This is a genomic window from Umezawaea tangerina, from assembly GCF_003002815.1.
In the GTDB taxonomy this organism is placed as follows: domain Bacteria; phylum Actinomycetota; class Actinomycetes; order Mycobacteriales; family Pseudonocardiaceae; genus Umezawaea; species Umezawaea tangerina.
Window position 1 is genome coordinate 1 of sequence record NZ_PVTF01000003.1, and the last position, 110,524, is coordinate 110,524.

Annotated in this window: 118 protein-coding genes, 4 tRNA genes and 1 pseudogene (1 of these 123 cut by a window edge); 59 read left to right on the plus strand and 64 right to left on the minus strand. The window is 71.4% G+C overall.

Annotated features, from left to right (window positions below; genetic code table 11):
- From CLV43_RS10140 to CLV43_RS10190, 11 genes are all read right to left on the minus strand, one after another.
- Nucleotides 1-371 (minus strand): helix-turn-helix domain-containing protein (locus tag CLV43_RS10140; RefSeq protein ID WP_211304317.1); only part of this gene is annotated, 371 nt, incomplete at its 3' end.
- A 132-nt stretch (nt 372-503) separates the two neighbouring features.
- Nucleotides 504-3,062, minus strand: coding sequence for a glycosyl hydrolase family 18 protein (locus CLV43_RS10145; RefSeq protein ID WP_106186872.1), 2,559 nt, complete (start codon nt 3,060-3,062; stop codon nt 504-506).
- Between the two features lie 88 nt (nt 3,063-3,150).
- Nucleotides 3,151-4,014 carry a 5-oxoprolinase subunit C family protein gene (locus CLV43_RS10150; protein WP_106186873.1) on the minus strand — a complete coding sequence of 288 codons (864 nt, stop codon included), beginning with the start codon at nt 4,012-4,014 and terminating at the stop codon, nt 3,151-3,153.
- On the minus strand, nt 4,011-4,619 hold the full coding sequence (pxpB, locus tag CLV43_RS10155; RefSeq protein WP_106186874.1) for a 5-oxoprolinase subunit PxpB: 609 nt from the start codon (nt 4,617-4,619) through the stop codon (nt 4,011-4,013). Before pxpB ends, CLV43_RS10150 begins: the two co-directional genes overlap by 4 nt.
- 103 nt (nt 4,620-4,722) lie before the next feature.
- Complete coding sequence (locus CLV43_RS10160; RefSeq protein WP_106186875.1) at nt 4,723-5,358, minus strand: heme-binding beta-barrel domain-containing protein; 636 nt, start codon at nt 5,356-5,358, stop codon at nt 4,723-4,725.
- Between the two features lie 178 nt (nt 5,359-5,536).
- Entirely contained in the window at nt 5,537-5,839 is a 303-nt protein-coding gene (locus CLV43_RS10165; RefSeq protein ID WP_106186876.1) for a DUF1416 domain-containing protein, read from the minus strand.
- Nucleotides 5,840-5,841: 2 nt separating this feature from the next.
- Nucleotides 5,842-6,687, minus strand: a complete 846-nt coding sequence (locus CLV43_RS10170; RefSeq protein WP_106186877.1) for a sulfurtransferase — start codon at nt 6,685-6,687, stop codon at nt 5,842-5,844.
- A 26-nt stretch (nt 6,688-6,713) separates the two neighbouring features.
- Nucleotides 6,714-7,151: a DUF4395 domain-containing protein gene (locus CLV43_RS10175; protein ID WP_106187513.1), complete on the minus strand. Its 438-nt coding sequence runs from the start codon at nt 7,149-7,151 to the stop codon at nt 6,714-6,716.
- Between the two features lie 246 nt (nt 7,152-7,397).
- A complete protein-coding gene (locus tag CLV43_RS10180; protein WP_106186878.1) occupies nt 7,398-7,835 on the minus strand; it encodes a TlpA family protein disulfide reductase in 438 nt (145 codons plus the stop codon).
- 1 nt (nt 7,836) lies between these two features.
- On the minus strand, nt 7,837-8,646 hold the full coding sequence (locus CLV43_RS10185; RefSeq protein ID WP_106186879.1) for an LmeA family phospholipid-binding protein: 810 nt from the start codon (nt 8,644-8,646) through the stop codon (nt 7,837-7,839).
- The gene (locus tag CLV43_RS10190; RefSeq protein ID WP_245886253.1) at nt 8,643-9,308 is read right to left on the minus strand and encodes an alpha/beta hydrolase family protein; all 666 of its coding nucleotides are present in this window, start codon (nt 9,306-9,308) and stop codon (nt 8,643-8,645) included. The genes CLV43_RS10185 and CLV43_RS10190 overlap by 4 nt, the downstream gene beginning before the upstream one ends.
- A 245-nt stretch (nt 9,309-9,553) precedes the next feature.
- Between CLV43_RS10190 and CLV43_RS10195 the strand changes: the two genes are divergently transcribed.
- From CLV43_RS10195 to pstB, 6 genes are all read left to right on the plus strand, one after another.
- Nucleotides 9,554-10,312 (plus strand): response regulator transcription factor, encoded by a 759-nt coding sequence (locus tag CLV43_RS10195; protein WP_106186881.1) that lies wholly within the window; start codon nt 9,554-9,556, stop codon nt 10,310-10,312.
- 179 nt (nt 10,313-10,491) lie between these two features.
- A complete protein-coding gene (mshD, locus tag CLV43_RS10200; protein ID WP_106186882.1) occupies nt 10,492-11,379 on the plus strand; it encodes a mycothiol synthase in 888 nt (295 codons plus the stop codon).
- 199 nt (nt 11,380-11,578) lie between these two features.
- Nucleotides 11,579-12,706 carry a phosphate ABC transporter substrate-binding protein PstS gene (pstS, locus tag CLV43_RS10205; RefSeq protein ID WP_106186883.1) on the plus strand — a complete coding sequence of 376 codons (1,128 nt, stop codon included), beginning with the start codon at nt 11,579-11,581 and terminating at the stop codon, nt 12,704-12,706.
- 34 nt (nt 12,707-12,740) lie between these two features.
- Nucleotides 12,741-13,805, plus strand: coding sequence for a phosphate ABC transporter permease subunit PstC (pstC, locus tag CLV43_RS10210; protein WP_106186884.1), 1,065 nt, complete (start codon nt 12,741-12,743; stop codon nt 13,803-13,805).
- Nucleotides 13,802-14,716, plus strand: a complete 915-nt coding sequence (gene pstA, locus CLV43_RS10215) for a phosphate ABC transporter permease PstA (RefSeq protein ID WP_106186885.1) — start codon at nt 13,802-13,804, stop codon at nt 14,714-14,716. Before pstC ends, pstA begins: the two co-directional genes overlap by 4 nt.
- A gap of 17 nt (nt 14,717-14,733) precedes the next feature.
- Nucleotides 14,734-15,510 (plus strand): phosphate ABC transporter ATP-binding protein PstB, encoded by a 777-nt coding sequence (pstB, locus tag CLV43_RS10220; protein WP_106186886.1) that lies wholly within the window; start codon nt 14,734-14,736, stop codon nt 15,508-15,510.
- Between the two features lie 56 nt (nt 15,511-15,566).
- Here pstB and CLV43_RS10225 read toward each other — a convergent pair whose 3' ends face one another.
- The gene (locus tag CLV43_RS10225; protein ID WP_106186887.1) at nt 15,567-16,046 is read right to left on the minus strand and encodes a MarR family winged helix-turn-helix transcriptional regulator; all 480 of its coding nucleotides are present in this window, start codon (nt 16,044-16,046) and stop codon (nt 15,567-15,569) included.
- Nucleotides 16,047-16,131: 85 nt separating this feature from the next.
- Between CLV43_RS10225 and CLV43_RS10230 the strand changes: the two genes are divergently transcribed.
- Nucleotides 16,132-17,004, plus strand: a complete 873-nt coding sequence (locus CLV43_RS10230; protein WP_106186888.1) for an alpha/beta fold hydrolase — start codon at nt 16,132-16,134, stop codon at nt 17,002-17,004.
- 99 nt (nt 17,005-17,103) lie between these two features.
- On the opposite strand, the gene phoU is transcribed toward CLV43_RS10230, so the two are convergent.
- The 7 genes from phoU to lysA form a co-directional block, all read right to left on the minus strand.
- Nucleotides 17,104-17,769: a phosphate signaling complex protein PhoU gene (gene phoU / locus CLV43_RS10235; protein WP_106186889.1), complete on the minus strand. Its 666-nt coding sequence runs from the start codon at nt 17,767-17,769 to the stop codon at nt 17,104-17,106.
- 79 nt (nt 17,770-17,848) lie between these two features.
- The gene (locus CLV43_RS10240) at nt 17,849-20,869 is read right to left on the minus strand and encodes an LCP family glycopolymer transferase (protein ID WP_146174718.1); all 3,021 of its coding nucleotides are present in this window, start codon (nt 20,867-20,869) and stop codon (nt 17,849-17,851) included.
- Between the two features lie 215 nt (nt 20,870-21,084).
- Nucleotides 21,085-21,960, minus strand: coding sequence for a GGDEF domain-containing protein (locus tag CLV43_RS10250; protein WP_106186892.1), 876 nt, complete (start codon nt 21,958-21,960; stop codon nt 21,085-21,087).
- 178 nt (nt 21,961-22,138) lie between these two features.
- Nucleotides 22,139-22,603, minus strand: coding sequence for a hypothetical protein (locus tag CLV43_RS10255; protein WP_245886254.1), 465 nt, complete (start codon nt 22,601-22,603; stop codon nt 22,139-22,141).
- Nucleotides 22,596-23,738: a tRNA dihydrouridine synthase DusB gene (dusB, locus tag CLV43_RS10260; RefSeq protein ID WP_106187515.1), complete on the minus strand. Its 1,143-nt coding sequence runs from the start codon at nt 23,736-23,738 to the stop codon at nt 22,596-22,598. Before dusB ends, CLV43_RS10255 begins: the two co-directional genes overlap by 8 nt.
- A gap of 77 nt (nt 23,739-23,815) precedes the next feature.
- A complete protein-coding gene (locus tag CLV43_RS10265) occupies nt 23,816-24,301 on the minus strand; it encodes a superoxide dismutase (protein ID WP_106186893.1) in 486 nt (161 codons plus the stop codon).
- A 57-nt stretch (nt 24,302-24,358) separates the two neighbouring features.
- Nucleotides 24,359-25,675 carry a diaminopimelate decarboxylase gene (gene lysA, locus CLV43_RS10270; RefSeq protein WP_106186894.1) on the minus strand — a complete coding sequence of 439 codons (1,317 nt, stop codon included), beginning with the start codon at nt 25,673-25,675 and terminating at the stop codon, nt 24,359-24,361.
- 166 nt (nt 25,676-25,841) lie between these two features.
- Here lysA and CLV43_RS10275 point away from each other — a divergent pair.
- Nucleotides 25,842-25,914: transfer RNA gene (locus CLV43_RS10275), tRNA-Lys, on the plus strand.
- Nucleotides 25,915-26,138: 224 nt separating this feature from the next.
- On the opposite strand, the pseudogene CLV43_RS50435 reads toward CLV43_RS10275, so the two are convergent.
- Both CLV43_RS50435 and CLV43_RS10295 read right to left on the minus strand, forming a co-directional pair.
- Nucleotides 26,139-27,404, minus strand: a pseudogene (locus CLV43_RS50435) (tyrosine-type recombinase/integrase); the annotation flags it as partial.
- A 164-nt stretch (nt 27,405-27,568) separates the two neighbouring features.
- Nucleotides 27,569-28,279 carry a hypothetical protein gene (locus tag CLV43_RS10295; RefSeq protein WP_146174720.1) on the minus strand — a complete coding sequence of 237 codons (711 nt, stop codon included), beginning with the start codon at nt 28,277-28,279 and terminating at the stop codon, nt 27,569-27,571.
- A gap of 142 nt (nt 28,280-28,421) precedes the next feature.
- Between CLV43_RS10295 and CLV43_RS10300 the strand changes: the two genes are divergently transcribed.
- The 5 genes from CLV43_RS10300 (at nt 28,422) to CLV43_RS10315 (ending at nt 32,045) form a co-directional block, all read left to right on the plus strand.
- Entirely contained in the window at nt 28,422-28,634 is a 213-nt protein-coding gene (locus tag CLV43_RS10300) for a hypothetical protein (RefSeq protein WP_106187516.1), read from the plus strand.
- A gap of 200 nt (nt 28,635-28,834) precedes the next feature.
- Complete coding sequence (locus CLV43_RS47705; RefSeq protein WP_170155792.1) at nt 28,835-28,999, plus strand: hypothetical protein; 165 nt, start codon at nt 28,835-28,837, stop codon at nt 28,997-28,999.
- Nucleotides 29,000-29,040: 41 nt separating this feature from the next.
- A complete protein-coding gene (locus CLV43_RS10305) occupies nt 29,041-30,012 on the plus strand; it encodes a hypothetical protein (protein WP_106186897.1) in 972 nt (323 codons plus the stop codon).
- A complete protein-coding gene (locus tag CLV43_RS10310) occupies nt 30,009-31,334 on the plus strand; it encodes a replicative DNA helicase (protein WP_106186898.1) in 1,326 nt (441 codons plus the stop codon). The genes CLV43_RS10305 and CLV43_RS10310 overlap by 4 nt, the downstream gene beginning before the upstream one ends.
- A 141-nt stretch (nt 31,335-31,475) precedes the next feature.
- Nucleotides 31,476-32,045 (plus strand): helix-turn-helix domain-containing protein, encoded by a 570-nt coding sequence (locus tag CLV43_RS10315; RefSeq protein WP_211304319.1) that lies wholly within the window; start codon nt 31,476-31,478, stop codon nt 32,043-32,045.
- A 485-nt stretch (nt 32,046-32,530) separates the two neighbouring features.
- Here CLV43_RS10315 and CLV43_RS47050 read toward each other — a convergent pair whose 3' ends face one another.
- Together CLV43_RS47050 and CLV43_RS10330 are read right to left on the minus strand one after the other, a co-directional pair.
- Entirely contained in the window at nt 32,531-33,004 is a 474-nt protein-coding gene (locus CLV43_RS47050) for a hypothetical protein (RefSeq protein WP_146174721.1), read from the minus strand.
- A 14-nt stretch (nt 33,005-33,018) separates the two neighbouring features.
- Nucleotides 33,019-33,351, minus strand: a complete 333-nt coding sequence (locus tag CLV43_RS10330) for a PadR family transcriptional regulator (protein ID WP_245886256.1) — start codon at nt 33,349-33,351, stop codon at nt 33,019-33,021.
- A 164-nt stretch (nt 33,352-33,515) separates the two neighbouring features.
- Between CLV43_RS10330 and CLV43_RS10340 the strand changes: the two genes are divergently transcribed.
- Nucleotides 33,516-34,166, plus strand: coding sequence for a hypothetical protein (locus tag CLV43_RS10340; RefSeq protein WP_146174722.1), 651 nt, complete (start codon nt 33,516-33,518; stop codon nt 34,164-34,166).
- A 156-nt stretch (nt 34,167-34,322) separates the two neighbouring features.
- Entirely contained in the window at nt 34,323-34,589 is a 267-nt protein-coding gene (locus CLV43_RS10345) for a hypothetical protein (RefSeq protein ID WP_106186904.1), read from the plus strand.
- A 295-nt stretch (nt 34,590-34,884) separates the two neighbouring features.
- Here CLV43_RS10345 and CLV43_RS10350 read toward each other — a convergent pair whose 3' ends face one another.
- The 9 genes from CLV43_RS10350 to CLV43_RS47730 all read right to left on the minus strand — a co-directional run bounded on the left by CLV43_RS10350 (nt 34,885) and on the right by CLV43_RS47730 (nt 39,239).
- A complete protein-coding gene (locus CLV43_RS10350; RefSeq protein WP_146174723.1) occupies nt 34,885-37,026 on the minus strand; it encodes an ATP-binding protein in 2,142 nt (713 codons plus the stop codon).
- A 74-nt stretch (nt 37,027-37,100) separates the two neighbouring features.
- Nucleotides 37,101-37,259 carry a hypothetical protein gene (locus CLV43_RS47710; RefSeq protein ID WP_170155793.1) on the minus strand — a complete coding sequence of 53 codons (159 nt, stop codon included), beginning with the start codon at nt 37,257-37,259 and terminating at the stop codon, nt 37,101-37,103.
- A 3-nt stretch (nt 37,260-37,262) separates the two neighbouring features.
- Nucleotides 37,263-38,048 carry a hypothetical protein gene (locus tag CLV43_RS10355; RefSeq protein ID WP_106186906.1) on the minus strand — a complete coding sequence of 262 codons (786 nt, stop codon included), beginning with the start codon at nt 38,046-38,048 and terminating at the stop codon, nt 37,263-37,265.
- A 13-nt stretch (nt 38,049-38,061) separates the two neighbouring features.
- Nucleotides 38,062-38,226, minus strand: coding sequence for a hypothetical protein (locus CLV43_RS47715; RefSeq protein WP_170155794.1), 165 nt, complete (start codon nt 38,224-38,226; stop codon nt 38,062-38,064).
- A 10-nt stretch (nt 38,227-38,236) separates the two neighbouring features.
- The gene (locus CLV43_RS10360; RefSeq protein WP_106186907.1) at nt 38,237-38,452 is read right to left on the minus strand and encodes a hypothetical protein; all 216 of its coding nucleotides are present in this window, start codon (nt 38,450-38,452) and stop codon (nt 38,237-38,239) included.
- A gap of 30 nt (nt 38,453-38,482) precedes the next feature.
- On the minus strand, nt 38,483-38,659 hold the full coding sequence (locus CLV43_RS47720; protein ID WP_170155795.1) for a hypothetical protein: 177 nt from the start codon (nt 38,657-38,659) through the stop codon (nt 38,483-38,485).
- Nucleotides 38,660-38,675: 16 nt separating this feature from the next.
- The gene (locus CLV43_RS47725; RefSeq protein WP_170155796.1) at nt 38,676-38,849 is read right to left on the minus strand and encodes a hypothetical protein; all 174 of its coding nucleotides are present in this window, start codon (nt 38,847-38,849) and stop codon (nt 38,676-38,678) included.
- Nucleotides 38,850-38,883: 34 nt separating this feature from the next.
- On the minus strand, nt 38,884-39,096 hold the full coding sequence (locus CLV43_RS10365; protein ID WP_106186908.1) for a hypothetical protein: 213 nt from the start codon (nt 39,094-39,096) through the stop codon (nt 38,884-38,886).
- Entirely contained in the window at nt 39,096-39,239 is a 144-nt protein-coding gene (locus CLV43_RS47730) for a hypothetical protein (protein WP_170155797.1), read from the minus strand. The genes CLV43_RS10365 and CLV43_RS47730 overlap by 1 nt, the downstream gene beginning before the upstream one ends.
- Before the next feature lie 138 nt (nt 39,240-39,377).
- Between CLV43_RS47730 and CLV43_RS47055 the strand changes: the two genes are divergently transcribed.
- Nucleotides 39,378-39,635 carry a hypothetical protein gene (locus CLV43_RS47055; protein ID WP_146174724.1) on the plus strand — a complete coding sequence of 86 codons (258 nt, stop codon included), beginning with the start codon at nt 39,378-39,380 and terminating at the stop codon, nt 39,633-39,635.
- 522 nt (nt 39,636-40,157) lie between these two features.
- On the opposite strand, the gene CLV43_RS10380 is transcribed toward CLV43_RS47055, so the two are convergent.
- Entirely contained in the window at nt 40,158-40,526 is a 369-nt protein-coding gene (locus CLV43_RS10380) for a hypothetical protein (RefSeq protein WP_106186911.1), read from the minus strand.
- A 541-nt stretch (nt 40,527-41,067) separates the two neighbouring features.
- Between CLV43_RS10380 and CLV43_RS10390 the strand changes: the two genes are divergently transcribed.
- The 6 genes from CLV43_RS10390 to CLV43_RS10415 all read left to right on the plus strand — a co-directional run bounded on the left by CLV43_RS10390 (nt 41,068) and on the right by CLV43_RS10415 (nt 46,657).
- Nucleotides 41,068-41,916 (plus strand): helix-turn-helix domain-containing protein, encoded by an 849-nt coding sequence (locus CLV43_RS10390; protein WP_106186913.1) that lies wholly within the window; start codon nt 41,068-41,070, stop codon nt 41,914-41,916.
- 20 nt (nt 41,917-41,936) lie between these two features.
- Nucleotides 41,937-42,137, plus strand: coding sequence for a DUF397 domain-containing protein (locus CLV43_RS10395; RefSeq protein WP_106186914.1), 201 nt, complete (start codon nt 41,937-41,939; stop codon nt 42,135-42,137).
- A gap of 86 nt (nt 42,138-42,223) precedes the next feature.
- The gene (locus tag CLV43_RS10400; RefSeq protein ID WP_106186915.1) at nt 42,224-42,553 is read left to right on the plus strand and encodes a hypothetical protein; all 330 of its coding nucleotides are present in this window, start codon (nt 42,224-42,226) and stop codon (nt 42,551-42,553) included.
- Between the two features lie 117 nt (nt 42,554-42,670).
- Complete coding sequence (locus tag CLV43_RS10405) at nt 42,671-45,610, plus strand: hypothetical protein (protein WP_106186916.1); 2,940 nt, start codon at nt 42,671-42,673, stop codon at nt 45,608-45,610.
- Between the two features lie 53 nt (nt 45,611-45,663).
- A complete protein-coding gene (locus CLV43_RS10410; RefSeq protein WP_211304320.1) occupies nt 45,664-46,260 on the plus strand; it encodes a WhiB family transcriptional regulator in 597 nt (198 codons plus the stop codon).
- Nucleotides 46,261-46,420: 160 nt separating this feature from the next.
- Nucleotides 46,421-46,657 (plus strand): hypothetical protein, encoded by a 237-nt coding sequence (locus CLV43_RS10415; protein WP_106186917.1) that lies wholly within the window; start codon nt 46,421-46,423, stop codon nt 46,655-46,657.
- Between the two features lie 80 nt (nt 46,658-46,737).
- Here CLV43_RS10415 and CLV43_RS10420 read toward each other — a convergent pair whose 3' ends face one another.
- Nucleotides 46,738-47,406, minus strand: a complete 669-nt coding sequence (locus tag CLV43_RS10420) for a hypothetical protein (protein ID WP_106186918.1) — start codon at nt 47,404-47,406, stop codon at nt 46,738-46,740.
- Between the two features lie 86 nt (nt 47,407-47,492).
- Nucleotides 47,493-47,858, minus strand: a complete 366-nt coding sequence (locus tag CLV43_RS10425) for a DUF6011 domain-containing protein (protein WP_106186919.1) — start codon at nt 47,856-47,858, stop codon at nt 47,493-47,495.
- A gap of 63 nt (nt 47,859-47,921) precedes the next feature.
- Here CLV43_RS10425 and CLV43_RS10430 point away from each other — a divergent pair, with 63 nt between their 5' ends.
- From CLV43_RS10430 to CLV43_RS10440, 3 genes are all read left to right on the plus strand, one after another.
- The gene (locus CLV43_RS10430; RefSeq protein WP_106186920.1) at nt 47,922-48,128 is read left to right on the plus strand and encodes a type II toxin-antitoxin system Phd/YefM family antitoxin; all 207 of its coding nucleotides are present in this window, start codon (nt 47,922-47,924) and stop codon (nt 48,126-48,128) included.
- Nucleotides 48,125-48,442 (plus strand): helix-turn-helix domain-containing protein, encoded by a 318-nt coding sequence (locus CLV43_RS10435; RefSeq protein ID WP_106186921.1) that lies wholly within the window; start codon nt 48,125-48,127, stop codon nt 48,440-48,442. Before CLV43_RS10430 ends, CLV43_RS10435 begins: the two co-directional genes overlap by 4 nt.
- 553 nt (nt 48,443-48,995) lie before the next feature.
- Nucleotides 48,996-49,613: a DUF4232 domain-containing protein gene (locus CLV43_RS10440; protein WP_106186922.1), complete on the plus strand. Its 618-nt coding sequence runs from the start codon at nt 48,996-48,998 to the stop codon at nt 49,611-49,613.
- Here the strand turns inward: CLV43_RS10440 and CLV43_RS10445 are convergent.
- Nucleotides 49,601-50,593, minus strand: coding sequence for a CobW family GTP-binding protein (locus tag CLV43_RS10445; RefSeq protein ID WP_106186923.1), 993 nt, complete (start codon nt 50,591-50,593; stop codon nt 49,601-49,603). The genes CLV43_RS10440 and CLV43_RS10445 overlap by 13 nt on opposite strands.
- Before the next feature lie 119 nt (nt 50,594-50,712).
- Here CLV43_RS10445 and CLV43_RS10450 point away from each other — a divergent pair, with 119 nt between their 5' ends.
- From CLV43_RS10450 to CLV43_RS10460, 3 genes are read left to right on the plus strand one after another with little or no spacing between them, the layout of a single operon-like run.
- A complete protein-coding gene (locus CLV43_RS10450) occupies nt 50,713-51,318 on the plus strand; it encodes a hypothetical protein (protein WP_245886258.1) in 606 nt (201 codons plus the stop codon).
- A 12-nt stretch (nt 51,319-51,330) separates the two neighbouring features.
- Nucleotides 51,331-53,466 (plus strand): flotillin family protein, encoded by a 2,136-nt coding sequence (locus tag CLV43_RS10455; RefSeq protein WP_106186924.1) that lies wholly within the window; start codon nt 51,331-51,333, stop codon nt 53,464-53,466.
- Nucleotides 53,467-53,473: 7 nt separating this feature from the next.
- Nucleotides 53,474-58,312: a DNA repair ATPase gene (locus CLV43_RS10460; protein WP_106186925.1), complete on the plus strand. Its 4,839-nt coding sequence runs from the start codon at nt 53,474-53,476 to the stop codon at nt 58,310-58,312.
- Between the two features lie 398 nt (nt 58,313-58,710).
- Here CLV43_RS10460 and CLV43_RS47060 read toward each other — a convergent pair whose 3' ends face one another.
- Nucleotides 58,711-59,208, minus strand: a complete 498-nt coding sequence (locus CLV43_RS47060; RefSeq protein ID WP_146174725.1) for a hypothetical protein — start codon at nt 59,206-59,208, stop codon at nt 58,711-58,713.
- Nucleotides 59,209-59,366: 158 nt separating this feature from the next.
- Between CLV43_RS47060 and CLV43_RS10475 the strand changes: the two genes are divergently transcribed.
- The 3 genes from CLV43_RS10475 to CLV43_RS10485 are packed head-to-tail and all read left to right on the plus strand — an operon-like array spanning nt 59,367 to nt 61,310.
- On the plus strand, nt 59,367-59,849 hold the full coding sequence (locus tag CLV43_RS10475; protein WP_106186928.1) for a YbaB/EbfC family nucleoid-associated protein: 483 nt from the start codon (nt 59,367-59,369) through the stop codon (nt 59,847-59,849).
- Nucleotides 59,846-60,157, plus strand: a complete 312-nt coding sequence (locus CLV43_RS10480; protein WP_170155798.1) for a WXG100 family type VII secretion target — start codon at nt 59,846-59,848, stop codon at nt 60,155-60,157. Before CLV43_RS10475 ends, CLV43_RS10480 begins: the two co-directional genes overlap by 4 nt.
- Nucleotides 60,158-60,167: 10 nt before the next feature.
- On the plus strand, nt 60,168-61,310 hold the full coding sequence (locus tag CLV43_RS10485) for a WXG100-like domain-containing protein (protein ID WP_106186930.1): 1,143 nt from the start codon (nt 60,168-60,170) through the stop codon (nt 61,308-61,310).
- Here the strand turns inward: CLV43_RS10485 and CLV43_RS10490 are convergent, their stop codons facing one another.
- A complete protein-coding gene (locus CLV43_RS10490; RefSeq protein ID WP_106186931.1) occupies nt 61,311-63,158 on the minus strand; it encodes a hypothetical protein in 1,848 nt (615 codons plus the stop codon). It lies immediately after the preceding gene.
- Between the two features lie 2 nt (nt 63,159-63,160).
- Nucleotides 63,161-63,571: a PPOX class F420-dependent oxidoreductase gene (locus CLV43_RS10495; RefSeq protein WP_106186932.1), complete on the minus strand. Its 411-nt coding sequence runs from the start codon at nt 63,569-63,571 to the stop codon at nt 63,161-63,163.
- 51 nt (nt 63,572-63,622) lie between these two features.
- Here CLV43_RS10495 and CLV43_RS10500 point away from each other — a divergent pair, with 51 nt between their 5' ends.
- Nucleotides 63,623-64,447 (plus strand): oxygenase MpaB family protein, encoded by an 825-nt coding sequence (locus tag CLV43_RS10500; RefSeq protein WP_245886260.1) that lies wholly within the window; start codon nt 63,623-63,625, stop codon nt 64,445-64,447.
- A 201-nt stretch (nt 64,448-64,648) separates the two neighbouring features.
- On the plus strand, nt 64,649-65,473 hold the full coding sequence (locus CLV43_RS10505; RefSeq protein ID WP_106186933.1) for a glutamate ABC transporter substrate-binding protein: 825 nt from the start codon (nt 64,649-64,651) through the stop codon (nt 65,471-65,473).
- A 46-nt stretch (nt 65,474-65,519) separates the two neighbouring features.
- Here the strand turns inward: CLV43_RS10505 and CLV43_RS10510 are convergent, their stop codons facing one another.
- On the minus strand, nt 65,520-66,692 hold the full coding sequence (locus CLV43_RS10510; RefSeq protein WP_245886262.1) for a L,D-transpeptidase: 1,173 nt from the start codon (nt 66,690-66,692) through the stop codon (nt 65,520-65,522).
- Between the two features lie 405 nt (nt 66,693-67,097).
- On the opposite strand from CLV43_RS10510, the gene CLV43_RS10515 reads away from it, so the two are divergent.
- On the plus strand, nt 67,098-67,301 hold the full coding sequence (locus CLV43_RS10515) for a cold-shock protein (protein ID WP_106186934.1): 204 nt from the start codon (nt 67,098-67,100) through the stop codon (nt 67,299-67,301).
- 76 nt (nt 67,302-67,377) lie between these two features.
- On the opposite strand, the gene CLV43_RS10520 is transcribed toward CLV43_RS10515, so the two are convergent.
- The 4 genes from CLV43_RS10520 to CLV43_RS10535 form a co-directional block, all read right to left on the minus strand.
- Nucleotides 67,378-67,704 carry a hypothetical protein gene (locus CLV43_RS10520; protein WP_106186935.1) on the minus strand — a complete coding sequence of 109 codons (327 nt, stop codon included), beginning with the start codon at nt 67,702-67,704 and terminating at the stop codon, nt 67,378-67,380.
- A gap of 201 nt (nt 67,705-67,905) precedes the next feature.
- On the minus strand, nt 67,906-70,146 hold the full coding sequence (locus tag CLV43_RS10525) for a heavy metal translocating P-type ATPase (protein WP_106186936.1): 2,241 nt from the start codon (nt 70,144-70,146) through the stop codon (nt 67,906-67,908).
- A gap of 7 nt (nt 70,147-70,153) precedes the next feature.
- Nucleotides 70,154-70,363: a heavy-metal-associated domain-containing protein gene (locus CLV43_RS10530; protein WP_106186937.1), complete on the minus strand. Its 210-nt coding sequence runs from the start codon at nt 70,361-70,363 to the stop codon at nt 70,154-70,156.
- 130 nt (nt 70,364-70,493) lie between these two features.
- On the minus strand, nt 70,494-70,754 hold the full coding sequence (locus CLV43_RS10535; RefSeq protein WP_146174726.1) for a hypothetical protein: 261 nt from the start codon (nt 70,752-70,754) through the stop codon (nt 70,494-70,496).
- A 140-nt stretch (nt 70,755-70,894) separates the two neighbouring features.
- Here CLV43_RS10535 and CLV43_RS10540 point away from each other — a divergent pair, with 140 nt between their 5' ends.
- From CLV43_RS10540 to CLV43_RS10555, 4 genes are all read left to right on the plus strand, one after another.
- Nucleotides 70,895-71,140, plus strand: a complete 246-nt coding sequence (locus CLV43_RS10540) for a hypothetical protein (RefSeq protein WP_106186939.1) — start codon at nt 70,895-70,897, stop codon at nt 71,138-71,140.
- A gap of 200 nt (nt 71,141-71,340) precedes the next feature.
- Nucleotides 71,341-71,413 (plus strand) — tRNA-Glu (locus CLV43_RS10545).
- A 53-nt stretch (nt 71,414-71,466) separates the two neighbouring features.
- Nucleotides 71,467-71,540 (plus strand) — tRNA-Asp (locus tag CLV43_RS10550).
- Nucleotides 71,541-71,573: 33 nt separating this feature from the next.
- Nucleotides 71,574-71,647: transfer RNA gene (locus CLV43_RS10555), tRNA-Phe, on the plus strand.
- A 180-nt stretch (nt 71,648-71,827) separates the two neighbouring features.
- On the opposite strand, the gene CLV43_RS10560 is transcribed toward CLV43_RS10555, so the two are convergent.
- Entirely contained in the window at nt 71,828-72,556 is a 729-nt protein-coding gene (locus tag CLV43_RS10560; protein ID WP_106186940.1) for a protein phosphatase 2C domain-containing protein, read from the minus strand.
- Nucleotides 72,557-72,616: 60 nt separating this feature from the next.
- Here CLV43_RS10560 and CLV43_RS10565 point away from each other — a divergent pair, with 60 nt between their 5' ends.
- Together CLV43_RS10565 and CLV43_RS10570 are read left to right on the plus strand one after the other, a co-directional pair.
- Nucleotides 72,617-72,829: a helix-turn-helix domain-containing protein gene (locus tag CLV43_RS10565; protein ID WP_106187522.1), complete on the plus strand. Its 213-nt coding sequence runs from the start codon at nt 72,617-72,619 to the stop codon at nt 72,827-72,829.
- A complete protein-coding gene (locus CLV43_RS10570; RefSeq protein ID WP_106186941.1) occupies nt 72,826-73,359 on the plus strand; it encodes a Clp protease N-terminal domain-containing protein in 534 nt (177 codons plus the stop codon). Before CLV43_RS10565 ends, CLV43_RS10570 begins: the two co-directional genes overlap by 4 nt.
- On the opposite strand, the gene yczE is transcribed toward CLV43_RS10570, so the two are convergent.
- Nucleotides 73,331-73,984 carry a membrane protein YczE gene (yczE, locus tag CLV43_RS10575; RefSeq protein ID WP_106186942.1) on the minus strand — a complete coding sequence of 218 codons (654 nt, stop codon included), beginning with the start codon at nt 73,982-73,984 and terminating at the stop codon, nt 73,331-73,333. The genes CLV43_RS10570 and yczE overlap by 29 nt on opposite strands.
- Nucleotides 73,985-74,045: 61 nt before the next feature.
- Between yczE and yczR the strand changes: the two genes are divergently transcribed.
- Complete coding sequence (gene yczR / locus CLV43_RS10580; RefSeq protein WP_106186943.1) at nt 74,046-75,506, plus strand: MocR-like transcription factor YczR; 1,461 nt, start codon at nt 74,046-74,048, stop codon at nt 75,504-75,506.
- 384 nt (nt 75,507-75,890) lie between these two features.
- Here yczR and CLV43_RS10585 read toward each other — a convergent pair whose 3' ends face one another.
- Complete coding sequence (locus tag CLV43_RS10585; RefSeq protein WP_146174727.1) at nt 75,891-76,766, minus strand: hypothetical protein; 876 nt, start codon at nt 76,764-76,766, stop codon at nt 75,891-75,893.
- Nucleotides 76,767-77,181: 415 nt separating this feature from the next.
- Here CLV43_RS10585 and CLV43_RS10590 point away from each other — a divergent pair, with 415 nt between their 5' ends.
- Nucleotides 77,182-78,129, plus strand: a complete 948-nt coding sequence (locus tag CLV43_RS10590; protein WP_245886264.1) for a S8 family peptidase — start codon at nt 77,182-77,184, stop codon at nt 78,127-78,129.
- On the opposite strand, the gene CLV43_RS10595 is transcribed toward CLV43_RS10590, so the two are convergent.
- From CLV43_RS10595 to CLV43_RS10610, 4 genes are read right to left on the minus strand one after another with little or no spacing between them, the layout of a single operon-like run.
- Nucleotides 78,107-80,254, minus strand: a complete 2,148-nt coding sequence (locus tag CLV43_RS10595) for a CHAT domain-containing protein (RefSeq protein WP_106186945.1) — start codon at nt 80,252-80,254, stop codon at nt 78,107-78,109. The genes CLV43_RS10590 and CLV43_RS10595 overlap by 23 nt on opposite strands.
- Nucleotides 80,251-80,694, minus strand: a complete 444-nt coding sequence (locus CLV43_RS10600; protein ID WP_106186946.1) for a hypothetical protein — start codon at nt 80,692-80,694, stop codon at nt 80,251-80,253. The genes CLV43_RS10595 and CLV43_RS10600 overlap by 4 nt, the downstream gene beginning before the upstream one ends.
- The gene (locus CLV43_RS10605; protein ID WP_106186947.1) at nt 80,691-81,239 is read right to left on the minus strand and encodes an RNA polymerase sigma factor; all 549 of its coding nucleotides are present in this window, start codon (nt 81,237-81,239) and stop codon (nt 80,691-80,693) included. Before CLV43_RS10605 ends, CLV43_RS10600 begins: the two co-directional genes overlap by 4 nt.
- A gap of 53 nt (nt 81,240-81,292) precedes the next feature.
- Nucleotides 81,293-82,465, minus strand: a complete 1,173-nt coding sequence (locus CLV43_RS10610) for a pyridoxal phosphate-dependent aminotransferase (RefSeq protein WP_106186948.1) — start codon at nt 82,463-82,465, stop codon at nt 81,293-81,295.
- Between the two features lie 80 nt (nt 82,466-82,545).
- On the opposite strand from CLV43_RS10610, the gene CLV43_RS10615 reads away from it, so the two are divergent.
- Entirely contained in the window at nt 82,546-83,751 is a 1,206-nt protein-coding gene (locus CLV43_RS10615) for a DUF445 domain-containing protein (protein WP_106187523.1), read from the plus strand.
- Between the two features lie 447 nt (nt 83,752-84,198).
- Here CLV43_RS10615 and CLV43_RS10620 read toward each other — a convergent pair whose 3' ends face one another.
- Nucleotides 84,199-84,729 carry a CGNR zinc finger domain-containing protein gene (locus CLV43_RS10620; RefSeq protein ID WP_245886267.1) on the minus strand — a complete coding sequence of 177 codons (531 nt, stop codon included), beginning with the start codon at nt 84,727-84,729 and terminating at the stop codon, nt 84,199-84,201.
- Nucleotides 84,730-84,838: 109 nt separating this feature from the next.
- Between CLV43_RS10620 and CLV43_RS10625 the strand changes: the two genes are divergently transcribed.
- The 3 genes from CLV43_RS10625 to CLV43_RS10635 are packed head-to-tail and all read left to right on the plus strand — an operon-like array spanning nt 84,839 to nt 88,334.
- A complete protein-coding gene (locus CLV43_RS10625) occupies nt 84,839-85,363 on the plus strand; it encodes a PadR family transcriptional regulator (protein ID WP_106186950.1) in 525 nt (174 codons plus the stop codon).
- The gene (locus CLV43_RS10630) at nt 85,360-86,034 is read left to right on the plus strand and encodes an ABC transporter ATP-binding protein (protein ID WP_106186951.1); all 675 of its coding nucleotides are present in this window, start codon (nt 85,360-85,362) and stop codon (nt 86,032-86,034) included. Before CLV43_RS10625 ends, CLV43_RS10630 begins: the two co-directional genes overlap by 4 nt.
- Nucleotides 86,031-88,334: an ABC transporter permease gene (locus CLV43_RS10635; protein WP_106186952.1), complete on the plus strand. Its 2,304-nt coding sequence runs from the start codon at nt 86,031-86,033 to the stop codon at nt 88,332-88,334. Before CLV43_RS10630 ends, CLV43_RS10635 begins: the two co-directional genes overlap by 4 nt.
- Here the strand turns inward: CLV43_RS10635 and CLV43_RS10640 are convergent.
- Nucleotides 88,303-90,339, minus strand: coding sequence for an NACHT domain-containing protein (locus CLV43_RS10640; RefSeq protein ID WP_245886269.1), 2,037 nt, complete (start codon nt 90,337-90,339; stop codon nt 88,303-88,305). The genes CLV43_RS10635 and CLV43_RS10640 overlap by 32 nt on opposite strands.
- An 85-nt stretch (nt 90,340-90,424) precedes the next feature.
- Between CLV43_RS10640 and CLV43_RS10645 the strand changes: the two genes are divergently transcribed.
- Nucleotides 90,425-90,853, plus strand: a complete 429-nt coding sequence (locus CLV43_RS10645; RefSeq protein WP_106186954.1) for a TFIIB-type zinc ribbon-containing protein — start codon at nt 90,425-90,427, stop codon at nt 90,851-90,853.
- Here the strand turns inward: CLV43_RS10645 and tgmC are convergent.
- Nucleotides 90,850-92,004: an ATP-grasp peptide maturase system methyltransferase gene (gene tgmC, locus CLV43_RS10650; protein ID WP_106186955.1), complete on the minus strand. Its 1,155-nt coding sequence runs from the start codon at nt 92,002-92,004 to the stop codon at nt 90,850-90,852. The two genes, CLV43_RS10645 and tgmC, sit on opposite strands and share 4 nt — an antisense overlap.
- Before the next feature lie 256 nt (nt 92,005-92,260).
- Here tgmC and CLV43_RS10655 point away from each other — a divergent pair, with 256 nt between their 5' ends.
- The 5 genes from CLV43_RS10655 to CLV43_RS10675 all read left to right on the plus strand — a co-directional run bounded on the left by CLV43_RS10655 (nt 92,261) and on the right by CLV43_RS10675 (nt 95,040).
- Nucleotides 92,261-92,665 carry a helix-turn-helix domain-containing protein gene (locus CLV43_RS10655; protein ID WP_106186956.1) on the plus strand — a complete coding sequence of 135 codons (405 nt, stop codon included), beginning with the start codon at nt 92,261-92,263 and terminating at the stop codon, nt 92,663-92,665.
- A gap of 5 nt (nt 92,666-92,670) precedes the next feature.
- The gene (locus CLV43_RS10660; protein ID WP_106187524.1) at nt 92,671-93,348 is read left to right on the plus strand and encodes a hypothetical protein; all 678 of its coding nucleotides are present in this window, start codon (nt 92,671-92,673) and stop codon (nt 93,346-93,348) included.
- Between the two features lie 90 nt (nt 93,349-93,438).
- Entirely contained in the window at nt 93,439-93,759 is a 321-nt protein-coding gene (locus tag CLV43_RS10665) for a DUF2516 family protein (RefSeq protein ID WP_106187525.1), read from the plus strand.
- A complete protein-coding gene (locus tag CLV43_RS10670; RefSeq protein ID WP_245886272.1) occupies nt 93,756-94,463 on the plus strand; it encodes an alpha/beta fold hydrolase in 708 nt (235 codons plus the stop codon). Before CLV43_RS10665 ends, CLV43_RS10670 begins: the two co-directional genes overlap by 4 nt.
- A 28-nt stretch (nt 94,464-94,491) precedes the next feature.
- Nucleotides 94,492-95,040, plus strand: a complete 549-nt coding sequence (locus CLV43_RS10675) for a type 1 glutamine amidotransferase domain-containing protein (protein ID WP_106186957.1) — start codon at nt 94,492-94,494, stop codon at nt 95,038-95,040.
- A gap of 30 nt (nt 95,041-95,070) precedes the next feature.
- Here CLV43_RS10675 and CLV43_RS10680 read toward each other — a convergent pair whose 3' ends face one another.
- Complete coding sequence (locus CLV43_RS10680) at nt 95,071-95,829, minus strand: MerR family transcriptional regulator (protein WP_106186958.1); 759 nt, start codon at nt 95,827-95,829, stop codon at nt 95,071-95,073.
- Nucleotides 95,830-95,913: 84 nt separating this feature from the next.
- Between CLV43_RS10680 and CLV43_RS10685 the strand changes: the two genes are divergently transcribed.
- Nucleotides 95,914-96,489: a YbaK/EbsC family protein gene (locus CLV43_RS10685; RefSeq protein WP_106186959.1), complete on the plus strand. Its 576-nt coding sequence runs from the start codon at nt 95,914-95,916 to the stop codon at nt 96,487-96,489.
- Nucleotides 96,490-96,767: 278 nt separating this feature from the next.
- Here CLV43_RS10685 and CLV43_RS10690 read toward each other — a convergent pair whose 3' ends face one another.
- From CLV43_RS10690 to CLV43_RS10725, 8 genes are all read right to left on the minus strand, one after another.
- A complete protein-coding gene (locus tag CLV43_RS10690; RefSeq protein ID WP_106186960.1) occupies nt 96,768-97,421 on the minus strand; it encodes a M15 family metallopeptidase in 654 nt (217 codons plus the stop codon).
- Between the two features lie 112 nt (nt 97,422-97,533).
- Nucleotides 97,534-98,610, minus strand: coding sequence for an SLOG cluster 4 domain-containing protein (locus CLV43_RS10695; protein ID WP_106186961.1), 1,077 nt, complete (start codon nt 98,608-98,610; stop codon nt 97,534-97,536).
- Between the two features lie 55 nt (nt 98,611-98,665).
- A complete protein-coding gene (locus tag CLV43_RS10700) occupies nt 98,666-100,015 on the minus strand; it encodes a neutral zinc metallopeptidase (protein WP_106186962.1) in 1,350 nt (449 codons plus the stop codon).
- A gap of 13 nt (nt 100,016-100,028) precedes the next feature.
- Nucleotides 100,029-100,919 (minus strand): hypothetical protein, encoded by an 891-nt coding sequence (locus CLV43_RS10705; protein WP_106186963.1) that lies wholly within the window; start codon nt 100,917-100,919, stop codon nt 100,029-100,031.
- 126 nt (nt 100,920-101,045) lie between these two features.
- Nucleotides 101,046-101,921: a formyltetrahydrofolate deformylase gene (gene purU, locus CLV43_RS10710; protein WP_106186964.1), complete on the minus strand. Its 876-nt coding sequence runs from the start codon at nt 101,919-101,921 to the stop codon at nt 101,046-101,048.
- Nucleotides 101,922-101,940: 19 nt separating this feature from the next.
- Nucleotides 101,941-102,678 (minus strand): maleylpyruvate isomerase family mycothiol-dependent enzyme, encoded by a 738-nt coding sequence (locus tag CLV43_RS10715; RefSeq protein WP_245886273.1) that lies wholly within the window; start codon nt 102,676-102,678, stop codon nt 101,941-101,943.
- A 10-nt stretch (nt 102,679-102,688) separates the two neighbouring features.
- Nucleotides 102,689-103,501 (minus strand): class I SAM-dependent methyltransferase, encoded by an 813-nt coding sequence (locus tag CLV43_RS10720; protein WP_106186965.1) that lies wholly within the window; start codon nt 103,499-103,501, stop codon nt 102,689-102,691.
- The gene (locus CLV43_RS10725; RefSeq protein WP_170155799.1) at nt 103,480-103,974 is read right to left on the minus strand and encodes a DUF2505 domain-containing protein; all 495 of its coding nucleotides are present in this window, start codon (nt 103,972-103,974) and stop codon (nt 103,480-103,482) included. Before CLV43_RS10725 ends, CLV43_RS10720 begins: the two co-directional genes overlap by 22 nt.
- Here CLV43_RS10725 and CLV43_RS10730 point away from each other — a divergent pair.
- Nucleotides 103,961-105,091, plus strand: coding sequence for a UDP-N-acetylmuramate dehydrogenase (locus tag CLV43_RS10730; protein WP_106186967.1), 1,131 nt, complete (start codon nt 103,961-103,963; stop codon nt 105,089-105,091). The genes CLV43_RS10725 and CLV43_RS10730 overlap by 14 nt on opposite strands.
- An 80-nt stretch (nt 105,092-105,171) precedes the next feature.
- Entirely contained in the window at nt 105,172-106,158 is a 987-nt protein-coding gene (locus tag CLV43_RS10735; protein WP_245886277.1) for a S1 family peptidase, read from the plus strand.
- A 57-nt stretch (nt 106,159-106,215) separates the two neighbouring features.
- Here CLV43_RS10735 and CLV43_RS10740 read toward each other — a convergent pair whose 3' ends face one another.
- Nucleotides 106,216-107,004, minus strand: coding sequence for an SDR family NAD(P)-dependent oxidoreductase (locus CLV43_RS10740; RefSeq protein ID WP_106187529.1), 789 nt, complete (start codon nt 107,002-107,004; stop codon nt 106,216-106,218).
- Between the two features lie 81 nt (nt 107,005-107,085).
- On the opposite strand from CLV43_RS10740, the gene CLV43_RS10745 reads away from it, so the two are divergent.
- The 4 genes in view from CLV43_RS10745 to CLV43_RS10760 are tightly spaced (at most 38 nt apart) and all read left to right on the plus strand, a layout consistent with a single transcriptional unit that may run on beyond the window.
- On the plus strand, nt 107,086-108,255 hold the full coding sequence (locus CLV43_RS10745; protein ID WP_170155833.1) for a L,D-transpeptidase: 1,170 nt from the start codon (nt 107,086-107,088) through the stop codon (nt 108,253-108,255).
- 38 nt (nt 108,256-108,293) lie between these two features.
- Nucleotides 108,294-109,082: an alpha/beta fold hydrolase gene (locus tag CLV43_RS10750; RefSeq protein ID WP_106186969.1), complete on the plus strand. Its 789-nt coding sequence runs from the start codon at nt 108,294-108,296 to the stop codon at nt 109,080-109,082.
- Entirely contained in the window at nt 109,079-110,332 is a 1,254-nt protein-coding gene (gene mshA, locus CLV43_RS10755) for a D-inositol-3-phosphate glycosyltransferase (RefSeq protein ID WP_211304322.1), read from the plus strand. Before CLV43_RS10750 ends, mshA begins: the two co-directional genes overlap by 4 nt.
- A protein-coding gene (locus CLV43_RS10760) for a type III secretion system chaperone family protein (RefSeq protein WP_106186970.1) crosses the window boundary here: on the plus strand, nt 110,329-110,524 show its 5' end (the start). The gene runs 284 nt beyond the window's last position; the window shows 196 of its 480 coding nt (coding positions 1-196); it begins with the start codon at nt 110,329-110,331; its stop codon lies beyond the right edge, outside the window. Before mshA ends, CLV43_RS10760 begins: the two co-directional genes overlap by 4 nt.

A 110,524-nucleotide genomic window follows, 5' to 3' on the forward strand; every position in this document is an offset into this window, starting at 1 on the left:
AGACTCCAGGTCGAGAACGGCAGGTCGTGTTCGACCGGCCTGGACTTGACGATCTTCTTGATCTCGCGGCGTTCGGGCAGCGTGAACGTCCTGGGCCGGCCGCCGGAGTATTTCGGATACAGCGAGTCGAAGCCGTCGGCGTTGAAGTTGTGGATCACGTCCCGGACCCGGTCAGCACTGGTGAACGTCACCTCGGCGACCCTGGCCACCGCCATGCCTTGGGCGGACAACAGGACCATCTGCGCCCGCCGCCAGGTCACCACCGACCCGGTGCCCCGACGGACGATCCGCACCAGCCGCCGACCCTCGTCCTGATCGATCTCCCGGACACGTACTCGCTCTGCCACCGGGCCAGCCTGACGCACACCCACCGCCCGGACCAGGAACCGAGCGGCGCGTCATGTCATAGCAGAACGGACCTTGTCTGATGCGGCACTAGGAACAGCCCGGTCGATTCCCGCGGGTGCCGCTCCGAAGGAGGAGCGGCACCCGCGGGAACACGGTCACCGGAGACCGGCGTCGACGGCGTTGATCAGCGTTCCGGTGTCGCCGGACATCTCCCAGAACATCGCGCCGAGCAGTCCCCTGCTCCGCAGCCACGCGGTCTTCTTCGCGATCGACCACGTGTCGTCGAACGTCCACCACTGCCCGCCCGCGCCGGTGTAGCAGTAGGTGGCCACCGCGACCTCGTCGTGCAGAGCCGCGCACCCCGGAACGCTCGCCACCAGGTTCGCGTACCCGCGGGTGCCCGCCTCCTCGGCGAACTGGCCCGGTGCCGCACCGGTCGCCGTCTGCCAGACGCCCTTGCGGCCGCCGTCGGCCACGCCCTGCCAGCCGCGGCCGTAGAACGCGAGCCCGAGCGTGATCTTGCGCGGTGGCACGCCCGCCGACGTGTAGGCGTCGACCGTGGTCTCGACGCTGAACTTCGTCGCGTACGGGTCGTTCGGGTCCTGGTGCAGGTTGCCCTGGTGGCCCGTGCGGTTCGGCTCCCACGAGTTGTCGCTGCCCGAGCCGTGGAAGTCGTAGCCCTGGACGTTGAAGATGTCCATGGACTTCGCGACCTCGGCCACGTCCCACCCTGCGGTGATCTTCGCCGGGTCGGCCGGGGTGAAGGCGGTGATCTGGTAGCGCTTGCCCGTGGTGGCCGACAGCGCGTCGAGCTGCCTGCGGAACTCCGCGATCAGCAGGGTGTTGTTGGCCTTGTCGGCCGGGCTGTAGTGGTTGCCCGCGTGGCCTTCCGCCCCCGGCCACTCCCAGTCGATGTCGATGCCGTCGAAGATCCCGGCGGCGCTGCCGGGTCCGCCCGCGCCGCCGTAGGAGGGCAGGTTGCCCAGGATGTAGGTGTCCAGGCACGAGGTGACGAACTTCCTGCGCGACGCGTCCGTGGCCGCCACGTCGGAGAAGTACTTCGAGTAGGTCCAGCCGCCGAGCGAGATCAGCACCTTGAGGTTCGGGTACTTCGCCTTGAGCTTGCGGAGCTGGTTGTAGTTGCCGCGCAACGACTCGAAGCCGCTGTCGGCCACGCCGTCGACGGACTGCGCGGCGGCGAACGGCCTGCTGTAGTCGGCCTCGGCGTCACCGGCGCCGTCACCCTGGTTCGGGTCCTGCGGGTTGGCCGAGGTGCCCTTGGTGACGCCCTGCAGGCAGGTCAGGTTGACGGGGTCGATGTTGCCGAACGCGTAGTTCAGGTGCGTCATCTTCGCCGCGGAACCGTTGGTGTCCAGGTTCTTCACGAAGAACTGCCGCCCGTAGATGCCCCACTGCACGAAGTAGCCGACCCGCGCGTACCCGCTGCCGATGATGTCCGCGGTGGAAACCTGGAGCGCCGCGGTCGGCGCCGAGGTGTTGTCGTAGAGGTCGCGCGCCCGCACGGTGAACGAGTAGGCCGTCGACGGCGACAGGCCCGAGACCACCGCGGAGGTCCCGGCGGCGGTGGAGTTGAGCACCCCGCCGACGTACACGTCGTACCCCGCGACGCCCCGGTTGTCCGTGGAGGCGTTCCACGCCAACGAGACGCTGGCCGAGTCCACCGCCGTGCTGCGCAGGCCCGTCGGGGTGGTCGGCGCCTGGGTGTCGTCGCTCGGGTTGTTGGTCGTCACGGCCAGCGCGGCGCTCGCGGGGCCGAGGTTCCCTTTGCTGTCCTTGGCCTTCACCGTGAACAAGTAGGCCGTGTTCGGGGTCAGTCCGGTGACGGTGGCGGTGGTCCCGGTCACCGCGGTGACCAGCGACGTGCCCTGGTAGACGTTGTACCCGTTGAGCGGCAACGACCCCGGCGTCGCCGCGTCCCAGGTCAGCGAGGCGGTCCGCGTGGTCTTCACCGGCGACCGCAGGTTCGACGGCGCGGCGGGCGGGGTGTCGGCCGCCCCGTCGCAGCGGGAGTCGTTGATCCGGCAGCTCGTCGGCTCGACCGCGGAGCTGAGCGTGAACGTCGGGCTGTACGGCTCGGTCGACCCTCGCGCGGCCACGCTCTTGTTGTAGTACAGCGGAACCAGCGTGACCTGCCTGCCGTTCTGGGTCAGCGTCGAGTGCTGCGCGCCGCTCGCGGTCACCCCGGCGGGCAGCTCGAAGACGATCGACCACGACGTCAGCACGGCGTCGGTGTTGTTGTTGACCACGAACTTGCCGGTCGTGGCGCTCAGGCTGAACGACGCGGTGGTCGGCGCGGGTGGTGGCGCCGGGTCGCCGGTGCCGTCGCAGTTCGCGCCGTTGATCGTGCACGCCGTCGGGTCGACGGCCGCGCTGAGCACGAAGGTCGGGCTGTACGGCTCGGTGTTCCTCCCCGCGCCGATGGTGTTGATGTAGTAGGCCGGGGTCAGCGTGACCCGCGTGCCGGTCTGCGTGGTCGTGGCGTTCTGCGCGCCGCTGACCGTCACGCCCGCGGGCAGGTCGAACCTGATCGACCAGCCGGTGACGGCCGTGGCGGTGGAGTTGGCGACGACGACCTTCGCCTGGGTGCCGGTTCTGGTGAAGGTGGCGGTGAGTCCGGTGGCGGCCTGTGCTGTTGGGGCGAGGACGGTCGCTGCGGTGGCCAGGACCACCGCAGCGATGGCGAGTCGGCGCATGGGGTGTGCTCCTCGACTTCGAGAACCACGGCGGCCCGACTCCGACGGTAGGTGACCTGGATCACCAGATCAATGGGTCTAGACCACATTAGGCCTGTGGGCGGAACCGGAACCCCGTCCCCGGCCGCGCTTGGGCGAGCAGCGCCAGTTCATCGGCCGGGACCACGCCGATCACCGGGTAACCGCCGGTCGTCGGGTGGTCGGCGAGGAACACCACCGGCTGCCCGTCCGCGGGCACCTGCACACCCCCGGTCGGGATCCCCTCGCTCGCCAGCTCGCGCCCCGCGAAGCAGGGGTCCCTCTCCAGCGCCGTCCCGACCAGCCGCATCCCGACCCGGTTGCTGCGGTCCGACACCGTCCAGCGCCCGTCCGCGAGCTGCCGCCCCGGCGACCCGAACCAGTCCTCGCGGGGCCCGAGCACCACCGGCACCACCAGCTCCGCGGGCACGCGGGTCGGCGCCAGCACGTCCACGCCCACCGCGGGCGCCGTCACCGGACCGAGCGGCAGCTCGTCGCCCGCGCACACCTGCTCCGGCCCGATCCCGGACAGCAGGTCGGTCGACCGGCTCCCCAGCTCGGCCGCCACCTCGACGCCCCCGGACACCGCGACGTAGCAGCGCAGGCCGTCCTCGGGCGTCCCGATCTCCAGCACGTCGTCGCGCGCCAGGTACACCGGCACGTGCGACCCGACGGCCTTCCCGTTGCGCAGCACCGGAACCCGCGGCCCGGTGACCGCGACCGTGCACGAGCAGCCCGCCCGCACGGCGAGCCCGCCCAGCAGGACCTCCAGGCCCGCAGCGGACTCCGGGTTGCCCGCCAGTCGGTTCGCCAGCCGCAGCGCCGGGGCGTCCAGCGCGCCCGACGGCGGCACCCCGAGGTGTGCGAACCCCGGCCGCCCCAGGTCCTGCACGAGCGCCTGCGGCCCCGTCCGCACCACCGTCAGCCGCCTCATCCGGCCACCTCGAACCGCACCCGGTCGCCCGGCGCGAGCAGGGCGGGCTCGTCCCGCCGCGGGTCGAATAGCACGGCGTCGGTCCGGCCCAGCAGCCGCCACCCGCCCGGCGTGGCCCTCGGGTACGCCGCCGTGAACTCCCCGGCGATCGCCACCGACCCGGCGGGCACCTTCGTGCGCGGACTGTCCAGCCGCGGCTGCCGCAGCACCTCGGGCAGCCCCACGAGGTAGCCGAACCCCGGAGCGAACCCGCAGAACGCGACCTCGTACTCGGTCCCGGAGTGCAGCTCCACGACCTCGGCGGTGCTCAGCTCCGCCGTCCGCGCCACCAGGTCCAGGTCCGGGCCGTCGTAGCGCACCGGTATGCGCACCTCGCGCGAGGCGACCTCCACCACGTGTCCGAGGTCGACCCCGTCCAGCACCCGGCGCACGCCCGCGAGACCGGCACCCGGTCGGACCGACACCAGCACGGTCCGCGCGGCGGGCACGACGTCCACCACCTCCGGCAGCTCGGCCGCCCGGACGGCGACCCGCACGGCGGCCACCTCGCCGAGCGAGTCGACCTCGACCAGCACCGCCTCCGAACCGCATCGCCGCAGCCGCATGCCGTACACCTTACGGGCTAGATGAGGATTGTTGAACAATCTGCGTGTCCACTGGTCACGGCGAAGGCCGCCGAGGTGTTCCCCGGCGGCCTTCCGCGAAGAACTACCCCGCGACGCGCTGCAGGTGCGCGGACGTGTGCGGCTGCATGGGCTGCCCCACCATCGCCCGCTCCTCCACGTACGCCAGGTCCCCGTTGTTCACCACGCCGTACAGGCGCTGCGCGGCCGTGACGTCCTTGGCCGTCGCCGTCCGCACCACGGCGTCCGTCGCGAACTCCCACGACGTCTGGTTCCGCGGCTTCCCGTAGTACAGCTCCAGGATCCCGGTGTTGTGGGTCAGCAGCACCTCGATGGTGTCGTCCTCCTGCGGGCGCCAGAACCCGGTCTCCCGCGCCGCGGGCCGGATCACCTCGCCCGACTCGGACAACAGCCACGACCGCGCCTCGTAGAACAGGAACGGCCGCCCGTCGTGGGCGAACGTGATCTGCTGGCCGAACCGGTACGGGCCCTCGATGGTCGGGTAGACCACCTCGCCCTCGCCGCGCCACACGCCGATCAGCGGCAGCAGCGACAGGCACCGGTCGTGCAGGGACGGACCCAGGCGCAGGTTCGCGGTGTCCGCCGGGATCGGCAGGTCGTCGAACTGCGGCAGGTTGCGGGAGCGCGTCACCTCGGCGCGTTCGGCCGCGGCCTGCACCGCCGCGTCACCACTGCCGGGCTCGGGGTTGGTCGTCGTCATCAGCGCTGGTCGGAGTAGAGCCGGTAGACCACGTACGCGGCGAACCACGTGATCAGCAGCGAGACCAGGACCAGGAGGCCTGTGAAGAAGTGTTCCACCCGTGGAGTTTATCTCCCCTGGTCGAAACGGCAGGGGCGGCGGTGGCCAACGCCACCGCCGCCCCTGCCTCCGTGCGCTGTCAGGCGACCGCGACCTCGACCGCGTGCACGCCGGGGCCCTGCGCGCTCACGAGCGCCTGGCCGTTGCCCGAGCGGTGCAGCGCCCGGATCGTCCAGTCGCCGGGAGCCGCGTAGAACCGGAAGTCGCCCTCCGGCGACGACACGACCTCGGCGGTGAACTCGCCGGTCGAGTCGAGCAGCCGCACGTAGGCGCCGCCGACCGGCGCGCCCTCGGCGAACACCTTGCCGCTGAGCACCGTCTCCGTCGTCGTGTCCACGCCCTCGAGGACCACCGACTGGTCCGGGGCACCGCATCCGCTCATGGTCAGCCTTCCTTGCCGCTGCCGAGCTCGACCGGCACGCCGACCAGCGAGCCGTACTCGGTCCAGGATCCGTCGTAGTTCTTCACGTCCTCGTGGCCCAGCAGCTCGTGCAGGGCGAACCAGGTGTGCGAGGAGCGCTCGCCGATCCGGCAGTACGCGATGGTGTTCTTCGACCCGTCGAGGCCCGCGTCGCCGTAGATCGCCTTCAGCTCCTCGTCGGAGCGGAACGTGCCGTCCTCGTTGGCCGCCTTGCTCCACGGCACGTTGATCGCCGACGGGATGTGGCCGCCGCGCTGCGCCTGCTCCTGCGGGAGGTGCGCCGGGGCGAGCAGCTTGCCGGAGAACTCGTCGGGGGACCGCACGTCGACCAGGTTCTTCGTGCCGATCGCCGCCACGACCTCGTCGCGGAACGCGCGGATCGACAGGTCCTGGTCCTTGGCGGAGTAGCTCGTCGCGGCGCGCTCGACGACGTCCTTGTCCAGCGGGCGCCCGTCCAGCTCCCACTTCTTGCGGCCGCCGTCGAGCAGCTTGACCGCGTCGTGGCCGTACAGCTTGAAGTACCAGTACGCGTACGCCGCGAACCAGTTGTTGTTGCCGCCGTAGAGGATCACGGTGTCGTCGTTGGAGATGCCCTTCGCGGACAGCAGCGCCTCGAAGCCCGCGCGGTCGACGAAGTCGCGCCGGACCTGGTCCTGGAGCTCGGTCTTCCAGTCGATCCGGACGGCACCGGGGATGTGGCCGCCCTCGTACGCGGTGGTGTCCTCGTCGACCTCGACGAACACCACGCCGGGCGCTTCGAGGTTCTCCTCTGACCAGGCGGCCGAGACCAGGACGTTCTCACGGCTCATCGGGTTGGCTCCTATTTCTTGTTCTGCTAGTTCGGGCGGACGGGTGCGGGGGCGAAACGACGCAGGAGCAGGTAGGTCTCGCACCCGAGGCAGAAGGCGAACGCGGCGTTGAGCAGCGCGGCCACCAGCGCGAACGAGGTGGCGACGACTCCGACGCCGCTGAGCCCGGTCGCGTAGCCGACCGTGCCCACCAGGGCGAACGCGAACCCGACGCCCTGGGCGAACCGCAGCGGCGCCGCGTCCTCGCGCTCCGACGTCGGTCCGAGCCGCGGCCGGACCGCGAGCCGGTAGACGTGGCTCCACGGGTTCAGCCCCAGCGAGACGAAGCCTGACGCGGCGAACACCAGTGCCTGCACGGCCAGCAGCGGCCACCAGCCGGTGAGCAGGACGACGACGAGCACGGCGGACGTCATGCAGGCGGTGAACCGGGGACCGCGGGGGTCGACCGGGGCGTCCTTGACCACGATGTGCCTCCTGACAGGGGACTGGACGAAGGTGTCCGTCAGGGCGTTCGAGGGCGGCCGCGCACCCACGTCCGAGCGTGGGGGACCGCCGGGAACCGCCCGGTCAGCGCATCGTTCGACACAGGCTGCTGTGCACGCGGCAGAGGTCCACCGCGAGTCGCTTGGTCAGCAGCACGTACATGCCCCGAGGGTAACCCCAGTTCTCCCCTGTCGGGAGTGCCGTCCACTGGGTGGAACCAGCGAACGTCACCCGTTCGTGGCGGGCAGGTGCCCCGCGAGGGCGGCGAGCAGCGCCTCGCGCCTCGGCACCCCACCGACCCGCAGGATCTCCGCTCCGCTGCTGCTCAGCGCCAGGGTGGTCGGGGTCCGCAGCACGCCGAGCTCGCGGGCGACCTCGGGCATGCTCGTCACGTCCAGGTCGACGTGGTGCAGGCCCTCGGTCCGGCCCGCCAGGTCGGCCAGCAGCACGCGGGTCTGCCTGCACGGGGTGCAGAAGGTCGTCGACAGCTGCACCAGCGTGACCGGGTCGTCCGGGTGCAGGGCGGCGCGGACCGGGCCCGGCAGCGCGGGCCCGGTCGCGACCGGGGCGGCCGACGTCCTGATCCGGCCTTCGCGGGCGCGCAGCAGCAGACCGGTCGCGCCCACCGCGACCAGCACCGCCACCAGCGCCCACAGACCGGTCATGTCAGCCGTTGCCCTCGTCCAGGGGGATGTTGTCCACGGTGCCCTCCACCGTGAACGCACCACTCTCCACCTGCACGGCGGTCGGTGTCACGGTGAACGGCAGCACACCGGGGTCGATCTTGATGCTGAGCGCCTGCTTGAGCTGCGGGATGAACTGCTCCAGCGACAGGTCGTCGATCTTCAGCTCGTTCGCCGCCAGCTCGACCTGGCCGCCGATCAGCGTCACGGTGCCGTACGCGGTGAGCGAGATCTTGCGGCCCGCCAGCGTCGTGTTCCCGCTCAGCTTCACCGCGGCGGACGTGCGCGGCGCGGCGGCGGCCTGCTCCTCCGTCACCTCGGCGCGGGTGTCCGGCTCGATCGCCATGTCGGTGAACGGCGTGACCTGGTTGACCAGCCGGTTCAGGTCGTTCGCCTTGATCTTGACGCGGCCCTGGACCCGGTCGATCTTGGCGCCCTTGGTGTTGCCCGCGAGCAGGTTCGACAGCTCGATCCGGGTGTGCAGCAGGTTCGCCTGGATCTCCAGGTCCCGCAGCTGGTCGCGCACCGGCACCCCGGTCGCGCTGATCTCGATGTCCTTGTAGTCACCGCCCAGCGCCTGGGTGATGAAGGGGAACCCGTTGATCCGCACGGACGGGTCCTCGGCGAGCCCGAGCTTCGCGCGCATCTTCTGCGCGACCTGGTACTCGCCCGCGGCGGCCAGCGCGAAGTCGGCGCCGACGAGCAGGGCGACCAGCACCAGCAGGGCGATGATCCACTTGCGGCCCCGTGACGGGCGTCGTTTCGGGGCGGTCCTGCGGGTCGGGGCGGTCATCCGTGTCCTTCTGGGGCAGACGCGTGGTCGAGCCAGGCCGCGATCCGGTCCACGAGCACCGGCGTCATCGCCGATTCCGCGTGCCGGGTCGCGGGCTCCAACCACAGTTCGGAGTGCCCACGTGACGCCCGGTGCAGGGCGACTCCGTGGTCGGGGCTGAAGTAATGATCGTCCTCACCATGCACCACCAGCAGTGGGGTGGGCGTGATTCGGTGCACCACCTCCAGAGGGCTCTCCGGAGGAGTGGCCCAGGGGTCGCCCAACCGCACGCCGAGCAAACGTGCGGCCAGCCGTCCGTGCGGCTGCTCCAGCAGCCAGTGCACCCGGCGCATCGCGACGCTCTCCCGCACCCACCACCGCGACGGTCCGCTGACCGCGGCGACGGCGTCCGGGCGGTCCGCCGCGAGAGCGGCGTGCCGGATGGCGATCGAGGCGCCCATCGAGAACCCGACCGTGACGATTCTCCGGTAGCCGAGGGCGCGCGCCAGCCCCACGCCCGCCGCCAGGTCGTGGACCTCGTCGGCGCCGACCGTGGACCGGCCCGCCGACCGACCGTGCCCGCGGAAGTCGAGCGCGACGACACCTCCGTGCCGCGCAAATCGATTCAGCACCCGGCTCACGGCGGGCTTGCGAACGTGGTTCGTGAAGCCGTGGCCGATCACGAAAGCAAGATCGGTAACGCCCTGTACAGCGGTTATGTGCACTCCGTGCAGGAGCACGCCGTCGTGTGACATGGATGTAACAGGCGTGACGCTTGTGGAAACAACTGTGACCCTGACCTGTTGACCTGGGTCTTTCGTGGATCGCACCGGTATTGTCTCCGTCATCCGCAGGCAACGGGGCCCGGTCACCGTACGCTGCTGGGCTGGTTCGGTGACCAGTCACCAGCCACATAGGAGGGCCCGCGATGAGCATCGACGTGCTGCTGCTGACCACCGACTCCGACCCCGAGGCGGTGCTGCCCGCGCTGTCCCTGCTGCCCCACGAGGTCCGCCCGCTCCGGCCCGAGGTCTCCGCACTCCTGGAGGCGGGACCGCACGACATCGTCCTGGTCGACGCCAGGACCGACCTGGCGGGCGCGCGCAGCCTCTGCCGCCTGCTGGACAGCAGCGGCGTGGACGTCCCGGTCGTCGCCGTCGTGACGGAAGGCGGTCTCGTCGCCGTCACCTCCGACTGGAGCGTCGACGAGATCCTGCTCCCCACCTCCGGCCCCGCCGAGGTCGACGCCCGCCTCCGCCTCGTCCGGTCCCGCCGCGGCACCGCGCAGTCCGGTGGCGACGGCTCGATCCAGCTCGGCGAGCTGGTCATCGACGAGGCCACCTACACCGCCCGCCTCAAGGGCAGGCCCCTCGACCTCACCTACAAGGAGTTCGAGCTCCTCAAGTACCTCGCCCAGCACGCGGGCCGCGTCTTCACCCGCGCCCAGCTGCTCCAGGAGGTCTGGGGCTACGACTTCTTCGGCGGCACCCGCACCGTGGACGTCCACGTCCGCCGCCTCCGCGCGAAGCTCGGCCCCGAGCACGAGTCGCTCATCGGCACCGTCCGCAACGTCGGCTACAAGTTCGTCCGCCCGCCGCGTCCGGGCGCCGTCCGCCGCGGCGTCGACCAGCTGACCGACCCGGCCGACACCAGCGCCATCGAGGACGCGGAGTTCTACCGCGTCTGACCCCGCCCCACCAATCGCCCTCCACCCCCGGGTGGGGGGCGATTCGGCGTCTGCCCGGCCTGTTCGCAACCTGCCTCGCTCCGCGCCTCCGCGCCCGGAACGGACCTTGTCGAAGATCACCCCGGGTCCGGGCCGGTCACCGGTGATCTCCACCCGCCCCCACCCGGTACGGTCGGGGTGTGGCTGAGTCGAGCTGGCACAACGAGCTGTCCGAAGCGCAGGCCGACGAGGTCGGCGCGGTGTTGGCCGCGGCCGAGCGGGTCGACGGCGTGGCCCCCGTCGGGGAGCACGTCCGCCTCCGGATGCGTCCCGGCGCGAGGGGCAGCGCGCACCTGCTGGCCCGCGTCGACGGCGTGGTCGTCGGGTACGCGCACCTGGACCTCCTGGGCGACTCGGCGGGCAACCAGGTCGCCGAGCTCGTGGTGCACCCCGAGCACCGCAAGCAGGGCGTGGGGACCGAGGTGGGCACGGCGGTGGTGGCGAAGTCCGCGCCGTTGCGGGTCTGGGCGCACGGGAACCACCCCGGTGCCGCGGCGCTGGCCGGGAAGCTCGGGTTCCGCAACGTCCGCGAGCTGCGGCGGATGCGCCGGTCGCTGGACGGCGAGCTGCCGTCGGCGCCGCTGCCCGAAGGCGTGCGGCTGCGGGCGTTCGTGCCCGGCCAGGACGAGGCCGGTGTGGTGTTCGTGAACCACCGCGCGTTCTCGTGGCACCCCGAGCAGGGCGCCATGAGCATCGAGGACGTGCACCACAAGGAGGCCGAGGACTGGTTCGACCCGAAGGGCTTCCTGCTCGCGGTGGACGACCAGGGGACGCTGCTGGGCTTCCACTGGACCAAGGTGCACGAGCAGGCGGAGCCGCTCGGCGAGGTCTACGTCGTGGGAGTCGACCCGGACGCGCAGGGCGGCGGGCTCGGCAAGGCGCTGACCGTCGCGGGGCTGCGGTACCTGCAGGAGCAGGGGTTGCGGGAAGTGATGCTCTACGTCGAGTCGGACAACGCGGCCGCCGTTCGGGTGTACACCCGGTTGGGGTTCACGCTGTGGGACTCCGACGTCCAGTACGGCCGCTAGTAGTCGGCCTGTCACGGAGGGCGAACGCGCAGGTCACGGACGTATCTCGAAGTGGCTTGACGGCTGAGTGCCCGTGTCCTGTTCACCCCTCGTTCACCTCGACTAGGGCCGGTGTCCACCCTCGCTGCCTACCTTCCGTAGCGAGCGGCGACGTCCGTCGCGAAACCGCGCAAGCTTTCGGTAGGTGGAGGACCCCCAGGTGAAGATCCAGCGGCACGGCGCAGCACTCGGCCTCATCGCGGCCGGCGCGCTCCTGCTCACCGCTTGTGGCAGCGACAACAACGCTCCGGCTGGTTCGACCGGCGGGGCGTCCACCCCCGCCGCCTCGGCGGAGCAGGTCGACTGCACGGGCAAGGCCAAGCTGAACGCCGAGGGCTCGTCCGCGCAGAAGACCGCGATCGAGTCGTTCGTGCAGGTCTACCAGCAGAAGTGCAAGGGCGCGGACCTCGCGTACAACGCGTCCGGCTCCGGCGCGGGCGTCAAGCAGTTCAACGCCGCGCAGGTCGACTTCGGCGGCTCCGACTCCCCCCTCTCCAAGGAGAAGGGCGAGACCGACGCGGCCGCCACGCGCTGCAAGTCGAACCCGGCGTGGAACATCCCGCTGGTCTTCGGCCCGGTGGCGATCAGCTACAAGCTCGACGGCGTCACCGACCTGACGGTCAGCGGCGAGGTCGCCGCCAAGATCTTCAACGGCACCGTCAAGAAGTGGAACGACCCTGCGATCACCGCCCTGAACAGCGGTGCGAAGCTGCCGGACAAGGACATCACCGTCGTCTACCGCTCCGACGAGTCCGGCACCACGGACAACTTCCAGAAGTACCTGACCGCCGCCTCCAAGGGTGCGTGGACCCAGGGCGACGGCAAGGCGTTCAAGGGCGGCCTCGGCGAGGGCAAGGAGAAGTCCGCGGGTGTGGCGCAGGCCGTCGCCTCCGTCGACGGCGCGGTGACCTACGTCGAGTGGTCGTTCGCCCAGGACAACAAGCTGTCCGTCGCGAAGATCGACAACGGTGCGGGCGCGGTCGAGCTGACCCCGGAGACCGTCGGCAAGGCCATCGACGGCGCGAAGGTGAAGGGCGAGGGCAACGACCTCGTCCTCGACCTGAACTCCATCTACGCCACCACCGCCGCGGGCACCTACCCGCTGGTCCTCGCGACCTACGAGATCGTCTGCTCCAAGGGCTACGACGCCGACACCGCGAAGGCCGTCAAGGCGTTCCTCACCGTCGCCGCTACCGACGGCCAGGCCGGCCTGACCGACGCCGGTTACGCGCCGCTGCCCAAGTCGTTCCAGGACAAGATCCTCACCGCCATCAAGGCGATCGCCTAGGTCACCCGGACCTCGAGTCGACGCCGCGAACGCGATGAGCGACCCTGTCGTGGTCAGGCCTCCAGGGGGCACCGGCACCGCCGGTGCCCCTCGGGGGGCTCGGACCCAACACCCAGCGCCACCCTCGGAGGCTCCGATTCCGCCGACAACGGAAGTCGAACCGAAGTCGCCCCACGTCCGACCGGGAGACCGGATCTTCCGGGGCCTGGCCACCGGATCCGGCGTCTTCATCGTGGTCCTCATCGGGGCCATCGGGCTGTTCCTGCTCGTCCAGGCGATCCCGTCGCTGGCCCTGGACAACGCCAACTTCCTGTTCAGCCGCGAGTGGTCGACCGGCGACGTCACCAACATGCGGTACGGCATCCTCGACCTGTTCCTGGTCACCGTGGTGTCGGCCGCGTTCGCGCTGCTGATCGCGATGCCGGTCGCACTCGGCATCGCCCTCTTCCTCACCCAGTACGCGCCGCGCAGGCTCGCCCGGCCGTTCGCCTACGTCATCGACCTGCTCGCCGCCGTGCCGTCGATCATCTTCGGCCTGTGGGGCCTGTTCGTCCTCGGCCCGGTGCTCACGCCGCTCGGCGAGTGGCTGATCTCCAGCCTCGGCTTCATCCCGCTGTTCGCCAAGGGCAACGTCAGCATCGCGCTGGGCGGCACGATCTTCACCGCGGGCATCGTCCTGGCGGTCATGATCCTGCCGATCATCACGGCGGTCAGCCGCGAGGTGTTCGACCGCACGCCCGGACCGCACATCGAGGGCGCCATCGCGCTCGGCGCCACGAAGTGGGAGGTCGTGCGCACCACGGTGCTCCCGTTCGGCAAGGCCGGTTACGTCAGCGCCTCGATGCTCGGCCTCGGCCGGGCGCTCGGCGAGACCATCGCGCTGACGATCATCCTGAGCGCCACCGGTTCCTCGTTCGGCTGGAGCCTCTTCGACGGCGGCGCCACGTTCGCCTCGAAGATCGCGCTGGCCGCCCCGGAGTTCAACGACCCCAAGTCGGCAGGCGCCTACATCGCAGCGGGCCTCGTGCTGTTCGTGCTGACCTTCGTGGTCAACGCGGCCGCCAGGACGATCGTCGCCGGTCACAAGGAGTACGAATGAGCACCGACACGACCGACCTCACGCGGCTGGCGACGCCGCCGACGTTCCAGAGCGTCAGCGGCGCCCGCAAGGCGAAGAACCTCACCGCCACGGTGCTCGTCAGCCTGGCGTTCGCGATCGCGGTCATCCCGCTGGTGTGGGTGCTCTACACCGTGCTCCAGCGCGGCTTCCCGGTCATCCTCAACGCCGACTGGTGGCAGAAGTCGTTGTCCGGCCTGCTGTCCAGGCAGACCGGTGGCGGTGTCTACCACGCGATCTACGGCACCCTGGTGCAGGGCCTGGTCTGCGGCGTGATCTCCGTGCCGATCGGCCTGTTCGTCGCGGTGTACCTGGTGGAGTACGGCGGCCGCTCGCGGCTGTCGAAGGCGACCACGTTCATGGTCGACATCCTCACCGGTGTGCCCTCGATCGTCGCCGCGCTGTTCGTGTACTCGCTGTGGATCACCACGTTCGGCTTCGGCCGCAGCGGTTTCGCGGTGTCGCTGGCGCTGGTGCTGCTGATGGTGCCGGTGATCGTCCGCACCACCGAGGAGATGCTCAAGATCGTCCCGGACGAGCTGCGCGAGGCGTCCTACGCGCTGGGCATCCCCAAGTGGAAGACGATCGTGAAGATCGTCATCCCGACCGCGCTGTCCGGCATCCTCACCGGCGTCATGCTGGCCCTCGCCCGCGTCATGGGCGAGACCGCGCCGGTGCTCGTGCTCGCCGCGTACGCCCCGTACATCAACTACAACCTCTTCGACGGCCCCATGGCCTCGTTGCCGTTGCTGATGACCTCGGAGCGCAACAACCCCACCGACGCGGGCTTCGACCGCATCTGGGGCGCGGCGATCACCCTTGTCCTGATCATCACGCTGTTCAACCTGCTGGCGACCGTGATCTCGCGGTGGCTCGCGCCGAAGACCAAGTGAGCGGGCGGTAAGTAGCGATGGCGAAGCGCATCGACGTCAAGGACCTCAACCTCTTCTACGGCAAGTTCCACGCCGTGCAGCAGGTTTCGCTCTCCGTGCCGCCGCGCAACGTGACCGCGTTCATCGGTCCGTCGGGCTGCGGCAAGTCCACCGTGCTGCGGTCGCTGAACCGCATGCACGAGGTCGCCCCCGGCGCACGGGTCGAGGGCACGGTGCAGCTGGACGGCGAGGACATCTACGCGTCCACTGTGGACCCGGTGCAGGTGCGGCGCACCATCGGCATGGTGTTCCAGCGCCCCAACCCGTTCCCCACGATGTCGATCCGCGACAACGTGGTGGCCGGGCTGAAGCTGGCCGGGGTCAAGAACAAGAAGCAGCTCGACGAGGTGGCCGAGCGGTCGCTGCGCGGGGCGAACCTCTGGAACGAGGTCAAGGACCGGATGGACCGGCCCGGTGGCGGGCTGTCCGGTGGTCAGCAGCAGAGGCTGTGCATCGCGCGGGCGATCGCCGTGCAGCCGGACGTGCTGCTGATGGACGAGCCGTGCTCGGCGCTGGACCCGATCTCGACCCTGGCGATCGAGGACCTGATCACGGAGCTGAAGAAGGAGTACACGATCGTCATCGTGACCCACAACATGCAGCAGGCCGCGCGGGTCAGCGACCAGACGGCGTTCTTCAACCTGCTCGGCGTCGGCCAGCCCGGTCAGCTGATCGAGGTCGACGACACTGAGAAGATCTTCTCCAACCCGACCCAGAAGGCGACCGAGGACTACATCTCGGGCCGTTTCGGCTGAGTTCCCGGCGAGTGCCGGAGGCCCGTCCTGCTCGTCAGGGCGGGCCTTTTCGCACGTCAGACGGGTTCGCCGAGGTCGCGGGCGAGCCAGCCGGGGGTGTCCAGGCGGATGGGGGACTCGCCGAGCAGGGCGGTGAGGTGCTGTTCCAGCACCTCCAGCTGCGCGGTCCCGATCCGCTCCTCCCACCGGTGGCGCAGCTCGTCGAAGATGGCCTCGCCCGCCCGCAGCACCTCGAAACCGAGCGGCGTCACCTCCAGGCGCTTGCGGCGGGCGTCCACGGGGTCGGCGCCGCGCGAGACGTAGCCGCGGTCCTGGAGCACCGCGATGGTCTTCGCCGCGGCCTGCTTGGAGACGGAGAGCCTGCGGCCCAGCTCGGAGGCGTTGTCGGCGCCCGCGGCGATGGCCCGCATGGCGAAGTCGTGGACGGGGCGCACGTCGTCGTGGCCCTGGGCGGCCAGTTCGGTCATGGCGCCGTCCACCAGTGACCGGAAGCCCGCGAGCAGGAGCAGTGCGAGGTCGGCGCCGGAACGTGGCATGGGGGCAGCGTACGACAGGGGTAGACGTGGACAACCAGGTTGACTATTGTTTCGACAACACGGTTGTCCAATTGAGGAGGCGGCGATGAGCCTGTCGGTGGAAGTCGAGCACCACCACGTCGAGGTCAACGGGACCGCGCTGCACTACGTCGAGGCGGGTACCGGCGGGTCGCCGATCCTGCTGGTGCACGGGTTCCCGGAGACGTGGTGGGCCTTCCGGGACCTGATCCCCCTGCTCGCCGCGGAGCACCGGGTGTTCGCGGTGGACCTGCGCGGGTTCGGCGACTCCGGCAACGAGGTCGGCGACTACTCCAGCGCGGCGTCGGCGGAGGACCTGCACCAGCTGATCGGGAGCCTGGGGGTCGGGCCGGTGCACGTGACCGGGCAGGACGTCGCCGGGGCGACGGTGTTCCGGCTGGCGGTGGAGCACCCGGAGGACGTGCGCAGCCTCGTGGCGATCGAGACGGGGCTGCCCGGCTTCGGGGTGGAACGGCTCGCCGACGTGACGAGCGGTGGGACCTGGTACATCGGTGTGCTTGCGGCGGAAGGGGTTCCGGAGCTGGTGCTCACCGGCCGCGAGCGGGAGTTCTTGGGGGAGTTCGTGTTCCCGGCGCTGACGGCCGTCCCCGGGGCGGTGACCGAGGCCGACGTCGAGGAGTTCGTCCGGACCTACTCGCGCGACGGCGGGTGGCGGGGAGCGACCGGGCTGTACCGGTCGATGCTGCGGGAGGGGGACGAGATCAAGGCGCTCGCGGAGTCGCCCGGTGTGGCGGTGCCGGTGCTGGCGGTCGGCGCGGGTGGCGGGTCGTTCACCAGCACGACGATGACGCGGGCCGTGGCGGGGGAGGTCGTGTCGGTGTCGCTCGACGGAGTCGGGCACTACGCCGCGATGGAGGCGCCCGAGAAGCTGGCGGAGGTGCTGCTGGAGTTCACCGGCCGGGTGGACGCCGCCCGGTAGCAGGCCGGTCGGACCTCGGCCGCGGAAGTGCCGGAACCCCAACCGCCGCAACGAGAAGGGCCCCGCCCGGAGGCGAGGCCCTGGTGGCGCGACGGGGTGTCACAGGTCGGCGTCGTCGCCGTATCCGGGCATGCGGCCGGTCACCACGAAGACGGTGCGCTTCGCGACGGAGACGGCGTGGTCGGCGAACCGCTCGTAGAAGCGGCCCAGCAGGGTGGTGTCGACGGCGGAGGCGACGCCGTGCTGCCAGTCCTTGTCCATGATCACCGTGAACAGGTGGCGGTGCAGGTCGTCCATGGCGTCGTCGGCGTCCTCGATGAGGCGGGCCCGTGCGACGTCCTGGGTGCGGATGACCTCGGTGGTCTCGCGGGCGAGCTCGACCGCGATCCGGCCCATCTCGGCGAAGTACGGCTTCACGTCGTCGCCCAGCACGGACTGGGGGTGGCGCCTGCGGGCGGCCTTGGCGACGTGCAGCGCGAGATCTCCCATGCGCTCCACGCTTTCCGCCGCGTGGATGACGGCGAGCACGGTCCGCAGGTCGGTGGCGACGGGGGCCTGCAGGGCGAGCAGCGCGTACGACTGCTCCTCGATGCTGGCCCGCACGTCGTCGACCTTCGCGTCGTCGCCGATCACCTGCTCGGCGAGTGCGAGGTCCGATTCGAGCAGCGCGGTGGTCGCGCGCTCCATGGCGTCACCGACCATGCCGCACATGTCGGCGAGCTGGTCGGCGAGCTGTCCGAGCTGGTCATGGTAGGCCTCACGCATGCCGACAGCGTACGTCGGCCGTGTCGCGGCAGCGACATCGTCGCATGAACCGCTGGTGAACCCGTGGCAACGAACGGACTCACTTACAGAGGTCGGCGCCACCGTTCACAATGGACAGATCGCCGGGCGGCGTGGTCTGGCCGGCGTCGCCGCTGCCCGCCTTCGGGGTGACGACGGTCTCGTCGAAGTCCGGGCCGATGACCAGTGCGACCGCGCTGCCCATGCTGGTGTCCACCTGGAGCACCGCGCCGGGAACGGCCGCGGCGAGCGTCGCCGCCGCGTCCTCGCCGCCGACGCCGTACTTGATGATCGTCTTGTCCACCGGCGGGTTGTCGCCGATGTTCACGACGGTGAAGCCGACCTCGGTGAGCGACGCCTTGAGCCTGCCCGCCGCACCACCCGACGTCGGGTCGCCGTTGAGGACCTGGATGTTCACGTTCTTCGGGTCGATCACCTTGCCCTTGCCCGGCTGCGCCGGGGGCGCGGGCGGGCTCGACCCGGTGGTGGGCGCGGCGTCCGGCGTCTCGCCCGGCAGCGGCGTGCCCTCGATGACGGCCTTGAACAGCGCGTCGGTCTCGTCCTGCACCAGCAGCTCGGAGTTGTCGTCGTTGCTCGTGGTCGGACCCTCGTCGGTGCGGTGCGGCATGGTCACGAAGCTGACCCGGCCCGCGTCCAGGCCCTGCAACGACTGGCCCAGGGTGAGGAGCTGGTCGACGCCGACATTCTGGCCCTGCGTCGACGCGGCGAAGGCGTTGATGAACCCGTTGAGCTTGCCGGGGTTCAGCAGCGTCTCGTTGGACAACACCTTGCGCAGCAACGAGGACAGGAACTTCTGCTGGCGGGTGATCCGGTCGTAGTCGCCGAACACCTCGCCGGAGACCTTCCTGGCGCGCACGTAGTTCAGCGCCTGGTCACCGGAGATGTCGTACTTGCCCGGCTTGTCGAACAGCACGCCGAGCTCGTCGTCGACCATGGGCTTGGGCACGCAGACGTTCACGCTGCCGACCGCGTCGACCATGCCCTTGAACCCGTTGAAGTCGATGCTGACGAAGTGGTTGATGTTGAGGTGGGTGATCTCGCTCATCATCGAGGTCACGCACTTCGGGCCGCCGAGCGCGTAGGCGGTGTTGGCCAGCACGCCCTTCTCGGCGGGGATCTGCTCGCCGTTGTACTGCCCGGTGCCCGAGTCCCAGCCCTCGCAGGCGGGACGGGAGATCTGCACGTCGCGGGGCAGCGACACCACGACGACGCGCTTCCGGTCCGCCGGGACGTGCGCCAGCATCAGCACGTCCGACCGGGCGCCCTGCTCCTTGTCGGCCTCGCCGACGCCGTCGGACGGCTTGGCGCCCGCGCGGGTGTCGGAGCCGACGATCAGGAAGTTCTCGTCGCCGAGCTGCTTCTCCGCCTCGTGCACGGCGGCGGTGTTCGTGCCGAGCGCGTCGATCTCGGTGAACTTGCTGTCCACCCAGATCATCGCGCCCCACCCGAGACCAGTGGTCACGAAGATCAGCACGGCCGAGGTGAACGACACGATCTTGATCAGCCGCACGATCTTGCTGTGCTTGGGGGTGCGCCCGCGCGCGGGCGCGGCGACCGGCTCGCCGTCGGGGTCCAGGATGACCGGGGCCGCGTACTCGGTCGCGTCCTCGTCCTCCTCGACCTTCCACGGCATGAGCTTCTGCTTGCGCTCCTTGCGCTTGCGCTCCTGCTCGGCGAGCTCGTCGTGCACCGCGGAGAACCGGGCCAGCGTGTGGTCGACCTCGCGGCGCTTCTTGACGTCGTCGCCGATGGCCTCCATCTCCGTGGTGAGGCTCGCCGGGTCGATCTCCTCGCGGCGCTCGGGCCCGCGCGGCGCCTCCGGGGCGGCCTCGTCCGGGCCCGCGCCGGGCACGGGCATGCGGCGGGAGGCACCGGGGTCGGTGCCGGGCGCCATCGGCAGGCGGCGCGACCCGCTCGGGTCCGCGCCGGGCATCGGGCGCGACCCGCTGGGGTCGGGCACCTGGCGGGGCGACTCGGGCATCGGCGGCCGGAGGGCACCGGAGTCCACGCCGGGTGGCACCGGACGCGGGCCGGTCTGGTCCAGCCGGGACGAGATCGGGCGGGGACCGCTCGAGTCGCCGCGCGGCGGGATCGGCCGAGGGCCGCTCACATCCCCGCGGGGCGGCGGAGGGGCCTGGGTGGGCGGAACGGGGCGGGCGCGGCGGCCCGTGCCGTCAGCGGGCGGCACAGGCGGCGGAACGACCGGACGGGGACGCGCGCCGGTGTGCTCGCCGGGCGGACCGACGGGCGGCACGGGTGGCGCGGCCCTGCGGCCGGTGGCGTCCACGGGGGGCATGGCGCGGCGGCCGGTGTCCTCGCCGCGCGGCGGCATCGGCGGACGCGGCGGGATCGGCCGCTGCCCGCTGGGCTGCTCGGGCGCGACCCGGCGGCCGGTCTGCTCGACGGGCGGGGCGGCCCGGCGACCGGTGGGCTCCACCGGTGGCGCGGCCCGGCGGCCCGTCGACTCGAACTCGACGGGGGGTTCCGGTGCGGCCCGGCGGCCGGTGGGCTCGATCGGCGGTTCGGGTGCGGCGCGACGGCCGGTGGGCTCGCCGACGGGCGGTTCGGGAGCGGCCCGTCGACCGGTCGGTTCACCGATGGGCGGTTCGGGTGCCGCGCGGCGACCCGTCGTCTCGATCGGTGGTGCCGCCCGGCGGCCGGTGGGCTCGACGGGCGGAGCGGCGCGGCGGCCGGTGGTCTCGGGTGCCGCCCGGCGGCCGGTCGGCTCCGCGGGGGGAGCGGCCCGGCGCCCGGTGGGCGGCGGCGGGGGTGCGGCCCGGCGGCCCGTCGACTCGACCGGCTGGGCGCCGGTGGGCCTGGCGGGCGGGGGCTGGCGGACCGGGGGCGGCGGGGGCGCCGCGCGGCGCCCGGTCGTGGGAGCGGGCGTCTGAGCAGGGGGAACCGGCCTGGGGATGTTGGTGCGGCTGTGCCGCTCCACCAGGTCGGACACGCTCAGGCCGCCGCCGCCCTCGGCACGGCGTCGACGACCTTTGGGCTGCTCTTCTTCCGGTTCCTCGGGACCTCGGGACTCGGGGCCGCCACGGCGGGGCTCGTCGGGCACCCGGTCTCCCTTCAGGTAAGTCCACTACAGGTTCGTCATCACGAGTTGACGACATCAAGGACACATTGGTTGCACCACCGGCGTGTCAGTGCGCTCGATAGTACGGATGACAGCGACTCCTGACGACCACTCCCGGTGATACCGGTGGGACAAGTAGTCGGTTGCGCGCAGTCCTGAAGGTCCGAATGGGTGAACGACCAGGTGAAACGGGTTCGTCAGTAGTAACCGAGAACCCGTGAATCGGTGATCGCCCGGCGGCCCGCGGCGGGCCCGGCGAGCTTCACCCGACCGTTCTCGCGGTAGGCGACGGCGTTCCGGCCCGACTGCTTGGCCGTGTAGAGGAGGCTGTCCGCGCGGAGCAACTGCTGCTCAGCGCTGACCGGAGGGCGCGACGGGACGGCCTCGACGGGCGGCTCGTAGGCCATGCCGCCGCTGACCGTGACCCGCAGGCCGGGGGCGACGCACGACCATTCGTGACACTCGACACGTTCGCGGGCCGCCTCGACGATGTCGACGGCCGCCGTCGGGGTCACGTTCGGCAGCACGAGCACGAACTCCTCGCCCCCGTACCGGGCGCAGAAGGCGTCCGCGGGGAGGTCGGTCTGCAGCAGCTCCACCACCCGTTGCAGCACGCGGTCGCCCAGCAGGTGGCCGAAGGTGTCGTTGACCTGCTTGAACCAGTCGAGGTCCATCAGCGCTATGGCCAGCCCGTGCCGCGAGCTGCCGCGTTCGGCGAGGATCGCCAGCAGCCGCTGGTCGAGGTACCGGCGGTTGTAGCTGTCGGTCAGGCTGTCGCGCAGGCTCTGCTCGCGCGCCTCGGCATGCTCCCGGCGCAGCCGGTCGACCTCCCGGCGGAGCTGCTCCGGGACCCTGGGCGGTTCGCCCTGGTCGGCGTACACCGCGTCGAGGGCCGACCGCAGGTGCTGGTAGGCCTGCCGCCACTGGCCGCGGGACGCCAGCAGCGTGGCGATGGACTCGTGGAGCTGGACGAGCCCGGTGCTCTCGGGGGTGGTGGCGTCTACCGCGAGCGGGTGTTCGTCGGGCTTCCTGCTCGGGTCTGACTCGGCGACTTCGGGTCGCAGTGCGGTCATCGCGCTCACCTCCCTACTTGCCTGGTGTCGTCCCTTGAGAGGCGGCGCTTGAGCCAGCGGGACGCGTGGACGCGTTATTTCCCCCGTCTGGTTGACTGCCGACTGCTCCGAACTAGTGACGTTCAGTGATCAACTTGGCTCTCCGTGCGCTGTCGTGCGCCGCGGTGGCGGAACGCCCTCAGCCGCCCACGCAGGGGGCGAACCCGTAGGCCTTGCCGTCGATCACCACGACGTGCAGCGACCCGATCTGCACGCCCACCGCCGCGCGGTCCTCGAGCAGCGTCACGGTGGCCGCGACGACGTAGACGACCCCGCGCGGGTGCACCCGCTCACCAGGGGGTTCCCAGTCCGGGTCCATCCGGAGCGTCGACATCGTCGGCTCCATCCGCAGCGTGCCCTCGCGCAGCTCGCACGCCTGCTTGCGGAAGTCCGGGTGCTGGGTGTCCTGGAGCAGCTTGCGCTGCTCGGAGTTGCCCTTGCCGCCGGCGTCGTTCAGCTCGGTGAAGTACTCCTGGACCTGCCCGCGTTCGACTTCGGTGATCCGCAGCGGCCGGGCCGTGCCCGCCACCTGGGATCCGCAGCCGCCCAGCAGCAGCGCCCCGGCCACGGCCAGTGCGCGCGCCGAGCGGCCGCCGTCACCCACCCGAGTGCATCACTTCGGCCCCCATGGGCACGGTGGCGTCCTCGGGGTCGTCCAGCCACCCCTCCGGCAGGACCACCTTCGCGGGCGAGCCCTGGCGGCCGCGGGGGCCCTCCGCCTCGGACGGGTAGGGGGCGTCGTGGTCCAGCTGCCCGATCAGGTCGTCGAGCTCGGCGAGCGTGCCGACCATGGCGAAGCTGCGCCGCAGGTCGCCGCCCACCGGGAAGCCCCGCAGGTACCAGGCCATGTGCTTGCGCAGGTCGCGCACGCCCTTGTCCTCGCCGTAGTGCTCGGTCAGCAGCTCGGCGTGCGTGCGCAGGATCGTCGAGACCTCGCCCAGGCTCGGCCCCTCCGGGATCGGCAGGCCGGCGAACGCCGCCTGCAGGTCCCGGAACAGCCACGGCCGCCCGAGGCACCCGCGCCCGACGACCACGCCGTCGCACCCGGTCTCGTCGACCATCCGCAGGGCGTCCTGGGCGCTGAAGACGTCGCCGTTGCCCAGCACCGGGATCGTGGTCACGGCCTCCTTGAGCCGCGCGATCGCCGACCAGTCCGCCTGCCCGGAGTACCGCTGCGCCGCCGTCCGCGCGTGCAGCGCGACCGACCTCGCCCCCTCCGCCTCCGCGATCCGGCCCGCGTCCAGGTACGTCAGGTGCTCGTCGTCGATCCCGATCCGGAACTTCACCGTCACCGGGATGCCCGCGGGCTCGGCCGCCTCGACCGCGGCCCGCACGATCTCCCCGAACAGCCGCCGCTTGTACGGCAGCGCCGCCCCGCCGCCCTTGCGGGTGACCTTCGGGACCGGGCAGCCGAAGTTCATGTCGACGTGGTCGGCGAGGTCCTCGTCCACGATCATCCGGACGGCCTTGCCCATGGTGACCGGGTCGACGCCGTAGAGCTGCATCGACCGGGGGTGCTCGTCGCGGTCGAACGTGATCATGTGCAGGGTCGTCGCGTCGCGCTCCACGAGCGCGCGCGCCGTCACCATCTCGCACACGTAGAGCCCCGCGCCGTACTGCCTGCACAGCCTGCGGAACGCCACGTTCGTGATGCCCGCCATCGGCGCGAGCACGACCGGCGGATCGACCTCGAACGGGCCGATCCGCAAGGACTGGGTGGTCTGGAGTGCGGTGGACATCCAGTCCATTGTCACCCGACGGCGGAGTGGACGTGCACCGGATCGGCGAGTCGGCCGTCACCCGGCCGCGACGAGGCTCAGAACGGCACCGACAGGCAGGCCAGGCGGGCGCCCGCGGTGCCGGCGGTGCCGCTGCCGGTGTGCGTGTGCTCGGCGTGGACGACGACGGAGGCGGGGCGGCGGTCGGTGAACGTCCAGTCCACGCGCGCCACGGCGAGCCCGGAGCCCTTGGCGTTGGTGGTGAAGTCGAGCCAGATCTCGTTGTCCGGGTTGGCGAACGCGGGGTCGGTGGCGCCGCCCTGCCGGTGCTGGAAGTGCGGGCCGGAGTCGGCGGGGCCGAGGCCGCACGGCTTGGTGTGGGCGTGGGCACCGTAGGCGTGGTCGGGCAGCAGGCCCTCGGTGTGCAGCAGCACGAACGTGCCCCCGCCGGGCGTCTCCCAGGACAGCACGGTCGCCTCCGAGCCGACGGGCGCCTGCGCGATGTCGTAGACCGTCAGCGCGCCGGAGACGTGGACGGGCGTGGCGAGGACTGCGCTGAGCGCGAGGGCCGCGGCGAGGTGCATGGGCCATCAGTAGCGCCCGGACGGGCGCCGGGCCAGCCGCGTCACCCGGTCCGGTGATCACCCGACGTCGCGGCCCAGCAGGTCCTCCTCGGTCTCGCCGCGCACCAGCACGGTGGCGACCCCGTCGCGCAGCCCGATCAGCGGCGGGCGGCACACCTGGTTGTAGTTCGACGCGAGCGAGTGGTGGTAGGCGCCTGTGCACGGCACCGCCAAGACGTCCCCGGCGTGCACGTCCTCCGGCAGCAGCACGTCCTCGGCCAGCACGTCGCCCGCCTCGCAGTGCCGCCCCACGACGGTGACCTTCCGCCGCGGCGCCGTCGAGCCCCGGCCCACCAGCCGCGCGTGGTAGCGGGCCCCGTAGAGGGACGGCCGGGCGTTGTCGCTCATCCCGCCGTCCACCGCGACGAACGGTCCCTTCACGCCGACCACCCGGTAGAGCGTGACCCCGGCGTTGGCCACGACGGACCGCCCCGGCTCGACCACCAGCCTCGGCACGGGCAGCCGCGCGCGGCCGCACTCGTACCGCAGGGCGCCGCGCACCCGTGCGGCGTACCCGCCCAGGTCGAACTCGTCGGAATCGGGCAGGTGCGGGACCGCGAACCCGCCGCCCAGGTCCAGCTCCTCCAGCACGAGCCCGTGCTCGTCGCGCACCCGCGCCAGCACGGCGACCATCCGCCGCGCGGCCAGCTCGTAGGACGCCACCCGCCGCTCCTGCGACCCGATGTGGCAGTGCAGCCCGACCAGCCGCAGGTTCGGCCGCGCCGCGATCCGGCGCACGGCCTCCAGCGCGTCCTGGACCGACATCCCGAACTTCTGCCACGGGACCCCGGTCGAGATCGCCCGGTGCGCGCCGGCCTCCACGTCGGGCGTCACCCGCACCAGCACCCGCTGCCCGGCCGGCGCCAGCGCCGCGACCCGGTCGACCTCGTCGACCGAGTCGACCACGATCCGCCCCACGCCCCAGCCGATGGCCGCCTTCAGGTCGTCGGGCGTCTTCGCGTTGCCGTGCAACAGGATCCGCTCACCGGGGAACCCCGCGGAGCGCGCCACGGCGATCTCGCCCGCCGAGCACACGTCCAGCGACAGCCCCTCCTCGCCGACCCACCGCAGCACCGCCCGGCAGCTCAGCGCCTTCCCCGCGTACACGACCTCGGCCTCCGGCAGCACCTCCCGGAACCACCGGCACCGCGCCCGCACGTCGGCCTCGTCCAGCAGGTAGCTCGGCGTCCCGAAGCGCGCGGCCACCACGCCCAGCGCGACCCCGCCCACGAGCAGGTCGCCCGCACCCGCCACCGTCCCCCGCGGCCACAGCCGCGGGTCCACCCGGTCGCCCGTCCACGACCCGACACTCGGCACCAGCTCGGCAAGAGTCATGTCCCCAGAACACCTCCGCGCGAGACCGCACCCCAGCGCCCGGACACCGCCCTGACGCCCCCACCAGCGATCTTGCCGCCACCCTAACGCGGGCGTGGCGCGCGCCACAGGTCCGCACACCGACCGGCTTCGGGCCCGCTTGCCCGCTTCCACTAACCTTGGTCGCGGGCCGCTAGCTCAACTGGCAGAGCAGCGGACTTTTAATCCGCGGGTTCGGGGTTCGATCCCCCGGCGGCCCACCCCGTTTGACCAGGGAGTTCCCTCGCCTTGAGGGGACTCCCTTCGGCGTTCTGGAGCCTCGGGAGCCCGTAGGGAGACCATCTGTCCCGCTGGCCGCCTCGGCGACCGGCTTCCGGGGGACCATCGCGGCCGTCTTCTCGGCCGCCTCAAGCGCCAGCCGCGGCGCCACACTCGTATACGTGTCGCGGGTGATGACCGACGACGAGTGCCCGAGCATTTCCTGCACGACCTTGATGTCCACGCCGGCCAGCAGCGCTAGCGTCGCGGCACCGTGACGCAGGTCGTGCAACCGGATCGGCGGCAGCCCAGCTTCCTCGACCAGCACGGCGAACAGGCTCGTGATCGACGCCGGGTGCAGTTCGGTCCCGTCCTCGCGGGTGAAGATGCGCCCGCTGTCCGTCCAGCCCTCGCCCCACAGCAGTTTCTCGCCGACCTGCCGCCGCCGCCACGCACGCAGCACCAGGACGGTGTCAGCGTCAAGTAGCACCGTGCGCTCGCCAGCGTCGCTCTTCGGCGTATCGGCCTCAACCGCCCAGCCGATCTGCACCAGCTGCTCGGCGACCGCCAGCGACGCGGTGTCGAGGTCGAGGTCGGTCCACCGCACGCCGCACGCCTCACCGCGACGCAGCCCGCGGAACGTGATCAGGTGGAACAGCGCGTACAGCCGTTCGTTGGCCGCGTGGTCGAGGAACGCGCCGGTCTGCTCGGCGGTCCACACCATCACCGGCGACGGGCGCTCGGTGGCGTCAAGCCGCTCGACCTCCTGCCGCAGCTCGGCGACGAGGCCCTCGTCCCGTGCCTTGTGCGCAAGCACCAGCTCTTCGACCGCGTCAGCCCGCCGGGACCGGTTGGCTCGCCACGCCGTGACCCGCTCGTCTGTCCACACCAGAGCCTTCGGGCGCTTCCCGCTCTCCAACTCCACGAACGCCGCCGGGTTCACCAGGATGAGCTGCTGTCGCACCGCGTCGTTCAACGCCTTACGCAGCGTCGCCCGAATGCGCTGCTTCGTCGCCGCCCCAACGGGTTTACGCCCCTTCAACTCCGCGCGCTCCTCATCGGTCCCGGACGCGCGAACCGCGACGATGCGTGCCGACTCGGCATCGATCGCGTCGAACATCGCCGACACGTGGCCGACGCGCAGCTTGTCCAGCGGCAGCTCGCCGAGGTGGGGCAGGAAGTACAGGCGGATGTGTGCCTCGTACGACCGCGCCGTGCCGCTCTTCAGCTTCCGCCGTCCAGCCATCCACTCGGTGAGCCACTGGCCGACGGTCATCGTCCCGCCGAGCGCCTGCCCGGTCTGCTGGCGGCGGCGGAGCTCGTCGTAATCCGGCAGGGGCAGGCGCCGCTTCAGTGCGTCGTCGACGAGTCCGAGGATCTCCTCGCGTGCCGCCGCGCCAACCAAACCGGGTTCGGGGATGGTCAAGAGCAAACCGACCGCGCGCTGTGCGGCCTCGGCGGCGTCGCGGCTGTCGAACCCGCCGCGCTTCATCACCTGGCGCTGAACCCCCACCCCCGCTGGCAGCTCCAGCCGGAAGTACCAGGTGCCGTGCTTCGGGTTCCATGCCCCGTCCGCGCGCCGGAGCCGCGGACACGACGCGCCCGCCTCTCGGCCGTCGTCGCCGCGGCACTTGCACCGCTTGTAGACGCTGCCCTTCACCGTCTCGCCTCCTCGTCAACGGGGTCGACGTGCCGCAGCACGTCGTTCAGCTCGGGTGGGGTGAGGCCGTAGCGCTTCATCTCCCGGCGCGTCTCGCGTAGCCGCTCCTCGACGTTCCGTACCTCGTTCTCCATCGCGTCGGCCGACGCCAATGCGGTCTCGCGCTGCGCCGCCGTCGAGGCCGACTCGGCGACCGACCGGTACGACTCGGCCTCGTTCCTCGCGTCGTTCCATTGCTTCACCCGGTCGTCATGCTCACGCCGTAGCTCAAGTGGGGTGTTGTTTTTGCGCCACGGCCCGAATTCGTCGGTATCGACGTACCAGCGCCCATCGGTGGGATTGCGGTTGCCGAGCGGACCCTCCCCGGTGAACCACTTCGCAGCCATCCACACGGGAAGGTCTCGGCCTGGCAGCACCTCGACGGTGTGATCGTCGTCCATGTCCACCGGAAAGATCAGCAGCAGCGGAGAGACCTCGAACGCCTTCGCGAAGATCAGCAACTCATCGACGGTTACCTCGCGACGCCGACGGCCTTCGGGGTCGCGGCGGCCCGTCTCGATGTAGCCGATCACAGTCGGCGAAAGCGCGGGGCCGCCGACGTCGGAGCACAGCTTTGCGAGTTGCGCTCGCGTTAGCTCTGCTGCCTTCCTTCGCTTGCTGATCTGGACGGCGATCGCGTCGCTCGCGGACCAGTGTGCAGAATCCATGCTCGCAAGGTAGCGCGTTGCCTTGCATATCGCTAGCACGCGACGTAATCTGTCGCTAGTCGTCGCCGATTCATCTTTACTGAAATTGTCGAAACGACAAACGTAGACGGATCTATACAAGGAGGCCGCCCAGATGGCCAGCATGACGCGTGACGAAGTCCTCGCACTCCCCGCCACGGTGGACCTCGTGACCGGTGGCCGAGCGCTCGGCATGGGCGAGACCAAGACCCGCGAACTTGCCCGCGCCGGGCAGTTCCCCGTCCGACTCCTGCGGGTGGGCAACCGCTACCGCGTCGTCACGGCGGAACTGATCGCCCTCCTCGGCATCAGCGAGGACCTCGGCCGCACAGCCTGACCCCGACCTGTTCAGCGCACCGACTGACGGTTCCCCGCCCGTCTCCCGGAGCAGCCTCCCCTGGCAAGCCCCTGGAGTGACCCATGACCAGCACCAACGACGCCCGCGGACTCCGTGAGCGCCGCGCCGCAGCGAACCGCACACCGCCACTCCCCGACGGACGGCGCGACCCGTTCGACCCTGAGCGACCAGAAGCCGCGATGAGGCCTGAAGCCACGGCCGCCACGATCGCGCTGCTCCGGTCGCTCGGGTTCACGTACATCCCCGTTCAGCGCGGCGACCTGCGCGCCATGTGGAACGCCTGCGCCCCCTATCACCGCCTCGCCGCCGAGCAGGCCGAACGAAACGCGAGGTACACGGCGTGAGCACGCCAAGCACCGCACGCCGCCTCCAGGGGTGGTGATCGATGGCAGGGAACTGGATTCAGGAGGGCGACGTGCCGCGCGTCATGATCCCGCTCGACATCCACCCGAGGCAGGTCTGCGGCGCCGCGGCCGCAAGGGTGTACGCCGCCCTCGCGTACCGGGCCGACAACCGGACCGGCCTCGTCGACTCCACGCTGGAACAGATTGCCGCAGACGCGGACATGGGTCGCTCCCAGGCCGCTGCGGGGGTCAAGCGGCTCATCGCCGACAGGTGGATCGAGCAGGTCCGCAAGGGCAACAGCCGCGTGTCCAACAAGTACCGGATGCACGCCGCCCCGACCGCGCTGGACCGTCCGGAATCCCGGACGGTTGACCATCCGGAAAACCGGACTGTCCAACCCTCTGGACAGTCCGGAATCCCGGACCAGACCGTCCGGAATTCCGGACCCCCTCTTGTCTCTTCCCTCTTGTCTCCAACTACTTCCCCCGCCAACGGCGGGCGCGACGACCTCAGCGCAGGCTCAATCCCCGGACTGCTCGTCGCCCCGACACCGCCGCACACCGCCGCCACCGCCAGCCATGCCGCCGAGTTCGAGGCGTTCTGGTCGGCCTACCCCAAGCGCAACGGGCAGCGCGTCGGCAAGAAGGCCGCCACCCGCGAGTTCGCCAAGGCGCGCAAGACCGCCACCGCCGAGCAGCTCCTGGCCGCAGTCGTGAAGTACGCGGCCACCTGCAACGGCTACCCGAAGGACGCCGAGCGGTTCCTCCGCGACGAAATCTGGGCAGACCTCATGCCCACCCCGCCCACCGGCGACCTCACCGACGACGAGGTGGACGAACTCCTCGGCCACGACAACGCCCCGCTGCCCGCCCCGCCGCCGAACCTGACCCCCGGCTCGCTCGAGTGGAAAGCGTTCCGGACGGCAGCCATCGCCACCCGCCGCGCCGAGCGCCGCACCAAAGCAGCAGCCCTCCGCCAGCACACCCAGACCACCGCCAGGAGCATCGCGTGAACGACCCCGACGACCTCCAGCCCCCGCAAGACCTCATCGCCGAGCAGGCCGTCCTCGGAGCCATGCTCACGTCCCCGGAAGCCGTCCGCACCGCCTCCGAGATCCTGGTGCCCGACAACTTCTACGCCCCCAAGCACGGCGCCGTCTTCGCCGCCATGCTCGAACTCGCCGAGCAGGGCGACCCCGTCGACCCCATCACGCTCGGCGACAAACTCGACCGCGGCGGCATGCTCCACAGGGTCGGCGGGCTCCCGTACGTCCACACCCTGTTCGCAGCCACGCGCACCGTCACGACCGTCGCCCACCACGCGGGCATCGTCGTCGACCGCCACCGGCAGCGCCGCATCATCGAGGCTGGCCAGCACATCACCCAGCTCGGTTGGACCGGCGGCGACGACCTCGACGTCGTCATCGACCGCGCCCGCGACACCGCCGACCAGCTCGCCCATGACCGGCACACCGGCACCCTCGACGAGACGTTCCACGACGCGATGGCGGACTACGTCGACCAGATCGGCGCACCGGTTCGCCCCTCGGTCTCCACCGGAGTCGACGAACTCGACCGCATCCTCGGCGGCGGCTTCCGCCCCGGACAACTCATCGTCGTCGGCGCCCGCCCCGGCATCGGCAAGTCGGTGCTCGGCGTCAACGTCGCTACCGCCGCAGCCGCAGCTGGGCACGGCGTGTTCCTCGCGTCCCTGGAGATGTCCAAGAAGGACTGCATGGACCGCGTCTTCGCGTCGGTCGGCTCGATCAACCTAGCCAACCTCATCGAGGGCAAGCCCACCCAGGACGACCGGCGCCGCATCGACCTCGTGCGCGCCCAGGCCGCCCAGTGGGCCCTCAAGATCGACGAGCGGCCCAACCAGAACATGAACACCATCCGCGCCGCCACGCGCGACCTCGCCCGCACCAAGCGCGGCATCGGCCTCCTCGTCGTCGACTACCTGCAGCTCATGGGCAACACCAAGCGGCACGACCGGCGCGACCTCGAGGTCACCGAGAACACCCGCGGCCTCAAGCTCCTCGCCAAGCAGTTCGGCATCGCCGTCGTCGCCCTCTGCCAAGTCGGCCGCGGAGCCGCAGCCCGTACCGACAGGCGCCCCACCCTCGTCGACCTCCGCGAGTCCGGCTCGATCGAGAACGACGCCGACACCGTGCTCCTGCTCCACCGCGAGATCGACGACCTCGAACAGCAGGACTACGTCCACGTCAACGTCGCCAAGCAGCGCTCCGGACCCACCGGCCAACTCGACCTGTTCTGGAGCGGCCCCTACCAGCGCATCACCGGCAACGGCCGCAACCACCTAGCCGTCGTCTAGCCCGCACCCCACGTAGAGAGGCCTCGCCTTGACCACCTCGAACGGAGACGCCGGGCGCTACCCCTGCACCCGCTGCCCCGACACCCTCACCCTCGACGAACTCCTCGACCACCTCGAACACCACACCACCGGGAGCGCCGCGTGACCATCCCCGATCACCAGCACCGCGAAACCGCCCGCATCGCCCACGTCCACCCCGACGCCGTTCGCGCCATGTCCCCCGACGACATCCGCTGCCAACCTGAGCCCGCAGAGAAGGACGCGGACGTCCGAGGGTCGCGCACGTTGTGTGACGCGTACGTACGGTCCCAGTGGGTGCGTAACGGTCCGCTCCCCGTCGAGGTGCGTGATCACCTGGCGGCAGGGTTCGGCGCGCGCGTACGGGCGCTGAGGGCTGACCGCGGGTGGTCGCAGGAGAAGCTGGCCGGGCTGCTTGGGTGCGACCGGCGGACGGTCGGCAGGCTGGAGCTTGGCCAGCACCGTCCGACGCGGCAACAGTGCGCCTGGTTGGCCGCGGCGCTCACTCCAGCGGGTACCTCGCCGATGGTGCTCGACCACGAGTTCCTCGGCCTGGTCGGGGAGCGGTTACGGGGGAAGCGCAAGGGAAGCCGGTCGGGCCTGTACACGTTGCCCGGCCAGTTCGGCGCTGAGCTGGCCGCGGTGCTGCGACAGGCGAACCGGGTTCGCCGCCTGCGTATGAGGTCTTGCTGATACGTGTGTGGCCCCTCGCATCACGCGAGGGGCCACACCGTGGTGCTGGATCGGTCTGAGCTACTTGCGGGTGAGGAGCGCGTTCAGCCCGGCGAGGACGCTGATCCACGTGATCGCCGCGATCGCCAGGAAGGTGATCAAGCCTGCCACTGCTGCCCAGCCTGGGCCGTGGTCGGCAATGACCGCTAGTCCGGCGGGGACGCCAGCGCTGATGCCCATGAGGACTGCAACCAAGCTGGCCGTGACCATCAATCCGAGCGTGCGCGGAGAGAACGGTTTCGGCTCCTCGGGTTCTTTTCCATGATCACACTTCGGACCGGGGTCCGAACCCTCTACAGTCATGTTGAGGTCCTTTCTGCTGACGCGCGGAATACGGACTGAGGCGGCTCCCGTGCCAGCGGGGGCCGTCTTCTTGTTTGGGGCGATCGCGCCTCTCCTTCTGCCTGAGTGGGTGGCGGCCGTACTGCTGCCAGTGCCGCTCGGCCTCACTGGTCGGCAGCTCGTCGAGCAGCTCGTCGCAACGTGATCGCCAACTTGGGTGCGGCGATCAAGATGATCGTGAGGTGCTCAAGCCACCGCTGGAGCCGTGGCACTCCGCTTTCGCGGAGGTCCTGCATCCATCCGGCCCACTCCTCCTGGTACTCGTCCCTGACTGCGGTGGGCAGTAGGCGCGCAGCACCTCGGAAGTTACGTCGCGTTGAGTCCGACGGAATTGCGGCGGAGGCGACCCTGTCGCGAAGGAGCGCGATGACGTTGATGATTATGCCGCCGCTAGCCGTACCAGCGAAGATGGCAGTGAAGGGTTCATCCAAGTTGCCGGTGAGGGCCAATACTCCAGAGGTCGAGGCCAGTATCGCAAGGATGAAGGCAGAAACCCGTAAATACGCGCGCTCGCTCAGCCTTCTGGCCGAGTGTTTGAATCGGCATTTGGCCGAGTCATGCTGTTCTTGCGGCTTCATCGTGTGCTCCTCGGTCAATGTCCGGGCTGGGGGTGTAGTCCGAGGGGTCGGCCGGTGGTCGCGGTGGCTTCGGCGCGTGCGATGGCCTGGCAGGCAGCGGTAGCGCCACTCCCGGTGAACCGGTAGTAGCGGCGGCGGGGACGACCTTGGTCCTCGTGGTCGGCAGGGTCCTCCCAGTAGCTCTCGATCCACCCCGCCTCTTGCAGGCGAGCCAGGATCGGGTGAAGGGTGCCGGTCTTGAGTCCGGCCTGTCGGGCGATGTCTAGCCCGTACCGCGGGGTGGTGGCGTCTTCCAGCAGCACCCGCAGTACCGCGATCGTCTGCGGCGTCATACGTGGTCCGGTCATGGTGTCGACTCTACCTAACTAGACTTTATTTCGCTAGCTAGGTAGAAACTAGCCCTGAACTGCTCCTTTAGACGTTCCGGAGTTGCTGGCTAACGCTGCGGCCAGCTCCGCCGACTTGCTGATGACGCGCCCGACCGCGGGCCGCCCCATGAGGAGACCTCGCCATGCCCCGCACCACCGCTGCCTTAGCCATCGCCGCCGCCCTTGTCGCTCTCGCCGGATGCTCGGCGAGCCCGGTCCTGGGCGCGGCCAGCAGCAGCACCACCAGCGCGCCGTCGAGCAGCACGTCGACGAGCACCCCGTCAGCCACCACGCCGAGCAGCGCGCAGCCCGCCGCAGCACCGAGCCCCGGCGCGCGGGTCCGGTCCGCGCGCGGGCTGCTCGTGAAGCAGGTCGGCGAGCGCGCCGGGATCGGCACCACCGACAGCGACGCCCGCGCCTGGTTCACCCTCGATGCCATCGAGGTCGACCCGGCCTGTGCTGGCACTACGCCGCCCGAGAACGGCCACCTCATCGCCCTGTCATTCACGGTCAACACCACCGCCCTGCTCGACCGGTCGCAGTTCTGGTTCATCCGGGCCCAGCACTTCGAGGTCGTCGGCCCGGACGGCATCACCGACGCGCACCTGGAGACCAGCGCGGCCAACGGGTGCCTGCCGGACCGCGAGGAACTGCCCGGCAGCCCGTACGCGGCCAGCTCGAACTACGTCGGCAAGGTCGTCCTCGACTCGCGGCACGCCGCCGGGATGATCACCTACCGGCCGCCGGTCGAGCTCGCTGGCGCCGGGTGGGAATGGGCCATCCCCGCCGTGTGACAACCCGCGCCCATGCTGGCCTCGGAGGCAGCGCGAAGCCTGGGCACTCCACCAGGCACAGCAGCATGGAGGGGATCGCCCGGACACTCCACCGGGGCCAGGAGGAACCCGCCCACGACTCCGAGGGCACCGAGCACGAGCAGGCAGGACCACGCGATGGACGCTCCGAAGATCACCGCCAGCATCGCCAACCCCGGCATCACCATCGACCTCGACGGCCAGCCCGTCACCGGTGTACGCGTGCTCCACGCCCACATCCGCGAGTCGACCGGCCGCCCCGTGTTGGTGCTGGAGCTGGATGTCGAGCGCGTCACCGTCAACGGCGAGATCCAGGCCCAGGTGACGGAGCCGCTCCGTGCGTCGCTGGTCGCGCTTGGCTGGACCCCGCCCACCGATGAGGAGGCGCCCCGGAGTGGCAGCTGACCACGCGGCCAAGACCACAAAGGCCCCGCGCATGGGCTGCATGCGCGGGGCCTTCGCCTGTGGACACCACCAACCTGACCTCCTACAGCGTGCGCGCAGGATGTCACCCCGCCACTGCTGGAGCAGGCCCTTGTGCGGGCCTGTGCGGACCTGAACCGCAGGGGGTCTGCACGGTCGACACATCCGGCCTTCTGAAGCTGAACGGGCTGCTCACCCCGCAGGCAGCCTGTTCCAGGTGGGGTGTGCACACGGTCGACACAACCTGTGCACACCCCACCGCACCTCTGTGCAGACCTCAGGCAGCGGACGTGCGAGCGACCACGGCCGCCCGGATCGCCTCGAACGTCACCACCGGCACCGCGTTCGCCGAGCCGTTGACCCGCTGTCGCCGAGCCTGTGGCCGCGCGACTCCGGCCATGGTGAGCGCCTCGCCAAACCGCTTGGGCTCCCACCCGATCCGAGCCGCCAAGTCGGCGACCGCCACCAAGCCCTGCTCGTCGTCCTCGATCACGTCGACCAGCAGCCCCAGCACTTCGGGCAGTTCGTCGTCGACCAGCACCGCGTCGACCACCTCGGCCGCAGGCTCGTCGACCTCACCGCCTGCGGCCTCATCGATCAGTGCGGCTACCTCGGGTGGCAGCACGCCGAGCGCGGTGTCCCCGATGGCGTCCCCGGTCAGCGTGCCTGCGGCGTCGCGGGCTGCTCGGCCGCGCTCGCACGCTGACCTGATCTGGGCGATGTGCAGCAGGTGCGTGCGCACGGTGAGCGCCTCGCCCGAGGACAGGGCGCTCTCGCCGTCGGCGCCGAGCAGCAGGCCCACGCCCTTGTGCGACTGGAGCAGCTTCGAGGCGTCCATACCGGCCTTGTACGTCCCGGCGCCGAGGATGGTCTCCGAGGCCTGGTAGGTCATGGTCTTGAGGGCGAAGCGGGTGCCGAGCTGCCCGCGGAGCTTGTCCGGGATGACCTTCGCGTCCGGCTTCTGCGTGGCCAGGACCAGCGAGTACCCGGCGGCGGGGCCGGTCTTCGCGATGTAGGTGAGCAGGTCGCAGATCCGCTGGCCGACCTTCTTCCCCTTCGGCTCGTCGGGGTCGAGCGGGGTGTCGTTCTCGAGGTAGTTCTGGATCTCGTCGATGCCGATCACGGTGAGCGGCATCCCGTGGGCGGGGTCGCGGGTGATCTGCGGGGTCACCTTCGACTCGGGGCACAGTTCGTCGTCCATGTCGGCGAGCCGGGAGAACCGGTCTTCGACGTCCGCGGCGGCTTCCTCGAGCACGGCGATGAGGCGGCGGGCGGAGTCGGTGCGGGCGTCGCGGATGAACCGGTGCGCGACCTGCTCGAACGGGCGGTGGTCCTTGCCGCCCTTGCCGTCGGCGACGATGAGCCGCACGTACGGGTCCAGCGCGGCTGCGGTCAGGGGTAGGCGCATCACGAAGGTCTTGCCCATGCGCGGGATGGCGCCGATCAGCACGGCGGTCCACACGACCGGCAGGGCGACCTTGTCGCCGCGGGCGGTCGCGCCGAACGGTGCCGGGTTCCACAGGTCCCAGGACTCGGCGGTCGCCAGCGGCGACACGACCGGCGCGGCGGCGTAAGGGTCGGAGTGTCCGACCCACAGGGACAGCCTGCCCGCGTGCCCCTCGTCGCCCCGGACGCGCTCCAGGATCAGCCGCACCTCGTCGACCGCCAGCGCGGACGCGAGCGCCTCGCGCTTGGTGATGACGTCGGAGGCCTTCCGGGACGGCGGCAGGTCGATGACGACGGTCCAGCCGAGCCGGTCGTTCGCCGGGCGCTGCACGAACAGCAGCCCTTCGGCCTTACCGATCGCGCCCGCGGCTCGGAAGGCCTCGACGAGGCTGTCGCCGCCCATCGTGAACGCCAGGGTGCGGGCCCCGCCCATGACGGTCTTGCGCCCGCCCGCGCCGTCCTTGTGCCGCCCGGCGATGGCGGTCACAGCGGTGACAATGCCGCTTGTCAGCCAGACTGCCACCCCGCCCTGACACAGCCACCAGACGCCTTCGCCGGTCACCGCGGCTAGGGTGCCGCCGAGCGACAGCCAGGTGCGCCGGCGGCGGACGGTGGCGATGTCCTGCCACCGGACTGCCAGGGTGTCAGTCGACTTGGCCGCGGCGTAGTAGTCGGCGACCCGAACCCACTGCCACCACGCCCGGCTGACCACGGCCGTGCCGCGCAGCACGGCGCCGGGGTAGCGCAGTGGCATGACGGCCGCGCGCCCTGTCATGACAAGGGCGGCCTGCTTGGCAGTGGTGGGGTCCTGCCACTGGGCGGGCAGTCGGGAGCGGGCTGCCTCGGCGAGGCGCCGTGCACGGGAGCGCTGGTACTCGGCCTCGTCGACGAGCTCGCCGTCGAGCACCGGGCCGTTCGTCGGAACGGGTACCAGTTCGCCGGTTCCGGCGTCTGCGGATGTTGGTCGTGCCACGATCTTGATCGCCTCTCGGGAGGTGGACCAGGTGGGCGGCCAGGTGTCCAGCCGTGGTGCCGCCCACCTGGGCGCTATTGCTGGTCGCGCTGGGCGCAGACGGCGCAGTTCACGGTGTTGAGCAGCCTCGACACCGCCTTGAACTTGGGGATCACGAGGCTGCAGAGGGTGGTGGACTTCCCGGTCCACCAGTTGCGTTTGCCCTCGACGTGGATCACGTCCGGCTTGCCCACGGGTCAGCCCTTCCTGGTGGCGGTGCTCATGGAGAGCAGGGCGAAGCCGCTCACGACCATGAGGCCGTCGATGACGAGCGGGCCCACACCGGCGCCGAGCCGGTCATAGCCCCACGACAGGAGTACCTCGTGGATGTGCCCGTAGGAGATGACGCCTGACCCGAGGGCGACCACGCCGCCGCCGAGGACTCGGATCAGCACCCAGTACCAGCCGGGCTTCCACGATGTGCGGGCGAGCACCTCGATCGACACGAGCAGCACCACCGGCCAGACGCCAGCACCGATTTGTGAGGGCAGTGAGGGCGCCCAGCCGGGTGGCATGACAGCTGCGGGCAGCCACGCTGCCAACCAGTTGCCAGCCACTGACACCAAGGACCCGATGGCGAACCCGAGCCGGGCCATGAACCGGGCCCCGTGGTGGTTCACCACCGGGGTGGCAGTGGGCGCCATGTCGGGCGCGGAGGGTGTCATGTCGGGGGTGTCGTCGTCCGGCGCTGGCGACACAGCGGCCGCCGTGCCGTCGATCCCAGCGCCGCTGGCGGTCGTCTCGATCGGTGACTTGTCGCCGACGGTGCCAGTTGGGTTGTCGGTGGCGCTGTCGTCGGTCTGTCGGACCTCCGCGATGCGGTCGCGGGCCCAGCTCGCCGACCGGCCGAACATGTCGCCGAGCGCCTGCCGCGACAGCGGGGTGCCTGCGGTGGCACTCTCGCGGAACGCCTGCCGTGCTCGCTCTTGGACGGCGCTCGCGTCGCCTTGGAGATCGGTGCTCGGGTCGAGCAGCGTGGTCATCGGGATGTCCTCTTCAGCCGTTCTCGTGGACGAGCAGCACCGTGCCGCAGAAGTTGCAGGTGGTGACGCTGCCGGTGTCGATCGGGGTGGTGGTCGTGCCGGTGTCGCGGTGGTTGCAGCCGGACGGCACCGGGTCGTTGTTGATCAGGTCCGAGGGCGTGCCGGGGGGCTTGGGCATGGCGTTCCCTTCAGGTGGTGGTGTGGCGGCGCAGGCACGTCGGTTCGGGGCCGGTCGGCACCTGGCGGGCGGCGTCGTTCAGCCCCGTCACCGCCCGGTCGCCGAGCACGGCGGCCACGGCCAGCGGGGTCGTGACGACCACGGCCAGCGCCGCGCACATCAGCAGCAGGGCGGCCAGGATGAGCCGGGCCCCGCGGTAGGCGTTGAGGGTGTTGAGCAGGCTCACAACGGCCGTCCTTCCGGTTGAGGTGGTGGATCAGTGCTTGCTGGGGTACTGGTCGGCGAGGTCGCGCATGGCCTGCAGCCCGTCGGGGTCCTCGGCGACGGCGTGGTCGAGGGCCTGGCGGCAGGCCATGGCGTCGCCGCGGTCGCCTGCGGCGATGGCCTGCTTGACCTTGGTGACGACGAAATCGCTGTACCTGCGCCTGCTCATGGCGGTGTCCTCCTGGTCAGTTCGCGCGGGTCAGATCGTGGGCAACGTGGTCGAGTTCGTCGGCGACCGCGCTGTCGTCCCACTGGACCTCGCCGGTGGCCTCGCCGGGCTCGGCGTCGGGGAAGAGTCGGATGGTGCCCATGCCGCCCGACCTGGTGCGGGTGACGCGGTCCCGGTGGTTCCAGGTCATGGGGGTGCAGGGGCGGAGCCACCGGGTCCGCGGATCAGATGAGGGTCTTGATCCAGGCGACGAGCTCGTCGAGGTCGATGCCGTCCCACCAAGCGGCGGGGTCTTCCTCCTGCTCGACCTGCTCGGCCTTGGCGGCGGCGATGAGGGAGGCGACATCGCGGCTGGGGAACTTCACCCTGAGGTAGTCGACAGCCTCGGCCTCGGTGTCGGGGAAGGTCTGTCCGCCGTCGCTGGACTTCGTGGCCATCAGGCGGCCCCTGTCCCGGACGTGCCGCGCAGCGCGAAGGTCATGCGCTTGCCGGGGTCGAACTGGGGTGGCTGAAGGTGTTTGCCGTTGTGGCTGTTGATGCAGGCGGTACGGGCGTAGATGGGCGTGGCAAACTGCGTCATGGGTCCGCTCCTGTTGCGTCAGGTTGTGGATCAAGGCCCTCGGTCGGTGCTCCAACACCGCCGGGGGTCGCTTTAGTTGATCAGGGTTTCCACTGTGTATGGCTTCCCTGTGTCATGACACAAAGCTACAGTGGTGTCATGACACACGCAACCTCGACGCCTGATCCGCGTCGTGACACCCTCGTGACCGTGACCGGCAAAAGCGGTAGGGGAACAGCGCGGCAGACCATCCGTGTTGACGAGGTCTTGTGGGAGCAGTTCGGTGCGCAAGCGATGCGATCGGGCGGCGACCGCTCGGCGCTGCTCCGAGACTTCATTCGCTGGTACGTGCGTGAGCCGGGCGCAAGGATGCCGAAGCGGCCTGAGGTCGGTGCACCTGCCGCCGACGGCGGCTGACTGGCCGCTTGCCGACATCCCCTCTGGTTGGACGTTCCGTAACCTGGGACGCTCGGCGTGTGGCTTCAAGCGATGACGAGAAAATGACGCCAGCCGAGCGCTCTCTTCGCGCTCGGATTGCCGCGCACACTTCGTGGGCCAACACCGTGGACCCAGCCGCCCGCACCGCGCCCGCCAGGCAGGCGGCCTTGGACCGGTTCGAGAAGCAGGTCGATCCGGACGGCACGATGGCCCCGCACGAGCGGGCACGGCGTGCGGAGTCGGCGAGAAAGGCCCACTTCCTGAAGATGGCGCTCAAGAGTCACGAGGCCCGTCGTCGCAACCGGTCTTCCTAGCGCGGCCCGACCAGCAGTAGGCACGCCAGGCACTTCGGGCCTTGGTCATGCCGCTCTACCTGATAGGCGAACAGCGCACGTTGGCACTTTGCAATGAGCACGGCGTGGCCGTGGCCGGTCTGATGGCAGGGGATCGCGTGCGCTGCGCCGTCGCTGGGATCGACCCACCAGACGACGTCACCAGCCATCAGCCGCGACACCGCCCAGTAAGCCCAGGTAAATCGACATGTCCGCGCACACGGGAGGTAACGGTCGCATCGCCCATTCGTGACGCGGCTGAGTCCGGCGTCACCCGTGTGGCCGCGGCCATCCGTGCGGCCCAATCCTCTAGCCGGTCGGCCTCGCCCGCGCCGTGCGCGACCAGGCAGTCGAAGCACGCGGGGAGCCGGTATCCGTCCAGCGTCCGGAACGCCATCGCCTCGCGCCCGCACAACGCGGTGAGTACGCCCTCGTCGTCCGGCTCGACCGGCTCGGGGAACTGGTGCGCCTTCTCTTGGCCGAGGCCTTCGACGAACAGCCAGCGGTAGCCAGCCTTCGCGGCCGGTTCGCCGGTCACGACGCCCTCGCGTGGCGACCGGTGGAAGTGGTGTGCCCGGACCCGTCGAACGTCGGGGAGACCGACGGATCCGGGCACACCACACGCCGCCGCCGCACAGGCACTGGGAGCGCGCCCGCCTGCACGACAGCGGCAGCTTCAGGGTGAGCACGGCGGAACGCTCGAGCCTGCTGGCCGCCGTTGATGACGGCCACCCGCTCGGCGATCGGTCGGAACCGCGCGCGTCTCGCCTGCTGTTCGCGGACGACCAGCACGCTGGTCCACAGCACGACCGCCAGGGCTAATACGCCTATCACCGCGGGCACAGACATCGGGACATCTCCGGTCCTGAGGTGGGGACCCGGCCCGCGCCGGACGTTGTGACTGCAACCCTCGGCGCGGGACGGGCGCCTCCCCGTCGGCCGCTTGGCGGCTTGCCGGTTCAGCCTCACCACCGTAAATGTTGCACGCAACATTTGCATAGGCGCCCGATTGGGCGAACTCATCGAGCACGTCAGGTAATGCACACTGGGCGCCAGCGATCACCGAGGAGAGCGGGAGCATGGTGGAGGAGCAGAGCCCGTCCAGCTACAAGGGCCAGTTGGGCATGGAGTTGAAGCGGCTCCGTGAGGCTGCCGGGCTCGACTTCGAGGACGCCGCTCGCGTGCTGGGCTGCTCGGTCTCCAAGATCAGGACCATCGAGCGCGGACAAGTGTCGGTGAGGCCGACCGAGCTGCGCCCCCTGCTCGACGAGTACCGGGTGGGTCCCGCCGAGCGCGCCGACCTGGAGCACCTGGCCGAGCAGTCCCGGCGCCGCCGCCCGCGTACGCCGTGGGGTTCCGCCGTGCCGGACCGCCTACGACGGTTCTTCAACGCCGAGGAGACGGCGGCCGTCATCCGCGCCTACCAGCCGAACCTCTTGCATGGCCTGGTGCAGACCGAGGGCTACGCGCGGGCGGTGATCGAGACCAACTCGTCCGTGCCGCGTGGCGACGTCGACCGGTTGGTGCAGGCCCGTCTGGCTCGTCAGGCCCGGCTCACCTCGGAGCGCCCGCCGGAACTTCACCTGGTGGTCGACGAGCATGTGCTCCGGGCGCCGGTCGGCGGAGCGAAGGTGATGCGCGAACAGCTCCGTCATCTGGCCGCGCTGGCACGCCGCGGAGAGGTGCGGGTGCGCGTCATCCCGACCGGGGTCGGCGTTCACCCCGGCACATCGAGCCCTTCGTTCATGGTGCTCTCGCCGCCGAGCCGACCGAACATCGTCTACGTCGAGACGCTCACCGACGGCCTGTTCGTGGATGAGCAGGAGAGGCTTGCCCGGTACGAGACGGTCATGGTCGAGATGCAGGCGCTCGCGCTCTCGGAGGCGGACTCGCTCCTGCTGGTGGATACGGTTGCAGCGGCATTGTGACTGCAACCAAGGAGCGAACCATGATCGATCGCGAGGGGGCGAGATGGAGAAAGTCCAGCCGGTCAGGCGGGGCTTCGGGTAGCTGCGTCGAGGTGGCGTGGAACGGTCAGGGCCGGGCGTTCAGGGACTCGAAGAACCCTGCCTCCGGTGAGCTGACGTTCGACGACGACACCGCTCGGCGGTTCCTCGCCGCGGTGAAGGCTGGCCAGCTCAACGGCTGACCGCAGCTCGAGGCGGCCCCGGCGCGCACTGCGTCGGGGCCGTTCTGCTGCTCTCGACGTGACACGGGGGACGCACCGTTGCGGACGTGAACAGCACTGAGCTACCGGACGGCCCCGAACGCGAGGCGCACTTCAAGGTCGAGGCCGCGCGAAGGGCTGGTGTCAGCCTCGACGCCGTCCACGCCATGTCCCCTGTGGACATTCAGGTGAGCACGATCCTCTTCAACGCCGTCGGCGCGCTCCGCAACCTCTCCATCGAGGCGACCCAGGCGGGCGAGGAGCCCGACCTCGTCATTCCCCAGACCATCGACCAGCTCAACGCGATGAACCCGATCTACGTGCACGAGCAGGTCCACCAGGCCGCTGCGAGCCTCTTGGGTCCGCAGCCGCCGACCACAGGGCAGAACGACGGCTGACGCGGCGCGCTCACTTCGCGACCACAGGCGCGTCACGCGCTGGTCAATGCCCTGGAATCTGTTGCGATATCAGAAGGTTTGCCCTTGCGAGTGACACGCGCCGCTGATCGTTAGCCCGTGTCGACCACGACCGGCCACATCAAGGCCATCATCACTGCGGACAACGCGCAGTACATGGCCAAGAGCCGGGAGACCCGGACCGACGCCAAGACCCTCAAGGCCGACGTCGAGCGGCAGAAGCCGAAGATCGACGCGGACGAGAAGCCGTTCGTCGCCGCGATCGCCCGCGCCGAAGCCGCCCAGGCCGGGCTGACCGACAAGCTGAAGAAGACCGTCGCCGACCTCCAGGTCCAGGTCTCGAAGGCCGGTGACGCCGAAGCCAACGCGCTCGGCCGGGTCAGGGTCGCCCAGGCCCAACTCGACGCGGTCCGGGACCAGGCCAACGCCCCGGCCGAGCGGCTGGCCGCCGCCGACGAGCGCCTCGCCGCGGCCCAGCGCGCTCTCGCGCAGGCGCAGCAGCGCACCATCACGGTCACCCAGCGCCACGCCGACGCGAACGACAAGCTCGCGGCCGCTACTGCCGCGGCCGCCGACGCCACCGAGGAATCGGTCGAGGTCAACAAGAAGGCCGCCGACTCCCACGACAAGGCCGCCAAGTCGGCCGGTGACCACGCGAAGACGATCGCGAAGGTCGCGGGCGCGATGCTGGGCGCCAACGCGGCGATGCTGGTGGGTGCGGTTGCCGCCGGCGCTGCGGTCGGGGTGTTGCCGGTGGTGGCGGTCGCCGCGGCGGCGGTGCTGCTGTCGTCGAACGCGAAGGTCCGCGACTCCTACGCAGACCTCGCTGACGGGGTGGTGACCGAGGCGCGGGCGATGGCGGCCCCGCTCGAGGACGACTTGGTGCGGGCCTCGGACGATCTGGCGGCGTCGTGGAAGCGACTTCGCCCGGAGATGTCCTCGATCTTCAAGGACTCCCAGCCTGCGGTGCGCGAGCTCACCCGCGGGGTGACCGAGTTCGCGGAGAACGCCGTGCCGGGCATGGCCACCGCGGTGTCCCGTTCCGAGCCGGTGATGGTCGGCTGGCGCAAGTTCCTGTCCGATACCGGCCAGGGCTTCGGCGACTTCTTCCGCAACGTCTCCACGGACACGGAGTCGACGGGCCGGAACCTGGCGGCGTTCGGCGACATCCTGCGCTCCACCCTGGGTGGGGTCGGCACCCTGCTCCAGACGATCAGCTCGAATTTCGCCCCGTACGCGGACGACTTCGCCCGCGTCTGGGAGAAGATCATTAGCGTCGTCACGAAGTTCACCTCTGGTGCGCTCCCGCCGCTGATGTCGTCGCTCGGGGTGGCGCTGGACGTGCTGGGCGCGGTGCTCGGCGTGGTCGAGCCGATCGCGGACGAGCTCGGCACGCTGACCGGGGTGGTGTTGTCGGCGGCGGCCGCGTGGAAGGTGTACACGGCCGCGATCGCGCTGGTGTCGAAGATCCCGCTCACGAGCGCGCTGACCACATCGGCGGCGGCCGCGGCTCCAGCGGGCGGGATCCTGTCCCGGCTTGGGCTGGGCGCGGGCGCGGCGGCTGCGGGCACGGGTGCGCTCGCGGGCGCGACGTCGGCGCTGGGCATCAGCCTGGCCGCGACGGGCCTGATCATGGGCGCGTACCTGTTCGAGCAGCAGAAGGTCGACCAGTTCGCGGACGAGTTCGTGATGGGCATCACCAAGGGTGGTGAAGCCGCGCAGAACGTGATGGACAAGTACAAGAACTTGTCGGCCAGCATCGCGGACCTGACGGCGAAGCGGGACGCGTGGAACGCCACCGACGAGGCGAAGCAGCTCGGCGGCGACGACGCCATCGGCGGCCGCATGAACGACGAGATCCATGCGATGCAGGAGAACGTCGACGCCGCGAAGAAGGCGTGGGACGACTACCTCGCGTCCGTAGGCCCTGTGGAAGCCGCACAGGGCCGACTGAACCTCGCGATCGCCCAGTACGGCAAGGACAGTCCGCAAGCGACTGCTGCCGCCGAGGCCTACCGGGGGGCGGTGGCCAAGCAGGAGGCTGCGTCCCGTGACGCCGCAGACGCGGTGAAGACGCACACCGACCGCATGGCCGAGAACCTGGCCATGACGCGGCAGGCCGCAGGCGCGAGCCTGGACTACGACGCCGCGCTGCTCGGCCTGGAGACGGCGCAGAAGAACCTGAACGACGCGGTCGCCCAGCACGGCCCGACGTCGCTGGAGGCCCGCACGGCGGACAACGCCTACCAACAGCAGCTCTTGGCGACGGTGGACGCGATCGGCGAGAAGGTCGCGGCCGAGAACGCTCACAAGTCCGCGGCCGAGATCACCACCCTCGTGACCCAGGCCGAGTACGCCGAGATCCTGCGACTGGCCGGGGCCGCGGGGGACAACGCCCCGGCCGCGCTCCAGAAGATGATCAGCAGCATGGACGGCGCTGCGCTGGCGGCGATGGGCGTGACGGTGAAGGTCGACGAGACCGGCCAGGCGATCCTCACGATGCCCGACGGCAAGCAGATCAAGATCGACGGCGACAACGCCGCGGCGATGCGCGCCATCCAGGAGGTCAACGACAAGGCGGTCTTCGACAAGACGCTCTACATCAACGCGGTGGACCGGGCGTCCTCGAAGATCGCCGCGAGCAACGGCGTCGGCGGCATGAACGACGGCGGTTGGGTTCCAGGCAACGGCCCCGACAAGGACGACCGGATGGTGCCGCTGACGTCTCGTGAGTTCGTGGTCAACCGGCGCGCCGCGGCGAAGTGGGGGCCGTTCCTAGAGCAGATCAACTCGGCGAACGGCGGCGACGTGAAGATGCCGGACTCGGGTCTGCCGGACGCGGCTGCTCTCGCCCTGTTCGGGGCTCAGGTGCCAGCTACTCGCATGCCGGTGGACTCGACGTCTTCGCGTAGCAGCAACAACGCCACGACCCCGGTGCAGCCGAGGGTCTACAACATCACCTTGAACTCGATGAGAACGCTGCCGTCTCCGCAGGAGTTGAGGAACGTGCTCCGGGACTTGGAGATGATGTACGGCTGACGGTCCGGCCAGCTAGTAGCCCTGCCCTGACTCCCGCCGAACTGGAGGAGCCGTTGACCGCCCTCGTCGACCCCCCGCGCTCCGTGCACTACCTCGACGCGGGCAGTGCCGAACGCATCCCGCGCGAAGTCCCCGACTGGCACGAACGCGGTGCCTGCCGGGCGTTCCCCGAACTGGACCGGCGCGAGGTCATCGACGCGTCCGGTCGAGTGCTCCAGCCCGCGTTCAACGCCTGGCACGACGCCAGACCAGGCACTGCTGCTGACCTCGCCGCGCGCGTCATCTGCGCGGGCTGTCCGGTCCGGCTGGCCTGCGCGATCGGCGCCCTAGAGCGCGGCGAGCGCTGGGGCATCTGGGGCGGCCTGGACTACGCCGATCGCAAGGACGTCGCCGCGGCGTTCGGCTTCCCGCGGCCCGGTGACCCGCCCGAGCACGGCACGAACTCGCGCCGGGTGAAGTGGGGGTGCGTGTGCGTCGACTGCAAGGCCGCGCACGCCCTGTACGAGGCCGAGCGCCGCGCCAGTTCCCGAGCGCGGCGCGGTGCCGCGCTGCTCGTGGTCGCAGACCCGCCCGAGCAGGCTCTCAGCATCGGGCTTGACCTGAACACGTACCGGCGCCGGACACGTCGGCGTGCTGGGCGCCGCCGCTAGCCTGCGCTGCGCCTGAACCTACGCGGACACCAACCACCGGTACTACCGACGACAGGGTCGCCAGCGCTGAGCGTGACCGGGAACGTCGGGGGTGCATGCTTTGCTCTTGGGACCAACTAGCGCCACCCCGCGGTGCTGGTCATCCCACAGGAGTAACCGCATGTTCAAGATCACTGTTGACACGAGCGGCCTCGACGACGTCTTTGATCAGATCGCACAGCAGATCAGGTCCGCGCTTGAGCCTGTTGCTCGCGACTATGCCGGCAAGCCGATCGACGAGGTGAGGCCCGCGGTCGCTGCGGCTCTCGCTGGTGCGGGTGTGTCCGGCGAGGATGCCGTGGAACAGGTCACCGCGTCCATCAGCGCTGGCGAGGACGTGAGGATCAACCTCAGCTGAGCACGGCTAGACCGGCCCCCGCTTGGTTAGGGCGGGGGCCGGTCGCAGTTCCCCTAGGTGGAGCCGTCTCCTGGTGCCGGTCACGCCGTCTGGCGCGACCCGTTCTTGTTCGCCTGCTCGGCGAGGTCGGCCGCGGCGAGCAGCTGCGCGGCCAGCGCGCGGGCGCCCGCGGGGGTCAGTTCCTGCGGGTCCTGGGCGCGACCGCCGATCAGGTGGCCGACCGCGACGACCGCGGGGGTGGTGCCGAGCGCGTCTTGGAAGCGGTCCACGGACACGCTCAGCCTCTCGTCGCGGCCCACGATGCCGTGCAGGTCGACAGCGCCCACGGTGGTGCGGCACACGTCGCCGACGGCGCTGTGGCTGTGGCTGTACTCGCAACCGGGCAGGCACGCGGCGGTGCCGGCGCTCGGCTGCACGAGGCGTAGGTTCGCCCGCGGGGTCTCGTGCGGCTTGTTCGGCACGGTCACGGGTGCGGGCGCCGGGCGGACCTCGGCGACCTCGCTGCGGACCACGGCGAGCTGCGGGCGCTGGGGGCTGAGCGCGGCCATGCCCTGCGCGATGATGTCGAGCAGGCCGCCCTCGTCGTCGAGCTGACTCTCGGCGACGACCACGGAGCCGCGCTCCAGGTCGACGTAGGCGGGGACGTCGTTCAGGTTGCGGTCGACGATGATCGTGATGGACTCTCGGCTGTTGAGAGCCGTGGACCAAATCGGCTGGCGACGTGCGTGCGGCGGTACGCTGGACCTCACGGCCAACACCTCCTTGAGGGTGGTTGGTCTAGGCCCTCGGCGGTGGTAGGACACCGTTCGGGGGCCGCTTTGCGGTTGGGGGAAGGTCAGGCAGCGGCGAGGATCGTCGCGGCGATGCGGTGGTAGCAGGCGTGCTTGGCCTTGAGGCCAGCGGCGCAGTTGCAGGCCTGCGGGGCGGTCAGGTAGGTGCTGGCACCGTCGGTGGACACCACCCGGAAGACCCTGCGGGCGCGGATGGCGACGATGCCGCCGTCGGCGATCAGCTCCTCGGCCTTCGCGACTTGGGCGGGCTTGAAGGTGGCGACCGCGGCGGTCTTCGCGGCGGCGGCGATCTTGGCCTTGCAGGTGCGGCCGTAGCCGTCGGTGATGGACTTCGCCGAGGTGAGCTTGCGGCCGCAGCGGGTGCACTTGGCGGTGGCGGTGGCGGCGGGGGCTGCGGTGTCGGTGTCCATGTGGAGAACCTTACAGAACTTACAGACTTGACGCAATGGACAGTCTGTAAGAACCTTACAAACATGACGGGACCCCACTCCAGCCTCAGCATCCAAGACTTCCGGACGAAACTCGCCGACAACATCGCCCAGGTTCAGTACGCCGACGCCCACATCGAGGTCACCAAGCACGGCAAGCCGGTCGCCCACGTCGTCAGCCCCGAATGGTTCGAGCGAGCCCAGGCCGCCCTTGCCGCTGCTCCACAGGACGCGCCGGCCCCCCAGGAGTGAGCGCGACCCCGGTATCCGGCTGGTGGCCCTTCGTACGCGACCAGCTCGACCAGAAGAACTGGAACGGCGCCGACTTCCAGCGCGCCAGTGGCATCAGCCGATCGCGCCTTGTCAGCTGGGAGGACGGCGCGGCACCGACTCTCGACCTGATCCGGACAACCGCCGACGCCTTCGAGGTGCCCGTGGTGACGGCCTACGTCGCCGCGGGCTTGCTCACCGCGGCAGACCTCGAGGTGCCCGCGCCTCTGCCAGTCGACCTCACGGCGGTTGGCCACGGGGCGCTGCTGCGCGAACTCGAACGGCGGCTTACGTAGCGCCGCCACCTCACCAATGCGAGCGCCCCCCGGCCGGGTTGGCTGGGGGGCGCTCATGTTCGGGATGGGGGACCGAGGGGAGCCCGCCGGTTCCACTTGAGGGGATCGGCGGGCGACAGGTTACGACAGCCTGTTAACGCCTCTACCAGCGCAAACGGTTAGCTCTGATCCTTTCCGTCGGTTTCCGACGGGAAACCACGGGCACTTTTAATCCGCGGGTTCGGGGTTCGATCCCCCGGCGGCCCACCGGAGTTGTGGCAGTGCCACCCCACGGGGGCGGAAACCGGATGACGGTTTCCGCCCCTTTTTGGTTTGCCGGATTTCGGTGGTGGGTAAAAGGGCAGAGCAGATTTGTGCAAGCGGTACGGGCATTCGAGACGCCCGAGCGGTTTTGCTTATGCACTTGCGGGTCGTTGAGCTGCGTAAACGTCTGAACGACGAATTACACCCCAAGAGGTTGTGCGGTGTGGTCCACATCACTTCCAGGCATCCTGGCGGGGGTCTTGGACATCCTCTAAGCACAAGTTCGAAGTGATGCCAAAGGGGAGAAGCAATGCGCAGCAACATGGTTCTCAGGGGTTCCGCCGCGATCGTGGCCGTGGCGGCCGTCGCCGCCGTGTCGGCCTGCGGGACGGCCGGTTCGGGGGGTGCGGGGCAGACGCAGACGCACGGGCCCGCCGCCACGACGTCGTCGACCCCCAGCAGCGGTGCGGAGTCGCTGACCGGCAAGTCGGGCGGGGCGACGGAGTCGAGCGCGGCCGCGACGGACGACTGCAAGCAGGTGACGGTGTCGGTCGGGGAGCCGCTGCCGTCGGACAAGACGCAGTCGAAGGTGGAGCTCACGCTGGCGAACTCCGGGTCGACCACCTGCGTGCTGCGCGGCTTCCCCGGCGTGCGGCTGGGCGGCAAGGACGGCCTGGCCTGGGACCTGGGGCGCACGAACGACCCGGTGGTGCCGCTGACGCTGCCGCCCGGCGGGGTCGCCACCAGTGACCTGACCTACCTGCCCACGGCCGACGCGTCCGGCTGGGAGGTCGCCTCGCTGCTGGTCACGCCCCCGAACACCGCCGACACCCAGGCCTTCGAGTGGACGCTGGGCAAGGTCGTCCTCCAGGACGGTGCGACGCACCCCGGCACCTACGTCGGCGCCGTCCGGCGTCAGGCGGGCTGAGCCCGCAGGTAGCGCAGGACGTCGAGCATGCTCTGGGGCTCCGCGGGCACCTCGGTGGTGCAGGCCTCCAGGCGGGCGGTGATGGACTCGGCGTCCAGGTCGGTGCCGATCATGACGAGCTGGGTCGTGGACCCGCCCGTGGTCGGTTCGAAGCGGAGGTAGTCGCCCACGGTCTGCAGGGTGTAGCGCTGGTGGTGGTCCGGCGCTCCGAAGTGGACGCGGCCCTTCATCCGGTACAGGCCCGCCGGGCGGTCGTCGAGGAAGTCCATGAACCGCCGCGGGTGCACCGGGGTGCCGGTGGTGAACTCGACGCTCCCGTAGAGCGCGTGCACGTGGTCGTCGTGCGGTTCCGCCAGGTCCTCGAAGGACAGTTGGCCGAACTTCCGCTCACGGGGCCGGGTGTCGAACAGCAGTGCCGGGTCGACGCGGGCGTGGTCCGCCTCGACCACGGGGGTGCCGGGGGTGTGCGTCCCCACCTCGCGGCGCAGGGCTGCCAGGTCCTCGGCGCGGTCGACCTTGTTCAGCACGACCAGGTCGGCGAGGCGCAGGTGCTTGAGCAGCTCCGGGTGGCGGGAGCTGGTGGCGGCGAACTCGGCGGCGTCGACCACCAGCACGAGACCCCCGTAGGCCAGCCGCGGGTTCTCGGTGGCCAGCACCATCTTGACCATGGCCTCCGGCTCGGCGAGGCCGCTGGCCTCGATCACGATGACGTCGATGCCCGTCGCGGGCCTGGCGAGGCGGGCGAGCATCTCGTCCAGGTCCGAGGCGTCCACGGCGCAGCACAGGCAGCCGTTGCTCAGCGAGATGGTGGAGTCGACCTGCCCCGCGACGGCCATGGCGTCGACGTTCACGCTGCCGAAGTCGTTGACCAGGACCCCGATCCTGGTGCCGCCCGCGGTGGCGAGCAGGTGGTTGAGCAACGTCGTCTTGCCGGAGCCGAGGAAGCCCGCGACGACGACCACCGGGATCTGCTTGGCCATCCACCCATGCTATCCGCGGCGCCCGCGCAGGGTGACCGGCTGACTACTTCGCCGAAAACCCGGCGAACCGCGAGGTCAGGCGTTTAGAGTCCAATCAAGACGGCTCGAGCTGCGGAGGGGTGTTGGGGGAGTTCATCGCAACGGCGTTCGGCTACCCGACGGCGTTCCTCAGCGTGCTCCTCCTCGTCGTCGTCCTCTACTGGCTGCTGGCCGCGGTCGGCGTGCTCGACGGCGACGGGGGCGAGGTGGGTGGCCTGGAGGGCGTGCTCGCCGGGCTCGGTGTCGACGGCGTGCCCGTGACCGTCGTGCTGTCGCTGGTGACCGCCTTCTCCTGGTTCGCCTGCCTCGGGGGCTCCGTGCTGCTCAACGGGTTCGACCTGTCGTCGCCGCTCACGATCGTGGTCGGCCTGGTCGTGCTGCTGGTCGCGCTCGTCGTCGGCGTGCTGCTCACCAGGCTGCTGGCGTGGCCGGTGCGCAAGCTGTTCCCGAACCCGCCGCAAGCCTCCCGCAACGACTTCATCGGACGCCCGTGCGTGATCCGCACCGGCACCGTGACGCAGACCTTCGGCCAAGCCGAGGTGACGGCGTCCGACGGGTCGTCCGCCGTCGTCCAGGTGCGCCAACCCGGCCAGGACCCCCTGGTCGCGGGGAGCACCGCACTGATCTTCGACTACGACGGCGACGGCGAGTTCTTCTGGGTCGCGCCGCTCGACCCGAACCTCTAGGGGGTTTCTGCCATGGGTGTGATCACCACGGGTTTCGGCATCCTGATCGCCGTTGTCGTGTTCGTCGTCCTCGTCTTCCTGTTCATGGTCAGCAGGCTGTTCCGCAAGATCGAGCAGGGCAAGGCGCTGATCGTCTCCAAGGTGCGCAAGGTGGACGTGACGTTCACCGGTGCCGTGGTCCTGCCGGTGCTGCACCGGGCCGAGATCATGGACATCTCGGTGAAGACGATCGAGATCAAGCGCGCGGGCAACGAGGGCCTGATCTGCCAGGACAACATCCGCGCCGACATCCGGATCACGTTCTTCGTGCGGGTCAACAAGACCGTCGAGGACGTCATCAAGGTCGCCCAGGCGATCGGCACCGCCCGCGCCAGCGACGAGCACACCCTCCAGGAGCTGTTCAACGCCAAGTTCTCCGAGGCGCTCAAGACCGTCGGCAAGCAGCTCGACTTCGTGGACCTCTACACCAAGCGCGACGAGTTCCGCGACCAGATCATCCGCGTCATCGGCACCGACCTCAACGGGTACAGCCTGGAGGACGCGGCGATCGACTTCCTCGAGCAGACGCCGATGTCGCAGCTCGACCCGGCGAACATCCTGGACGCGCAGGGCATCCGCAAGATCACCGAGCTGACCGCGATCGAGCACGTGCGCACCAACGAGTTCCAGCGCAGCGAGGAGAAGGAGATCACCCGCCAGAACGTCGACGCGCGGGAGGCGATCCTCGAGCTCCAGCGCAGGCAGGCGGACGCGGAGACCAAGCAGAAGCGCGAGATCGAGACGATGCGCGCCCGCGAGGAGGCCGAGACCGCGAAGGTGCAGGCCGAGGAGCGGTTCAAGGCCAGCAGCGCGCACCTGCGCACCGAGGAGCAGCTCGGGATCCAGGACCAGAACAAGTTCCGCGAGATCGCCGTGGCGGAGAAGAACCGCGAGCGCGTGATCGCGATCGAGACCGAGCGGATCGAGAAGGACCGCCAGCTGGAGGTCATCGGCCGCGAGCGCGAGACGCAGCTGGCGAGCATCTCCAAGGACAAGGAGCTCGAGGGTGAGAAGCGCAACATCGCCGAGGTGATCCGGGAGCGCATCGCGGTCGAGAAGACCGTGGCCGAGCAGGAGGAGAGCATCAAGCGCCTCCGCACGGTCGAGGAGGCCGAGCGCTTCCGCCAGACGACCGTGATCCACGCCGAGGCCGAGGCCCAGGAGGGCCTGGTCAAGGACATCAAGGCCGCGGAGGCCGCCGAGCAGACCGCGAAGCACAAGGCGCGCGAGGAGCTGACGCTCGCCGAGGCCCGCCAGCAGACCGCCGAGCTGGAGACCCGCGCGAAGATCCGGCTGGCCGAGGGCACGCAGGCCACCGCCGCCGCCGAGGGGCTGGCCAAGGTGCAGGTCAGGGAGCGCGACGCCGAGGCGATCGAGAAGGTCGGCCGGGCGGAGGCCGTGGTGGCGCGGGAGAAGCAGCTCGCGCAGGCCGAGGGCGCCGAGAAGGTCGGCATGGCCGAGGCGGCCGTGTCGCGCGAGAAGCAGCTCGCCAACGCCGAGGGCGCCGAGAAGGTGGGCATGGCGGAGGCCGTGGTCGAGCGGGAGAAGGCGATGGTCGCCGCCGCCGCGATCCGCGAGAAGCTCAAGGGCGAGGCGGAGGGCCTGTCCGACAAGGCCTCCGCGATGAACGCGCTGGACGACGCGACCCGCGGCCACGAGGAGTACCGGCTGCGGCTGGAGGCCGAGAAGGAGATCCGCCTCGCCGGGCTCGGCGTGCAGCAGAAGGTCGCGGAGTCGCAGGCCTTCGTGCTGGCCGCGGGGCTGGAGAAGGCCGACATCGACATCGTCGGCGGCGAGAGCATGTTCTTCGACCGGGTGGTCGGCGCGATCACGATGGGCAAGAGCGTCGACGGGTTCGTCGAGCACTCCGACGTCGCGCAGAGCCTGGCGGGCCCGTGGCTCAACGGCTCCGCGGACTTCACCCAGGACATCACCAGGGTGCTCGGGTCGTTCGGCACGAACGACGTGCAGAACCTGACCGTGTCCGCGCTGCTGATGCGGCTGATCTCCACCGGTGGCCCGGACTCGGGAAAGCTGACGGAGCTGCTGGACACCGCGAAGAAGCTCGGACTGGCCGAGCGCCCGGTCGCCGCCCTCGCGGCGAAGTGACCCGCCGGTGACCGCCACGCAGGAGGGCACCGCACCCGCTTCCCCCGGGCTCGACGCGGGCACCTACGAGGTGCTGCGGGCCCGGCTCGCCGAACAGGCCGCCGGGCTCGCCCGCCGCGCCGAGGAGCTGAACGCCGAACGCCTCCGGGTGTTCGGCGGGGCCGAGCTGCGGCTCATCGGCACCGAACGCATCCGGACCGCGAACAACTGCGTTCCCAGGGACTGCATTCAGGTCGGTGGCCTGATGCTGTTCGGGTACAACGTGTTCATCGGGCTCAAGCCCGAGACGACCGTGGACGACGTGTTCTCGCTGCACCGGTTCACCCGCGACGGCGAGGCGTTCCGGTTCGAGGACGCGGGCCCCGACGAGCTGCCCGGCCTGCTGCGCGACCCGGCGTTCCTGCGCGACTTCGCCGAGCTGTACCGGTACTACCGCGACACCCGGCTGCTCCAGCTGCGGCGGGTCGAGGGCAAGGTGCTGGCGGTGTTCCAGACCGGTGCCCGCACCGAGGACATCCGGGTGCTGCGCTGGCAGGTCGGCACCGACGGCTCGGTGTCCTACGTGGACAACCGGGGCGAGCGCGACCACGTCTTCCCGCCGTCGCACGACTTCGAGTGGACCACCACGGTCCGCGAGAACCACGTGCTGGGCCGCCACCCGCACATCTCGATCGAGGACGAGGTGTTCGTCGAGACGGTCGGCGGCGACCTCACGGTCAAGGTGGAGAACAACACCGAGACCGGCGAGGGCGTCTACCGGGAACCGGTGGACGAGCCGTTGCAGAGCCTCGCCGACGCGGACGTCGCGTACGCGCGGGTCGGCTCGCTGATCCTGCTGCGGGTCCGGCCGTACAACGAGACCGCGTGGCGGCACCTGGTCTTCAACACCCGCACCAAGGCCGTCGTGCGGCTCGACGGCATCGGCCAGGCGTGCCAGCGGCTGCCCGAGGACCAGGGGCTGATCTTCCCCGGCGGGTACCACCTGGAGACCGGGGTCGGCAAGACCTTCGACACCGAGGTGGACGACCTCGAGTTCGAGCGGGTGATCCGCTCCACCAACGGCGAGGACGTGCTCTACGTCTTCCACGCCCGCGGCGACGGCCGTTCGCTGCTGCTGCCCTACAACGTGATCCGCAAGGAGGTGGCGACGCCGATCCCGTGCCACGGCTACTCGCTGTTCGACGACGGCACGCTGGTCGTGTTCCGCGCCGCGTCGGACGAGCCCACGCGGGTGCACCCGATGCAGGTGTGGCAGACGCCGTACCTGTCCGACACCTACGCCGCCGCCCAGCCGATCGGGACCGGGCCGCTGGACCGGGTCGGCAACGCCGACCTGGTGCGCGGCATCTCCGACTGCCTGTCGGTGTCGCGGATGGTCGGCGAGATGGCGCCGTCCGCCCCGGTGTTCGAGGCCCTGATCGCGGCCTGCACGCGGGCGTTCGACCACTACCACTGGCTCGGCGAGGCCGACCTCGGCGACCTGGGCACCCCGTTGTCGCAGGTGCGCGCGACGGCCGAGCAGGTGCTCGACGAGTTCGAGACCGTGCAGGCGTTGACCGACCAGGCCGCCGCGGCGCTGGAGGAGGCGAACACCCGGATCGCCTCCCTGGTCCGGCAGCAGCGCGGTGACACGCCGAGCACCGCCGACGCGTGGGTGCGCAGGCTCGCCGACCTGCGCAAGGCGCAGGGCAGGCTCGTCACGCTGCGGGAGCTGCGCTACGTCGACCTGGCGCGGATCGACGCGCTGGTCGCGGACCTCGACGAGGAGCTGGGCACGTCGGCGCAGCGCGCGGTCGCGCACCTCCAGCGGGAGGACGCGTTCACCGGCTACCACGCCGAGATCGACGAGCTGGTCGTGAAGGCGGACGCCATCGCGACGGTCGCCGAGGCCAAGCCGGTCACCGAACGGCTGCTCGAGCAGTCCCAGGGGCTGGAGGTGCTGACCGAGGTCGTCAGCTCGCTCGACATCGCCGACGCCACCGTGCGGACCGGCATCCTGGAGCGCATCGGCGAGGTGCTCGGCGGCATCAACCGGGCACGGGCCACTGTGGACGGTCGCCGCAAGCGGCTGCTCGACAGCGAGGGGCGCGCGGAGTTCGCCGCCGAGTTCGCGCTGCTGGGCCAGGCCGTCACCGGCGCGCTGGCCGTGGCGGACTCGCCGCAGCGCTGCGACGAGCAGCTGGGCAGGTTGCTGCTCCAGCTGGAGAACCTGGAGTCGCGGTTCAGCGACTTCGACGACTTCCTGGCCGAGCTGGGCGCGAAGCGCACGGACGTCTACGAGGCGTTCTCCTCGCGCAAGCAGGCGCTGCTGGACGAGCGCGCCCGCCGGTCGGACCGGCTGGTCGACTCCGCGGACCGCATCCTGGCCAGCGTCACCCGTCGGGTCGCCACGCTCGCGTCGCTGGACGACGTGAACACCTACTTCGTCTCCGACCCGATGGTCGCGAAGCTCCGCAGCGTCGTGGCCGACCTGCGGGAGCTCGGCGACCAGGTGCGCGCCGAGGAGCTGGAGGGCAGGCTCCTCGCGGCGCGGCAGGAGGCCGGGCGGTCGTTGCGCGACCGGCTCGACCTGTTCACCGACGGCGGCGAGACGATCAGGCTGGGCAGGCACCGGTTCGCGGTGAACACCCAGACCGTGGACCTCACGCTGGTGCCGCAGGACGGCGCGATGTCGTTCGCCATCACCGGGACCGACTTCCGCGAGCCCGTCACCGACCCCGACTTCGCCGCCACCAAGCCGTTCTGGGACCAGCTGCTGGTGTCGGAGTCGACCGGGGTCTACCGCGCCGAACACCTGGCGGCGGCGATCCTCGCCGGTCACGACGACCCGAAGGCGCTGGTCGAGGCCGATCTGCTCGACGTCGTGCGGCGGGCCGCGGAGTCCCGGTACGACGAGGGCTACGAACGCGGCGTCCACGACCACGACGCCGCTCGCGTCCTGGAGGTCCTGCTCCGCCTGCACGCCGGCGCCGGTGTCCTGCGCTACCCGCCGACGGCCCGCGCCAACGCCCAGCTGTTCTGGGCGTTCGAGGCGGACGACGACCTGAAGCACGCGTGGACCCGCCGCGCGACCTCGTTGGCCCGCGCCCGCACGGTGTTCGGGCGGTCGCGGGCCATCGACGCGCTGGCCGAGGAGATGGGCGCCGCCATCGGGGACGCGCTCGCGGGCGAGTACCTGTTCGAGGAGCTGGCCACCGGGCAGCAGGGGTTCGCGACCAGCGCCGCCGCGCGGTCGCTGCTCGAAGGCTTCCACCGCGCGCTGGGCAGCCGCCACGAGTACGACGAGGACCTCCGCTCGGTCGACCTGCCCGCCCGCCGCCAGCTCGTCGAGGCCTGGCTGGGCGTGTTCCTCGGCGACCAGGGCTCGCCGGACCTGCCGGAGGCGGTCGCCCTGGAGCTGTGCCACGACCTGCCGCGCTACGACTCGTCGGCCGAGCTGACCGGCGTCGTCGACGGCCTGCTCGGCACGCACCCGCGGATCGTGGACCGGAGGCTGGAGTTCCGCGTCGACGAGCTGCTGGCCAGGACCAGGGCGTTCCGGCTGGAACGGGTGCCCGCGTTCCGCGCGTACCTGCGGCAGCGCAACGAGTTGGTGGCCCGCAAGAAGAAGGAGCTCCGGCTGGAGGAGTTCCAACCGAAGGTCATGAGCGCGTTCGTCCGCAACAGACTGCTCGACGAGGTCTACCTGCCCCTGATCGGCGACAACCTCGCCAAGCAGCTCGGCGCCGCCGGTGACGCCAAGCGCACCGACCAGATGGGCCTGCTCCTGCTCATCTCCCCGCCCGGCTACGGCAAGACGACGCTCATGGAGTACGTCGCCAACCGCCTCGGCCTGATCTTCGTCAAGGTCAACGGCCCGTCACTCGGCCACGACGTCACCTCCGTCGACCCCGCCGAGGCGCCCAACGCCACCGCCCGCCAGGAGATCGAGAAGATCTCGTTCGCCCTGGAGATGGGCAACAACGTCCTGCTGTACCTGGACGACATCCAGCACACCTCACCGGAGCTGCTGCAGAAGTTCATCTCGTTGTGCGACGCCCAGCGCCGCATGGAAGGCGTCTGGAACGGCGGCACCCGCACCTACGACCTGCGCGGCAAGCGCTTCGCCGTCTGCATGGCGGGCAACCCCTACACCGAGTCCGGCCACCGCTTCCGCATCCCCGACATGCTCGCCAACCGCGCCGACGTCTGGAACCTGGGCGACGTCCTCTCCGGCCGCGAAGACCTCTTCGCGCTCAGCTACGTCGAAAACGCCCTGACGTCCAACCCCGTCCTGGCCCAACTCTCCACAAGGGACAGACGGGATGTCGAGCTCCTGGTCCGACTCGCCCACGACGACGACACCGTCCGCCCCGACCAGCTCACCCACCCGTACTCCTCGGTCGAACTGGACCAGGTCCTCTCGGTACTGCGCAAACTCATCCGCGCCCAGGAGGTCGTGCTCGCCAACAACCAGGCCTACATCACCTCCGCCGCCCAGTCCGACGCCTCCCGCACCGAACCCCCGTTCCGCCTGCAGGGCTCCTACCGCAACATGAACAAACTCGCCGAACGCATCGTCCCCGTCATGAACGACGCCGAACTCTCCGCCATCATCGACGACCACTACGCGGGCGAAGCCCAAACCCTCACCTCGGGCGCTGAGGCAAACCTGCTGAAACTGGCAGAACTGCGCGGCACCCTCACCAAGCAGCAAAAGGAACGCTGGACCGAGGTGAAAACCGCCTACCTCCGCTCCCAAGCCCTAGGCGGCTCCTCAGACGACCCGATGAGCCGCGCAGTAGGCGCCGTAGGCCTACTGGCAGACCGCGTGGGCACCGCAATCGACCGCCTCGCAAACCAATAACCCAACCCCACCAACCAGCTTTGTCCGACGCGCAGCAAGGATGCCTTCCCTGTCCGACGCGCAGCGAGGATGCCTTCCCTCCGATGGCGCAGCCGAGCACAACACCCCACTGGGCGCAGCCCGGCTCCGCGCATCCGGCGCGGAGCGCCTGGGGCCTTGTCCGCAGCGCAGCAAGGATGCCTGGTCCGACGGCGCAGCCGAGGATGCCCTGTCAGGCGCAGCCTGATGCCCCCGAAACCCACCCTTCCCCCACGCACCCCGCCGAAAAACCATCTCTATGCCCACTCCTGCTTGTCAAGACAGCTTCACCGTCTTGACAAGCAGGAGTGGGCATAGAACACTCGGCGACCGGGGTGCCCCACGTTCCCCAGACCCCGCGCCCCCAACGCGAACCCCCATCACCGATCCCCCACCCCACAACCAATCCCATCCCGGTTGAAGTCCAGCTCATGCCGGTCCTCCCCCACCACCTCAACCCTCCGAACCCCGTGCCCCCTCAACCAGTCGCACTCGTCCACCAGCATCGGGAACAACCACGGCACGCACAGCCCATCGCTCTGGTAGTCCTCATCGCACCCCCCCAACTCCTCCAGCCAAGGCGGCACCCGACCCCCGGGCTTCACCGGCGGCTTCGGATCCGGCTTGGGATCCGCCGTCCGAACCTCAGTGGTCTCCACAGGGGGAGGCGGCGGAGGAGGCGGAACAGTAGTAGGCCCCACCCCCACCACCCCGGTCGTGAACGTCGCGCTCAGCATCGGTTCGGGCCCGAAGCTCCCCTGGACCTGGCGGACGTCGACCGGCATCGGGCCGCCGGAGAGCACGAGGGCACCGATCATCGACCCGCCGATCAGCACGGCCCCCGCGATGGCGAGGACCCGGCGTCTGCCAAAGATCATCCCAGATGCACCCGCTCACCGATTCCACGCCCACGGCGCCACGTGGAATCGCCGCGAACGGTGAAGGCGTTACCGATTGGGCCAATCGGAGTGTGGGGGGATGGGCTTTGCGTGACAATCGGACGAACGCCGACCCGATCCCGTGATGAGAGGTCTCCATGAACGATCCCGCCCAGCGAGCGGCGCTCGAAGCCCGCAACGCGGCTCTGCGCACCCAGGTCGACTCGATGCTGGCCAACCTCGAACGCCAGACGTCCGCTTTGCGCGACGCCCAGGCGGAGGCCGTGTCGAAGACCGGCAGCGCGACGTCGCAGGACGGGCTCGTGCAGGTGGTCGTGAACGCGGCGGGCATCGTGACCGATGTGAAGTTCGCCCCCGCGGCCTTCGAGCGCAGCACGCCCGACAAGCTCGCCCAGTCCGTGGTGCGGGTCGTCCAGGCCGCGGCGGCGGACGCGCGGCGGCAGGCCGACGCGGCGATGGCGCCGTTCCAGCAGAACGTGCCGGACCTGCCCGACCTGTTCCCCGGCGCGCCGTCGCTGAAGGACCTGGTGCCCACCCCGCCCGCCGTGCCGGTGGCCCCGCCGAAGCGCCCGGACGACGACGAGCCCCGTGACTCCCTGATGGACAGGAACGACTGGTGACAGGTTTCGAGGTAGACCCCACGGCCCTGCGTTCGGCTTCGCCGAAGTTCTCCTCCACCGGCGACAAGCTCGCCGACGCGTGGGACGCGCTGCGTTCGGTCATGGACGCCGAGGGCACCTGCTGGGGCAACGACGAGGTGGGCCAGAAGTTCGCCCAGGGCTACACGCCCGCCGCGGACACCGCGCGCCAGGCGTTCCCCGGTATCGCGGAGGCCATCCAGAACATCCGGACCGAGCTCGACGACACCGCCACGACCTGGGAGCAGTCCGACCTGGGCAACGCGCGGTCGTTCGGCGCGCAGGGCTGAGGGGGCGCGCATGGGCATCGAGATTCCCGGAGCGGTCGAGTGGCTGGTCCCGATCGTGGTCGGCGCCGACTGGCCCGAGGGCGACGAGACGGCGCTGCGCAGGCTGAGCGAGGCGTGGACGGCCGCGGGCACGGCGGTCGGCGAGGTCGTGCAGGAGGGCAACGGCGCGTCCACGGCCGTGCTCGGCTGCATGACCGGCGCGACCTCGGAGGCGTTCGACAAGTACTGGAAGCAGTTCGTCGAGGGTGACGCCTACCTCGTCAACCTCCAGCAGCTCTGCACCGACCTGGCGTCGGGCTGCGACGACGCCGCGCTGAACATCGAGTACACCAAGCTCAGCATCATCGCGGCGCTGATCATCCTGGCGGCCCAGATCGCGGCCATGATCGCGTCCGCGGTGGCCACGTTCGGCGCGAGCACAGCCGGTGTCCCGATCGCGCAGGCCGCGACCCGGATCACCGTGCAGATGTTCTTCCGCGAGCTGATCAAGCAGATCGCCATCAACGTGGCCATCAACGTCGGCGTCGACCTGGCGATCCAGGGTGGGCAAGCGCTTGCGGGCAACCGCAAGAGCTGGGACGCGGGCAAGACCCTCGACGCGGGCATCGCCGGTGTGGCCGCGGGTGTCGCGGGCGGCACGGTCGGGGCCCTGTCGAAGGGGATCGGCACCACCACCAGCAGCTTCGTCCAGGCCGCCGGTCGCGGCGCGGTCGAAGGCGCGATCGGCGGTGCGGGCGGCAACGTCCTGAACAACTTCGCGCACGGCAAGTTCGGCCTGGAGGACACGCTCGGCGCCGTGGTGTCCGGGGCGTCCTCGGGCAGCGTCGGCGGTGCCGTGGGCGGCATGTCCAACCGGCACGGCGGGCTGACCGACACCTGGGGCACCGGCACGTCGCCCGACGGGACGACGACCGCGGGTGCCAACACCCAGGGCCACACCTACCAGACGCCCGACGGTGCGACCGTGCGGGCGAACGTGCCCGGCAACCCGTACAACGGCGGCTGGGGCTCGGGCAACGCCCAGCACATCCCCGGTGACGGCGGGCCGAACAACGTCAACGACGCGCACGACGACGACTACGAGGTCAAGACCTCCGCGAACCCGCCGCGGATGGTCGGCGACCTCGACCTGCCCGACCCGCCGAGGCGGTAGCTACACCCAGGGCTGATAGCCCAGGACCGGGGCGTGGTCCGGACGGACCTCGCCCCAGTCCGGGCTTCCGGGTGGCAACGAGTGGTGCTCGGCCTCGCGCATGCGCGGCCGGATGCGCGCCCAATCGACCAGCGCGATCACCGCGATCACCGCCGCCACGAGTCCGGGCACGAGCATCGGGGCCGCGGGGAGCAGCAGGAACGCGAAACCGCCCGCCACGGCCGCGACGAACAGCCGCCAGCCGGGGATCCTGGCCTGCACCCCGCCGCCGCTCGTCCTGGTCACCGCCCACGCGCGCAGCCGGTGCCAGCCGTCGAGGTCCAGGTCGTCCGGCGGTGCGGGGGCCGCGTTGGCCGCTCGTGCCTTGACCAGTTCCGCGATGAGCCTCAGCTCGGGTGTCGGCAGGAGCCACTGCTGGGGCCCGGCCACGACCCGCAGCCAGGTGGAGTCGAAGACCGCGTGCCCGAGGCCGCCGGGCGACTGCCACCTCCCCGCCTCGGGTGCCGTTCGCACGCCGCACTGCACCAGGCCGAGGTCGGTCAGCCACAGAGCGAACTGCGGCACGCCGTGGGTCTTGCGCACCAGGCGGTCCTCCTGGACGAACAGCCGCTCACCGCTCTGGAGCTTGAACGGCACCTCGACACCGCTGCCGCCCAGGTCGGTGCCGCGCCAGTTCGTGAACACCGCGCCCGCGAGCCGCCCGAGCACCGGGCACAGCACGAGTGCCAGTGCGAACAGCCACTGCCGCTGGACCACCAGCCACATCAGCGTCACCGGCACCGGCAGGAACGCCACCCTGCCCCACACCCGCGGCACCCGCAGGTTGCACAGCCAGGCCACGATGGCCACACCGATCCACGCCAGGAAACCGGCTGTCGCCGAGGTGGCCAGCAGCAGCGCGAGCGGAAGCCCCGCCACCCCGACCAGCGCCGGCGGTGCGGCGATGAGCCAGCGGGCGGTGAGTCCCGGACCGGTCGGCAGCGGCTCGTCCGGCCCGCGGACCGCGTAGACCTTCGGTCCGACCGGGTCCGGTGCGGGCAGCACCTCGGCGACGTGGGTGTCGAGCACCACCTCGGGCCGGTCGACCCGCGACGGCAGCGCCCGGCCGGTCCGGGCGCGGACCAGCTCGGCGAACGCCTCCGCCTTCACGACCGGCAGCACCTGGTCCTCCGCGCCGATGCGCACGACGACCACCTCGCCCGAGGGCACCGACTCGCTCGGACCGTTGCGCAGCACGGCCCACGGCGCCTCGTCCGGGACGGCGGCGCGCACCCCGACGGACGTGATGTCGTCGAGCCGGATGGCCTTCCACGGCACGCTGCCGAGCTTCGCCCCCGGCGGGAGCTCCTTCGGCTCGGTGGCGCCCCGCTGCAACCAGACCTCCAGCGCCTCGTCCGTCACGACGACGGAGTCGTTGCTCCAGAACGACTTCCGCACCGCCCGCGTCGGGAAGCTCACGTGGTGCGGCGTGCCGCCGAGGGTGGCGGGCGCCGCGGACGTCACCGCGCGGTGGGCGAGCCACGCGCAGAACGCGGGCGGCAGCGGCAGGAGGACGTAGACCAGGATGTTCAGGGCCGGGTTGAGCCCGAGCGGCCGCAGGTGGACGACGATCGCCGCCGTCGCGCCCATCGCCTGGACCGCGGCGGTGAACAGCGACACCGCGGGCCAGCGGTGGGACCTGTAGCGGTTGCGCGCGCCGAACCACGCCAGCGCGAACAGCGGGGCGACGGCGAGCACGGCCGGGACGAGCATGTCCGACTTCTCCGTGGCCAGCAGCGGCAACGGGAGCGCGGCGTAGAGCAGGTGGATCGCGAGGGTGAGGACCAGCAGGAACCGGGGGAGCAGCATCGTCAGCCGCTCCGGTCCGGGCCCGCGCGGTGCGGGGTCACGCGCAGCAGGACGCGCCGCTCGGACTCCATCGCCGCCCGGTACTCGTCCCAGTCCGGGTGCTCGCCCGACACCAGGCGGTAGTACTCCACGAGGCCGTCCATGGCCTCCGGCAGCGGCACGACCTCCGCGGTGCCCTCGATCTGGATCCACTGGCCGAAGAACTGGTCGGGCAGCACGCACAGCCAGACGCGGGGGTCGTTGCGCAGCTGGCGCACCTTGTACGCCGTCTCGCGGGTGCTGAGCAGCAGGTCGCCCCGGTCGTCGACGGCGACGAGCACCGGTGACATCTGGGGGCTGCCGTCGGAACGGGTCGCCGCGAGCACCGCGCGGTGGTGGCCGCGGATGAACTCCCGCGCCTCATCGAGATCCATGCGCACATCATGTCGTGACGCAGCGCCGCACGCCTGTGACACGATGAAATCGTGGCGACACCCGACTCGGTGACCTGGCAGCTGCACGCCGATCCCGCGATGTGGGTGGCGGGCATCTCCAGCCTGTACCTGCAGGCGCTGCACCCGCTCGCCGCCGCCGGTGTCGTGCAGAACTCGAACTTCCAGCGCGACCCGCTGGGCAGGCTGTCGCGCACGGCGACCTTCGTGGGCGTCTGCACCTACGGCACGGCCGAGGAGGTCGACGCCGCCGCGGCGAAGGTCCGGTCGGTGCACCGGTCGTTGCGCGGCACGGACCCCGACACCGGGTCGTCGTTCCGGATCGACGACCCGGAGCTGCTGCGCTGGGTGCACTGCGCCGAGGTGCACTCGTTCCTGACCGTGGTGCGCCGGGCCGGGTACCGGCTCACCGACGCGCAGGCCGACCGCTACCTCGCCGAGCAGCGGCAGCCCGCGACGCTGGTCGGGCTGCACGCCGACGAGGTGCCGGGGTCGGTGGCGGAGATGGCCGCGTACCTGGCGGAGACGCGTCCCGCCCTGCGCCGGTCGGCCGACGCGGACGTGGTCTACCGGTTCCTGCACCGGCCGCCGGTGCGCGGCGCGCTGCGCTGGGGCCTCGGCCTGTACGAGCCGGTACTGGGCCACCTGGCGTACTCGCTGCTGCCCGAGTGGGCGTTGGAGGCCTACGGACACCGGCCGTACCCGGCGGCGGTGGCGACGGCGGTCCTGCGGACGTTGCGCGGCACCGCGCTGCTCGTTCCGGGGCTCCTGCGGTGGCGGGTGCCGACCGGTCACGTGAACCGGGCGATCCGCCGGATCGGTTGGTCTGCATACCCCCGTCGGGCCCTGTTGCCATAGGGATTTGTGCTAAGTCACAGCCCTAAGTCACCCGAACGGCCTAGTAAAACGGCGTGATGCGACGTGCGTCGCATCGATGAAAGCGATTGCGTACGTAACATCGGACTGGCGAACCCCCGAGGTCGGGTCGATGGCGACCGCTCCCGCAGCCGCCTCGGGCGCGCCCTGCCCACAAGGCTTCGATGATCGGAAGGTTCCCCGTTGCGCACCCTCTTGCGTCGAACACTGCCCGTGGCCGTCTCGGTGGTCCTGCTCGCCGCGTGCGGCAGCGCGGACCAGAACACGATCGAGGGCAGTGCCGACCGCGGCTCGCTCACCGTCGGCATCCGCTTCGACCAGCCAGGACTCGCCGAACGCCGGATCGACGGCAAGGTCGTCGGGTTCGACGTGGACGTGGCGAAGTACATCGCCACCGAGCTGAACGTGGACGAGAAGAACATCACCTGGAAGGAGGCCCGCTCCGCCGACCGCGAGAAGCTGATCACCTCCGGCGCGGTCGACTTCGTCGTCGCGACCTACTCGATCACCGACAAGCGCAAGGAGCAGGTCGCCTTCGCGGGCCCGTACTTCCAGACCGGCCAAGGCCTCCTCGTCCGCTTCACCGAGAACGGCATCACCGGGCCGGAGAGCCTCAACGGCAAGAACCTGTGCTCCGTCACCGGGTCCACGTCGGCGCAGAAGGTCGAGAACGACTTCGCGCAGGGCGTGCGGCTGGTGGAGTACGGCCAGTACTCGGACTGCGTGACCGCGCTGCTCGCGGGCAACGTGGACGCGGTCACCACCGACGAGGTGATCCTCGCGGGCTTCGCTGCGGAGAACCCGGAGCTGCTCAAGCTGGTGGGCAGGACCTTCAGCACCGAGAAGTACGGCGTGGGCCTCGCCAAGACCGACACCAAGGGCCTGGCGGACGTGAACTCCGCGATCCGGAAGATGATCAGCTCGGGCGAGTGGGAGAAGTCGTTGCTGCGCAACGTCGGCGAGTCCGGCATCAAGATCCCCGAGCCGCCGCGGCTCGACGGGTCGTGACCGGACCGGGTGGGTCGGAGGTGTCCGACCCACCCGGTTCCCGCGCTTAGACGGCGGACTTGGCGAGCCAGGCGTTCCAGTCGAGCGCCCAGTCGTAGTAGGTGCGGTCCTCCTCGGAGAGCGCGATGCTCGACCCGGTCACGTTCACCGGGTCACCGGGGATGACCTCGTCGAAGTACAGCTTCGCGTTCTCCGGGGCCAGGTTCGCGCAGCCGTGCGACACGTTCTCGCTGCCCTGCGCCCACCGCGAGCCCTCGTACCCGTGCACGTACTCGCCGTTGTAGGAGATCTGCACGCCCCACGGGACCTTGACGTTCTCGTAGTCGTACTTGATGTTCGTCATCGACACCTCCTCCGACTTCGAGATGACCACGTGGATGCCGCTGTGGGTCACCCGGCCGGGGTCGGACTCGAGGCCGTAGCTGGAGGGGAAGTCGAACAGCTGCTGGCCGTCCTTGGTGACGACGAACCGGTGCGACTGGGTGTCGGCGGTCGCCACCAGCGCGCGGCCGATGGTGAAGTGCACGCTCACGTCCTGGCCGCCGTACGCGCCGTCGCCGTGCGGGACCCCGTAGAGGTTCGCGAAGACCTTCACCGTCGTGCCGGGCGTCCAGTAGGCCTTCGGTCGCCAGTGCACCTCGGTGTCGCTCAGCCACGCCCACGCGCCCTCGGTGGGCACGGACGTCTCGACCTTGAGCGCCTTCTGCACGCTGGCCTTGTCCGTGACCGGGGCGGTGAACTCGACGGCGACCGGCATCGCGACGCCGTAGGTCTGGTCGTCGCCGAGGTTCAGGCTGCCGATGATCTGCCGCGCGGGCGTCACCGTCCTGAACGCGCCGGTGATGGGCGACTCCTTGCCGTCGGCGTCCTTGGCGGTGCCGGACCAGGTGTAGGACTTGCCGTAGCCGAGCGGTTCGCTCGCCACCCAGCTGGTCCCGTCGGCGGCAGGCGCCCCCGCGACCTGCTTGCCCTCGTCGTTGGTCAGCGCGACCGACACCAGCTTGCCCTCGGTGACGTCGACCTTGAACGGGCCCGCCGGGCTCACGTCCTCGGTGCCGTTGGCGGGCGTCGTGCTGACCGCCATCGGCGCCTTCACGGCGACGTTGGACGCCTGCTGCCCGCTCGTCGCCGACGGGTTCGCGGCGTCCCCACCGGTGCCGCACCCCGCGACGACCACGCCGATGGCCAGTGCCACCGCTGCCGCCAACCCCTTGCCCACGCCCACTCTTCCCCCTCAGCCCCTTGCCTGATGTGTACATCGACGTGTCGTGGGGCTCGGCCGTTGTCATTACGCCGATGTGACGTCGGTCACTGCGCCTCGGGGGAGGATGTCGATCTCCGGAAGATCCGCTCCGGAGCACCGGAACCGGCCGCCACCAGCCATCACGGGGGCGTCGGCCGGGCCGCCCGGCATGGCCCGGTTTGGTGGGTTCGACCTGTAGTCTTCGGCACCCTCAAGCGATACGCTGACCTCGCAGGCCGTGGTTTCTGTGTTCGTGTCTCACGCTCGCGGAACAGCACGCGGGCGTACTTCTCCTCGCTGAGGTCGGCGGGGGGAGCGCCCCCGGGACGGCCGGGGGTTGCATGGTGCAACCCCAAGCTTTCCTGCGATGGAGGCAGGTACATGGCACAGGGCACTGTCAAGTGGTTCAACTCCGAAAAGGGCTTCGGCTTCATCGCCCAGGACAACGGCGGCGCTGACGTCTTCGTCCACTACTCGGAGATCCAGGGCAACGGCTTCCGCTCCCTGGACGAGAACCAGCGCGTCGAGTTCGAGGTCGGTCAGGGGCAGAAGGGCCCGCAGGCCCAGAACGTCCGGGCCATCTGAGTCAGGTCGTACCGAGAAGCGCCCCCGTCGGGATTTCCCGGCGGGGGCGCTTCTCGTCGTGGTGGGGTTGGCGGAGTCAGTAGCCGCGCTGGCGGGCTTCCCACTGCAGGCGCTGCATGACCCACTCGGTCGCGAGTGCCTGCGGGGACGTCTGGCGCTCGCCCGCGAGCTCCTTCAGCTGCTCGTTGTCCATCAGCGTCAGGCGCAGCTGGTAGACCTGCGCGCTGCCGAAGCTCGTGCCGGAGGCGGTGGTCTCGGTGTCGGTCTCCGGGGCCAGCGCCGCGAGGTACGAGGTCAGCTCATCATCGGTGTCGCCCGCGGGCGCCAGCTCGTCCTCCGCCACGTCGATCTGGGGCGGACGATGGCGGCCGGACTTCGAACGACCAAGGGACGGTAGGGGCACGCCGACAAGGGTAACGGTTGGATTGCGGCGACCGTCAATGTGTGACCCCGGTCACGGTGTACCGGCATGGAGAGGCCCCCGCGCCAGGGGGAGGAACGCGGGGGCCGGAGGGGATCTCCACAGGTGCTGACCGGGGGTGTGTCAGCAGTTCGGATTGTTGCACGCGCACGCTCGGCCGGGGAGGGGGTTGCCGGGAAATCTTCAGGTCGCGGTCGGGCGGAATCGCTTCAGGCGCAAGCTGTTCGTGACCACGAAAACGCTGGAGAAGGCCATCGCCGCGCCCGCGAGCATGGGGTTCAACAATCCCAGTGCCGCCAACGGCAAACCGGCAACGTTGTAGGCGAACGCCCAGAAAAGATTTCCCCTGATGACGGCGAGGGTCCTGCGGGACAGGCGGATGGCGTCCGCGGCGACCAGGAGGTCACCGCGCACCAGCGTCAGGTCGCCCGCCTCGATGGCCGCGTCGCTGCCGGTGCCCATCGCCAGACCGAGGTCCGCGGCGGCCAGCGCGGGCGCGTCGTTCACGCCGTCGCCCACCATCGCGACGACCCGTCCGCGCGCCTGCAGGTCCCGCACGGCGTCGACCTTCTCCGCGGGCAGCACCTCGGCGACCACGTCCGCCGCGTCGATGCCCACCTGCGCGGCCACCGCCCGCGCCACCACGGCGTTGTCACCGGTGAGCAGCACCGGTCGCAGGCCGAGCGCGCGCAGCTGCCGCACCGCGGCGGCACTGGTCGGCTTGACCACGTCGGTCACCGCGAGCAGGCCGTGCGCCTTGCCGTCCACGGCGACCGCGACGACCGTGCGACCCGCCCGCTCCGACTCGGCGAGCGCCGCGCGCAGCCCGTCCGGCAGCTCCACGCCGTGCTCGGCGAGCAGCCGCGGCCTGCCGACCACGACCGCGCGGCCGTCCAGCTCCGCCGTGACACCAAGGCCTTCCCGGTTGCGGAAGTCGGTGACACCGGGCAGCTCGCCGACCTCGGCGCCGGCGCCGCGCACGATCGCGGCGGCGATGGGGTGCTCCGAGCCGTCCTCCGCCGCGCCCGCGACCCGCAGCAGGTCCGCCCGCTCCACGCCGTCCGCGGTGACCACGTCGACCAGCGCCAGGCGGCCCTCGGTGACCGTGCCGGTCTTGTCCAGGACGACGGTGTCGACGCGGCGGGTCGACTCCAGCACCTCGGGGCCCTTGACCAGGATGCCCAGCTGCGCGCCGCGACCGGTGCCGACCAGCAGCGCCGTCGGCGTGGCCAGGCCGAGCGCGCACGGGCAGGCGATGACCAGCACGGCCACCGCGGCCGTGACCGCGAACTCGACCGGACGGCCGAGCAGCAGCCAGGTCCCGAGGGTCAGCACCGCGAGGCCCAGCACCACCGGCACGAACACCGCCGACACCCGGTCGGCCAGCCGCTGCACCTCCGCCTTGCCCGCCTGCGCCTGCTCGACGAGCGAGGCCATCCTGGCGAGCTGGGTGTCCGCGCCGATCTTCGCGGCCCGCACGACGAGCCTGCCGCCGACGTTGACCGTGCCGCCGACGACGGCGTCGCCGACACCGACCTCCACCGGCACGGACTCGCCGGTGACCATCGAGCTGTCGACCGCCGAACCGCCCTCGACCACGACCCCGTCGGTGGCGATCCGCTCACCGGGGCGCACGACGAACAGCTCGTCCACCCGCAGCGACGCCACCGGCACCCGCGCCTCGCGGCCGTCGCGCAGGACCGCGACGTCCTTGGCCCCCAACGCGAGCAGCGCCCGCAGCGCGGCACCGGCACTGCGCTTCGACCGGGCCTCGAGCCAGCGGCCGAGCAGCAGGAACGCGGTCACGCCGACCGCGACCTCCAGGTAGACGTCGGTGGTCGCCGAGGGCCGCGGCACGAAGCTGAACTCGTGCGTCATGCCGATCATGCCCGCGCCGCCGAACACCAAGGCGTACAACGACCACAGGTAGGAGACGACCACGCCCATCGACACCAGCGTGTCCATGGTGCTCGCGCCGTGGCGCAGGTTGACCGCGGCGACCCGGTGGAACGGCCAGCCGCAGACCCACACCACGGTGCTCGCCAGCGCGAGCGAGAACCACTGCCACGCCGGGAACTGGAGCACCGGGACCATCGACAGCACGACCACCGGCAGCCCCAGGGCGACCGCGATCGACAGCCGGAGGCCGAGGTCGCCGCCGTGCTCGGTCCCGGCGGGCGGCGAGTCGTCGGTGCTCGGCGGCGTGGCCTCGTACCCCGCCGCCTCGACCGCGGAGACCAGGTCCTGCACCCGCAGGCCGACCGGGAACTCGACGCTCGCCTTCTCGGTGGCGTAGTTGACCGACGCGGTCACGCCGTCGAGCTTGTTGAGCTTGCGCTCGATCCGGTTGGCGCACGACGCGCACGTCATGCCGCCGATGGCCAGCTCGACGCGCTCGTGGGGCCTGGACTCCGTGGTGGTCATGGCGCGGTCAGCCCACCAGCTGGTAGCCGGCCTCCGTCACGGCGGCCTTCACCTCGTCCTGGCCCAGTTCGCGGCTGCTGGTCACGGTGACCGCGCCGCTGTCGAGCACGACCGAGACGTCGGTGACGCCGTCGAGCTCGCTGATCTCCTCGGTGACCGAGCTGACGCAGTGGCCGCAGGTCATTCCGGAGACGGTGAAGGTGGCGGTGACGGACATGGGCCGTGGTCCTCTCGACGGGGGTGACGCTGAAGCCCAACATACCCCCAGGGGGTAGTGGTCGGACACAGTGCGGCTGATCACGGGACGCGCACCGTGTCCGACTGGGAGCTGGGTGTGACCGTCGAGTCTACTGTGGAGGGTCGGTCTTCCCCTCGTGCTGGTCCATCTCGCCCTCGATCCGCGCGACCAGCGCGTCCAGCCCGTCGAGCATCTCCTCCAGCTTGCCCATCCGGTCGTCCAGCAACGCCCCGATGTCGGACTCCAGGTCCGTGATCGTCAGCCCTCCCAAGATCGCTTGCGCGTCCTGGGTGATCGCCGCGACGTCGAGGTCGGCGGGGATCTCGGCGGGCGTGAACGGGGGCTTGGGTTCGGGTTCCACCTCTGACATGCGCCCATCCTCCTCCAGTCGTTCCGGTGAGGCACCTACGGGGAGTGACACTGAGTCGTGAAGGAATCACTCTCCGGGGGGCTGCGGCGCCCGACCGGGGTCGCTTAGCCTCGCGCCAACCTCAAGTCGGGGAGGGTGTCATGAGTGGATCCCTAGAAGTCCGTCAGTTCCTGTGGACCCAGGACGACGGTTTGTCACGCCAGGGCGCGGGTGGCGTACCCGCTCAGCGGACCGGCGAGCCATCGCGGATCTCCGATGATCAAGTGCACCGGGCACGGCTCGCGGTGGCCCGAGGCGCGTTGGACGCCGAGGACTGCCGGCTGCTGCTGGACATGCTCGGGCTGTCCCCAGGAGAGGACGGCGGCCCCACACCCGTCCAGCGGTAGGCGTGCCGGTGCTCCGACGGGTGCGCGGGCACCCGTCGGAGCCGATTCAGGAGGTGAAATCCCAGCTCAGTCGATAAACGGGACCCCCGTTTTGGAGTAGTGGGCACTCGTGCCTTATGCTTACGGAGCTTCCAACGGACAGCGGTTGGAGGGCCCGAGACAGAGGGTGGCCCACACAAGGGCTGCCGGAAGTTGCAAGGGTCCCCATCGTCTAGCGGCCTAGGACCCCGCCCTTTCAAGGCGGTAGCACGGGTTCGAATCCCGTTGGGGGCACGTGTTAGGCTAGGCAAAGTGACACGCTAGAATGCAAGACAGCAGTACAGCAAGGCCCAGTGGCGCAGTTGGTTAGCGCGTCGCCCTGTCACGGCGAAGGTCGCGGGTTCGAGTCCCGTCTGGGTCGCTATAGCGTTCGGTCACATCCCGGCCGCTACATGGCCAGGTAGCTCAGTTGGTACGAGCGACCGCCTGAAAAGCGGTAGGTCGGCGGTTCGACCCCGCCCCTGGCCATTCGACATCGGGACAGCCCCGTCTGCGGAAATCGCAGACGGGGCTGTCTCATTCTGTGCGATTCCGGGGCTCTCGCCCCAGACCCCAAGGCAGGGCGGGCTTCGCCCCCCTGCACCCCCCGGTGGGTGCAGGGGTGGTTTCCTGCGGTTTGTCGGTGGGATTTCCTGTCGATTGTTTCGGCTAATTGTCCAGGTGGATTATCGCCAGAGCCTGGTCGTCGTGGGTTTTGTACCGGGGCCAGCGAGTGCGTTCCGGATCGGAGAGCTCGGCGGTTCGGACGTCGTCGAGGACGGCCTCCGGGCCGCGGGTGGTGATGATCTCCAGGACGGTCTCCCAGTCGGGGAAGATCCGGTAGTCGTCGACGCCGCAGGAGACCCCGTCGGTGGCCATGATCACAGTCCCGATCCCGGCTCTGGGCAGGGTGGTCCGGACCGCTCGGTGGGCGGCTTCGGGGTCCGCCTCGGCGACCCAGTAACCGCCTTCGCGGTTCTTCCAGTCGGTGATGGGGGAGGCGACTCCGCGCAGTTCCGCCAGGCGTGTGTCGGCAATCACAGTGGTGGTGGGGCCGAACGCCACGATCGGGCTGTCCGCCAGGACCAGGGTGTCGATCTCCTCGTCGGTCCAGCGGGCGATGGCGATGGTGCTGGACGGGGCGTCGCCGGGAACCAGGTCGTAGCGGGTGGTGACGCGGGTGATGGCGGTGGCGAGGAGGTCGGCCAGGTCGCCGTCGGAGGTGAGCAGCCCGGTGAGCTCGGTGCCGAGGACCTGGGCGTACCAGCCGCCGTTGCGGTCGGGCGGGCGGCGCGAGGTGACGCCGTCGAGCACGACGACCGCGTTGGGGAGGACGAAGACCCGGTCCTCGGTCGGGCGGCCGGGAGCGGGGCGTTCCGCGGTTTCGATCTTCGCCATGGCCTCACCGTAGCGTCAACTTCGGTTGACAAACGCCGAGTGTCAACCTACGTTGACGTCATGACTAAGGCGACCGAGTTGGCCTCGGCGGCTGGGGACCAGGACCCGAAGGTGGGGCTGCGCGCGGTGAGCGCGCTGCGCAGGCTGCTGGAGCAGCTGGAGTCCGTCCAGGTCCGCAACGCCCGTGTCCGGGGCTGGTCATGGCAGGAGATCGCGGCCGAGCTGGGGGTCACCCGGCAGGCCGTCCACAAGAAGCACGGAGGACGGGGATGATCGGCGAACGGTTCACGCGCGAGGCCCGCCAAGCGGTGCGCGACGCGGTCAAGGAGGCCGAGCGCGAGTCGGCGCCGCGCATCGGCAGGCGGCACATGTTGTTGGCACTGCTGGAGTCCCCGGCGCTGGCGGGGTTCGACCTGTCCCGCGAGGAGGTCGAGGGCGCGCTGCGGGAGGCCCGGCGCAAGGGCGGGCTGAGCGAGGCGGACACCGAGGCGCTCAAGGAGCTCGGGATCGACCTCGACCGGATCGTCGACAGCGTCGAGCAGTCGCTGGGCGAGGGCGCGCTGGCGTCGATGGGGACCAGCAGGAAGCGGTGGCTCTTCGGCGAGCACAAGTCGTTCGAGCCCGAGCTGAAGAAGACGCTGGAGCGCAGCCTGCACGAGGCCAGGGACCTCGGGCACAACTACCTCGGCAACGAGCACCTCGTGCTCGCGCTGCTGGCGGGCGGAGGGCTCGTCACCGAGGTGCTGGAGGCGCGCGGCGTGAACTACGTCGAGGTCAGGAAGCGGGTCGCGCAGGGGGCGTGACCCCGGCCCAGGTCAGCCTGGGCAGGAACGCCTGGGTGAGCGGACCGATGGCCAGGGCGTACAGGACGGTGCCGATGCCCAGGGTGCCGCCGAGCAGCCAGCCGCCCAGGAGCACGGTCACCTCGATGACGGTGCGCACCAGCCGCAGCGAGATGCCGGTGCGGGCGCAGAGACCCGTGGTCAGGCCGTCGCGGGGGCCGGGGCCCAGCCGGGCGCCGATGTACACGGCGGCCGCCAGGGCGTTGAGGACGATGCCCGAGGTCAGCAGGGCGATCCGGAGCAGCAGGGCGGTGGGCTCGGGGACCATCGCCAGGGTCGCGTCCACGGCCACGCCGATCAGCACGACGTTGGACACCGTGCCCACGCCGGGGCGTTGTCTGAGCGGGATCCAGCAGAGCAGGACCAGTGCGCCGACGATCACGGTGATCGTGCCGAAGCTCAGGCCGGTGCGCTTGGTCAGGCCCTCGTGCAGCACGTCCCACGGCGCCAGGCCGAGGGTGCCGCGGATCTGCAGCGCCATGCTCGCGCCGTAGAGCCACAGGCCGATCGCCAACTGGGTCAGCCGCCGGGCGGGGGCGACGGTGACCGGGGCGGACGTGAGCGCGGCGAGACGTGGAGAGGCCATGCGGCCATCGTGCGGGCCGATTGGCCTTGTAATCCAGTGCCAATCGCCAATAATTGGCCTCATGGACCACGACATCCCAGTAGGTGGACGGGTATCAGGCCACCGGTTGGCCCGGTTGCTGGGCGATTGGCGTCGTCGCGGAGCCCGGCAGGGCACCACCGACCTGGCGGCGGGAATCCGGATGCTCGTGGTGGAGGGCCAGCTCCCCGCGGGCACCCGGCTGCCCGCGGAACGGGAGATCGCCGACGCGCTGCCGGTGAGCCGCACGCTGGTCTCCGCCGCGCTGGACCAGCTCCGCGAGGACGGCCTGGTGGCCAGCCGCCGCGGCGCGGGGTCGTGGATCACCGTGCCGAGCGGGGTGTTCCGCCCGGTCACCGACCTGGTGCCCGCCGAGCGCGGGCTGATCGACCTGGCCCGCGCCGCGCCGCCCGCGCTCCCGAACCTGGCCGCGGCGATGGACGCCGTGCGGCTGCGGATGCCCGAGCACCTGGCCGGGCACGGCTACCACGAGCACGGCGTGCTGGAGCTGCGGAAGCTGATCGCCGACCGCTACTCCGCGCGCGGCCTGCCCACCTCGCCCGACCAGATCGTCGTCACCAGCGGTGCGCAGCACGCGATCGGGCTGGCGTTGCGGCTGTTCACCGGCCCCGGCGACCGGGTGCTGGTCGAGCAGCCCAGCTACCCGAACGCGCTCGACGCCATCCGGTCGATGTCGGCCATCCCGGTGCCGGTGCCGCTCACGTCGGAGGGCTGGGACCTCCCCGGCATCGCCGCCGCGCTGCGCCAGGCCGCGCCGCGGGTCGCCTACCTGGTGCTGGACTTCCACAACCCGACCGGGCACCGGCTCGACGCACCGGGCAGGGCCCGGCTCGGCGAGCTGCTGCGCCGCGCCCGCACACCGGCGATCATCGACGAGTCCCTGGTGGACCTGGACCTCGACGGCGACCCGGAGGACGCGCCGCCGCCGATGGCCGCGTTCGCCGACGAGCTGGTCGTGACGATCGGCTCGGCCAGCAAGTCGCACTGGGGCGGTATGCGGATCGGCTGGATCCGCGCCACGCCCGACGTCGCGCACCGGCTGGTGTCCACCCGCACGTCGGTCGACTTGGGCACCCCGGTGTTCGAGCAGCTGCTGACGGCCGAGCTGCTGGCCGGTTCGGACTCCGCGCTGCGCGGCCGCCGGGTGGAGCTGGCGCTGCAACGGGACGTGCTGATCGACAGCCTGCGCGAGCACTGCCCCGGCTGGGCGGTCCGGCGGCCGTCGGGCGGGCTCGTGCTGTGGTGCGGGCTCGACGCGCCGATCAGCACGCGGATCGCGGTGATGGCGCAGAGCCACGGGGTCCGGCTGGCTCCCGGCGCGCGGTTCGCGGCGCAGGGCGGGCTCGAACGGTGGTTGCGGCTGCCGTACGCGCTGCCGTCGGACGTCCTGCGGGACGCGGCGCGGCGGCTGGGCTCCGTGGCCGCGCTGGTCGCGGGGTCCACGACGGCGATCGACGGCGACCTGGCGGTTCCGGTCGCCTGACCTCGGGGTTCAGGTCCCCGCCGCGGTCTGGCGGCGGCGGGGACCGCTCTGCGCCTACCAACCGGACTTCCGGCACAGCCCCTCGATGTGCCGGTGTGTCGGTGGCAGTTCCCGTGGACCTGCGGCGGGGACGTTCGGGGCGGAACGTCCCTGCCGCAGGTTCCGGGGTGAGGCCCTGGTGCTGCGGGGCAGTGCAGGCACCTGGGCCGGCCCCGACCTGCTGGGGCGCGGTCGGCAGGTCGGGAAGCTGGGTGGGCGTGCTCGGAACCGCGGCGCGAAACGCCGAGGACGGGCACAGCCGAGGTGGTGCTGAGGAGGATCACGAGCAGGCGGGACCGGGGGTCAGGGGTCCGCGGGCGTGCTCAGGGCGCAGTCGTGCCAGGGTCAGTCGGGCGACGAGCTCGGCAGGCCTTGCACGCTGCCGGGGGTGCGCGCCTCGTCGCGCCGCTCGACCGTCCACGTGGACGGTGCTCGCGGTGCGGCCTGTGCGGTCGTCACGGCCGACGCCCCACCGCGGGCGCCGCCCGAGGTGTCGTGGCCGCTGGAGGACGCGGTGGGGGCCGTCGGGGCCGAGGCGGGCTGGGGCGCGGGGGCGGGCGCGGCGGGCCGCGGCGTCTCCCACTCCGGACCGCTCGACGGCGCGGCGGGCTCCACGTCGACGACCGGGGCGCTCACGTGGATCGCCGGGATCGTCCACTGCTGCACGGCGACCGGGGCGACGACGACCTCCGCCTCGGCCACGACCGGGGCGGGTGCCTCGACGACGGGGTCCGGTGCCGGTTGCGCGGCGAGCTTCGCGGCCACCTTGGCCTCGACCTTCGCCGCGTACAGCTCGGCGGGCATCGCGTTCGAGATCGTGCCCGAGCGCTCGGTGGCGTTGCTGATGATCCCGCCGGAGAAGGAGAGCTCCTCTGTGGAGGAGTCGTCCTCGGCGGGGGTGGTCTCCTCGGGCTCGGCGTCCTGCTCCGGCTCATCGGCCGGTTCGAGGAAACCGAGGTCGACGGGCGCCGCGGCCATCGCGGTGGTCCACTGCTCGCTGATGCCCGTGACGTCGACCTGAGTGTCCTCGACGGACACGCGGTGCTCGGCCAGGACGGAGTGGACGATGTCGACCGCCCTGGTGTCACCGACACCGTGGTCGACCGTGTCGGCGGACGCGACCGCGCCGCCGACCAGCCACGCCGCCGCCGCGAGCCCGCCGATGGTGAGCGCCCGCACCAGCAGAGATCCGGTGCTGCGCACCGCATCTGCTCCTGCCACGGAAATCACCACCGTTCCAGGTCACCGCGAACGCAGTCGGCTGCTCGGGGCTGACGATGTGTCATGTCTAGCACTGGTGACCGCGTTTTCGAACGCTATCGGCCGGAACCACTCGGAAGGGCTGCGTGGTGCGGCTGTCCGGGTAGTCGCCCCGCCGGGTGAACACTTTCCGTCGCTGTTCACGACTTCGGGTGATGCGCGCCGGAGTCCGCTGTGGACGGTCGTCCCGGTCGGCGATGGTGTCCGTCGTGGACGACGAACTGGCGGGAAGCGCGCAGGTCACCTCCCTCGCGGAACTGGTCGGCGGCTGGCGGGCCGAGGTGCCGGACCTGGTCCTGCACGACCCGGTGGCCCTGCCGAGACCTTGGTCCGTTCGGGCGAACTGCTGGTCTTTCCGGACGAACTGCCACGCGCGGTGGACCGGTTGGGCCGCTGGATCGATCACGTCGAGCACCCCGCGGACCGGCGGGTGGCGCGCGTCCGGCTGCGGCCCGCCGAGCGCGTCCGGTGCGTCCAGATCGCCGTGGACCACGGGTACGCGCCCAACCACGTCCACGTCGGCAGCCCGATCATGTTCGGCACGGCCTGCCCGGTGCCGCCAGAGGCCGCACCCTCCGACCCGCCCCGCCACGAGCGCTGGGACGTGACCGCGGCCGTGCTCGACACCGGCCTCGACCCGCACCCGTGGTTCGCGGGCAGGCGCTGGTTCACCGAGCGGGAGCAGACCCCCGAGGTCCTCGACGGCCGCACGGGCCAGGACCGGCACGCGGGCCACGGCACGTTCGTCGCGGGCGTCCTGCTCCAGCACGCGCCGGGCGTCGTCATCCGTCAGCACCGGGTGCTGTCGTCGCTGGGCCTGACCGACGACCTCACCGTCGCCGCGGGCCTGCACCGCGCCCGGCGCGAGGCCGCCGAGCACGGCGAGCGGCTCGACGTCGTGCTGCTCACCGCGGGCTGCCACACCGCCGACGACCGGTGCCCGCCGGTCCTGCGCAGCGAGGTCAGCGCCTTCCCGGACGCGGTGGTGGTGGCCGCCGCGGGCAACGGGGCCACCTCCCGCCCGTCCTGGCCCGCCGCGCTGCCCGACGTGCTCGCCGTCGGCGCCGACGCCGCGTTCTCCAACCGCGGCTCGTGGGTCGACGCCGTCGCGCCCGGCGTGGACGTGGTCAGCAGCCACGTCCGGTTGGGCCCTGTGACCAGGGACTACGGGTACGCGCGGTGGAGCGGCACGTCGTTCGCCGCCCCGCGGGTCGCGGCCCGCGTCGCCGAGCTGGTGCGCCAAGGCCGCGGTGCGCGGGAGGCGCGCGCCCAGGCGGTGGCGGAGTTCGCGCCCGCGGGGGTCAGCCCGGCCCGAAGCAGCTGAACCGCCGGTCGCCGTGCCGCACCTGGGCGTCCGCGAGGGCCGCGGCCGGTCCGAGGCCGGAGCGCAGGCCGTCGTGGAACGCGGCCATCAGCGCGGGCGCGCGGTCGTCGGGCACGGTCAGCGTGCTGGCGACGACGGCCTTCGCACCGCGCCGCAGGAACGCCGGGGCCAGCCCGGAGTCGCACGCGGACAGCACCACGATCCGCGGGGGCCGGGCCAGCCGGTCGAGGTCGTGGCCGTGCAGCGGACCGCCGGCCAGTTGCAGGGACGAGAACAGCGGCTGGTCGCCGCGCAGGTGCCCGTGCGCGGCCAGGTGCGCGACGTCCACGCCGTCCATCGCCCGCAGGGCCGCCTCGACGGTCGCCGCCCGGCCCGCCAGCACCGTTCCGCCGTGCGCGCGGCGCAGGTCGGCGACCTCGCGGTCGGCGTGCACCAGGTCCGGGCCCGCGATCCACGCGTGGGTGCGCGGCGGGTCCGCGTCGGGCGGAGCTGCGCCGAGCGAGACCGGTCGGCCGCGGTAGGACGGCAGCGCCGCCCACGGCAGGCCCGGCGGGCCGCCCGTGATGGTGACCGGACCGTCCCCGGTCGGCGGGAGGAGAGCGTCGAGCGCGTCGGCCGACGCCCGCACGGCGTCCTCGTGACCGGTCTCGACGGCCAGCCGGAGGGCGTGGACGTGGTGGTCGACCGGCGGCAGGCGGTGCAGGCGACAGCGTCCGTCCACAACGGACACTGCGATGAGATGTCCGTTGTGGATGGTGAAGGCGAGCAGCGTCGTGCCCGACGGCACGGCCGCGGGTGGTGCGGTGCGCGGCGCCGCGAGGGACAGCCTGCGGATCTCCCGCTCCAGCTGGACGACCCGGTCCTGGTCACCCCTCCCCCTGGCCGACCGGAGCCGCTCGGCGAGCCGACCGGACACCGGCGCGGCGGCGGGTGCCTCGACCCGCGACCAGCGCAGCACGGCCCGCGCGTCGCCGTGGGCCAGCGCGTGTCCCAGTGCGATCGACCGCAGCTCGGTGCCGGGCCAGGTGTGCGGGTCGACCAGCGCCAGACCCGCCCGGCAGGCGGCGGCCGCCCGTCGGCGGTCCGGCGCGCGCCGCGCCCGGTCCAGCAAGGACAGCGCCCGCAGCCGTGCCGTGCCACCTCGGCGGGGCACCGGGAGACCGGCGGCCAACCGCAGCTCGGCGGCGTCCTCGGGGCGGCCCGCGCGGTCGCACTCGGCCGCGGCCCGCCCGGCCCGCGGCCGCTCGCCCGTCGCCCACCGGGCGCGCAGCGCCACCGCGTTCGACGGCCACGGGTCGCGGCGCTGCGCGCGGAAGATCCTCGCGGCCCGCTCGGCCAGCGCGCGGGCGGCCGGGAAGTCGTTGTCCGCCAACGCGCACCGCGCGGCGAGCAGCACCGCGTCCGGCATCCGCGACCCCCGGTCGCACCGGTCGAGCAGGGTGATCGCGGGCGCCAGCACCTCCCGCGCCTCGCCGACCAGTCCCGCGGCGAGCAGCGCCTCGGCGCGGTCGATGAGCGCCTCCGGTCGTCGGACAGCGGCCAGACCTTCCCGCGCCGCGTCCTCGTAGTGGCGCAGGGCGGTCGGCAGGTCACCGGCGACCATGGCGACGAAACCCCTGTTGTGCAAGCACATCGCGGCCCGGTCCCGTTCGCCGATGGCGAGCAGCACGGTCCGCGCGGCGCGGAAGTCGGCGTCCGCGGCGGCGGGCCGGAGCGCGTACGCGCGGGCGATGCCCCGGCCGACCAGCGCGTTGGCCAGCCACCACTGGTCGCCGCACCGGCGCAGCTCCCGGATCGCCGCGGTGAGCCGGGTGACCGCCGCCCGCGGCTCCGCGTGCAGGCACAGGTGCAGGCCGCGCAGGCAGTTCGCCCTGGCGAGGTCGTTGCCGGTCAGGCCGGGCAGCGCGGCGTCGAGGTGCCGGGTGCTGCTGTCCGGGCGACCGCGGTCGAGCTCCACCCAGGCCAGGGTCAGGTGGAGCTTCGCCGCCACCTCCACCGCGCCCGCCCGCCGGGCCGCCGCCAGCGCCCGCCCGGCCATCCGCCCGGCCTCGGGGAGCCTGCCCAGCTCGACCTGCTCCAGGCAGGCGGCGTGCCGGGCGAGCAGGCGCTGCTCCACCGCCCTCACTGGACGAACCACCCGGTGCTGAGGTCGGGGAGGGTCGGTCGGCGCAGGACGAAGCGGAGCGGGCCGGTGGGCAGCGGGTCGAGGTGGAAGCGGCCGATCGGGTCGACGGGAGCGCTCCGCACGCCGTCCGGCCAGGTCGCGCGGATCGTGCTGCCGTCGACGGCGGGGTGGACGAGGCCGATGGCGCGGACGCCGAGGCGGGTGGCGGTGTCCAGCCGGAGGTCGACGGTCGTGCCGGGGCCGGTGAAGCGCAGGGTGCGCGTACCGCCGTCGCCGCGGACCCCGGCGGGTGCGGTGAGGGCGGAGTCGGTGAGCAGGTCCATCGGGGCGGCGTCGGTCGGCGGGTGGAACCCGGCTGCCTCGGCCAGGTGGGGCGGGACGGGGTCGACGAGGTCCAGCACGGCGGCGAGGGCGTCGAGGAGGTCGCGGTCGGCGGTCACACCCGCACCTCCGCGTCCATCCGGCGGCGCAGCACGGCGAGGCAGCGGCTGCGGGTGGAGCCGAGGCTGCCGACCGGCATGCCCAGCACCCGCGCGACCTCCTGGTAGCTGAGCTCCGGCGCGTGGGCGACCATCCGCAGGATGTCGCGGCACTGGTCGGTCAGGCCCGCGAACGCCCGCCACAGCCGGACCGCCCGGTCGTCGGCGAGGACGCCCTCCTCCGGGCCGGGGAGGGCGGGCTCGGGCGGGCCCCACAGGTCGACGGGCAGCTCGCGGCCGCGGATCTTGCGGACCCGCGAGGCCTCGTGCCGCGCGGTGGTGACCAGCCAGCCGGAAAGCCTCGCGGGCTCGCGGATCCGGTGGAGGTGCTCGGCCAGCGCCAGCCAGGTGCACTGGCAGACGTCGGCCGCGTCGGCCTCGCGCAGCCGGGCCGCCCTGGCCACCGACCAGATCAGCGGCAGGTGCCGTTGGACGATCTCCCGCCACGCGCCCTCGTCGCCGAGCCGCGCCATGGCCACCAGGTGGGCGTTCGTGAGTTCTCGCATGCCCGCTTGGAAGCGGTCGGGTCCGGTTCGGATCCGCCACTAGCCCGATCGTGTCACCCGGTGAGCTTGTGCAGCCTGCGCAGCGCGTCGTCGAGCACCTCGTCCTTCTTGCAGAACGCGAACCGCACCAGGTGCCGCCACTGGTCGGGGTGGTCGGTGAACACCTGCACGGGCACCGCCGCGACCCCGATCCGCTCCGGCAGCGCCCGGCACAGCTCGGCGCCGTCGGTGAAGCCGAGCGGGCGGACGTCGGCGGTGATGAAGTAGGTGCCCTCGCTCGGCCGGACCGCGAAGCCCGCCTCCGCCAGGCCCTCCGACAGCCGGGATCGCTTGGTCGCCAACGAGGTCCGCAGGTCCTCGACCCAGGCCAGCTCGTTGCGCAGCGCGTAGGCCACGGCGGGCTGGAACGGGGCGCCGCCGACGAAGGTGATGAACTGCTTGGCCGCCTTGATCGCGGACACCAGCTCCGGGGTCGCGCACACCCAGCCGATCTTCCAGCCGGTGCAGTTGAACGTCTTCCCGGCGCTGGAGATCGTCACGGTCCGCTCGGCCATGCCGGGCAGCGTCGCCAGCGGCACGTGCTCGTTGGCGTCGAACACCAGGTGCTCGTAGACCTCGTCGGTGATGGCGACCAGGTCGTGCTCGACGCACAGCGCGGCCACCGCCTCCAGCTCCGCGCGGGTCAGCACGGTGCCGGTCGGGTTGTGCGGGGTGTTGATCAGCAGCGCGCGGGTCTTCGGCCCGATGGCCGCCCGCAGCGCCTCGACGTCGAGGCCGAACCGGCCGCTGACCGGGTCCTCGACCAGGCTCACGGTGCGGCGGGCGGCACCCGCCATCGCGACCGACGCGGCGTAGGAGTCGTAGTACGGCTCGAACAGCACGACCTCGTCACCGGGCTCCACGAGCGCGAGCAGCGCGGCCGCGATCGCCTCGGTCGCACCCACCGTGACCAGCACTTCCGTGTCCGGGTCGTACTGGGTGCCGTACCGGGTGCGGTGCTCGGCGACCGCCTGGCGCAGCACCGGCATGCCGGGGCCGGGCGGGTACTGGTTGAGACCGCCGTCGATGGCGTCCTTGGCCGCGGCGAGCATCCCGGCGGGGCCGTCGGTGTCCGGGAAGCCCTGCCCGAGGTTCACCGCGCCGGTGCGCTGGGCGAGCGCCGTCATCTCCGCGAAGATCGTCGAGGTGAACGGCCGCAATCTGGGGACTAGCGCTGGTACCCGCACAACTCCGAATCTTCACGGACAATGGTGTCGTGGAGCAACTGACGGCAGCCGACCAGGTCAATCGCCGGGACCTGCGCAGGATGAAACTCGTGGCGACGGGCTTCTTCGCGGCGGCGACGGTGATCTTCCTCATCGCGCTGACGCAGGAGTCGGGCGGGCCCGCCTGGGTGGGCTACGTGCGGGCCGCGGCCGAGGCGGGCATGGTCGGCGCGCTGGCCGACTGGTTCGCCGTGACGGCCCTGTTCCGCAGGCCGCTGGGGCTGCCGATCCCGCACACGGCGATCATCCCGAACCGCAAGGACAGCTTCGGCGACGCCCTCGGTGACTTCGTGGGCACGAACTTCCTCGCCGAGGACGTCGTGCGCGACAAGCTGCGCCGGGTGGACATCAGCCGCCGGGTGGGGGCCTGGCTGGCCGAGCCGGTGAACGCCGAGCGGGTCACCTCGGAGGTGGCGAACATCGTCAAGGGCGCCGTGACGGTGCTGCGCGACGAGGACGTGCAGGCGGTGATCGACCAGGGGATCGTGCGGAGGCTGGTGGACAAGCCGTGGGGGCCGCCGCTGGGGAAGCTGCTGGGGCAGGTGCTGACGGACGGGGCGCACCACAAGTTCGTCGACCTGGTGATCGACCGGACCTACGACTGGGTCAACGACAACCACGACAAGGTCGTGCAGGTGGTGTCGGAGCGGGCGCCCACGTGGTCGCCGAAGTTCGTGGACACGCTGCTGGGGGACAAGGCCTACACGGAGCTGCTGAACTTCGCGTGGGCGGTGAAGACGGATCTGAACCACCCGATGAGGGTGGCGCTGGACCAGTTCATGATCGAGTTCTCGCACGACCTGCAGCACGACCCGGCGACGATGGAACGGGCGGAGCTGGTGAAGACGCAGCTCGTCGAACACCCGGACGTGCAGCACTTCATCGGGTCGGCCTGGGGGACGGCCAAGAAGATGCTCCTGGACGCGGCCGAGGACCCCTCGTCGGAGTTGAGGAAGAGGGTGCGGGAAGGGCTGCTGTCGTTCGGGGAGCGGATGTCGACCGACGACGCGCTGCGGGCGAAGGTGGACGGGTGGCTGGAAGGGGCCGCGGGGTACGTGGTGTCGAACTACCGGGGGGAGATCACGACGTTGATCACGGACACGGTGGAGAGGTGGGACGCGGAGGAGACTTCGCGGAAGATCGAGCTGCAGGTGGGGAGGGACCTGCAGTTCATTCGGATCAACGGGACCGTGGTGGGGGCTTTGGCGGGGTTGGTTATTTATGCGGTGGGGCAGTGGGTGGTTTAGGGGGTTGGGGTTGTGTGGAGTCCGGGCCTTGTTCCCGCCCGTGTGAAGCTCCGTCCCTGCGTTCGTTTCGGGGTCCCCACCCGCGCGAAGCCCTGCCCCCGGCGCGCGATTGTCTCAATGCTCTGCCCTAGTTTGTCAAGACGGTGAAGCTGTCTTGACAAACTAGGGCAGAGCAGGAGGGCGCTGTTTATCGGGGGCGGGAGGGGATCTGGCTTCGCCAGACATCGGGCTGCGCCCGACACTGCATCAGGCTGCGCCTGACCGGGCATCCTCGGCTGCGCCGTTGGACGGGGCATCCGTGCTTCGCGGCGGACAGGGCATCGGCTGGCGCCGACGAGGCCCCAGGCGCTTCGCGCCGGATGCGCGCTGGCGGGCTGCGCCCGTCGTGGGTGGGGTGGCTGCTGCTCGCTGTGGGTCTGGGGGTTGGGTTGTTTCGTGTGGTTGTCGTTAGGAGGCGCTTAGGGCGCGGGTGCGTTCGCGCCATAGGCGGGCTTTTTCGCGGTTGCCGCAGATCTGCATGGAGCACCAGGTGCGGGAGCGGTTGCGGGAGCGGTCGAAGAAGGCGGATTGGCAGGTTTCGGCCTGGCAGATCTTGAAGCGGTCCCAGGAGCCGAGCAGGGCGACTCGGGCGGCGGCGGCGAGTACTGCTTGCAGGGCGTCGGTGGTGGCGATGGTGGGGATGCCCTGGCTCAGCTCGATCTGGACGGTGCCGGAGAAGGGCACGGCCTTGGTGCCTTCGCCGAGTGAGGAGCGGAGGGCGGTGCGGGCGGTGCGGAGTTTGGGGAGGTCGGAGACGGGGCCTAGTCCGCGTTCGGTGACCCAGGCCCTCCACGAGGCCGCGCTGTCCAACACGTCGGTGCCGAGTTCTAGGTCTCGGGTGTTGAGGAAGGCGAGCAGCAGTTCCACATCGTGTTCCGCATCGCCGGCTCGACCGTGCGCGAAGGTCGCGTGATCCCAGCCGGCTGCCAGACCAGTCACCACACCACTGTAGCCGGCCAACCGGCCGCGAGGGGGTGATCTCAACGGGATATCTGACCGCCGACCGAGGTATGAACCGTGTGTATACCTCCTGTGTATAGTTCTTGGCATGTCACTCGGACACGCACTGCTGGGGCTGCTGGAACGCGGGCCCGGCCACGGATACGACCTGAAGAAGGCCTACGACGACCGGTTCGGGCAGGACCGGCCGTTGCACTACGGGCAGGTCTACACGACGTTGTCGCGGTTGCTGCGCAACGGACTGGTGCAGGAAGCGGGGGTGGAGGCGGGGGCCGGGCCGGAGCGCAAGCGGTACGCGATCACGGACGCGGGTGTCACGGACGTGGAGACGTGGCTGGCCACGCCGGAGAAGCCGGAGCCGTACCTGCAGAACACGCTGTACACGAAGGTCGTGCTGGCGCTGCTGTCCGGTCGGGCGGCGGCGGGGGTGCTGGACAGCCAGCGGGCCGCGCACCTGGACGCGATGCGGGTGCTGACCCGGCGCAAGACCGACGGCGACCTGGCGGACCAGCTGATCTGCGACTACGCGCTGTTCCACCTGGAAGCCGACCTGCGCTGGCTGGAGCTCACCGCCGACCGGCTCGACCAGCTCGCGGAGAGGATCGGACGATGACGCTGCTCGTGGCCGAGGACCTGCACAAGGCGTTCGGTCCGACCCCCGCGCTGGTGGGGGCGGGGCTGTCGATCGGGGCCGGGGAGATCGTCGCGATCATGGGGCCGTCCGGGTCGGGCAAGTCCACGTTGCTGCACTGCCTGGCGGGCATCCTGCGGCCGGACCGGGGGACCGTGCGGTACCAGGACGTCGACCTCGGGTCGCTGTCCGACGGCAAGCGCAGCGAGCTGCGGCGCACCGAGTTCGGGTTCGTGTTCCAGTTCGGCCAGCTCGTGCCGGAGCTGACCTGCCTGGAGAACGTCGCCCTGCCGCTGCGGCTCGCGGGCCTGAAGCGCAGGGACGCCGAGAGCCGTGCCGTCGAGGGGTTGGCGCGGCTCGAGGTGGCGGACGTGGCGGGCAAGCGGCCCGGTGAGACGTCCGGCGGGCAGGGGCAGCGGGTCGCGGTCGCGCGGGCGCTGGTCACCTCACCGAAGGTGATCTTCGCCGACGAGCCGACGGGGGCGCTCGACTCGCTCAACGGCGAACGCGTGATGACCCTGTTCCTCGGCGCGGTCCGGGCGAGCGGGACCGCCGTGGTCCTGGTGACGCACGAGCCGCGGGTGGCCGCGTACGCCGACCGCGAGGTCGTCGTCCGCGACGGCCGGTCGCGCGAAGTCGAGCGTGCCGGGTGAGGCTCTGGCTCAACGACCTGGGGATCGGCGTCCGCATCGCGCTCGGCGGCGGGCGCGCCTCGTGGCGGCGGCTGGTCCTGACCGGCGTCGGGGTCGGGCTGGGGGTGGCGGTGCTGCTGGTCGGCGCCTCCGCCCCGACGGTGGTGACCGAACGGCAGATCCGCGCCGACCTCTCCGCCGTGCGCGCCGGGGAGGACCCGATCCCCGGCGTCGACCCGCTCTACCGCGTCTACCGGCCGGAGCAGTACCGCGGCAACCAGGTGATGGGCAGCTACGTCGTGGCGGGCGGGCCGAACGCGCCGGTGCCGCCCGGACTCCAGCGGATCCCCGGTGACGGCGAGATCGTCCTGTCGCCCGCGCTGGCGGAGCTGATGGCCTCGCCGGAGGGGGAGCTGCTGCGGCGGCTGTTCCCGCAACGGGTCGTCGGCACCATCGGGAAGGACGGGCTGGTAGGCCCGAACCACCTGCTCTACATCGCGGGGGACTCGTCGATCCCGCGGATGGCCGACACCGCGTACTACCGCTTCGGCAGGTACAACGGCGTCCCGCTGTCGTCGCTCACGTCCGCCAACCTGCTCCTGCTGGCGCTCGGCGTCGTCGTGCTGCTGTTCCCGGTGCTGTTGTTCACGGTCGTCAGCACCCGCCTGGGAGGTCCGGAACGCGAGCGCAGGCTGGCCGCGCTGCGGCTGATCGGCGCGGGCCCGTGGCAGGTCCGCCGGATCGCGACGGGCGACGCGCTCGCGAGCTCGGTGGTCGGGCTGGTGCTCGGAGCGGGCTTCTTCCTGCTGGTGCGGGCGTTCGTCGAGCACGTCGAGCTGTTCGAGCTGCGGATCTTCAGCAGCGACCTGACCCCGTCGGTCGGGTACGTGGCCCTCGTCGCGGTGCTGGTCCCGGTGCTGTCGGTGCTGGCCGCACTGGCCACCATGCGCGGCACGACGGTCGACCCGCTGGGCGTCGCCCGCCGGGCCAAGCCCCCGGCGCGGCGCCTGTGGTGGCGGGTGGTGCCGGTGCTGGTGGGCGTGGCCGTGCTCGCCACCAGGGAGCGGTCGCTCGCAGACTGGCACGGGAGCCAGGGCAGGGCGCTCCTGCTCGGCGGGATCGCCTTGCTGCTGCTGGGGATCCCGCTGCTGCTGCCGTGGGTGGTCGAGCGGTCGGTCGGCCGGGTCCGTGGTGGTCCGCCGTCCTGGCAGCTCGCGGTGCGCGGCCTCCAGATGGACAGCGGCTCGGCCGCCAGGGTCGTCGGCGGTGTGGCGGTCGTCCTCGCCGGCGGCATCGCGTTGCAGACCGTCCTGCTGGGCACGGAGACCGAGGTGAAGTCCTGGCCCCCCTTCGCCCCGGTGACCAACCAGGTGGACATCACGGTGCTCGGCGACGCCGTCACCCGCGTCGACGAGCTCGCCGACAGGGTCCGCGGGGTGGACGGCGTCGTGTCCGTGTCGTGGCAGCGGTCGTTCGGGCTGCTCAGGAAGGGCGGCGACCGGCCGGTGGAAGTGGGCGTGGAATCCTGCGACGTCCTCCTGCGCGGCACCGGGATCACCAGCTGCCGCGACGGGGACGCCTTCGTCTTCCGGGGCTCCCCCGACGACTCGGTCATCCCGGAGCCGGGTGAGGTCGTGCTCCAGCAGCGCTACACGCAGCTGGGCAGGATGAGCACGGGCGCGGAGTGGACCGTGCCCGCGCTGACCGCGGCGGACCGGCCCGACGGCCAGCTGGGGTACCACCCGGTGGTGCTCACCCCCGGCGCGGTGCGGGGCGTGGGCGTCGAGTCCCAGATCGGTGGTCTGCGGGTGCTGGTCGACCCGGCGGTGCCCACCGCGGCCAGGAACGCCCGCGCCGCCCTGGGGGACCTGGGCTGGCAGGCGACGGGTCTGGCGTTCGACCAGGATCCGGGGGACCCGACCGCCGAGTACCGGACCTTCCGGCGGTTGCTGCTCGGCGGCACGCTGGTGACGGTGCTGCTGGCGGGGGTGAGCCTGCTGGTGCTCGCGCTGGAGGAGGTGCGGGCCCGACGGCGTCCGCTCGCGGTGCTCGCCGCGGGAGGGGTGCCGCGCGGCACGGTGGTGCGGTCCCTGTTGTGGCGCAACGCGGTGCCGCTGCTGCTCGCGGTCGTCGTGGCCGTCGTCACCGGCGCGGGCCTGGGGTTGCTGCTCCTGCGCTCGTCGGCCCGCCCGCTGGTGCTCGACTACGCGGGCATGGGCGTGCTGTCGGCGGGTGCGGTGGTGATGGTGCTGCTGGTGACGCTCTGCACGCTGCCCGCGGTGCGCCGGGCTACTGGCGCGACGGGGCTGCGCGTGGAATGAGCACCTGGCGCAGGGGGAGCTTCGCCCTGCGGGGCACGGGTTTCTCGGCGAGGCGGTCCTGCACCAGCGCGTGGCGGAACTGGTAGCACGCGCCCGCCTGGCGCAGGACGCCGAGCTTGCGGGCGTCGTCGAGGAACACGACCAGCTCCCACGGCAGCTTCTGCCGGGTGGCCAGCCAGACCCTGGCGACGGTGAACCACCACCACCGCAGGTGCAGCACGGACAGGGCGAAACCCAGCAGCAGCCCGGAGGACAGGCCGAGGCCGACCATGCCCGTCCGGTTCACGCCGAACACCATGGCGGCCGCGGCGCCGAAGACGACGCCCAGCACCAGGGACCCGGTCCACACCGCGATCCGGTCGCGCGCCATCGTCCACTGCGGACTGGACGGCTGGGTCAGCTCGGCGGAGCTGGCCGTCGAGAACCGCAGCGCGGTCGCCACCGCCAGGCCGAGCCCGACGACCAGTCCCGCGGACACCCCGTACAGGGCGCCGAACGCGAGCCCGGTCGCGGTGCCGATGACCGCGCTGGTCACCAGCAGGCTGCGCCACACCCCGAGCCTCGGCCGGGCGGTCCGTTCGCGGAACGTCCGGCTCGAGGCGGTCAGCGCCGCGGTGGCGACCACACCACCCGCGACGAGCCCGGTGACCGGCGCGAGCTTCGGGGTGCTCGCGTAGGCCATCAGCCAGCCGACGCCGAACCCGCCGATCGAGCCGACCACCAGCGCGCCGAGCAGCGCGAGCCACGCGTTGCCGACCGACCGCCGCAGCTCCCACCACGCCAGCTCGCGGAAACCGTGCTCGCGCATCTGGTGCGCCAGGAACGCCAGCCACTTGCGGGCCTTGTCCCGCGGCCACGCCTGGCTCGCGCGCTTCTGGTAGGCCGCCTCGATGTTGCCGAACATCCGGTCGACGAGGCTGTCGGCCAGGTGGTCCTGGATCGACTTCTGGTCCGGGAACCGGGTCCGGTCCAGCAGCTCGGACGGCTCGGTGTTGCCGCCCAGCCCGTAGACGGTGCTGGCCAGCCACACCATCAGCGGGATCGACAGCACCTCGGCCAGCGTGCTGTCCGGCTCGGTGCGCAGGTGCAGGAAGATCGGCTCCCACCCGGCGGCCATCACGGGGTCGGCGCCCGCGCGCAGGTAGGCGGTGATCTCCTCGTGGTCCAACGGGTGCAGCTCCAGCACGTCCGCCTTCGGCACCGGCCCGACCCGCGACACGACGTCGATGAACTCGTCGATCCGGCTCGTCAGCACCAGCGGCGACTTCGGCGGGAACGCCCGGAAGATCCGCTCCAGCGCGTCCGGCCGCCGCGCCGCCGGGATCTCGTCGAGGCCGTCCAGGATCGGGAACACCCGCCGCTGCTCGACCAGCAGGTCCGCGGTGAAGCTCCCGTACAGCTCGGTGTTGCGCAGCGCCGGGTGGTCCTCGTAGAGCCTGCGCGTCATCCAGGTCCGCACGTCCTCGCGGTCGGGGTCCCAGGTGGACAAGGGGAGCAGCACCGGCACGGCGCCGTCGAGGTACCGGTCCAGCAGGCCGATCGTGAGCATCATCGCCGTCGTGCTCTTGCCGGAGCCGGGTTCGCCGATCAGCACCATCCGGTGGTTCGGCTGGCGTTCGAACGCCCCCACCACCGCGTCGCTGCGCCCGGCGGGCGCCTCCGGCCGGTCGCTCACGTCCAGCTCGGTCGCGGTCCAGTGCAGGTCCAGCAGGTCCGCCCGCTCGGCGAGCCCGCGGGCCGCGCACTCCTCGGTCCACTGCAGGTGCAACGCCGTCGCCAGCGCCTTCGACGCGGCGTCGAGGTGCTGCTCGGTCGCCAGTCCCGCCGCCCGGCGGCGGTGCAGCCACGGGTCGAGCACGGCGAGGAAGACCAGGAACGCGACCGCCAACCCGCCCAGCCAGAGGTGGGGGTCGACGCCGGCGTTGGTGATGAACAGGCCGACCACGGCGAGGAGCGCGGCCAGCAAGCACCCCGTGTGCACGGCTCGTTGGCGAATTCTGGACACCCCGGCATCATGTCCCACTCGTCACGCCAGGTGTCGACACGGGCACGCGGGTGTCATCTGTGTCGTGCCTGCGTAGGCTCGAGGTGTGATCTGTCCCAAGTGCCAGGACCTCATGCGGACCATCAACCGGGGTGGCGTCCACATCGAGCAGTGCGAACGCTGCCGCGGCGTCTTCCTCGACGGCGGCGAGCTGGAGCAGATCGTCGCCGCCGAGCGCGAGCACTACGCCGACGCGCCCCCGCCCGCGCACATCCCGCTGCCGTTGCCGCACGAGAACCCCGACCCCACAGCGGTTCCACCGCCGCCGGCGCACACCGCGCCACCCGGCCACTCGACCCAGCCCGCCGGTGTGCCGCCGCCCTACCAGCCGCCGCCCGGCACCCAGCCCGCCGGCTACCCGGCACCCGGCTACCCCGCGCCGGGCCACGTCGCGCCGGGCTACCCGCCGCCGGGTCACGGCTACGGGTACCCGCCTCCGCGCAGGCGCAGCTTCCTCGAGGAGCTGCTCGACTAGACCGGCCAGTCCAGGTCGCCGAGGTGGAACCGCTGCCCCTCCGGGCCCGCGGTCACGGAAAACCGGTCACGTCGCGGGCGGCCCAGCCGCAGCCACTGCCGGTACCCCTCCTCGACCTCCCACCACAGCCGTCGCGGGCCGCCTTGGTCGACCCGTGAGCCCTTGTCGCGCCGCCGCACCCGGACCCACGACCCGTCCGGGTGCGCGAGGTGCACGCGGTCGCGTTCCCCGTGCCCCACCACGACGTCCGGCAGCACCAGGCCCGCGAAGAACTCGAACGGGCTGCGCGGGTCCACCACCAGCGTCGGGTCCAGCGCCGTGCGGGCGCGTTCCTCGGACCGCGCGGTCCTGGCAAGCGCCAGCAGGTCGTTCGCCCAGCTCTGGGCGTGCGCCCGCAACGGCATGAACCGCCCGTCCTCGGCCAGCACCCGCCCCTCGCCGCGGCCCTGGCCGTCGGACACGAACCGCACCAGTCCGGCGCCGATCGACCGGTTGAGCGTGGTCACGACCACGCCGCCCGGTTTCGTCTGGGCGAACCACGCGGTCGGGACCCGCGACACCGCGCAGGTGCACAGCACCCGGTCGTAGGGCGCCCGTTCGGGCCACCCCAGCTCGCCGTCGCCGACCGCGCACGTCGGGTGGCACCCCACCGCGGCCAGGTGCCCGCGGGCCCGTTCGAGCACACCGGGATCCACGTCGACCGTGGTCACGTGCTCGTCGCCGAGCACGTGGCAGAGCAGGGCCGCGTTGTACCCGGTGCCCGCGCCGATCTCCAGCACCGACTGGCCGCGCCGGACGTCCAGCGCCTCCAGCATGATCGCCATGATCGTGGGCATGCTCGACGAGCAGGTGGGTACCCCGTGCACGGCACCGTCGCCGAGTGCTCGCCGCCACGCGTCGTCGTCGCCGTCGAGCTGGGTCACGCAGACGCGGTCGCGGTAGACCATCGACAGCCAGTCCGGGTCGTCGGAGTCCACCGGGCCCCACGTGCCGTCGGTCAGCTGGCGGAAGAACCGCGGCAGGAAGGCGTGCCGGTCGACGTCGCGGAACGCCTGCGACCAGCGCGCGTCGCGCAGCGCGCCTTCGGTCAGCAGGGTGTCGGTCAGCGCGTGCCGCAGTGCTGCGGCTTGGAGATCGAGCGGTTCGTGCATGGCGGCTCCCAGGACCAATCTATGCGAGGCCGCGTCGGTAGGTCGGTCACGATTTCTCGGCGCCGGGCGACGAAGTCCCCCGACGCTGACGAGTCGGGGCCGAACCGCCGACTCCCCGGCGGCCTCGCCGCCATCTCCGGAGGAGGGGCCGAAAACGCTGTGGTGGAGCACACGTCCCAGTTGCTAGCAGTCCGCTTGCAGTTGCTAGCACCCGCGCGTAACGTCGTTGTCGAGCCGAACGGAAGGAGACCGGGACGTGGACAAGTCCATCGACAAGGCGGTCGCCGACCTCGGCCGGGACATCGGTGACTACATCAAGCAGCAGCGCAGCAACGCGAAGATCTCGTTGCGGGAGCTGTCGAAGCTGGCCGGTGTCTCGAACCCCTACCTCAGCCAGATCGAGCGGGGCCTGCGCAAACCCAGCGCGGAGATCCTGCAGCAGATCGCCAAGGGGCTGCGGATCTCGGCCGAGGCGCTCTACGTCGAGGCCGGGATCCTCCAGCAGCGAGAGGGCGGCGCGTTGGCCGACGCGATCGCCGTCGCACCAGAGCTCACCGAGCGGCAGAAGCAGGTGCTGCTCGACGTTTACGAGTCTTTCCGGCGGGAGAACGCCGCCAAGCAGTCGAAGTCCGATGTGGACGGTAACGAACCCGAGGAGTGATCTCCATGCCGAACCTTCCCACCCAAGAAGAGCTGCGCAAGGCGGGCGAGCAGGCCGCCACGGCCGCCCGCACCCCGCTGCTCGCCGCGCTCGGCGCCGGTGACCTGGCCACCAAGGCCGTCATCGAGGCCCTGAACAAGGCCAAGACCACGTTCGACGAGCGCGCCGAGGCCGCGAAGACCGCGGTCGACGAGCTGCCCTCCGAGCTGACCGGTCTGCGCGAGAAGCTGGACCCGGCGGAGCTGCGCAAGATCGTCGACGCCTACACGCAGTCCGCGATGAACCTGTACACCTACCTGGCCGAGCAGGGCGAGGCCACGCTGGAGAAGCTGCGCGCGCAGCCGCAGGTCAAGAAGGCCATCGACCAGGTCGACGCGACCGTGGCCGCCGCGCAGAAGCGCGCCGAGTCCGCCGCCGAGGACGCCCGCGAGCTCGCGGACGACGTCCTGGGCAAGGTCACCCGCCGCACCCGTTCGGTCGGCGAGAAGGCCGCCGTCGCCATCGACGACGCCAGCGAGTCGCTCGCCGAGGCGGTCGAGGAGGTCGGCGGCGAGGTGGCCCACGAGGTCCGCAGCACGGCCCGCAAGGCCGCCAACCGCACGGCGCCGCGCAAGCCCGCCGCGACCACCACGGCGACCACGACGACCCGCGCGCCGCGGAAGTCGACCAGCACCACCAAGTGAGCTGAGCCGTTCCCCCGAGCGGGGCGTCCCGGAAGGGGCGCCCCGCTCCGGCTTACCCGGCTTGCGCTACGCACGTAGTCTGGAGCCGTGTTGTTCTCGAGGGTGCCTCCGTTCAACCCGCTGTACCTGGATGACTGGATCCTGTACGCGGTGGGCTGGGCCGCGTTGGTCATGGGCGTGTACGCCTTCGCGCACGCCGTCACGCAGCGGGCCGACGCCTTCACGGCCGCCGAGCGGCTGACCAAGCCCGCCTGGCTCGGCATCACCGGCGGTGGCGCGTTCGTGCTGATGGTCTTCCAGCTCAGCAGCCCCGGCGGCATGTTCTGGCTGGCCGGTGTCGTCGCGGTGACGGTCTACGTGGTCGACGTGCGGCCCAAGCTGATCGAGATCCAGCGCGGTCCCCGCTGGTGACGAACCCGCTGCCCAGCGGACTGCGCTGGCAGGTGTACGGCGGCGGCGAGCCGACGACCCTGGTCGTCCACGGCCTGGGTGCCACCGCCGGTGAGGCGCGCATCCCGGCCTCCGGCCTGCCCGGCACCCGCGTCGTCCTCACCCTCCCCTCGCACAGCGGCGCGGCCGACGCGCCCCACGGCTACTGGACCTACTCCCGCATCGCCGAGGACGTCCGGACCGTCGCGCTCGAGGTCGGCGCCACCCGTGCCATCGGGGTGTCGCTCGGCGCGGGCGCGCTGGTGGCGCTGCTCGCGGCCCACCCCGACGCGTTCGAACGGGTGGCGCTGCTGCTGCCCGCGACCCTGGACCGCCCCCGCGAGCCGCAGACCGTGGAAGACCTGGTCAGCGCGGTCGAGCTGCCCGACGGCAGCGAGGCGGGCGACTACCTCAAGGCCCGCGCGCTGGCGTTCCGGCGCCTCGACGCCGCCGTGGCCGCGCTGCCCGGTCAGACCGCCGTGCCCGACCCGTCCGTGCTGGCGGCCGTGACGGCTCCGGTGCTGGTCGTGGCCGCGACCGACGACCCGCTGCACCCCGAGCAGGTGGCGAAGGACACCGCGGTCGCGTTCCCGAACGGCAGGCTCGAGGTGTTCCCCTCGCGGACCCCGCTCGTCACGCACCGCCGGGAGATCCGGTCGCTGCTCGTCGACTTCGCGGGTGTGTGAGGCCAGGTGGACCGGGTAACCGGTCCACATGGCTGAACAACTGAGGATCGCGTTCCTGGTGGCCCAAGAGGGCATCGAGCAGGTCGAGCTCACCGACCCGTGGCAGCACGTGGAGAAGGCGGGTGGCGTGCCGAGGCTGTTGGCGCCGAAGCTCGGTTCCGTCCAGGGCTTCAACCACCTGACGCCCGCGGACACCTTCGAGGTGGACGTGCCGTTCTCGGAGGCCGTCGACACCGACTACGACGCGCTGGTGCTGCCCGGCGGGGTCGCCAACGCCGACGCGGTCCGGCTGGACGCCGACGCCGTCCGGATCGTGCAGGAGCACGTCGCGGCGGGCAAGCCGATCGCGGCCATCTGCCACGCCCCGTGGCTGCTGGTGGAGGCCGACGTCGTGCGCGGCAAGATGCTGACCTCGTTCCCGAGCCTGGCCACCGACATCCGCAACGCGGGCGGCTCGTGGGAGGACCTGGAGGTCCAAGTGTGCGTGATGAACGGCTGGACGCTCGTCACCAGCCGCACGCCCGACGACCTGGAGGCGTTCAACCGCGAGGCGCTCAAGGCCTTCGGCCTGGGGTGACCACCGGGATCTGCAGCTCCCGGTGATCGGTTACAGCCGTGCTCGCGCGTAGGCCGCCATGGCGTCGCGCACGTACTCCGCGAACCCCTCGGCGTGGGCGTCGAACTGCGCCTTGAACTCGGGCGAGTCCACGTACAGCTGCCCCAGCCCGGTGTAGGACTCCCGGTTGGGCGTCCAGCTCAGGCAGATCCAGCGGTAGTGGCGGTCGGTCAGCTCCAGCGCCTCGGGCGCGTCGACCGCCACCCCCGTGTCGAACAGCGCCGCGTACGCCTCGGCGATCTCCTTCCACTCCGCCATGAACCGGTCCACGTCGGGCTTGGTCCAGCCCCGCATCCTCGCCTTGCTCTCGGCGATGTGCTCCTTGGCGCCGTCGCCGAAGCGGTCCACGAGCTCCGCCTCGTACCGGGCCTGCCGGTCGGCGTCGAAGCCGTCGAACAGCTCTTCCATCCTCACGTCGTCACCTCCTTCCAGTTCCTTGATCGTCTTGGACACGGTCGTGGCCAGCAGCGCCAGCCGTTCCTGCTCGGCCCGCAGCCACCGCTCGTGGTTGCGCAGCACGTCGACCGCCCGGTGCCGCCCGTCGAGGACCTCCCCGACGGTGTCCAGCCCGAGCCCCAGCTCCCGCAGCAGCAGGATCTGCTGCAACCGGAGCACCTGCTCGCGCTCGTAGTACCGGTAGCCGTTGCCCCCGACCCAGGCGGGCTCGAGCAGACCGATGGCGTCGTAGTGCCGCAACGTCCGCGAAGTCACCTTCGACATCCGCGCGACCTCGGCGATCGACCAGGCCATGACCGTGTTCCTCCCTGACCCGGACAACGGTAGATGTTGACGCAGCGTCAAGGTCAAGCCGACTTCCGCGCCCGTTCCGGCAGGATGGGGGACGTGTGGACCATCGCCGGAACCCTGAACCCCGTACCCGCCCTGGATCGGCCCGACCTGCTGGCCGACCCGGTCGTCGCCGCCCTGCGCTCGCTCGACCCGTCCGACGCCGCCCGCTGCGCCGTCGCCGAGATCGACCCGACGCTCGCCGACACCGCCGAGTTCTGCGACTTCTACGGGTCGCCGCTCACCGCGTCGGCCAACTGCGTCGTCGTGGCGGGCAAGCGCGGCGACGTCGTCCGCTACGCGGCCTGCGTCGTGCTCGCCACCACCCGCGCCGACGTGAACGGCGTCGTCCGCCGCAGGCTGGACGCCCGGCGCGCGTCGTTCGCGCCGATGGACGACGCGGTGTCGCTCAGCGGCATGGCCTACGGCGGCATCACCCCCATCGGCCTACCCACCGACTGGCCCGTGCTCCTGTCCCCCGAGGTCGCCGCCGCCCCAGAACTCGTGGTCGGCAGCGGCGTCCGGCACAGCAAGATCCTGGTCCCCGGCGACGTGCTCGCCAAGCTCCCCGGCGCCGAAGTCCTCACCGACCTTGCCCGCCCCGTCGTCATGGAGCCGAAGTAGGGAACACACGAACACACGAACCTAAGTACTGAAAAGCAACAGCCGACTGACGAAACCCGCTGGTACGCAGGGGGAAGCACGCAACCGTGGCCGATTTGACTTGGGGTTTTTGGGCTTACAATGAGTCGGCGGGCAGGCTCTACCACCTGCCCTTTTTCGCCCGACGAAGCCCAAAAAAGGGGCCCCAAGTCAAATCGGCCACACCACAACGGCACTCGACCCCGTCAGTGGATTCCGGAAGCGCTCGACCCCGTCAGTGGATTCCGGAAGGGCCAGCTTCAGAACCGCATGTCCTGCGGCCCGTACTTCGCGGCGTCGGCTCCGGTCACCATCGCCCAGTAGCGGTCGCCGTAGGACCAGTGCCACCACTCCGTCGGGTAGTTCACCAGGCCTGCCGCGCTCAGCGCGCGGATGAGCGTGCGGCGGTTCTCCCCGGCGTGTGCTGGTACGTCGGCATCGGTGTAGCAGGCGTCGTGGCTTTCCTCGGGGCTGGCGTTGACCTCGGTGCCCATGTCGAGTTCCTCGCCCGAGTCGGTGCACAGGGTGAGGTCGACGGCGGCGCCGCTGACGTGCGGGGCGATCTCGGGTGGGGAGATGTAGCGGCTGGCCTGGACGTGGATGAAAGTGTCGGTCCAGTGGGGGTTGGCCTCGCGCAGGGCGTTGGCGTACTCGGCGAAGTAGCGCTCCTGCAGCCACAGCGGCCGGTAGGCCTCGACGACCAGCAGCCGGAGCCCGTCGGGCAGCAGGCCCTGCGCGACGAGCAGCCGTTCGACCACCCCGGCCCGCAGGTGCAGGTAGGCACCGGCCGGGTCGGCCTGCCGGTCGTCGAGCGCGAGCTCCGAGAACTCGCGCAGGTCGACCAGCGGTTCGCCGCACTCGTGCGCGGGCAGGTCGGCGACTCTCGGGTTGGAGAGGAGCACGAGCTCGGTCACGGTGTCACCTGCGGTGGGTCGTCGGGGAACGGCGGTGGTGCGGTCAGACAAGCACGTCCGACCGGTCCGGCCCACCGACGACCCGCGGGAGTTCACCGCATCCGGTACGGGCTCACTGGTCCTGGTAGGTCCGCAGCAGCTCCAGCGCCTCGTCGACGTCGTCGGTGACGAGGATCCACTTCTCGGCCTCGCGGCCGCGGGCGAGCTGCTGCACGAGCGGTGCGGCGGGGACCTCGTCGAGCCAGAAGGCCTTGCCCAGGAACACCATGGGGGCGGCCGGGCCGACGCTGCCGTAGTAGTTCTGGCAGAAGTCCTGGAACACCTCCTGCACGGTGCCCGCCTTGCCCGGCGTGTAGACGATGCCGCCGGTGGCGACGGTGAGCAGGCCCTCCTCGCGCACGGAGTTCGCGAAGTACTTGGCGTGCAGCTCGCACGCCGGGTTGGGCGGCTCGTGGCCGTAGAACCAGGTGGGGATGCCGATCGTGCGCGGCACCGGACCGGTCGGCAGGTCGGTCGGGAACGCGGCCAGCCACTCGCCGATGCTCACGTCGTCACCGCCGAACTTCGGCGCGCGGGCGATCTGCGCGAGCACCTCGTCCACGCCGCCGTCCGCCAGCCGGACACCCAGCGGCACGGCCTCCATCGCGCCCGGTCCGCCGCCGGTCAGCACGGTCAGGTCGGCCTTGCCGAGCGCGACCCCGAGGTCGACGGCGGCGCGGTACCCGGCGGAGTCGCGGGCCAGTGCGTGACCGCCCATGACGGCGACGGGCTTGCCGGTCAGCACCTCGTCGAGCGCCTCGGTGATGGCGTGGTCGTGCAGCCGTTCGGCCAGCGCGTGCAGCGGGTCGGGGCGGTGGCCCTCGCCCTTGCTGTGCTTGTAGACCCGCGCGTCCATGGTGTCGGCGTAGGACGCCGGGTTCGCCGGGTCGAAGCCCGCGAACAGCTCGGCGGGCGTGTAGAGCCGCGACCGGTACACGTCGTAGGGCACGTCCGGGATGGCCGGGAAGATCAGCGCCCCCGCCGCCTGCGCCCGCCGGGCCAGCGCGGGGGAGAGCAGGCAGCCGAGGAACAGCGCGCCGTCCAGCGGTCCGCGCAGGTCCTCGGTGGTCAGGTCCAGCCCGGTGAGCACGGCGCCGCGCAGGTCGGCGGTCGCGCGCAGCTGGTCCAGGTCGCTGATCTCGGTTCGCACGGGCGGAATGGTACGACGCCGCGGGGGCCGCAAGAGGCCCCTACGGCGAAGTCCGCTACCGGTAGCGCGTGGTGCAGGTGTCGGCGGAGCCGGTGAGGAACCCGTCGCGGAACGCCTCGACGCGCGCGAAGCCGGACGGGATCGTCACGCCCTTGGCGTCACCCGCGATGAGGCTGTCGCGGGACAGCAGCTCCACCACGGCCTCGTCCAGGTCGCCGGGCGAGATCGCCAGCTCGGCGCCGCGCGACCGCACGATCGTCGACGCCCACAGACCGGTCAGGCACGCCGTGCGCTGACCCGCGACCACGCCGGTCACCGGCAGGCCCATCGAGTCCTGCACGGCCACGGCGTAGCGGGAGGCCACCGACCCGAACGCGGCGAAGTCGCCGATGGTGCCGAGCTCCGCCAGTCCCGCCAGGTCGATCCCCACGACGCCGCCGGAGCAGTAGCTCGCCGGGGTCGTGTCCGCGCACCCGCCGTCCCACCGGACCTGTACGCCGGGGAAGGCAGCGCGCAGCGTGGCCTTGAGGTTCAGCAGCTCGGCCTCGTCGTCCACCCGCAGGTTGCCCTGCCCGAACCCGATGTCCCGGTCCTCCGCGCCGAAAGCCTCCTGCGTGCTGCGCCTGGTGATCTCGGCCAGGTCGATCGCCGCGCACCGCCGCGGGTCCTCGGCGAAGCCGAACTGGAACGCGGTCACCCGGTCGAACGCGGTGCCGTGCGCGCCCTTGGCGTCGAACTCGCCGCCCGCGGAGTCCCGGATGGCGAAGAGGGTGGCCAGGATCTGGTTGAGACCGGTGCCGGTGGAGACCCGGAACCGCGTCGACCTCCCCTCGGCGACCCAGCGGAAGTAGTTGCCCGCGTAGCAGTCGGCCTGCTGCTCCTTGACGATCGACGGCGCGTTCCCGCCGCCGCCCAGCCGGAACTGCACCGCGTGGCCCATCTCGTGCGCCAGCACGGCGACCGAGGAGATCGCGTCGAACGAGGGCAGCAGCTGCCCGCGGTCCCACGCCACGACGTCGTCGGCCGAGCAGTAGAACGCGTTCACCAGCCCCTTGGTGTCGGTGCCGCACAGCCGCAGGTTCGCGCCGCGCGAGTCGTAGGACACCAGCCGCCGCACCGGCGTGAACTCCGCGTCGAACGCGACCGGGAACTGCTCCTCCCAGTAGGCCTCGACGTCGGCGACGGCGCTGGTGGCCAGCTGGTCGACCGCACCGCCGTCGGAGTTGGCGGCCGTGCGGCCGGAGGCGGGCGCACCCGGCTTCGGGCCGCTGTCGCCGGTGGTGATCTCAAGGCCGGCCACCTTGAGCGGATCGGCCTTCGGCGAGTCCGAGGGCTTGCCGGGCACGCTCTGCGCGCACCCGGCCAGCAGCGCGGCGGAGACCACCGCGACCAGCAGGAACCTCATCGGGGGATCAGCCTCAGCCGAGGAAGACGGACTTGACGCCGTTGGGGAAGCCCAGCGGGGTCACGTCGGAGACGTCCTCCGCCACGACCGCGGACTTGCCCTTGCAGCCGGGCTCGGACCAGATCTTGGTGGAGCCCGCCGTGGTCAGGGCGAAGAACGCGCCGCGCAGGTCGTTGCAGCCCGCGTTGGCGACGACGGTGGCGAAGTTGGCGCCGGTGAAGTCGTCGAAGTTCTTGCCGGTGTACAGGGTCACCGAGGTCGAGGGCTGCGCGCCCGCGCCCGAGGCGGGCTGCGGCGCGGGCTTCCCGGAGCCCGCCTTCTCCCCGGTGGGGGTGACGCCGAACCAGGTGCCGCCGACGCCCTGGCCCAGGGTGTCGCCGGGCTTGGTGTCCTTGGTGTAGCGGTAGACCGGCCAACCCTTGATCGTCACCTGGAGCTTGCCGTCGTCGCGCTTGACCGTGCCGATGTCGTCCTTCTTGACGCCCGCGAAGAAGATCTTCCCGCCCGGCGCGACGGTGACCGGCGGCCAGGTGACCGCGCAGTCGCCGTTGCAGGTGGCCTTGGGCGGGTTCGCGGAGTCCTTGTCGAACCGGTACAGCGTCAGCCCGGCGCCGTTGATCACCACCGGGTCCAGGTCGCCCGCGGTGCCCGCCCGCAGCGACACCCACTTCTCCTTGGTGTCCGCGGAGGCGTCCGCCGCGGCCGTGTCGCCCGCCTTCTCGTCGGCCTTGTTGGTGCGGGCCGTGCCGGACTGCGGCGCCGGGCCCCGCGCGCCGGAGTCGCTGCTGCTCGGGGCCGGCTGGGACGCGGGCTGCGCCGTCCCCGCTGTCGTCCCGCAGGCCGACAACGCGATGGCGCCGACCGCGAGGAGGACGGCTAGGGGCCAGGCGTGCTTGCGCGGCATGGGGTTCTCCGGGAGGTGTGGGCGGCGCGTGGACTTCGGTGTGCGCCTTGTACACGTGGCCCGGCGCCCACCGGTTCAGCGTTCTCCCGACGACAGCGGAACCCCTGGTGGGCCGCCCTTCCGGAGCTAGAAGATGACGGTCTGGTTCCCGTGCACCAGCACCCGGTCCTCCAGGTGCCACCGCAGACCCCGTGCCAGCACGGCCTTCTCCACGTCCCGTCCTTTTCGGACCATGTCCGCCACCGAGTCGCCGTGGTCGACCCTGATCACGTCCTGCTCGATGATCGGCCCCGCGTCCAGGTCCGCCGTCACGTAGTGGCAGGTGGCGCCGACCAGCTTCACGCCGCGGCGGTGCGCCTGGTGGTACGGGCGCGCGCCGACGAACGACGGCAGGAAGCTGTGGTGGATGTTGACGGCCTTGCCCGCCCAGTCCGCGCACACCTCCGGCGGCAGGATCTGCATGAACCTGGCCAGCACCACGGCGTGCGGCTCGTTGGTGTCCACGAGCTGCCGCACCTCGGCGAACGCGGCCTGCTTGCCGCCGGGGTCGTCGGCGGGGAAGGGCACGTGGTGGAACGGGATCCCGTGCGCCCTGGTGATGCCCGCGAGGTCGGCGTGGTTGCCGATCACCGCGGACACGTCCGCGTCCAGCTCGCCCGCCGCCACCCGGCCGAGCAGGTCGTAGAGGCAGTGCCCCTCCTTGGACACCAGGATGACCACGCGCTTGCGCTCGCCGGTGTCGGTGACCCGCCAGCTGGAGTGGCCGCCGAACTCCGCGGCGATCTCGGTGAACCGCGCGCGCAGCTCGGACACGCCGAACGGCAGGGAGTCCGCCCGCACCTCCTGGCGCGTGAAGAACCAGCCCGTCGCCGGATCGGTGTGGTAGGCCGCCTCGACGATCCAGCCGCCGTTGTCGGCGAGGAACGAGGCGATCCGGGCGACGATGCCCGTCCGGTCGGGGCAGCCGAAGGTGATGACGTAGCGGCGTTCAGGCTTGGGCACGGGTGGTGAGTATCCAGGATCACACCTTGGGCAGCGCGTCCAGGAGTGCGGAGTTGCCGGACACGATCGCGCCGCTCGGCCTGCCCCACACCGCGCGGAACACGGCGTCGGCCGTCCCCGCCACGACGCCGTCCTCGTCGGTGCCGGAGTCGGTGACCGGCCCGACCTCGGGCACCTCGCCCGGCGTCAGCCGGACCTCCCAGGCCCGACCCGCGTCGGCGGCGTGCAGCAGCACCCGCCCGGTGTGCTCCACGGGCTTGCGGCGGCTGGCGAGCGGCAGGAACAGGGTGAGGAACTCGTCGACGCCGTCGGCCGCGAGGTCCGTCCCGAACAGCAGCGACGGCACGGTCGCCGACCTGGCGTGCTCGGCGTCCAGCCGGTGGATGGCGGTCTCGTGCGCCTGCCTGCGGGCCCACTGCGCGACCGTTCCAGGCCCGCCGCCGAGCATCCAGGTCGGCGAGTCCGGCGCGGTGGTCCGCAGCTGCTCCGCCAGCTCGGCGACCTTGTCGTCCCACCACGGCAACAGTTCGTCCCAGTCCTCCGGGACGGCGACCCGCGGCGGGGCCTGGGTGGTGGCACCGGCGCGCACCCCGGCGAGCGCCCACGCGTGCACGCGGGCGATGTGCCGCACCAGGTCGTGGACCGTCCATTCAGGACACGTGCCGACCTTCGCCTCCGGTCCGGCGTCGACGGCCGCCGCGCGCAGCGCGCGTGCCTGGAGCTCGATCTGGTCGATGTAGTCCGAGTGGTCCATCATCTCGATCAGCCTAGGGGCTCACGGACGTCCACGGCACCGTCAATTCCCCCAGTCGCCACCGCCTGCGGGTGTCGAGCACCGGCCAGCCCCGCGCGGCGAGCAGCCGGACGGCCTCCACCCAGCGGGCGCGCGGACCGAACGGGGCGTACGGCGCGGCGGTCGCCCAGCACGCGTCCAGCTCGCCGAGCAGGGCGTGCACGCGCTCGCCGTCGACGTTGCGGTGGATCAGCGCCTTGGGCAGCCGCTCGGCGAGGTCGCCGGGGCTCTCCAGGTCGGCTGGCAGGCAGGCCAGGGTGAATGTGAGCGGCCCGTCGGCCGACAGCGCGACCCACGAGCACCGGCGGCCGATCTCGTCGCAGGTGCCCTCGACCAGCACGCCACCGGGGGCCAACCGGCCGAGCATCGTCGTCCACGCCTCCAGCGCCTGCTCCTCGGTGTACTGGCGCAGGACGTTGAACGCGCGCAGCAGCACCGGGCGGGCGCCCGCCAGCTCGAACCCGCCGCGCCGGAACTCGAGCCGCGGCGGGTCGGCGGCGGCCTTCCCGGCGGCGACCCGGTCGGCGTCCAGCTCCAGGCCGAGCACGCGCACGTCGGCGCGGACCGCCCGCAGCCGGGCGGCCATCTCGACGGTGGTGACCGGGGTGGCGCCGTAGCCGAGGTCGACGACCAGCGGGTCGGCCGCGGCGCGCAGGGCGTCGACGACCAGCGGCGTGCCGACCGCCCAGCGGTCGACCCGCCGCAGCCGGTTCGGGTTGGTGGTACCCCTGGTGGGCAGGCCGAGCGCGCGGGCCCGGCCTGCGGCTAGCCGCGGTTCGCGAGCCATTCGGTGGTGAACTCGTTCTCCTTGTCGAGCAGCTTGGCGACCTGTTCGGCGATCAACGCCTCCAGCTTGCCGCCCATCAGCGGGATGCCGACCTTCACCTGGCCGGTGAGCACCATCCGGCTGCCGCCCTGGTGCCCGGACAGCACGGTGGTGCCGTCCAGCCTGCCGGGGACGCCGTTGAGCGTGACCTCGACGGTGCCGGTCGTGCCCGCCTCGGTCCACGTCTCGACCCGGTGGATCACCAGGTCGCCGCCCAGCAGGCCCTTGGCGACCGAAGGCAGGTGCTCGGCGGACACCCCCTGCTTGAGCTGGTAGGACGTCCTGCTGTCGGCCTGGGTGAACGACACCAGCTGCGCGTCGTTGCCGCCCAGGACGGCCAGCCGGTCCCTCAGATACGTTTCGTCGACCAGCGCTCGGTAGACGTCCTGCACGGGCCACGTGGACGTGGTCAGGTGCTCGATGCGGCGTGCCATGGCGCGGAGGTTACCGTTGACGGTTGTGACCACCCCGCTGTCCAGTGCCCAGGCGCGCGCCTCTGTGCCGCTCGCCGAGCGCACCACGCTACGGCTCGGTGGCCCGGCCACTACCCTCCTGCGCGCCACCACGGCCGCCGAGCTCGTCGAGGCGGTGCGGGTCGTCGACGCGAACGGCGAGCCGCTGCTGCTGCTGGGCGGCGGGTCGAACCTGGTCGTCGCGGACTCCGGCTTCGCCGGGACGGTGGTCCAGGTGGCCACCACCGGCCGCCGGGCCGACCCGCTGGGCGACGGGCTCGTGCAGTTCACCGTCGAGGCGGGCGAGGACTGGGACTCGGTCGTCGCGGAGGCCGTCGCGCAGGGCCTCGGCGGGCTGGAGTGCCTGTCCGGAATCCCGGGTCTGGTCGGCGCCACCCCGGTGCAGAACGTCGGCGCGTACGGCGTCGAGATCTCCCAGGTGCTGACCTCGGTCGACCTGATGGACCGCGCGAGCGGCCGGGTGCACCAGCGGCACGCCGACTCGCTCGGCCTCGCCTACCGGACCAGCGTGCTGAAGGGCACCGACCACGCGGTCGTGCTGCGCGCCCGGTTCGCGCTCACCGCGGGCGGCCTGTCCGCGCCGATCAAGTACGCGGAGCTGGCCCGGATGCTCGGGGTGGAGCAGGGCGCCAGGGTGCCGGTCGACACCGCCCGCAAGGCCGTCCTGGAGCTGCGCCGCGGCAAGGGCATGGTGCTGGACGCCGCCGACCACGACACGTGGAGCGCGGGCTCGTTCTTCACCAACCCGCTGGTGGACGACCCGACGCTGGCCGGGGTGCTGATCAGGGTCGCGGAGCGGATGGGCGTCGACGTGGACGTGCCGGTCTACCCGGCGGGGTCGGGCTACTCGAAGCTGTCGGCCGCGTGGCTGATCGAGCGCGCCGGGTTCGGCAAGGGCCACCTCGGTCCGGGCGGCCGGGTGGGGCTGTCCACCAAGCACACGCTCGCCCTCACCAACCGCGGCGGCGCGACCACGGAGGACCTGCTGGAGCTCGCCCGCGAGGTGCGCGACGGCGTGCGCGCGGCGTTCGGCGTGGAGCTGCACCCGGAGCCGGTGCTGGTGGGCTGCCGGTTCTGAAACGGCCGAACGGGTGACTTTGCGTGACCAGATCCTCACCATGCGTGTTTCATTGAGGTGAGGACTTCGCGGAGGTCGACATGGCCTACCTGGACGAGCACGCACGTGCGGCGATCAGACCGATCAAACGACGGGTGGAGGACGAGCTCTTCGCCCGACCCGGCGTGATCGGCGTCGACATCGGCGAGAAGGTCACCGGCGGACGGCCGACGGGTCGGGCCGCGATCGTGGTCTACGTCGAGGTGAAGAGGCACAGCCAGCGCTACGCCATCCCGGTGCAGTACGGCGGCGTGCCCACCGACGTGGTGCAGGAGTCGTTCCAGCCGCACCGCGCCCTGGCCTGGTCCGGCGGCGTGCACGGCGCCGAGCGGCACTCGTGCCTGGTCGGCGGCATCGGCTTCGGCCCGTGCCGGTCGGTCCGGCTGGTGCCGCCGGACGTGGCCGTGCCCGGCGACTACCCCGTGGTCGGCACCCTGGGCGCCCTCGTCACGCCCCGCGCGGCCCTGCCGAGGCTGATGGCGCTGACCTCGTTCCACGTGGCCTGCGTGGACGACGCCTGGTGCGTCGGGGACCCGATGGCCCACCCGTCCGTGGTCGACGGCGGCCACCCGCTGGAGGACCGGATCGGCACCCTGGCGCGCGCCGCCCTGTCCGGTTCCGTCGACGGCGCCGTGCTGCTGCTGACCACGCACCTGGACTGCCGCGCGGAGGTGGTCGGCCTCGGGCCGGTGCGGGGCCACGCGCGGGCCGTGGTCGGGTCCGCGGTGCGCAAGCGCGGCCGCACCACCGGGGTCACCGAGGCCGCGGTGGCGTCCACCGACGCCTCGGTCGTGCTCGACTTCGGCAACGACCTCGGCGTCCGCACCCTGCACAACCAGGTCCGGCTGCAGGCCGGGCCGGGTGGCCGGTTCGGCGACCACGGCGACTCCGGCGCCGTCCTGCTCGACGACGCCAACCGCGTCGTCGGCCTGTACTGCGCGGGCAACCCCTCCGGCTCGATCGGGTTCGCGAACCCGATCGAACCCGTACTGGAACAACTGGACGTTGACCTGCTCGTCGAAACCTAACCGCGAGGCCGCGTCCAGGCGGCCTCGCCGGAGTCTCCGGAGGAGCGACAATCAGATTCAGGTACGGCTGACCCTGGTGGCCGAGGCCTGGTCGCGGGGGCGGAGGACGATCTGGTCCAGGTTCACGTGCGAGGGCCTGGTGACCGCGAACGAGATCACGTCGGCCACGTCGTCGGCGGTCAGCGGCGTCATGCCCTTGTACACGCCCGCGGCCCGCTCGGCGTCGCCGCCGAAGCGCAGCAGCGAGAAGTCGGTCTCGACCATGCCCGGCAGGATCTCGGTGAACCGGACGGGCTGCCCGAGCAGCTCGCCGCGCAGGCTGCGGTGCAGGGCGGCCTGCGCGTGCTTGGCGGAGGTGTAGCCGGAGCCGTTGTCGTAGACCTCGAAGGCCGCGATGGACGTCACGGTCACCACGTGGCCGTCGCCCGAGGCGATCAGCTTCGGCAGCAGCCCCTTGGTCACCCGGAGCGTGCCGAGGACGTTCGTCTCCCACATCCAGCGGTAGTCGTCCTCGTCGTACTCGGCGACGGGCGCCATCCCGCGGGCGCCGCCCGCGTTGTTGACCAGCACGTCGACCTCGGGCACGCGCTCCAGGAAGGCGGCGACGGAGTCGGCGTCGGTCACGTCCAGCTCGACAGCGGTCCCCTGGACGTCATCCGCGATACCCTGGAGGCGGTCGAGTCGACGGGCTGCCAGCACAACGTGGAATCCCTCGGCGGCGAGCTTGCGGGCGGTCGCTTCCCCGATTCCCGCGCTCGCTCCGGTCACAACGGCGGTTCGACGGTCGTTTGTCACGCGACGATCTTGCCGTGCTGGTCCGATCGGCGCACCGGCTATGACGAGCATCACCACCACCCGGTGGGCACTTCGGCCGTGCCGGGACGTCTTTCGTTCGTGGGGGACATTTCAGCGAGGCTTTGGAGGTCGATCGTGCGGACGAAGCTTCGGGCCGTGACCGCGTTCCTGCTGGGTGCGGCACTGCTCGCCGGGTGCTCCAGCACCGAGGCGGGCAAGGCGAGCCCCGAGGGTGCCGGGGGTTCGCCGCAGGAGCAGGCCTCCATCGCGAAGTTCACCGCCGTCCCCGCCGCGGACGCCAAGGACGCCCCGGTGAACGTGCCGGTCAACGTCACGGTCTCCGACGGCACGATCGACGAGGTCGCGGTCAGCAACCCGGAGGGCAAGCCCGTCGCGGGCAAGCTGGCCGACGACAAGAAGTCGTGGTCGACCACCGAGCCGCTGGGCTACGGGAAGTCGTACACCTACAGCGGCAAGGCGACCGGCACGGACGGCAAGACCGCCGAGCTCAAGGGCGGTTTCTCCACGGTCGCGCCCGCCTCGCAGATCCGCGGCACGCTGTTCCCGACCGACGACCAGACGATGGGCGTGGCCATCCCCATCATGGTCAAGTTCGACGCCCCGGTGACCGACCGCGCCACCGTGCAGAAGGCGCTGACCGTGACGAACAGCGCCAACGTGAAGGGCTCCTGGGCCTGGCTGGGCGACCAGGAGGTGCACTACCGCCCCGAGGCCTACTGGCCCGCGGGCGCCAAGGTGCACGTCGAGGCCAAGCTCTACGGGGTCGCCTACGGCGGCGGCGCGTACGGCGCGTCCGACGTGACCAGCGACTTCACCATCGGCCGCAACCAGGTCGTGAAGATCGACACCCCGTCGCACCAGCTCGTGGTGCAGCGCGACGGCCAGACCGTCGCCAGCTACCCGGCGAGCTTCGGCCGCGACGAGGACCCCGAGCTGACCACTCCCAACGGCACCTTCATCGTCATGCAGAAGGACGACCAGTGGAGCTTCGACAACCCGCAGTACGGCTACACCAACGTGCTGAAGAAGTGGGCCGTGCGGTTCTCCAACCACGGTGAGTTCATCCACGAGAACAACGACAACGCCGCGAACATCGGCAAGAACAACACCTCGCACGGCTGCGCGAACCTCACCGAGGCGGACGCGAAGGCCTACTACGACACCGCGATGATCGGCGACCCGGTCGAGGTCGTGGGCTCCATCACCACGCTGCCCGCGAAGTACGACTGGTACGACTGGCAGATCCCGTGGGCCCAGTGGCAGACCATGTCGGCCGCCTGAGCGGGAAGTCTTCGACGGGATCCGGTGTTGATCCCGTCGTGCAGAAAACTATCCACACCGCGCGCGGTGTCCGGCTGGCGGTCCACGAGGCGGGTCCGGCCGACGGGCCCGCGGTGGTGCTGGTGCACGGCTGGGCCCAGTCCGGTGCGGCGTGGGCCGCGGTCGACGGGTTCCGGACGTTCGCGGTCGACCTCCGCGGTCACGGCGACTCCGAGGAGCCCGCGGACGGCTACGGCGACCCGACGGCGTGGGCGGACGACCTGGCGGCGGTGCTGGCCCACGTGGGCCGTCCCGCGGTGCTGGTCGGCTGGTCCTACGGCGGCCTCGTGGTCACGGACTACCTGCGGGTGCACGGGACGTCCCGGGTCCGAGGGCTCGTCCTTGTCGGCGCGATCACCGGGATCGGCCGTGGCCGGGCGGGCGGCCGGATCGGGCCGGTGATGCGCGCGGCCGTGCCCGCCGCCCTCGCCGACGACGCCGCGCTGGCCGTGTTCTGCGCCGCCATGGCCCCCTCGCTGCCCGCGGAAACCATTGAGCGGCTGACCGGGGCCGCGCTGCGGGTGTCGCCCGCGGTGCGCGCCGCCCTGTTCGACCGGGACGTCGACAACACCGACGTGCTGGCCGCCGTGGACGTGCCCGCGGTGGTGCTGCACGGCCTCGACGACGGCGTGGTCGCGCCGTCGGCCGCCGAGCACAACGCGGCCGCGATCCCCGGCGCCCGCCTGGTGCTGCTGCCCGACACCGCGCACCTGCCGTTCCTGGAGCGCCCGGCGGAGTTCGCCGCCGCCCTCTCGACGGTCGCCCGGCTCGCGGAGGTGGCCGGGTGAAGCGGATCGCGGTGCTCTCGGTGCACACCTCGCCGCTGGAGCAGCCCGGCACCGGCGACGCGGGCGGCATGAACGTCTACATCGTGCAGACCGCCACCCGGATGGCCGCGCTCGGCGTGGACGTGGAGATCTTCACCAGGGCCACCAGCTCCGGGCTGCCGCCGGTGGTCGAGATGGCGCCCGGCATCAAGGTCCGGCACGTCGTCGCGGGCCCGTTCGAAGGCCTCGGCAAGGAGGAGCTGCCCGGCCAGCTGTGCGCGTTCACTGCGGGCGTGCTGCGCGCGGAGGCCCGCCACGAGCCCGGCTACTACGACGCGATCCACTCGCACTACTGGCTGTCCGGCCAGGTCGGCTGGCTCGCCCGTGAACGCTGGGGCGTGCCGCTGGTGCACACCGCGCACACCCTGGCCAAGGTCAAGAACGCCGCGCTGGCCGACGGCGACACCCCGGAGCCGCGGATGCGGGTGATCGGCGAGGAGCAGGTGGTCGAGGAGGCCGACCGGCTCGTCGCGAACACCGACGTCGAGGCCGTCGAGCTGGTCGGGCTCTACGACGCGGCCCCGGAGAAGGTGCTGACCATCCCGCCGGGCGTCGACCTGGAGACGTTCACCCCCGGCGACCGCACCGCCGCCCGCGCCTCGCTGGACCTGCGGCCGGACCAGGTCGTGCTCGCGTTCGTCGGCCGCATCCAGCCGTTGAAGGCGCCCGACGTGCTGCTGCGCGCCGCCGCCGAGCTGCTGGCGCGCGACCCGTCGCTGCGCTCGCGGCTGGTGGTGCTCGTGGTCGGCGGACCGTCGGGCACCGGGCTCGAGGAGCCGAGGGCGTTGCAGCGGCTCGCCGACGAGCTGGGCATCACCGACGTGGTGCGGTTCCTGCTGCCGCTGGCCGGCGGCGACCTGGCCGAGGTGTACCGGGCGGCCGACGTGGTCGCGGTGCCCAGCTACAACGAGTCGTTCGGACTGGTGGCCCTGGAGGCGCAGGCGTGCGGCACCCCCGTCGTCGCGGCCTCCGTCGGCGGCCTCCCGGTGGCCGTGCGGCACGGCTTCTCCGGCTTCCTGGTCGACGGGCACGACCCCGCGGAGTGGGCGCGGGCGCTGGCCCACGTGGCGCTGGACCCGGAGCTGCGCGCCCGCCTGGCGGGCAACGCGGTCGGCCACGCGCGAGGATTCTCCTGGGAACGCACGACCGACACCCTGTTGGCCGCGTACTCCGACGCGCGCAAGGCGTTCCAGCGGGAGGTCCACCGGTGATCGACGAGGTCATCCAGTCCACGTTGGACGAACGGGAGCTCGCCTACGAGCACAAGGAGCCCGGCAAGTTCTTCGTGACCCTGCCGGGGACCAAGAAGCTCCAGACCAACTGCTGGCTGGTCGCGGGCCGCCACGCGCTGCTCGTGGAGGCGTTCGTCTGCCGCAAGCCCGACGAGGCGCACGAGGCCGTGT

Coding starts and splice junctions, on each gene's coding strand:
- CLV43_RS10535 (WP_146174726.1), bottom strand. CDS start 70,754: ATGTCAGAGGTGGAACCCGAACCCAAGCCCCCGTTCACGCCCGCCGAG.
- CLV43_RS10180 (WP_106186878.1), bottom strand. CDS start 7,835: ATGACCGGTCTGTGGGCGCTGGTGGCGGTGCTGGTCGCGGTGGGCGCG.
- CLV43_RS10440 (WP_106186922.1), top strand. CDS start 48,996: ATGCGCAGCAACATGGTTCTCAGGGGTTCCGCCGCGATCGTGGCCGTG.
- CLV43_RS10615 (WP_106187523.1), top strand. CDS start 82,546: ATGAAACTCGTGGCGACGGGCTTCTTCGCGGCGGCGACGGTGATCTTC.
- CLV43_RS47715 (WP_170155794.1), bottom strand. CDS start 38,226: ATGCCCAAGCCCCCCGGCACGCCCTCGGACCTGATCAACAACGACCCG.
- CLV43_RS10250 (WP_106186892.1), bottom strand. CDS start 21,960: ATGACCGCACTGCGACCCGAAGTCGCCGAGTCAGACCCGAGCAGGAAG.
- yczR (WP_106186943.1), top strand. CDS start 74,046: ATGGACCACGACATCCCAGTAGGTGGACGGGTATCAGGCCACCGGTTG.
- pstC (WP_106186884.1), top strand. CDS start 12,741: ATGAGCGACCCTGTCGTGGTCAGGCCTCCAGGGGGCACCGGCACCGCC.
- CLV43_RS10680 (WP_106186958.1), bottom strand. CDS start 95,829: ATGGCCTGGTCGATCGCCGAGGTCGCGCGGATGTCGAAGGTGACTTCG.
- dusB (WP_106187515.1), bottom strand. CDS start 23,738: ATGTCCACCGCACTCCAGACCACCCAGTCCTTGCGGATCGGCCCGTTC.
- CLV43_RS10530 (WP_106186937.1), bottom strand. CDS start 70,363: ATGTCCGTCACCGCCACCTTCACCGTCTCCGGAATGACCTGCGGCCAC.
- CLV43_RS10675 (WP_106186957.1), top strand. CDS start 94,492: ATGGCTGAACAACTGAGGATCGCGTTCCTGGTGGCCCAAGAGGGCATC.
- CLV43_RS47050 (WP_146174721.1), bottom strand. CDS start 33,004: ATGAAGCCGCAAGAACAGCATGACTCGGCCAAATGCCGATTCAAACAC.
- CLV43_RS10265 (WP_106186893.1), bottom strand. CDS start 24,301: ATGCACCTCGCCGCGGCCCTCGCGCTCAGCGCAGTCCTCGCCACGCCC.
- CLV43_RS10230 (WP_106186888.1), top strand. CDS start 16,132: ATGAGCCTGTCGGTGGAAGTCGAGCACCACCACGTCGAGGTCAACGGG.
- CLV43_RS10740 (WP_106187529.1), bottom strand. CDS start 107,004: ATGCTCGTCATAGCCGGTGCGCCGATCGGACCAGCACGGCAAGATCGT.
- CLV43_RS10160 (WP_106186875.1), bottom strand. CDS start 5,358: ATGACGACGACCAACCCCGAGCCCGGCAGTGGTGACGCGGCGGTGCAG.
- CLV43_RS10495 (WP_106186932.1), bottom strand. CDS start 63,571: ATGGATCTCGATGAGGCGCGGGAGTTCATCCGCGGCCACCACCGCGCG.
- pxpB (WP_106186874.1), bottom strand. CDS start 4,619: ATGCGGCTGCGGCGATGCGGTTCGGAGGCGGTGCTGGTCGAGGTCGAC.
- CLV43_RS10660 (WP_106187524.1), top strand. CDS start 92,671: ATGCCGAACCTTCCCACCCAAGAAGAGCTGCGCAAGGCGGGCGAGCAG.
- CLV43_RS10475 (WP_106186928.1), top strand. CDS start 59,367: ATGAACGATCCCGCCCAGCGAGCGGCGCTCGAAGCCCGCAACGCGGCT.
- CLV43_RS10145 (WP_106186872.1), bottom strand. CDS start 3,062: ATGCGCCGACTCGCCATCGCTGCGGTGGTCCTGGCCACCGCAGCGACC.
- CLV43_RS10305 (WP_106186897.1), top strand. CDS start 29,041: ATGGCAGGGAACTGGATTCAGGAGGGCGACGTGCCGCGCGTCATGATC.
- CLV43_RS10630 (WP_106186951.1), top strand. CDS start 85,360: ATGACGCTGCTCGTGGCCGAGGACCTGCACAAGGCGTTCGGTCCGACC.
- tgmC (WP_106186955.1), bottom strand. CDS start 92,004: ATGCACGAACCGCTCGATCTCCAAGCCGCAGCACTGCGGCACGCGCTG.
- CLV43_RS10185 (WP_106186879.1), bottom strand. CDS start 8,646: ATGACCGCCCCGACCCGCAGGACCGCCCCGAAACGACGCCCGTCACGG.
- CLV43_RS10170 (WP_106186877.1), bottom strand. CDS start 6,687: ATGAGCCGTGAGAACGTCCTGGTCTCGGCCGCCTGGTCAGAGGAGAAC.
- CLV43_RS10455 (WP_106186924.1), top strand. CDS start 51,331: ATGGGTGTGATCACCACGGGTTTCGGCATCCTGATCGCCGTTGTCGTG.
- CLV43_RS47060 (WP_146174725.1), bottom strand. CDS start 59,208: ATGATCTTTGGCAGACGCCGGGTCCTCGCCATCGCGGGGGCCGTGCTG.
- CLV43_RS47705 (WP_170155792.1), top strand. CDS start 28,835: ATGAGGCCTGAAGCCACGGCCGCCACGATCGCGCTGCTCCGGTCGCTC.
- CLV43_RS10345 (WP_106186904.1), top strand. CDS start 34,323: ATGGACGCTCCGAAGATCACCGCCAGCATCGCCAACCCCGGCATCACC.
- CLV43_RS10390 (WP_106186913.1), top strand. CDS start 41,068: ATGGTGGAGGAGCAGAGCCCGTCCAGCTACAAGGGCCAGTTGGGCATG.
- CLV43_RS10540 (WP_106186939.1), top strand. CDS start 70,895: ATGAGTGGATCCCTAGAAGTCCGTCAGTTCCTGTGGACCCAGGACGAC.
- CLV43_RS10705 (WP_106186963.1), bottom strand. CDS start 100,919: ATGCCGCGCAAGCACGCCTGGCCCCTAGCCGTCCTCCTCGCGGTCGGC.
- lysA (WP_106186894.1), bottom strand. CDS start 25,675: ATGACTCTTGCCGAGCTGGTGCCGAGTGTCGGGTCGTGGACGGGCGAC.
- CLV43_RS47055 (WP_146174724.1), top strand. CDS start 39,378: ATGACACACGCAACCTCGACGCCTGATCCGCGTCGTGACACCCTCGTG.
- CLV43_RS10195 (WP_106186881.1), top strand. CDS start 9,554: ATGAGCATCGACGTGCTGCTGCTGACCACCGACTCCGACCCCGAGGCG.
- CLV43_RS10735 (WP_245886277.1), top strand. CDS start 105,172: ATGGCCTACCTGGACGAGCACGCACGTGCGGCGATCAGACCGATCAAA.
- CLV43_RS10720 (WP_106186965.1), bottom strand. CDS start 103,501: ATGGCTCGCGAACCGCGGCTAGCCGCAGGCCGGGCCCGCGCGCTCGGC.
- phoU (WP_106186889.1), bottom strand. CDS start 17,769: ATGCGTGAGGCCTACCATGACCAGCTCGGACAGCTCGCCGACCAGCTC.
- CLV43_RS10425 (WP_106186919.1), bottom strand. CDS start 47,858: ATGGACACCGACACCGCAGCCCCCGCCGCCACCGCCACCGCCAAGTGC.
- CLV43_RS10485 (WP_106186930.1), top strand. CDS start 60,168: ATGGGCATCGAGATTCCCGGAGCGGTCGAGTGGCTGGTCCCGATCGTG.
- CLV43_RS10605 (WP_106186947.1), bottom strand. CDS start 81,239: ATGCGAGAACTCACGAACGCCCACCTGGTGGCCATGGCGCGGCTCGGC.
- CLV43_RS10165 (WP_106186876.1), bottom strand. CDS start 5,839: ATGAGCGGATGCGGTGCCCCGGACCAGTCGGTGGTCCTCGAGGGCGTG.
- CLV43_RS10730 (WP_106186967.1), top strand. CDS start 103,961: ATGCGGCGTGCCATGGCGCGGAGGTTACCGTTGACGGTTGTGACCACC.
- CLV43_RS47720 (WP_170155795.1), bottom strand. CDS start 38,659: ATGAGCAGGCGCAGGTACAGCGATTTCGTCGTCACCAAGGTCAAGCAG.
- yczE (WP_106186942.1), bottom strand. CDS start 73,984: ATGGCCTCTCCACGTCTCGCCGCGCTCACGTCCGCCCCGGTCACCGTC.
- CLV43_RS10415 (WP_106186917.1), top strand. CDS start 46,421: ATGTTCAAGATCACTGTTGACACGAGCGGCCTCGACGACGTCTTTGAT.
- CLV43_RS47725 (WP_170155796.1), bottom strand. CDS start 38,849: ATGACCTGGAACCACCGGGACCGCGTCACCCGCACCAGGTCGGGCGGC.
- pstB (WP_106186886.1), top strand. CDS start 14,734: ATGGCGAAGCGCATCGACGTCAAGGACCTCAACCTCTTCTACGGCAAG.
- CLV43_RS10560 (WP_106186940.1), bottom strand. CDS start 72,556: ATGGCGAAGATCGAAACCGCGGAACGCCCCGCTCCCGGCCGCCCGACC.
- CLV43_RS10355 (WP_106186906.1), bottom strand. CDS start 38,048: ATGACCACGCTGCTCGACCCGAGCACCGATCTCCAAGGCGACGCGAGC.
- CLV43_RS10340 (WP_146174722.1), top strand. CDS start 33,516: ATGCCCCGCACCACCGCTGCCTTAGCCATCGCCGCCGCCCTTGTCGCT.
- CLV43_RS10150 (WP_106186873.1), bottom strand. CDS start 4,014: ATGAGGCGGCTGACGGTGGTGCGGACGGGGCCGCAGGCGCTCGTGCAG.
- CLV43_RS10725 (WP_170155799.1), bottom strand. CDS start 103,974: ATGGCACGCCGCATCGAGCACCTGACCACGTCCACGTGGCCCGTGCAG.
- CLV43_RS47730 (WP_170155797.1), bottom strand. CDS start 39,239: ATGACGCAGTTTGCCACGCCCATCTACGCCCGTACCGCCTGCATCAAC.
- CLV43_RS10225 (WP_106186887.1), bottom strand. CDS start 16,046: ATGCCACGTTCCGGCGCCGACCTCGCACTGCTCCTGCTCGCGGGCTTC.
- CLV43_RS10445 (WP_106186923.1), bottom strand. CDS start 50,593: ATGGCCAAGCAGATCCCGGTGGTCGTCGTCGCGGGCTTCCTCGGCTCC.
- CLV43_RS10625 (WP_106186950.1), top strand. CDS start 84,839: ATGTCACTCGGACACGCACTGCTGGGGCTGCTGGAACGCGGGCCCGGC.
- CLV43_RS10715 (WP_245886273.1), bottom strand. CDS start 102,678: ATGATGGACCACTCGGACTACATCGACCAGATCGAGCTCCAGGCACGC.
- CLV43_RS10295 (WP_146174720.1), bottom strand. CDS start 28,279: ATGGATTCTGCACACTGGTCCGCGAGCGACGCGATCGCCGTCCAGATC.
- CLV43_RS10565 (WP_106187522.1), top strand. CDS start 72,617: ATGACTAAGGCGACCGAGTTGGCCTCGGCGGCTGGGGACCAGGACCCG.
- CLV43_RS10365 (WP_106186908.1), bottom strand. CDS start 39,096: ATGGCCACGAAGTCCAGCGACGGCGGACAGACCTTCCCCGACACCGAG.
- CLV43_RS10300 (WP_106187516.1), top strand. CDS start 28,422: ATGACGCGTGACGAAGTCCTCGCACTCCCCGCCACGGTGGACCTCGTG.
- CLV43_RS10700 (WP_106186962.1), bottom strand. CDS start 100,015: ATGAGGTTCCTGCTGGTCGCGGTGGTCTCCGCCGCGCTGCTGGCCGGG.
- CLV43_RS10330 (WP_245886256.1), bottom strand. CDS start 33,351: ATGACCGGACCACGTATGACGCCGCAGACGATCGCGGTACTGCGGGTG.
- pstA (WP_106186885.1), top strand. CDS start 13,802: ATGAGCACCGACACGACCGACCTCACGCGGCTGGCGACGCCGCCGACG.
- CLV43_RS10685 (WP_106186959.1), top strand. CDS start 95,914: ATGGGGGACGTGTGGACCATCGCCGGAACCCTGAACCCCGTACCCGCC.
- CLV43_RS10430 (WP_106186920.1), top strand. CDS start 47,922: ATGACGGGACCCCACTCCAGCCTCAGCATCCAAGACTTCCGGACGAAA.
- CLV43_RS10395 (WP_106186914.1), top strand. CDS start 41,937: ATGATCGATCGCGAGGGGGCGAGATGGAGAAAGTCCAGCCGGTCAGGC.
- CLV43_RS10515 (WP_106186934.1), top strand. CDS start 67,098: ATGGCACAGGGCACTGTCAAGTGGTTCAACTCCGAAAAGGGCTTCGGC.
- CLV43_RS10570 (WP_106186941.1), top strand. CDS start 72,826: ATGATCGGCGAACGGTTCACGCGCGAGGCCCGCCAAGCGGTGCGCGAC.
- CLV43_RS10525 (WP_106186936.1), bottom strand. CDS start 70,146: ATGACCACCACGGAGTCCAGGCCCCACGAGCGCGTCGAGCTGGCCATC.
- CLV43_RS10490 (WP_106186931.1), bottom strand. CDS start 63,158: ATGCTGCTCCCCCGGTTCCTGCTGGTCCTCACCCTCGCGATCCACCTG.